Origin of the sequence: Hamadaea tsunoensis DSM 44101, from assembly GCF_000428945.1 — a bacterium.
GTDB lineage: Bacteria > Actinomycetota > Actinomycetes > Mycobacteriales > Micromonosporaceae > Hamadaea > Hamadaea tsunoensis.
On sequence record NZ_AUAX01000002.1, the window covers coordinates 459,758 to 565,073 of the forward strand.

Consider the following 105,316-nt stretch of genomic DNA (forward strand, 5'->3'; position numbering starts at 1 on the left):
TCAGGCCGTTCGACGCGCCGTCCTGGTTGACCGCGGAACCCCGGACGACGGCGAGCACCGGCAGGCCGCGCCGCTCGGCCTCGGACAGCCGGGTCAGCAGCAGGACGCCGACCCCCTCGGCCCAGGCCGTGCCGTCGGCCCCGGCCGCGAACGCCTTGCACAGGCCGTCGGGGGCGAGCCCGCGCTGCCGGGCGAACTCGATGAAGTTGTCGGGCGTGGCCATCACGGTCACACCGCCCGCGAGCGCCATCGTGCACTCGCCCCGGCGCAGCGCCTGGGCGGCCAGGTGTACCGCCACCAGCGACGACGAGCACGCCGTGTCGACCGTGACGGCCGGACCTTCCAGACCCAGCGCGTACGCGACGCGGCCGGAGGCGACGCTGCCGGAGATCCCGGTCAGCCGGTAGCCCTCCAGTTCCGCCGAGCCGCCGCCGGCCGACCGCAGCCGCAGCGCGTAGTCGTGGTTGATCACTCCCGAGTAGACGCCGACGTTCTGCCCGGCCAGCGTCTGCGGGTTGACCCCGGCCCGCTCGAAGACCTCCCACGACACCTCCAGCAGCAGCCGCTGCTGCGGATCCATGGCCAGCGCCTCGCGGGGCGAGATGCCGAAGAACCCGGCGTCGAAGGCGGCCGCGTCGAGGAACGCGCCCCGGCGGGCGTACGTGGTGCCGGGGGTGTCCGGGTCGGGGTCGAAGAGGGTGTCGAGGTTCCAGCCGCGGTCGGCCGGGAAGTCGGTCATCGCGTCGCGTCCCTCGGCGAGCAGCCGCCAGAGGTCCTCAGGGTCGTCGATGCCGTGCGGGAAGGCGACGCCGCCGGGGAACCGGCACGCCAGCGACACGATCGCGATCGGCTCCTCGGACTCGCCCGTCTGAGCCGCCGCATCCGCCGGGGAGTCCGGCGCGGACGCCGCGCCCCCGCCCATCGCGGTCAGCAGGTACTGCGCCAGGACGGCCGGCGTCGGGTAGTCGAACACCAGCGTGGCGGGCAGCTTGAGACCCGTCTTCGCCAACAGCCGGTTGCGCAGTTCCACCGCCGTCAGCGAGTCGAAGCCCGCCTCCTTGAACGCCCGGTCCGCGGTCACCGCGTCGGTACGCGAATGCCCGAGCACCGTGGCGGCCTCCGCGCGTACCAGATCGAGCAGAGCGGGCAGCGACGCCGCCGGCTGCGAGCCGAGCGGCTGTGCTCCGCCCGGCTGGGCCGACGCGGACCGGCGGGTGGTGCGCACGAGGCCGCGCAGCAGATGCGGCACCTCGGCGCGCCCGCGCAGGTCGAGGTCGGCGGCGGTGAGCGCGGCGTCGGGGCCGGTGAACGCGCGGTCGAACCGGGCCAGGCCATCCTCCGTGGACATCGCCTTGACCCCGTCGCGGCGCGTACGCTCGACGGCCGCCGCGTCCATCCCGGCGGTCATGCCGCTCTTCTGCGCCCACAGACCCCACGCGACGGAGGTCGCGGGCAGCCCCTGCGCGTGCCGGATCGTCGCGAGCCCGTCCAGGTACGCGTTGGCCGCCGCGTAGTTGCCCTGTCCCGGATTGCCCAGCACCCCGGCCGCCGAGGAGAACAGCAGGAAGGCGGCGAGGTCGTGGCCTTCGGTCAGCTCGTGCAGATGCCGCGCGGCGTCGGCCTTGGGCGCCAGCACCTTCGCGAGCCGCCGCGGGTTGAGCGCGGGAATGGTCGCGTCGTCGACGACGCCGGCGGTGTGCACGACGGCCGTCAGCGGATGCCGGGCGGGAACGGCCGCGATCACCGCCGCGAGCGCGTCCCGGTCCCCCGCGTCGACCGCCGCGAACGTCACGGTCCCCGGCTTCTGATGTGTGCCCTCCTGCAGGAGCCCGATCAGCTCGGAGCGCAGTTCGTCCGCGCCCGGCGCCTGCTCGCCCTGCCGGCTGAGCAGCAGCAGGTGGCGTACGCCGTGCCGCTCGATCAGCCGCCGGGCCACGAGCGCCCCGAGGGTACCCGTGCCACCGGTGACCAGGACCGTCCCGTCGGGGTCCAACGTCCGCGGAACGGTCAGCACGACCTTGCCGGTGTGCCGCGCCATGCTCAAGTGGCGCAACGCCTCCGGCGCGCGGCGTACGTCCCAGGTGGACACCTCGGGCGGCTCGATCCCGATCCGGCGCAGCTCCGCCAGCAGCTCGCCGAGCCGCTCCGGTCCCGCGTCGCGCACGTCGTACGCCCGGTACGCGATCCCGCGCGGCGCCGACTCCGCCGGCCGGATGTCGGTCTTGCCGAGTTCGAGGAACGTCCCGCCGTCGCGGAGCACGTCGAAGGAGGCGTCGGTCAGCTCGCCCGCGAGCGAGTTCACGACGACGTCCATGCCGCCGCCCGAGGAGCCGCTGTCGGAGGAGCCGCTACCGGAGGAGGGGCCGCCGAACTTGTCCCGGAATCCCGCGTCCCGCGAGCTGGCGATGTGGTCGTCGTCGAGCCCGAGCTCGCGCAGCTTCGGCCACTTGGCCGGGCTGGCGGTCGCGTACACCTCGGCGCCGAAGTGGCGGGCCAGGCGGATCAGGGCACTGCCGACACCGCCCGTGCCCGCGTGGACGAGGATCTTCTGCCCGGGTGCGATCCCGGCCAGGTCGACCAGCCCGTACAACGCCGTCAGGTACGCGATCGGCACGCCGGCGGCCTGCGCGTACGTCCAGCCGGCCGGGATCGGCGCGACGAGCCGGGCGTCGGTGACGGCCACCGGGCCGAAGGCCCCGAAGTCGCCGATCATCCCGTAGACGCGGTCGCCCTTCTTCAGCCCCTTCACGCCCTTGCCGGTCGCGAGCACGACCCCGGCCGCCTCGCCGCCCAGACCGGTCTGCCCCGGCACCATGCCCAGGCTCACCAGCACGTCGCGGAAGTTCACGCCGGCCGCGCGTACGGCGATGGCGACCTGGCCGGGAGCAGGCGGCGTGTCGGCCACCGGCACCAGCCGCAGATCGCTCAGGCTGGTCGCCCCCTCGGGCTGATCGAGCATCCACCGCGGCTGCGCCGGCGGCACGAGCTCGGCGGGTGTGCGGGCCAGGCGCGGCGCGTACGCCACCCCGTTGCGCAGGGCCAGCTGCGGCTCGTCGGTCGCGGCGACCCGCGCCGCCAGCGCCGCGGCCACCGGGCCGTCCGCGTCCAGCAGCGTCACCGCGCCGGGATTCTCCGACTGCGCCGACCGGACCAGGCCCCACGCCGCGGCCGCCGCCGGGTCGCGTACCTCGGCGCCGCTGTGCACGGCCACCGCGCCCCGCGTCACCACGACCAGCGGCTCGTCGCTCTCCCGCTGCAGTTCCGCCAGCACGCCGGGCAGATCTTCCAGCACGTGTACGCGTACCGGCTGCTCGCCGCCGCCAGTTCCCGGGTCCGCGAGGTCCGCCGGTGTCCACTCCAGACGGTAGAGCCCGTCGGTCCCGGCCGCCTGCGCCCTGTCACCGGCGGCCGCCCTGAGCTTCAGGGACGCCACCGAGAAGACGGGACCGCCCGCCGGGTCGGTCGCGTGCACGGAGATCTCACTGCCGAGGTCGCCGCCGGTGCCGCCGATCGACTCCGCCCGGACCCGCAGCGTGGTCGCGCCGGTCGCGTACAGGCTGATTCCGGTGAAGGCGAACGGCATCCGGGGCTGTTCGTCCTGGGGCGCGCCCGCCTTGGTCGCGTGCAGCGCCGCGTCGAGGAGCGCCGGATGCACCAGGTACGCCCCGGCCGAGTTCCCCTCGGGCAGCCCGATCTCGGCGAACAGCTCGGACCCCCGCCGCCACGCCGCCCGCAGCCCCTGGAAGGCGGGCCCGTACGCGTACCCGGCGGCGGCCTGGCTCTCGTAGAAGTCGGTGACGTCGACCGGCTCGGCGTCCGCCGGTGGCCACGAGGCGCCGGTCTCAACTGGGGCGGCCGCCGGCTCGGTCTGCTCCTTGGTCAGGTTGCCGCTCGCGTGCCGGACCCATGCGCCGCCATCGGCCTGCGCGTGGATCGCGAACGTGCCCTCCGCCGTCGCGGTCACCCTGATCCGGCGTGGCTCGCTCAGCACCAGCGGCGCCTCCACGATCAGCTCGCCCACGTTCGGTACGCCGACCGCCTCGCCCGCCCGCAACGCCAGCTCGACGAGGGCCGCGCCCGGCACGACGACGTCCCCGCCGATCCCGTGGTCCGCCAGCCAGCGATACGCGTAACGCGACAGCACCCCCGTGAGCACGACCCCGCCGTCCGGCAGCTCCACCGGTACGCCCACCAGCGGCTCGTCCGACGGCAGCAGCCAGAACCGGCGGCGCTGGAACGCGTACACGGGCAGGTCGACAGGGTTGCCGGCGGGCAGGGTGACGTCCACTCCGGACACCGCGAGCCGCGCGATCGCGGCCAGCGCGTCGGGCAGCATCGGAATCGCGTTCGCGTCCTCGGCCGTCTGCGGTACGAGGGCCGTCAGCACACCGCCCGGCCCGGCCTCGAGGAACGTCCGCACGCCCTTGTCCCGCATGTGCCGGACGGCGTCCGCGAACCGGACGGGCTGCCGCACGTGCTCGACCCAGTACGCCGGGTCGGTGATCTCGCCGGCCGCCGCGACCGGGATCAGCGGCGCGTGGAACGCGACGGAACGGACGGCGAGCTCGAACTCCGCGAGCATCGGCTCCATCAGCGGCGAGTGGAACGCATGGCTCACGGCGAGATCGCGTGTCTTCCATCCGCGGGCCTCGGCGAGCTTGCCGATCTCCGCCAGCGCTTCCAGTTCACCCGAGACGACCACCGAGTTCGGTGCGTTGACCGCCGCGATCCCCGCCCGGTCGGCGAATCCGGTGATGAGCGGCAGGACCTCGGCCTCGGACGCGCGTACGGCCAGCATGCCGCCGCCGGCCGGCAGCGCCTGCATCAGCCGCCCGCGCGCCGCCACGATCCGGGCGGCGTCGTCGAGCGACCAGACCCCGGCGACGTGGGCGGCGGTCAGCTCGCCGATCGAGTGCCCCGCCAGCAGGTCCGGCTTCACTCCGAACGACTCGGCGAGCCGGTACAGCGCGGTCTCGACGGCGAACAGCGCCGCCTGCGTATACACGGTCCGGTCGAGCCACTCCGCCGCCGCCGAACCCGGCTCGGCGAACACGACGTCGGCGACCCGGTGCGGGACGTGCCCCGCGAACACGAGATGCTCGTCCAGCGCTGCGGCCACGGCGTCGAACGCCGCCCGGTAGACCGGAAACTCGGCTCGCAGTTCGCGGCCCATGCCGAGCCGCTGCGAGCCCTGCCCGGTGAACACGACGCCCAGCCGCCCCGGTACGACCTTTCCGACGACGGCCTGCGGGTGCTCCCGCCCGGCGGCGAGCGCTGCCAGAGCCTCGTCCGCCCCGTAACGCGTATTACTGAAAATGAGCGCGGCACGATGCTCCAGCGAGGCGCGGGTCCCGGCCAGCGACGAGCCGATGTCCACGACGCCGGCGGGCGGCAGATCGCGCGCGAGCGCGGCGGCCTGGCCCTGGACGGCGGCGGCCGAACGGCCGGACAGCAGCCACAGCGTGGGCTGGTCCGCCGCCGCCGCGGCGGGCGGCGCGGACAGCGCGGCCGGCGCTTCTTCCAGGATGAGGTGGGCGTTCGTCCCGCTGACGCCGAAGGAGGAGATCCCCGCGCGGCGGGGCCGCTCGGGCGACGACGGCCAGTCGCGGGCCGACGTCAGCAGCGAGACCGCGCCGGACGTCCAGTCCACATGCGACGAGGGTTCCGTGACGTGCAGGGTCTTCGGCATCTCCCGGTGGCGCAGCGACAGGATCAGCTTGATGACCCCGGCGACCCCGGCGGCGGCCTGCGCGTGCCCGATGTTGGACTTCAGCGAGCCCAGCCACAGCGGCGAGTCCGGGGACCGCCCCTGCCCGTAGGTGGCCAGCAGCGCCGACGCCTCGATCGGGTCGCCCAGGGTGGTGCCGGTGCCGTGCCCCTCGACCAGGTCCACATCGGACGTCGTCAGGCCGGCCGACGCCAGGGCGCGGCGGATCACCCGCTGCTGCGCAGGCCCGCTCGGCGCCGTCAGGCCGTTGGACGCGCCGTCCTGGTTGATGGCCGAGCCCCGGACGACCGCGAGCACGGGGTGGCCGTTGCGGCGCGCGTCGGACAGCCGTTCCAGCAGGAGCAGGCCGGCCCCCTCGGACCAGCCGGTCCCGTCGGCCGCGTCCGAGTACGCCTTGCACCGGCCGTCCGGCGCGAGCCCGCGCTGCCGGGAGAACTCGATGAACGAGGTCGGCTGCGACATCACGGCGACCCCGCCGGCCAGCGCGAGCGAGCATTCGCCCTGCCGCAGCGACTGAGCCGCCAGGTGGATCGCGACCAGCGACGAGGAGCACGCGGTGTCGACGGTGACGGCCGGCCCTTCGAGCCCGAACGCGTACGCGACCCGGCCCGAGACCACGCTGCCGGACGAGCCGATGCCGATGTAGCCTTCGGTCCCCTCCGGTACGCGACCGACACCGGACCCGTAGTCGTGGTACATCACCCCGGCGAACACGCCCGTGTCGGAACCCTGCAGCGACGTCGGGTCGAGCCCGGCCCGCTCCAGCGTCTCCCAGCCCAGTTCGAGCAGCAGCCGCTGCTGGGGGTCCATGGCCAGCGCCTCGCGGGGCGAGATGCCGAACAGCTCGTTGTCGAACAGGCCGGCGTCGTGCAGGAAGCCGCCGTGGCGTACATAGGAGGTGCCGTGGGCGGCCGGATCGGGATCGTACAGCTCGTCGAGACGCCAGCCCCGGTCGTCGGGGAACTCGCTGACCGCGTCGCGCCCCTCGGCCAGCAGCCGCCACAGTTCGTCCGGTGTGGACACGTCGCCCGGCAGCCGGCAGGCCATCGCCACGATCGCGATCGGCTCGTCCACCGCCACCCGCGCGGCGTTGTCCGACGCGCGTACCGGGGCGGCCGCCGGTGCCCCGGTCAGCAGCGCGTGCAGGTGGTCGGCGAGCGCGTTCGGCGTCGGATGGTCGAACGCCACCGTCGCCGGCAGGACCAGCCCGGTCGCCGCCGCCAGCCGCGTACGCAGGGCGACGGCGTTCTGCGAGGTGAACCCGAGGTCCTTCAGCGCCCGCGCCGGGTCGAGGTCGGCCAGCCCGCTGACCGCGGCAGCGTGCTCCAGGACCAGGTCGAGCAGGTCGGCCCGGGACACGTCCGGCGCGACGGCCTCGACCCCGGCGGGCACGGTGTCGACCAGCCCCCGCAGCAGCGGCGGAACGCCGGCGCCGAACGCGGTGACATCGAGCCGGCCGGCGTACAGGACGGGTTCCCCGAGCGCGAGCGCGGCGTCGAACATCGCCATCCGGTCCCGGTCGCCCAGCGTACCGAGCCCGTCGGCGGCACCGAGCCAGAGCGCGGCCCGGCCACGCCCGCGACGGTCGAGGACGACGGCCTGCGAGCTTGGGTCCGCGGCGAGCACCACGAACGCCGCGACGTCCGGGAACAGCTCGTCGAGTTCGGCCGCCCGCCCGGCCGTGTCCACGACGGCATCCACGGCTTGCCCGTGCAGGTCGGCGAAGGACACCAGGCGGGCGCCCAACTCCTCCGCCAGGGCCGCTGCCGCCGGGTCCTCGGCGCCGCAGGCGCTGGCGAGGAGAACCTCACCGCTGCGCGCCAGATGCCGGGCGACCGTCGCACCGTCCACTGTGTCCGCCCCGGCGACCAGGGTCAGGCCCCAGGCCGGAACCGCCACATCGATCAGCGCCGCCACCCGCTCCAGCCGGGGCACGAGCGCGATCCCACCGCGTACCGCGATCTGCGGCTCGCCGGCCGGCAGATCGGCCGGGACCTCCGCCGGAGCGACGCCGTCCACCAGCACGACGCCGTCGACCGTACGGGCGGCAGCCCACGCCGCCGCGACACCGGCATCGACGACCTCGGACTCCTCGACAGCGATCCCGCCGACGGCGGTGACCACCGTCAGACCCCCGTCCTCGGTCACGCCGTCGAACTCGTCCAGCGCGACGACCCGGTCAACCGGCCCGAGCACCCCGAAACGCGTATCACCGGATGGTGAAACAGGGACCCACGACAAGCGGAAGAGGGCGTCGTAGAAGAACGAGCCGGAGGCCCGCAGGCGAGCGGGAAGATCGAGCAGCACGTGCCTGGTGATCTTCCCCGAGGCCGTGCGCGGAATCCGGTCGATCTCGTACAGCTCTTCGGGAACCTTGAAAGGAGCGAGCCGTTCGCGACAGGCGGCGAGCAGTGCCTCGGCGTCGAAGCCGCCTGAGCCGGTGTCCTCGGCGGCCGGCACCAGGAACGCGACCACCACCTCGCCGAGGATGTCGTGCGGCTTGCCGACGACCGCGACGTCCGCCACCCCGGGAACCGACCGCAGCACCTCCTCCACCTCGCCGGGGTGGATGTTCTCCCCGCCGCGGATGATCAGCTCCTTGATCCGCCCGGTGATGCGGAAGTAGCCCGCCTCGTCGCGCCGCGCGAGATCACCGGTGTGGTACCAGCCGCCGGCCAGCGCGACCACCGTCGCCTCGGGCTGGTTGTGATACCCGGCCATGACGCTCGGGCCGCGCACCCACACCTCGCCCTCGGCGCCGTCGGCGACGTCCTGCCCCGTCTCGGGATCCACGACGCGTACGCCGAGACCCGGCACGGGCAGCCCGCAGCTGCCCTCGACCCGGGCGCCGGTCGGCCAGTTGATCGTGATCGACCCGCACGTCTCCGTGCTCCCGTACGCGTCGAGCAGCGGCGCCCCGAACGCCTCCTCGAACGACCGCCGCAGGGCCGCCGTGGTGATCGCCCCGCCGACCAGGCACATCCGCAGCGCGGGCGCGGCGAACTCGGTCTCCCGCGCGGCCTGGACGAGATAGTGGTACATCGTCGGCACGCCGGCGAGGAACGTGGCATCCTCCTCGCGGACCGCGGCGAGAATGTCCTCGGCCGAGAAGCCGTCGACGATCCGCGCGGTCGCGCCCACGGCGGTGACACCCAGGACGCAGACGATGTGCGCCAGACTGTGGAACAGCGGCAGCGGCCAGACCACCCGGTCGTCGGCGGACAGCCCGGGAATGGGTACATAGCAGGCGGCCACCGACCACAGGCAGTTGCGCTGCGTGGACAGCACGCCTTTGGGCTTGCCGGTGGTCCCCGAGGTGTAGAGCATCCAGGCGACATCGTCGAGCCCGAGATCATCGCGCGCGGGCACGGGCGGCTCGGTCGTGGCCAGCCGCTCGAAGTCGAGAGTCCCGTCTCCTGTCTTCGCGCCCGCCTCCCGCGGCGCCCCACCGACGATCACCAGAGTCAGGTGCGGGCGCTCCGCCGCCAGCGCCCGGAACAACTCCAGATGCGCCTCGTCCGTCAGCACGAACCGCGCATCGCTGTCGTCCAGCATGTACGCGATCTCGCCCGCGGTCAGCCGCGGATTGATCGGCACCCCGACGCCGCCGGCCCGGACGATCGCGTGGTAGCTCTCGACCATCTCGACCCGGTTGCCCAGACAGATCGCGGCCCGGTCGCCCGGCTGCAACCGGTGCCCGGCGAGATGCCCCGCCAGCCGCCGCGTACGCGCCTCCAACTGCGCGTACGTCACAGCCCGGTACGCGTCCCGATAGGCGACCTTGTCGCCGCGTACCCGGGCGTGCTCGACGAGCAGCTCCGGCAGGGGACGGATCAAATCGGTACGCAGCACGGCCACACCCTTTCGTCGGTGTCGTGCTGCCCAGTCTTGCGAGGATCGGCGGTCGTCGAACCCCTGGTGATCCCCTGATGATCCCCAGAGGATCCCCCTACGACGTCTTCGAGACTCGACGAACGCTGCCGGACGACGCGTATCGGCGAGGTTCCGGTCGGGCATGGGGCGCTGGGCGGCGTACCGCACCTGAACTGCCCGATCGCCGAGAAGACGAGTGACAGAGAGATCTATTCAACCGATGATCGTCAATGCATCCCGTTCATGCGGCGTGTGCCGGCGGCGCCGTTCTACGGAGCCCGCGAGAAGGACGCCCTCAGCGGCGAGCCGAGGATCAGGATGCGAATTGGTGACAACTGAGCCACAGCCCCAGGTCGGAAAGCCGTCGCAGCGTCTCGGCGCTGAGCTGCAGTTCCGGGAATGCCAGTACAAGGTGGTTGGCCGCGTCTCGATCCGAGGTCAACTCGATGAAGACGTTGATGCCTGCCACCAGACCCAGCGACTCACAGGCGTGCCGCAACCTGTCGGCATACGGCTCGATGATGTCGAGGAGTTCGCCGAGAACGGCGTCGGTGCCGAACTCGGCGCGCGATGATATATCGACAGCCCACGCGCTTTGCGAACCTACACCGGAGCCCGCACGCTGCGTCCGGCTTGGAGTGATGCCGGTGATACGCGTTACCTCCGCGGGGTCGAACCTCGATGCCAGGTCATCATCGGGCCGCGCCGCGACGAGCAGATAGGCGCTCTGAACACACCGTGGCTGCACCACGGAACCGGTGCTGGTGCGTACCCGCCGATCCACCGCGCCTCCCCTACGGCTCCGCCAGAAGCTGTCGACGTCGTTGATCAATCACGCTCGTCCCGTTCGAGGATCGCACATCGTGTCATGGGGGCGAATTCCTCTCATATATGTCGACGGAAACCGTCGACCTCGGCTCAGTCGTAACGTGCCACGAATGGACGTGACGGCCGATCGGCGAGGATCTTCCGCATGGTCACGGGCCAGGTGGTCTACCCTCATCCAGGCCGTCGTGTCCACATGCGACAGATCGGCCCATCTGCCACCCACCCGGCCAGCGTCGCCGATTACGTGGCCCTCTCAGCTGCCGGGGGCCGCGGTGAAGTCGTACGCGCGCTCCACCCGGGCGATTTCGACGCGGTAGCGCGCCAGCCACCGATGCCGGCCGAGCTCCTGGGCCTCCAGGTGTTCGGGGTGCTGCTTCCAAGCACGGATCGCCTCATCATCGGCGTAGTAGATGACCACGAGGTCGCTGCCGTCCGGTAGGACGGCGGACTCCCGGCCGAGGTATCCGGGCTGAGCCTCCGCGAGCTCCACCATGCGCTGATTCATGGCGGCATAGCCGTCGGGGTCGATCCCGCTCGGAGTGATCGTGAAGATGGCGACGTGGTAGGGCGGTTCGGGCCGCACGCCGTAAGGAGTGGTCACACCGTATGGTACTTGCCGATGATCGGCTGGCGTCACAAGAGTCGGCCGACGGTGGTCACATACCGGTGTGTCGTCGGCGACGCAGGAGCCGAACACTTCAGCGGGCAGTCGTTGCGCGATGTTGCTTATGGCAGGCCACCGGTGAGGAAGGGGATCAGGAGGGCGATCACCGCTGCGGGGTTCTCTATCTGCGGGTAATGGCCGATGGCTGGTTCGCCGTCAAGCAGGGCCACGACGGCGCCTGGGATCCGTTCGGATGCGCGGCAGGACAGGGGCGCCGCCGACGGGGTCCGCCGGTCCCCAGACGAAGAGCATCGGCCCCGGGTAGGTTCGTGTCGTTTGCCTTGACACCAGCGTCAACGTCTACCGTCACCCCGTGAAGTACGCGATCAGCTACAGCCCGCCGCATCACGGCGTCGACCCCGACGTCCTCGTCGCGTACGCGCGAACGGCGGAGGAGTTCGGGTTCGAGGGGATCTACCTGCCCGAGCATGTCGTCCTGTACCCGGGCGCGACGATCGGCGGCTGGGAAATCCCGCCGGACCTGCCCTACCTCGACCCTCTCGACGCGCTGGCCTTCGTGGCCGCGGCCACCGACCGGCTGCTACTGGGCACAGGCGTGCTGCTCCTGCCCTACCACCATCCCGTCGTGCTGGCCAAGCGGCTGGCCACACTGGACGTGCTGGCTCGGGGCCGGATGCGGCTGCTGACCGTCGGCCTCGGCGCACTGCCCGGCGAGGCCGCCGCGACCGGGGTCGACTTCGCCAGCCGCGGCCGCCGGGCCGACGAGGCGATCGACGTCCTGCGGCTGCTGTGGGCGGGCGGCACGGACGGCGCCGAGTTCCACGGCGAGTTCTTCGACTTCACCGGGCTCGTCAGCTTCCCGAAGCCGTACCGGGCGGCGACTCTGCCGATCCACGTCGGTGGATCCAGCCGGGCCGCCGCAAGGCGAGCCGGAAGCCGTGGTGACGGCTACTTCCCCGGCGGCCTCCTCCCGCCCGACGAGCGGGCCGCCCAACTGCGGATCGCCCGCGAGGCCGCCGCCTCGGCCGGACGTGACCCGGCAGAGCTGGAGTACACGCGTACCGCGTCGATGGACCTGACCGCGGGGGGATCTGCGGCGCTCGCGGCCCAGGGCGTCACCAGGGTGGTCGTCGGCTGCACGGCGACGGATCCGGCCGAACAACGCGAAGAGATGTACGCATTCGCCGAACGGCATGGTCTGTTGCCCTGACCGGGCTGGCGCGATGTGAGCCGTTTACATCCACGAGGGCGTTACATCCACGAGGGCAGGATTGATCCGTTCTCAGGCCTGGTCGCCGAGGGCGAGCAGGACGTTGCGGAGGGCGTCGACCGCCGTCCGCCGCACCTCCACCGGTACACGTTCCAACGCCGCAGCCTGCGCCTCGGTCGCCGCCCGGACGGCCTGCTCGGCGAGGGCGACTCCGGTCGAGGTGAGGCGTACCCAGGCGCTGCGGGCGTCTTCCTGATGCGCCTCGCGATCGACTAGGCCGGCTTCGGTGAGGCGGCGCAGCACGTTACTCGTCCCGCCGGAGGAGAGCAGTAGCCGAGCGGTCAACTCCGACGGGCGCAGACGGTAGGGCGGGCCGCTCGAACGGAGCACGGCGAGGATGTCGTACTCGGCTTTGGTCAGGCCGAACGGGGCCAGCGCCGTAGCGGCGCAGTCGCCCAGGATCGCGGCGAGGCGGCCGGCGCGCTTGGCCAGCGCCAACTCTTCGCCCACGACGCCGGGCAGCTCACGGTCCCAGGCGGCGGCGATCACATCGGTCGAATCCCTGCTCACGCCCCCGATGGTAAATCAGGCAGGGACCGTGTCACATCTGGGTCGCATCCGGGTCACATCCGGGCAGCCTTCGTGATACCTTTTCAGAAAGCTTTTAAGAAAGGTATACACATGCTGCTCATCACGAACTCCCACGTCGTTCCGGGCGACGGCAGCCCCGAACGACCCGGCGTCGACCTCCTCATCGAACAGGGCGTCATCACGGCGATCGGACCGGATCTTCGACACGAAGCCGCCGAGGTCATCGACGCCACCGGACTCATCGCCCTGCCTGGCCTGGTGGACACGCACCGGCACGTCTGGCAGGCGCCGCTGCGTGGGATCGGCGCCGATATGACGCTCCCCGCCTATCTGTCCACGGTGCTGGGGCGGATCCTGCCCGCCTACACGGCGGCGGACGCGGGACTCGCGACACTGCTGGGTGCGGCCGAGGCGCTCGATGCGGGAATCACCAGCGTCCTCGACTACAGCAACGCCGCGTTGACCGCCGAACACCGCGCCGCGATCGCCGAGGCGTACGCGTCCGCGGGCCAACGAGCGATCGTCGCGACCGAGACCGAGGACGCAGATCAGGCCCGGGCGATCCTCGGACCCGACTACGGCCCCTACGAGGTGGCCGCGGAGCAGATACGGCAGGCCCAGGCGGACGGGGTGCTCGTGACGATGCACGTCCAGGGCGGCCGGGAGAAATCACCTCTGGTCCGGCTGCACGAGGCCGGACTGCTGGGGCCCCGCGTACACCTGGTGCATGGCAATGAAATGAGCGACGAGGAGGCGAAGGTGATCGCGGCGAGCGGGGCCGGGGTGACCGTGACACCGCTGGTGGAAGGGCTGATGGGGCACGGCGTATCGGCTTATGGGCGGCTGGTCGCGGCGGGCGCGCGGCCGGCACTGGGTACGGACGTGGTGGTGAACGCGGCGCCGGACCTGTTCGAGGTCATGCGGGACACGCTGCGGGCGGAGCGGCTGCGCACCCGGACGATGGTGCCCGCCGCCAGCATGATCACGGCCGCGACCCAGGACGGCTCGCGGGTACTGGGGCTTGGTGACCGCATCGGCAGCCTCGTGGTGGGAAAGCGGGCCGACGTCATCCTTGCCGGTGGGCTGGCCCACGTCGCGGGCGACCGCGCAGGAGCAGCGGTCACCACGCTGCGTGCGTCCGATGTGGACACCGTGATCGTGGACGGCCGGGTGGTCAAGCGATCCGGCCGGCTCGTCGGGCTCGACCTGGCCGAGTTGCGGGCACGCGGAACGGAGCTGGCTCGACGCGTCACCCGCTGACCCGGGGCCGGCCGCACTGACAAGATCTCGATCCAGCCCGGCAGTCAGTTGCCTGACCTCAGCGCAGGACTGCCTGCCGGGTCCCCCGCGGATCGCCGGATCGTGTCGAGTAGGCGGTGCAGTCGCAGGCCGGCCGCGAAGTCAGAGGCGTGCCGGGTCTGGTCGGGATCGTAGAGGGTCTCGAAGTCGGCTGGTGGCAGGTCCGCGGCGACGCTATGTGGCCGGCGGTGGTTGTACCGGTCGACGTCCTCGAGGATGGCCAGTTCGACCTGGTCGCGGGCCGCCATGGGCCTTGGCCGAAGGGGACGGGCGGCCGCTGTGGGCGGCGTAGAGGCTCGCGGGCGACGGCCCCACCGGCGTTCGCGAATGCACACGATAATTCCGCTTGTCGGGAACATTCACGAAGCGACGGAGATCGATCTGATGGCCAGTGTCGCACACCGCGCCGGCGAGACGAGGCATGTTACTGGCCGTGGGAGCGGGCCAGGCGGGCTGCTGCCGCGGTGGCCAGCACGAGGACGGCGGTGGCGAGCAAGCTGATCCGCAGCCCTGGCAGGAACCCAGCCTGGCCGACGATCGCGCCGAACACCGCCACCCCCAGCGCGCCGCCCAACTGCCGGGCGGTGTTGAGCACACCGCTGGCGGTCCCGGCCTGTGGCGCAGGCACGGAGTCGATGAGCAGCGCGATGATCGGCGGGACGGTGAACGAGCCACCGACTCCGACCGGGATCATCATTGCGGCAACCAGCGCCGTAGGCGTGTCCACGGGCGCCGCGGCGAGCGCGGTGAGCCCGGCGGCGAGGGTCACCAGACCGCCGACGATGGTCGGCAGACGACCGAACCGGACCGCCGTCCGCACAGCGACCGGGTTCAAGATCGCCACGAGGGCGGTCATCGGCAGGAACAGCAGCCCGGTCTGCCACGGCGACTGGCCTCGTTCGGTCTGGAAATACAAGCTTTGCAGGAACACCACCCCGTAGAAGCCGACCATGCCGACGAAACCGGCGGTCAACGCGAACCCGACCCGCCGCGACCGCAGCAGCGACAGCGGCACTATCGGGTGCCGACCGCGTACCTGCGCGGTGAGGAACACCGCCGCACCGGCGATCGCCAGACCGAAAGCGGCCAGAATGATCGGGCTGCCGTAGCCACTCGCGCCGCCCTCGATGACCGCGAACGTGAGCGCCGCCAGGGCGACGATGGCGCTGAACTGTCCGGTCCAGTCGAACGGCACGGCCCGGCGATCCGAACGCCGCACCCGAGCCAGTACAGCAAACGCGGCCGCGCCGGCCGGCACATTGAGGAAGAAGATCAGCCTCCAGCCGACCTGGGTCAATGCGCCACCGAGTAGGGGGCCGGCCGCCGCGGCGACCGCGCCACCCATCGCCCACAACGCGATCGCCTTCGCCCGATCGGTGCTGTCGAGGTAGGCAGAGCGGATGAGCGCCAGGGAGGTCGGAGTGACCAGCGCGGCACCCACACCTTGCAGCATCCGGGCCGCCACCAGCACGCCCAACGACGGCGCCAGCCCACACAAGCCGGATGCGACAACGAACACACCCATTCCGATGCCGTACGTCCGCCGGGCACCGATCCGGTCGGCCAGGGTGCCGGCGAACAGCAGCAGCGCAGTGAACATCAGCGTGTACCCGGTGACCACCCACTGCAGCCCGGAAAGATTCGCACTCAGATCAGTGCGGATGTCCGGCAGCGCGACGTTGACCACCTGCGCGTCCAACGCGACGACGAAGAACCCCAGCATCGCCGCCCACAGCGCGAATCGAGGGTTCATCGGCGTAGGCGCGGCCGCGCGTCGGTCGCGGATCGGCGCAGACAGTGAAGCGACGGACATGGTAAGGCTCCTTCACAGGTGCGGCGGTTACCGATCCACCACACCCGATCGCAACCGGGCTGGGGAGTTTCGCTTCTTAGGGGTAACCGCAGTACCTCCCAACCCGCCCACCGGAGGCCTACCGTCGAAGACGTGGACAACCGCGCCGAAGTCAAAGACTTCCTCACCAGCCGCCGCAACCGGCTGACCCCCGAACTGGCCGGGCTCTCCGTCTACGGCAGTAACCGGCGCGTCCAAGGTCTACGCCGCACCGAAGTCGCCGCCCTCGCCGGTGTCAGCGTCGAGTACTACACCCGCATGGAACGCGGCAACCTCGCCGGCGTCTCCGGCGCCGTCCTCGACGCCGTCGCGCGCGCCCTGCATCTTGACGAAGCCGAACGCGGGCACCTGTTCGATCTCGCCCGCACCGCCGCCGGCGGCACCACACGGCGTACGCCACGGCCCACTGTGCGGCCCAGCATCGGACGCATCCTCGACGGCATGACCGGCGTACCGGCCTACGTCCGCAACGCCCGTATGGACGTCCTCGCCGCCAACTCGCTCTGCATGGCCCTGTACGGCGGCATCCTCACACCGCAGACATTGCCGCTGAACCTCGCCCGCTTCATGTTCCTCGACCAGCACGCCCACGAGTTCTTCCTCGACTGGGACGCCGTCGCCGACGACTTCGTCGCGACCCTGCGTACCGAGTCCGGCCGCAGCCCACTGGACCGCAAGCTGTCCGACCTCGTCGGCGAACTGGCCACCCGCAGCGACGAGTTCCGCGTCCGCTGGGCACGCCACAACGTGCGCCTGCACCGCACGACCGTCAAACGACTCCGCAACCCGGTCATCGGCGACATCGAACTCACCTGCGACGCTCTCGACCTGACCGGCGACAACCTTGCCATGATCACCTACACTGCCGAAGCCGGCAGCCCCGCCCAGGAACAACTCGAATTCCTCGCCAGTTGGAGCACCGACCACACGGCGCTACCACCAGCCAGAAGCCTTGGTTCCGAGATCGACGGCGAACCGTTCGACGCCGTTGCGGCTGATCGCGTCCTGCCGTGAAGCACCGCATCACGGCAGGATGCGCACCCGCAGCGGACGGTCGCCTCTCGCCCCATCCTCGCAGTTCAGGTGTCAACCTAGGGCCTGGGCATTCCCCCGTCCGCGAGTTCCGCGACGCAACAGCGCCGACACGGCTGCTCACACTCCTTGCAAATCCGGCGAAAGCCAACTGAATGCACCAGACTTGGCAGCATGGTGGCAAACGTGGTGGTGACCGGTGCGTCGGGTTTCATCGGCAGCCACCTGACCCGGGAACTGGTCGCAGCGGGTCATCACGTGCGCGCGATGACCCGCCGTCCACAGGCGTACGCGGGTGCCGGCGACCCGGTGGCCGGTGACGTGCTCGACCGGGAAAGCCTCACGGCGGCGCTCGCGGGCGCGGACGCCGCCTACTACCTCGTGCACTCGCTGGACTCCGACGACTTCGAGGCCAAGGACACCGAAGGCGCCCGGAATTTCACAGCCGCCGCTGCCGAGCAGGGATTGCGGCGCATCGTGTACCTGGGCGGCCTCGGCGACGACGAGGAAGCGCTGTCCGCACATCTGCGGTCGCGGCGGCAGGTGGAGCGGATCCTCCACGAAGGCACCGTGCCGGTGACATCCCTACGCGCAGCCGTGGTGATCGGCCACGGTGGCATCTCCTGGGAGATCACACGCCAGCTGGTCGACCACCTTCCCGCCGTGGTGACGCCCCGCTGGGTACTGACCCGTACCCAGCCCATCGCGCTGCCGGACGTGATCCGGTATCTCGTCGGCGTCCTGGACGTCCCCGAAGCCGCGGGGCAGTCCTACGAGATCGGCGGACCGGAGGTGATGCGCTACATCGACATGCTGCAACGCGCCGCACGGGTACGCGGCCGGCCGCTGCCCAACGTCACCGTTCCGCTGCTGACACCGCAACTGTCGGCGATGTGGCTGGCGCTGGTCACCGACGTGGACATGACGACCGCTCGCAACCTGGTCGACTCGATGACCAACGAGGTGGTGGTGAACGATGACCGGATCAGGACGTTGCTGCCCGGCGACTTGATGGGCTACGAGGAGGCGGTCCGCATGGCCTATGCGGAGATGGACGACCGATGACCTACAAGCCGCGTACGCGCTTGGGCCGCCTGCTGGCCCCGTCGCTGATCGACGTCGTCCCCCGCGATCATTCCGAGACCGCCGCCCGCCTCCTGCGCCGCCGCTGCATAGTCGGGGTCACACTGATCGCCGGTGCGATCCTGCTCGGCCTGTCGCTGTCGAAGGATCCCGGCGATCGCAGCTTCTACACGTACAGCCTCGCCGTGGCGGCGACCTGGCTGATCGGCGGGCTCGCCTCCGGCCCCCTCCACTTCGGACACATCATCTTCCGCGACACGATGCGCCGACCGATTCTCACCCCGTTCCTGACCGGGCTGGCGGCCGCGGCCGTGTTCATCGGCGGCGCCTTCCTGGTACGCGAGATCCCGCCGCTGCGTGACTACGTCAACAGCGTCCTGTCGCACGCGTCACGGACGTCGTTGCTCTGGATCACCGTCGTCACCGCGGTCAACGGCGTGGCCGAAGAGGTGTTCTTCCGTGGAGCCGTGTACGCCGCCGTCGGCGGTCCTCATGCCGTCATCATCACCACCGCCGTCTACGCCCTCGTCACCGTCGCCACCGGCAATCCCATGCTGGTGTTCGCGGCCGTGACACTCGGGCTCGTGCTGGGGCTGCAACGGCGGTCGTCAGGCGGGGTCCTCGCGCCGATCATCACCCATGTCACCTGGTCGCTGCTCATGTTGTACCTGCTGCCGGTCGTGCTGCCGGACTGACCCGCCACCCCGCATACGGTCCCCCGCGCTCGCCAAGCCCGGCCGGCCATCCGTCAGCGGCTATGCGGACGCAGATCTTCAGGTGGTTGTGCGGGTCAGAAGGGCTACCGCCGACGCCAGCGAGTTCGGAGTGACTGCACCGTCGGGTATCTGGTCGCCATTCCAGCCGGGCCCCGCCGCCACGACGGTCTTGATGGCCGGTCGAGCGGCCAGAACCACCGACAGTTGGGCCGGATCAGCCGTTGCTGTTGTTTGCGACCACAGCACGACAGCGTCCGGACCGGTGCGGGCGATGGCGTCCAGCAACGCCTGCGAGGGGACGCGAGGCCCCAGTTGGCGCGTGGCCACGCCGCGCTCGGCAAGGGCGGCGCCCAGCGCTTCGAGGGCGAGGCTGTGCTGTTCTTCGTCGGCGCAGGCGAGCAGGACCCGGCTCGGCTCGCCCGGCAGCGGGATCGACGCCAGCATCCGGGAGACTTCCGCCGACAGAAGATGCTCGACCTCGATGAGCGCCTTTGTGGCCGCCTGCTTCAGCCCGACCTGGACCAGCGCCGGTGCGATCAGCGTGGTCCATGTGGCGACGACACCGTCGGACGCCAGCGCCGCGTGCAGGATGATGCGGATCTCAGCGCCGTCCAGTCGCAAGGCTGCGCGGGTCAAGCCCCGCACGGCTGGACCGTTGTCGCCGACGGCGACGGCATGGCCGCCGCCGTCGCGGCGCACGGGTTCGTCACGGTCGGCGTCGGGGCCGGCCATGACCCAGGTTGCGGCCTGTGCGGCCGGTACGCCGCGGGCGGTCAGGCGCTGCATTTCCAGCAGCCGGTCGAGGTCGTCGGTGCTGTAGCGGCGGTGTTGGCCGGCCTGATGGCCGCGCGGGCCCAGTCCGTAGCGGCGGTCCCACGTCCGTAGCGTGGTGACGGCTACGCCGACGAGGCGGGCGGCCTCGCTTGCGGACAGGTCCTGTGCGGTCACGGCGTGCAGCTTATCCGCCCATGGCGGGCGCGGCGGTACGCACAACGCCAGGCAGCCATGGTGCCAGAGGCCCGGGGATGCTGTTGCCGGTCAGGTGCGCCGGATCGGCCCAGCGCACCTGCGCGACCTCGCGCGTGTCGGGAGCCAGGGTCATTGCGCCGCCGACCCGGCCGATCAGGACGTGGTCGTATTCGTGCTCGACCCGCCCGGTCGTCGCGTCCGCCGCCCGATAGACGTAGACGCCGGCTTGGCGTAGCGCGATGCCGGTCATGCCGAGTTCCTCGGCCAGGCGCCGGCCGGCTGCCGCGAGCACGTCCTCGCCGGGAGCCGGGTGGCCGCAGCAACTGTTCGCCCAGTGCAGCGCGAACCGGGTCTTCGTACTCGACCGGCGCTGCAGGAGGATGCGCCCGTCGTCGCGGATCAGCAGGACGGAGAACGCCCGGTGCAATCGGCCGGGTGCGGCGTGGGCGACGGCGACGGTGGCCGACCCGGTCGCCCGGCCGTCGGCGTCGACGAGTTCGACGAGGTGCTCTTCGCGGCTCATCGCTGGATCCCGGTGATGCGGGCGGCGGCGAGCTTGCCGGAGATCAGTACCATCGGCACGCCGACGCCCGGCGTGGTTCCGGAGCCGGTGAAGACCACGTTGTCCAGGCCCGGGTGCAGGTTGGGTGATCGGAACGGACCGGTCTGGACCAGCGTGTGCGCCGCGGCGAACGGGGTCCCGGCGGCCAGTCCGTCGGCCGCCCAGCTCGCCGGGGTGACGACGTGGCGCTCCTGCACCGCGTCGCCGAAGCCGAGGTAGCCGCGTTGTTCGAGCACCTCGATCAGCTGGTCGGCGTACCGTTCGGCGAAGCCGGACTGCCAGTCGATGCCGCCGCGGGCCAGGTTGGGCACGGGGGCCAGGACGTAGTAGGTGTGCCGGCCGGGCGGGGCGACGCTGATGTCGGTCGACGTGGGGTTGGTGACCAGCAGCGACGGGTCGCTCATCAGTTCGCCGCGGGTGATGACCTCGTCGAAGGTGCGCCGCCACGCCTGTCCGAAGTGGATGTTGTGGTGGGCGATGTGCGGGTAGGCCTGCCGCGAGCCGATGTGCAGCACGACGCAGGACGGCGAGTACTGCTGGGTTCGCGTCGACGTGGTGCCGGGCAGCAGCTGCCAGGCGGCTTCGGTGTCGGGGTTGAGGACGACCACGTCGGCGGGCAGCCGCTGTCCGTCGTCGGTGTGGACCGCGACCGCCCGGCCAGCGCTGACCTCGACCCGCGTCGCGGTCGTCGCATAGTGGATGTCCACGCCGTGTTTCTGGGCCGCGCCGGCCAGGGCCGAGGGCAGCGCGTGCATGCCGCCCACCGGGTGGTAGACGCCGGCCACGCAGTCCAGGTATGCGATCACGGCGTAGATGGCCATGGCCTTGTGCGGGGCTAGGCCTGCGTACATGGCTTGGAAGGAGAAGATGCGGCGGGTGCGATCGTCGTGCAGGAAGTTGCCGACGCGGCGATGCAGCCGGCCGAACGCGCCGGCGGCAAGCAGCCGCAGCAGGTTGGCGGTGACGAGGTCGCGAGGCCCGTCGAAGTTGCGTTCGATGAAGTCGGTCCGTTCCAGTTCCCACAGCCGGCGCGCGTACGCCACGAAGCGCCGGTAGCCGTCGGCTTCGCGCGGGCCGCACACGGCCGCGATCTCGGCGGCCATACGTTCGGGATCGGCGATGACGTCGAGTTTGGAGCCGTCGGCGTACCAGGCCCGGTAGGCCGGGTCGAGCGGCCGCAGGGTCAGCCAGTCCTGCGTTTGTTCGCCGACGGCGGCGAGCGCTTCGCTGATGAGTTCCGGCATGGTCAGCACGGTGGGGCCGGTGTCGAACTGGTAGCCGCCGCTGTCCAGCCGCCCGGCACGGCCGCCGGGCGTCTGTTCCCGTTCGACGATGGTCACATGCCGGCCGGTCCCGGCGAGGTGCAGCGCGCAGGCAAGCCCGCCGAGGCCGGCGCCGACGATGACGACGCGGTCGGTGGGACCGGTCACCGTACGCGGGCTTCTCATGCCGACCGCCGGGTGACGGACTGGGCGAGGTCGAGCAGCGCCGCACGGGTGGCGTCGTCCAGCGGAGCGAGGGCGAGGGCCTGCTGGGCCGTCTCGATCCGATCGGCGATCATCGACTCGATCTGGTCCGCGGCGCCCGTGTCGCGCACGATGTCGGCGAGCCGGGCCGCTGCGGTCGCGCTGTCCACCGTTTCGTGCGTCGCGCAGCGGCGCCGCAGGTGGTCGATCTCGGCCAGCTGCCGTGCGGTCGCACGGGAGCGGGCCAGGTGCAGCAGTGCCGTCGGCTTGCCCTGGATGAGGTCGTCGCCGACGGGCTTGCCGGTGACCTCGGGGATGCCGAAGGCCCCCAGGAGGTCGTCGCACAGCTGGAACGCTTCACCGATGGCGGTGCCGTACTGGGTGAAAGCGCTGAGCAGCGTTCCGGGAACCGGGCCGGCGAGCGCGGCGCCGAAATGCAATGGCCGCACGACGGTGTAGCCGGCGGTCTTGAGCCGCGCGGTCCGCAAGGCTCGGTCGACGTTCCAGGTGCGCGAGTGTTCCCCCAGGATGTCCAGGTACTGCCCGGCGACGGCTTCGGACCGCATTTCGTCGTAGACCCGGCGGGCCGCGATGAGGGTGGCCGGTGCGATGGCGGCCCGGGCCATGAGCTGGTCGGCCCAGATCAGGCAGAGGTCGCCGGCGAGGATGGCGGCCGATTGACCGAAGTGCTCGGCGTCACCGCGCAGACGTTCCCGGCGATGGGTGGCAGCCAGTGCCCGGTGCGCCGTCGGCTGCCCGCGGCGGGTGTCGGAACGGTCCATGACGTCGTCGTGCACGAGCGCGAACGCGTGCAGCAGTTCCAGGGCCGCCAACGCGGGCAGGACGGTGTTCAGTGCCTGCTGATTGTGCCGAGCCCGCCAGCCCCAGTAGGCGAAGGCCGGGCGCAGGCGCTTCCCGCCGGCCAGGACGGCGTTGGCGACCGCGTCCGCCAGCGGCTGCAGAGCGGGATCCAGCGCGGTGAAGGCGGTGCGGGCGCCGGCGAGGAACAAGGTGAGCTCCGCCTCGACTTCGGCGGTGACAAGCAGGGTTTCGGCGGGCGCGGCGGTCGGCCGCGTCATGGTCGCGAGGAGGGGTTCGTCAGCCACATCCGCAACGCTAACACAGTTGCGTCGTTTGCTGCGTCGTTTTACGATGGGGCCGCTCGCGACGAAGTCGTCCGACGGGGGCGACGCAACGGGGAGGGACGACCGGTGGACCCGCGATTGGCTGCCTCGTACGAACAGTGCCGGCTCCTGCACCGCCACTACGGCCGCACGTATTACCTGGCGACCCGCCTGCTCAGCGCAGAACAGCGGCCGCACGTGCACGCGCTGTACGGCTTCACCCGGTACGCCGACGAGATCGTCGACCGTATGGACGGCACCGATCCCGGCGAGCGCGCCCGGCAGTTGCGCGGCTGGGCCGACGCATTCGTGGCCGGCCTCAACGGCGCACCGGTCGACGACCCGATCCTGCCGGCGGTCCTGCACACCATCAACGTGTGCGGCCTCGACCGCGACGACTTCGCCGCGTTCCTGCACAGCATGGCGATGGACCTCGAGGTGCGCTCCTACGACACCTATGACGACCTGTTGTCCTACATGGAAGGTTCGGCAGCCGTCATCGGCACGATGATGCTGCCCATCCTGCGGCCCGTCGACCCCACGGCCGCCCGCGAGCCCGCCCGCCAGCTCGGTCTCGCCTTCCAGCTGACCAACTTCATCCGCGACGTCGCCGAGGACCTCGGGCGCGGGCGCGTCTACCTGCCGCGCGAGGACCTCGACCGGTTCGGCGTCACCGTGGCCGACCTGCGCACAGCCCTCGACCGGGGGTACAGCCCCCCACAGGTACGCGCGCTCGTCCGGTTCGAAATCGAGCGCGCCCGTGACCATTACGCTCTGGCCGCTCCCGGCATCCCGATGCTCGCCCCCGCGTCGCAGGCGTGCATCCGCACCGCCTACCACCTCTACTCGGCGATCCTCGACGAGGTCGAACGGCAGAACCTCGACGTGTTCACCCGCCGTGCGGTTGTTCCGCGCCGCGTCCGGCTCCGGGTCGCGGCCCGCAGCTTGATCACCCCGGCGGGTCGGCCCGTCTCCGCCGCTGCGTCCGTGGCCGTGTGATGGATCGCTGGAACTACCTCGCGGTCCTCGCCGCCTGCGTCGTGATCACCCTGCCGCTGGAGGTCGTCCTCGGTGCGCGCGTCTACCGCCGCCCGCGCCGGCTGGCCTGGGCGCTGCTGCCGGTCCTCGCGGTTTTCACCGGGTGGGACCTCGTCGCGGCCTGGCGCGGGCACTGGTGGTGGTCCGCTCAACAGACCACAGGTGTACGCCTCGCGGGTCTGCCGGTCGAGGAGTGGCTGTTCTTCCTTATCGTGCCCATCTGTGCCCTGCTGACCTATGAAGTGCTCGACCGTGGCCGCTGAATACACCGCCGCCGCCGTCGCGGCCCCGATCCTGGTCGCCACGCTGGAGCTGGCGGTCCTGCGTACCGGTCTGCTGAGCGAGGGCCGGTACTGGGTCACGCTCGCGATCGCGCTGGCGTTCCAGCTGCCCGTCGACGGATGGCTCACCCGCGCCGGACACCCCATCGTCCTGTACAGCCCGCAGGCGACCTGCGGCGTGCGTTTCCCCTGGAACATCCCCGTCGAGGATTACGGTTTCGGCATGGCCCTGATCACGCTGAGCCTGCTGCTGTGGCGGCGCCAAGCGGACCGGCGTACCGATGGCTGACCCGGTGGGCGCGGTCATGCGGGCCGGCGTCGACCGCCTCGTCCGCGGCGGCCTGCGCGGCATCTGGCTACGAGAAACACTGCCCGCCGGCCCGTTCGTCTGGGCGGCCAACCATCACAGCTGGTGGGACCCGTTCGTCGCCTTCGCGGTGCTCGCCCGGCTGCGCCGACCCGCCTGCCTGCTGATGCGCGCCGACAATCTCACCCGGTACGCGTTCGCCCGCCGGCTCGGCGTGTTCGCCGCTTCCGAACCGCGTACCGGTCTGCGTCATCTGGACGAGGGCCGGGTGCTGATCCTGTTCCCGGAGGCCGAACTGCGTACGCCCGGCGCCACCGGACCACTGGCTGCCGGTGCGGCCTGGTACGCCCTGCGTACCGGGGTGCCGCTGCAAGCCGTCGCCGTCCGGGTCGCGATGCGTGGCCATCAAGCGCCGGAAGCCTACGCATCCACCGCGACGGTCGACCTCGGCGACACCGGCCACCTCACCGAAGCGACCCGGCGGCTGCGAAGCACCCTCGACGCCCGGCTCGCCGAACTCGACGCCGAGCTGAACGAGACCGACGCCCGGTGTGCCCCGGCCGGTTTCCGGCTCGTTGTGCGCGGCAAGCGCAGCTGGGACGAGCGGCTGACGGGGGAGAAACGATGACGATGACGCGGGCGCTCGGTGCGGCGGTCGCCGGGTATCACACGCTGAAGACCGCCGGACTGCTGATCAACACAGTCACGTTCCCGACCCTACGTCCGGGCCGGACCGTGCCCGGGCGTCCGCGTACGGCGTTCCTGGTGCCGGCCCGCGACGAGGAACACCGGCTGCCGAACCTGCTGGCCGGACTTCTGTCGCAGCCGGCCGACGAGATCCTCGTCCTGGACGACGGCTCCACCGACGCCACCGCCGACGTCGTCGCCCGGCACGACGATCCCCGCCTGCGGCTGCTGACGGGCCGACCGCGGCCCGAGACATGGATCGGCAAGAACTGGGCGTGCCATCAGCTCGCCCAGGCGACCACAGCCGACCTGCTCGTCTTCGTCGATGCCGACGTGGTCATCCGGCCCGGTGCGCTGGACGCCTTGTGGCAGCAGATGGTCCATCAGCGCGCCGACGTCTTCTCGGTATTCCCCCGCCAGATCACCGGCACCCTCGGCGAACGGCTGCTCGTGCCGCTCATCGACGAAACCTTGCTCGGCTTCCTGCCCCATCCCCTGTTGTCGGCGCCCGTCCCGGCGGCCGCCACCGCCAACGGACAACTGCTGGCCTTCCGACGCGACGCGTACGCGAAAGTCGGCGGCCACGCCGCCGTGCACGACCGCATCGTGGAGGACATCGCCCTGGGCCGGCGTACGCGGCAGCGCGGACTGCGCCTGGGCCTGGCCCTCGGCGGCGACCTCGTGCAGACCAGGATGTACACCAGCTATCCGGAGACCGTCGCCGGGCTCGGCAAGAGCGTGCGGGCAGCCCATGGCGACAGCGACGCACTGCTCGCCGCGAGCGCGGCGTTCCACCTGGTCGCGTACACGATGCCGTGGCTGATGTGGAACCGCGGAGCCGCATGGCGCGCCGCGGCCGTGCTGGGGCTGGCAGAACGCGTTCTGACCAGTGCCAAGACCGGACGGCGTGGATACGTCGAAGCCGCCGCCGTGCCGATCGTGCCGCTCGCGGCCCTGCCCGTGTACGCCGTCGCAGCCCGCCGTGCGGCACGCTGGAAAGGGCGTACCTACCGGTGATCCGCGATCTGTGGCGCTGGACCAGCGACCCGATCACGCTGCTGACCGAACGCGCCGCCACCGCGCCCGTCTTCGAGCTGCGGCTGTGGCGAAAAGCCGTGGTCGGCTACCGTCCGGAGTGGAACCGGGCCGTGCTCGGCGACCTCGCCATGTTCCGCGCCGGCGGCAGCCTGAGCGGCCTGACGCCGTACCTCAACGCCGGTGTGGTCCGGGCCGACGGCGCCGACCACGCCGACCGGCGGGCCCGCCTCAACCCGGCGTTCCACAACCGCGGCCTGCGGCCATTGCTGGACCGCCTCGACGAAGCGGCCGCGCAGCACCGCCCCGACGGCCGGTTCGAGGCGCTGGACTGGGCGGCGACCCTCATACGGCGGCAACTCAACGCGGCCCTCTTCGGCGGCGCGATACCGGACACGCTGCTACGCCGCTTCCTGCGGCCGTTGCACGCGCCGCTTCCCCAGCCGCTGCGCCCACGGCCTCGGTTGTTCGCCGCGATCGACCGAGCCATCGCCGCGGTGCTCGCCGAACCCCCGGCCGGCACGCTGGCTGCCGCGCTCGCCGGACAGCCCGCCGCCGGCGAGGAACTGCGCGTCGCACTGGCCGCCGGCTACGACACGACCGCACACACGCTGGCCTGGCTCGCATGGCACTTGGCCGGCGCCCCGGAATGGCGTTCCCCGGAATCACTGCCGGCTGTTCTCGACGAGGTGTTGCGCCTCTACCCGGCGGGCTGGATCGGCAGCCGGGTCGCGGCCGCCGACGTCGAGGTCTGCGGTCGTCCCGTCCCAGCCGGCACCCTGGTGCTGTATTCGCCGTTGCTCACCCACCGCGATCCCGAGCTGTGGACCGATCCGGGCGCGTTTCGCCCCGACCGGTTCGCCGAGGGCAGGCCCGCCTGGGGCTTCCTGCCGTTCAGCGCGGGCCGGCGTACCTGCCTGGGTGTCCACCTTGCCCGCGCGATGCTGACCGCCGCGGCCCGGCCGCTGCTGGACGGCAAGCTGGAACAGCGCAACGGTGATCCCACGCCGCGAGCCGGGCTGACCCTCCGTCCTACCGGACCGCTGCTGCTCCATTACCAAGCCAGGTAACTACGCCACCACTGACGTCAGAACACATCCGCGCCGGTCGACCGAAACACCAGGTCCGCCGGGACTGGCGGTGAGCCGGCCAGGCGGTGGCCGCTGCAGCGCGCGGCGGCCGTCCACCCAGCCAGGCCAACTGTCACACCTCGACCACGCTACGGGCGGTACCGAACCGGAGGCCGGCGGTGAAGAGCGTCGTACCCAGCGTGGCGTTCAGAGCGCCCGCGGCGGCCGCGGTGAGGTTCAGCCCCACCCCGGTGATCTTCACCGTGCTGCCGTCGACGGTGATCGAGGCCTTGCTCAGGTCGAGGTCGAAGACGGCGACCCGGGCCGTCCCCCGGTTGACGCGACCGGTCAGCTGCCCGGTGCTCAGGTCGATGATGAAGTCGCCCACCTCCAGCGCCTTGAAGGTGCGCAGATTGATGAACTTGATGCCACCGCGATGCAGTACCTGCCCGCCGAGCGGGTCGAGGCTGACGGCTCCGCCGGTGACGGGGAAACCGGCGGTGACCGCCAGTCCATTTCGGATGGACAGGCCCTCACGGCCGGGGCTGGTGACGATCGGCAGGATGCCGTTGCGCAGCAGGGTTGCGGCGATGCCGGGCGCCGTGGTGACGGTCGTGCGGCCGCCGCGAACCGTTGCCGGTGCAGCGCTGGCCGGACCGCCGGCGATACCGATGGCCAGCACACCGGCCATGCCGACCACGGCCAGTCGCCGCAATGTCTTACTCAACACGGTGTCTCCCTCTCGAACTGGAGTAGTCACCGTCAGTTCGTCGGCAAGCTCACCGATGGATGCACGATCAGCGGCCGAATCTCCCTTGCAGCATGCTTTGACCGTGTTCTTGCTGGCCCAGACGCTGCGCGGAGATGTCGACGATCGGGAATTCGCCGATGTCGGCAGCGGCGGGGATGGTGACCACGACCGTTTGCCGACCGGATCCGGCATCGCCCAGGCCGATCATGCGCTGGTGGCCGTCGTAGAGCCAGACCTCGTAATAGCCCGTCGCGGCGGGCAGTCCTTGGAGGGTGATGCGCAGCTGTCGACTCTCAAGGAGTTCCGCTCGGCCTGTTCCCCCGGCGGCGGCCGGATTGTTGACGGCGAGGACGGCGGTGGCGACGACTCGAGGCGGCTGCGGCCCTCGGGTGAACACCAGGGTGAGGGTCATCGCGCAGACCGCGGCGATCGCGGCGGCCACGGCGATCCGCCACCTCCCCCACGCCGTCGCGGCCGGGCGGCGGCGGCTCGCGGCGGTGGCCCGGCGGCCCGGTGAGGGCTCCGGCGGTGCGAATGCCTCGTCGGCGATCCGGTTCCACACGCGGTCAGGCGCGGGGGGAAGCTCACGCAGGCCGACCGTCGAGCGGGCGATACCCGCGACTCGTCGTAACGCGTCGACCTCGCGGCTGCATTCCTGGCAGGCGGTCAGGTGGGCGGTGGGATCGTCGGCGGGGTCGCCTTCCAGCGCCATCAAGACCAGTTGGTCAGGGTCCAAATGGGGCACCGTCCACCTCCCATCGCGTGCGTAGCCTGGCCATCCCCCGGCGGAGATGGCTTTTCACTGTACCGAGCGGCAAACCGGTGGCCGCCACGATCTGTTCATGGGTGAGGTCGTCGAAGAACGCGAGTTGCAGGACCCGCTGCTGCTCCAGTGGCAGGTTCGCCAGTTCGTCGGCGATCACGATGCGGGCAACCACGTGATCTGCGGCTTCGTCGGCGACCTCGCTGGTGGCCTTACGCGCCTCGTCGGTTGCCCGGTCGGCACGCGTTCTGCTGCGGACGTGGTCGACGGCGCGGCGCCGGGCGATCGTCATCAACCAGCCGAGCAGAGATCCCCGATCGGGATCGAAGCTCGGCCGCGACTGCCAGGCGGCGACGAAGGTGGCTTGGACGATGTCCTCGGCCTCGGCCGGGCCGACGGTGGCGGCGGCGAGGTGTAGAACGGCACCACTGTAGCGGTCGTACAGCTCGCGTAAGGCGGTCTCGTCGCCTTTGGCGAACCGTACGGGCAGGTCGTCGTCGTCACCGTGATCGGCTTCGGACAGCGGCGCTGGCCGCACGCGGGCTACCTCTTCTCAGCGGGGGATCGCAGTGATCACTATATTGTCGCGGTAGTGCCGCGTGGCGGCGTCGAACGGTCCCCCGCAGGTGATCAGGGTGAGCCGGGTTGCGCCGTCGCGGGCGAAGTACTTGGCGAGGGGAATCCTCGTTTTGGCGTACTCCTCGCGGGCGATGACGGCGAATTCGTGTTGTTGTCCGTCTTGCCCGGTGACCATGACGATGTCACCCGCGGTGAGCTCACGCAAGCGGAAGAACGCACCGGTTCCCTGCTGTGCGCTGTCGACGTGGCCGGCGATGACGATCGACCCGGTCGTCGCTTCCAAGCCCGGACCGTATCGGTACCAGCCGACCCGGCTGACGCTGGGCGGAACGTCGAAGTCGCCGCTGCGAGCGTCGAGTCCGACCGGGTCGACCGCCACATCGACAGCGATGGCCGCAATCGACAGGCGCACCGGCGGTAGCTGCGGGGCTGCGGAGGGCAGGGATCCGGCGTGGACAGGCACGGCGGGTCCGCTCGCTGGAGGGCTCGCTTCCAGGGAGGCGACTGTCGACGCACCGACGGTGGCCGGCGGCTGGGATCGACACGCCACGACGGTCGCCCCCACGAACAACGCGCAGCCGGCTGCCAGTACAGCCAGCCAGGCGCGTGCCCCGGACGCGAACATCCGGGGCACGCTGGTACCCGAGCCGGTCACGCGGTGGCCCTTCGGCCACGCAGCCGTACGACAGCCCCGATGATCAGCAGGAGGCCGACGCCGCCGAGGATGTAGGTGGCCGCGCTGACGCCGGTGGCCGCCGCGCCGCCATCGCCGCTGGGTACCCGTCCGGGGACCTGGTGCATTCCGGTGAGGACCTGCGCGACCAGGGCGAGGTTCTTGGCCTCCGCCGAACCGGTCGCGTAGACGATGGTGACTGTGCCCTCCTTGAGCATGAGATCCTTCGGACCGAGGACCACTGTGGTCGTTCCAGCGAGGACGACGTCGGCCGATACAGTGCCGGCCGCGACGTCCGCTTTTGCCTCGTTGGGGTTGGTCAGCCCGGTGAACACCGGCTTGCCGCCGGCCCGCACATCGACCGCCGGAGCGGCAGCGGTGTGCCGCACGATCAGGCGGGCCTTACCCGCGGCGACCATCGACGTGTCGTTGACGAACGGCGTGATCTTCGGGGTGCCCGAGGCGTCCAGGTGCGCCACGATGCTGATGCTCTTTCCGCCCGGGATGGCCGCACCGTCGGCCTTCAGGATCGCGCCGGCGATGGGCTCCCCGGGCTTGGTCAGCGCCAGGTCATAGGAGCCCGCCGGGAGGGTCAGCGGCCCGGCGACGTCGCCGGGCTTGAAGTTCGACAGCGTCTTCTTGCCGTTGACGTAGACGTCGACGGGGGTGGCCGGGATGCCGTGCACCACGTAGACCTGCGAGGTGACGGCCGCGGCATGGGCGCTGCTCGCGGCGGTCGGGCCGAACCCGGCCACCGCGATCGCGGTGACAGCGACCGCCAGCATTCGGCGGCCGAACGCGTTGCTCATGAAGTTCCTCCTTGGAAGTGCTCCCCCAGGGGAGCCGTCACCTGTAGATCGGCGCCGGGGGCGTCCTTGGATGCACTCCCGGGAAGAAATTTGCGTCGAATTTTGCGTCGTTTTGACCCCGTGGGCTCGCTCACCACGGCATGATCAGAAGCAAGCTCGGAGGAGGAGTGTCATGGCAACGCACCTGCCGATGAACCACCGGCTCAGGCCCTTCTACCGCGTCCTGAGCGGCGCTACCGGCGTGTATCTGCTCGGGTTCGGACTGACCGGTGTGGCTCGCAGCTGGGGTGATCCGTTCTTCGATCAGGGCGACACGAAGGCCTGGGGCCTACGCACCAACATGGCGTTTTCCCTGCTGTCAGTCCTGGTCGGGTTGATCATCCTGGCCGGGATGCTGATCGGCCGCAACGTCGACCGCAACATCAACCTCGTGGGGGCCGCGGTCTTCATGCTGGCCGGGTTGTTCATGTTGCCGCTGTCCCGGTCGAGTCTGGACTTCCTGAACTACGACGTCTCGGCATCGGTGGTGTCCTTCATCATTGGATCGATCCTGCTGACGGCCGGCTTGTACGGACGCGTCGGACCGCCCGCGGCGCAAGCGGCCGAGGACGGGTTCCGGTTGGGCAAGGACGGAGATCCCGTGTTGCACCAGTGGACGAAGCTGCCGCCGAAGAAAGGCAAGACGTCGAAATTCGCCTGACCCGAACGACATCACGGCGCAGCAACCACCGCCGGAGATCGGAGGCAACCTGATGAGCGTGGACGTCGCGATCGTGGGGGCGGGCCTCGCCGGTCTGGTCGCCGCGCGACAGCTGCACCAGCACGGCGTGGACGTGGCAGTCTTCGAAGGATCCGACGACGTGGGCGGCCGGGTACGCACCGATGACATCGACGGTTTCCGGCTGGATCGGGGCTTCCAGGTCGTACTACCCGCCTATCCGGCCCTGCGGGCGTACGCCGACCTGGCGGCACTACGGCTGCGGCCGTTCACCCGCGGGGTGGGCATCCTGCGCGATGGGCACTTGCACCGCGTGGCCCTCGGACCGGACGCGTTGACGTTCCTCAGCTTGCGCGACTCGTACCACCTCGGGAAGCTGACCGCCGCGGATGTCGTGCGCGGCGCCCGTCACATTCGCCGCAGTCCCGACCGCAGTGCAGCCAATGAGCTGAGAGCCGCCGGCGTCGGCGCCAACGCGGTCGAACAGCTCCTGCGCCCGTTCTTCGCCGGAGTGCTCGGCGAGGACGAGCTGAAGACCTCCGGCCGGGTCGTTCGCCTGCTGTGGCGCTGTTTCGTCCGCGGCGGCGCGGCCGTGCCGGCCGACGGTATGGCCGCCCTCCCCCACCAGATCGCCGCACCGCTGCCGCCCGACACCATTCGCCTGGCGCAGGCCGTTACCCGGCTACGGCCGGGTCGGGTCGAGCTCGCAGACGGTACGACGGTCGCCGCCCGCGCGATCGTCGTGGCCACGAACGCCGTCGACGCCCGCCGCCTACTGCCCAACATCCGTACACCACAATGGAATTCTCTGACCACCTTCTACTACGCCGCAGAGGAAGCACCGAGCACGGAGCCCCTGCTTCGCCTGGACGCCGACCAGCCCGGCCTCGTGCGCAACACGGTCGTCGTCTCCGCGGCCGCTCCCCAGTACGCGCCAGCCGGCCAGTCGCTGGTTGCCGCTTCGATCCTGGGCGCGCGCGACGACGCCGCCACCGCCGACGCGGTCCGCGACCGTCTCGCGGTCATCTATGCGACGAGTACGCGCCGCTGGCAGTTGATCGCCGCCTACCCGATCGCCGAGGCCCTACCGGCTATGCAAGCACCCCATCGGCTACGGCGAAGCGTGCGTCTGACCGACGGGATGTACATCTGCGGAGATCATCGGGATACCAGCTCGCTGCAGGGAGCGATGGTATCTGGCCGGCGCGCGGCGCAGGCCGTCATCGCCGACCTCGGCGCCTGACCCGCGACGGCTTCAGACGGGACGCCAGGGCGAGCGTGTGTCCGGGCGCCCGAGGTCACCACTCGAGTGGTTGACCGTCGCGGAAGAAGCCGCCCGACGGGCCGCCCGACGGCAGGGTCGCCGCCCAGACCACGCCCTGAGCGCTCACTCGCGCGGGCCGCGCTCCCATCTTCTCCGCGCCCGGCCAGGTCGCAGTCAGGCCGGGACAAACGGCGTTGATGAGAATGCCACTGCCCGCCAACTCGGCGGCGAGGCTTGTGGTCAGCGCGTTGACCGCGGCCTTGCTGATGCCATAGGCGGGGGCAAGACCCGACCGTGCGGCCATGCCGAAACGGGGATCCTGGTGTGAGCCTGCGCCACTGCTGACGTTGACGATCCGGCCGGCCGCGCTACGCCGGAGCAACGGCATCAACAACTGGGTCAGGTGCCAAACACCCACGACGTTGACTTCCATGACGGTCCGAGCTTGGGCGATATCTGCGGTGGTCACCTTCTGATCCCAGTCGGCATAAGCCGCAGCGTTGTTGACGAGCACATCCAGTACTTGCAAGTTTGCGGCAAACGATCGGACACTGCCAGGTTCCGCGAGATCGAGGGGCTGCGACGAGCAGGTGACGCCACGGGGTAACGGCGGCACCCGACCGGGAGCTCGGGACGTAACGATCACCCGATAGCCGCGCTCTGCGAGAAGAGCTGCGACTTCCCGGCCCAAGCCCTGGCCACCGCCGGTGACCAGTGCGTGAAGCGCCATGACACACACCTTAATTCGATGCAGAAAACGATGCAACTTTCGAAGGGTAGCCGGGCTCGATGTTCCTGTCACGCCAGGCGGTTGCCGATGCCCAGGACACCGCCACGACGTCCTCACACCACGCCCCGCGACAAGAGCCCCCGCTTAAAGCCCCCCACCGTCCACGCCGCGGCCGACGAGGGTATGTCTGATCCCTGGCTCTTCCAAGACGGTAGGGCCACACCGCGGCTGCGGCCGGCCCGCTTGACTTCCCCGCGCCACCGCCGCATTGTGGGAGCGCTTCCATCGAAGTGCGTCTCATCCTGATCCATCCATCGGAGGCACGCCCATGTCTCGACTCATCACAGCCCTCTCCACCGCGTTATTGGCGATCACCTTCGCGGTCACCGCCGCCGCACCAGCCCACGCCGCCACCCCGATCCGCATCATGCCGCTCGGCGACTCGATCACCGGCGGTCCCGGATGCTGGCGGGCCCTGTTGTGGGATCGCCTGCAACGCAACGGCTTCACGAACATCGACTTCGTCGGCACGCAACCCGGCGGCGGCTGCGGCCTGGCCACCTGGGACGGCGACAACGAAGGCCACGGCGGCTTCTCCGCCACCGGCATCGCCAACCAGAATCAGCTCCCGGGCTGGCTGGCCGCCACGCATCCAGACATCGTCCTCATGCACCTGGGCACCAACGACATCTGGGGCAACACGCCCACCGCGAGCATCCTGGCCGCGTACAGCACGCTCGTCGACCAGATGCGCGCCAGCAATCCGGCGATGAAGGTCCTTGTCGCACAGATCATTCCGATGACACCGAGCGGCTGCACCTGGTGCCCGTCGGGCGTCACCGCGCTCGACTCCGCGATTCCGGCCTGGGCCGCGGGCAAGTCCACCGCGCAGTCGCCGATCACTGTCGTCGACCAGTACACGGGGTTCGACTCCGTTGCCGACACCAGCGATGGCGTACACCCGGTCGATTCGGGGTTCCAGAAGATGGCCGACCGCTGGTATCCGGCACTCACTCCGCTGCTCGCGGGCAACCCGCCCGCCGATACCACCGCGCCGACCGTACCCAGTGGACTGGGCGTACAGGTGAGTTGCAGCCTCGTGTCGACGCTGACTTGGACCGCGTCCACGGACAATGTGGGCGTCACCGGCTATGACGTGTTCCGGGCCCCCGGCTCGGGCGGCACCGGCACCTTCGTCCCCATCGGCACCACGGCCACGACGACGTTCACCGACACTCTGAACAACGTCTACCAGTACGAGGTCCGAGCACGCGACGCCGCCGGAAACACCTCGGCGTTCACCGCGCCCGTCACCGCGTACCCGCCGCCCTGCCCGCCGCCGGACACGCAGCCGCCCACGACACCCGGCACGCCGACCGCGACCATCACCTGCGGGTCGGCCGCGCTCACCTGGACACCCTCGACGGACAACATCGCCGTTGCGGGCTACGAAATCTGGCGGGCGCCCGGGGCCAGTGGCGGCACCTTCACCCAGGTCGGCACCACCACCACGACGTCGTTCGCATTGCCCGGCGCGGGTATGTTCCGCATCGAGATCCGTGCGCGCGACGCGGCGGGCAACACCTCGCCGTTCACTCCGCCGATCACCATCACGACCCCTGCCTGCCCGACCGACGTCCAACCCCCCAGCACACCCGGCACGCCGACGGCATCGGCGACCGCGACCTCGGCCACGCTCGCCTGGCCCGCGTCGACCGACAACGTGGGCGTCACCGGATACGACATCTACCGGGCGCTCGGCAGCGGTACCTTCACGTCGATCGGCACCTCGGTCACGACCACGTTCACCGACACCGGGCTGAGCCCGGCCACGACGTACCGCTACCAGGTCCGGGCGCGCGACGCGGCCGGGAACACGTCAGGGTTCTCCGCGGCCGTCACGGTCCAGACATCCGGCGCTGGCGGCTGTTCGGCCACCCTGACCGCGCAAAGTGTCTGGGCCACCGGCTACGTGATGCAGCCCAACACCGTCACGAACTCCGGCACGACCACGATCAACGGCTGGACCGTGACGTTCACCCTGCCCGCCGGACACACCATCACCGGCTCGTGGAACGCCATCGTCACCGTCAGCGGCCAGACAGTGACGGCGCGGGGCATCCCCGGCCAGAACACCACGCTCGCCCCAGGAGCCACAACGACGTGGGGTTTCCAGGCCACGCGGGCCGCCAGCGACACCGTCACGCCGTCCGGCGCGGCTTGCACCAGCCCATAGAAGCGCTTTGTCATGTTCGGCTGACGGGTCGCCATCGTTGCGGCGGCGGCCCGTCACCGACGCATCCCAGCACGCCGCTCCAATGCGTCTTTCCCAACGCCAGAAAGCGCGCCATCGCAGTCGAGATTCACCGTGCGCAGACTCACCGTGCCTATCCGATCGGCATGGCAGGCGCGTACGACAAAAACACCGGCCTCCCCGCCCACGAAGGGAGGGGAGGCCGCGGATGACGTGTTATCGACGGTCGGGGTCGACCGCGTCGAGCGCCTCGCGACCGGCGTCCTTGACGTGCTCACCGGTCTGCTTGGCGTGTGCCTTGGCCTGGTCGGCCTTGCCCTCGGTCCGCATCGAGTCGTTGTCCGTGGCCTTGCCGGCCGCTTCCTTGACCTTGCCCTTGGCCTCTTCAGCCATGTTGCGGAGCTTGTCGGTGTTCGACATGCAGCGCCTCCTCTGCTCCGGCCCGCGGAAACCCGCTTGCCTGGTCAAGGTGTACCCACCCGCTGACCGTCTAACCCGCGAAGTGGCAGTCAGCACCCTCCGAGGCAGGAGCGGGCGCATGGAACCGGACGAACGGCACCTCCACAGCTCATCTTTCCGCGTGGCGGCGACCGCGTACGCCGAGCGTCGCCCGGATTACGCGCAGACGGCGATCCGATAGGCGCTCGCCCTTACCTCTTGATCGTCCCTGCTTGGGGACTTACCCGGACATCTCCATCGATCTCCTGGACGAGATCGCGCCACCGGTCGAGCGACACCAGCGAACCGCCATCATCGGCTGGTTGCGGGACCGGCAGGCTGACACGGGCCTCCTTTGTCGATACGCACGATCGCGCTCGATCGCTCACCGGCGCACCACCGCCAGCATCCCGACGCTGCCAGCCGACATCATCGGGCTACTCGCCGGGGGTGACGACTTCGCAGTGAGGTTGCCGCTCCCCGAACAGCACCCCGACGACGTTCCGCCGGCACTGCTCATCGAGATGATCCGGACCTGGGATGGCTACTCCGGTTCCGTCATGGCCCGCAACCCGCGGCTGCCCGCCGAAACGATTCGACGAGCTCAGCCGGTCCGACGACGTCCGGCACCGGTGGCGGGCGTTGCGCTCCGGCCGGCTCACGCCCGAGCAACGTCGGCGGCTGGCCAACGACCCCGACGAGCAGCTCGCACGCTACGTCAATCGGCCGATACCCGACCCGCATCGGCTGGCTGAGTTGATTACCTACCCGCCACGGCGACGATCATGAGGATCATCTCCGTGGCGGTGCCCTCCCCCATTGCGTACAAACGCACTCGACCCGCGTCCCGCCCGACACATCCGCAATCGGGCATCCGGTGTCCCCTCGCGGCGGCGGCCTGAGAGAACCCGGCTACGCGACGTCGGGCCGGGTCATCAGCGGCGACCGTAGGTGCCGCTCCAGGATCGGCCCGGTCAGCGGCATCGTCGCCCAGGTCGCCGTGGCCTTTCCGACGCCCGGGTCGATCTCCAGCCGGACCCGGTGCGGAGTGGTGATGTTGTAGAGGTCGGCGACGAACAGGCCGTCCCGCCACGCTCCCATCGCGACAACCGGACGACCGAGCGGTGAGCTCTCCCGCCACGTGCCGTGGCCGGCGGCCACCTTGATGGAGTCGCCGAGCCGCAGCAGCCAGCCGTCCTCCACCGGTTCGACGGCTACCGTGCTTCCTTCCGCCAAGGCAGATTCCGGAGTGGAGGCGTCGATCGTGGCCACAGCGGACCGGGATGGATCGGCCGTGCCGTGGATCTTCGGCAGGGACAGGTTCCGCAGCCGTTCGGCGAGGAGTTCGTCGTCCTCGCTGGTCGCTGGGTCGTCCATGCCCGGCAGCAGGCAGTCCCACAGCGCGCCGGGCGTCTCGGTCTCGGGCGATTCCGCGCCGGTGAGGACGACGACCAGATCGTGTTCCGGGATGACGAGGCACTGCTGGCCGAACGCGCCGGCGCCACGGTAGCCGTGGCGGGTCATCCAGAACTGGTATCCGTATCCGCAGAGGATGTCCGGGTTCGCCGACCAGCCGTCCACCTGCGCGGTGTCGACGTGCCGGCGGGTCGCGACCTCCACCCACTCGCGCGGGATGAGCTGCCGGTCGCCGTGGACGCCGCCGCGTAGCAGCAGTTCGCCGAAGGCCGCGACGGCCTCGGTCGTCAGGTGCAGTCCGTGGAATCCGAAGGCGGCGCCGGTCGCCACCCGGTCCCACTCGGCATGATCGACGCCCAGTGGCCGGAAGAGCCGTTCGTCGAGATATCCGGGCAGGTCGCGACCGGTGACCCGCTCGACCATCCGGGCCAGCACGTAGGTGGTCGCGTTGTCGTAGGTGTGCCGGGTCCCCTCCGGCTCGGTGAAGGGTACGCGCAGGAAGCCCTTGACCAGGTCGTGCGGTTCGAGCTGCCAGGCCTCGGTGAGGCTGTCGTCGGCGTGGCCGACCGTCATGGACAGCAGATGGTGCACGGTGATGCGGCGCGCCTGCTCCGGAACCTGCGGCGGGACGTGGTCGGGGAGGATGTCGACCACCCGGTCGGTCAGCGACAGGCGCCCGTCGGCGATCGCGAGTCCTACGGCGATCGAGGTGAACGACTTGGTCAGCGAGTACAGCAGGTGCGGGCGCTCCGCGGTGTAGGGTGCCCACCAACCTTCGGCGACGACGTGACCGTGGCGTACCACCATGATCGAATGAAGCTCGACGGACCGCTCCTCCAGCCGGTCCAGGAGGGCGCCGATGGCACGGGACGAGACCCCTGCGGCAGCCGGTGTCGAGCGCGGCAGCAGGGCAGGCTGTGCAGACATCCTGGCACCCTAAACGCCGGGCGGCCCGCCGCGCGACGCGTTTCGCCCGTGGCCGGGTGCGCTTTGCGGCGGGCGGTGGTGGGCGGCCCCTTCGCGACGTCGCTGCCGGCATGGCGTTTCGGCTGGCTGCCGGTGGTGATGCCGCGAAGAGGCCTACCCGGTGCGTCAGTCGCCGGTGATCTCGAAGGACCAGACCTGGTTGGCCAGGCCGACGCAGTCCCAGACCTGCACCTTGGTCCCGTTCTGGCCGATCGTGCCGGTGTCCGCGTCCAGGCACCGGCCGCTGCCTGCGTTGTAGTAAGTGCTGCCGGTCGCCGATCCGGACCACTTCTGGTGGGCCGACGTGGTGCAGGTGGCGAGGAAGACGACGCTGCCGTTGAGGCCTGCGCCGTCGTCCAGGCACTGGTGGGTGGCGGGGAGGCGGATGTTGCCGGCGAGGCCGTTCCAGCTCTGCGTGGCCGCAGCCGAGCAGGTACGCAACGTGATCGCGGCCGGGTTGGCGGCGTCGAGGCAGCGCGGACTGCCGGCGTTGTAGACGTGCCCGTGCGGCACCGGTTGCGGAAGTGCGGCCGCCGGGGTCGCGGTACCGGCGACGACCAGCCCGATCACCATGATCAGCCGGGCGGCCAGGGACATCGCGTGTCTGCCCATCGTGAACGTCCTCCTTCGCGTGCGATAAAGATCGAAAGGCGTACATGCATGCTCGGTCGTGGTCCGCCGGTCGGATAGGGGTTTCGGGCATTTCCGAAAGCCTCGCCGCGACAGGTCTCGGCGGCGGGCATCATGCAGGGATGTGGCGGCTGCACTTCACGTCCGACGATCTGGCCCGCACCCGCGTCGCGCCCACCCTCGGACCGCTCGCGGAGACCTTGTTCGGCCTGATGACGGCCCGCTCCCGGTGGCCGGTGCCCGCGTACCTGCTCGGTTGGCGAGACCGGGCGCGGGCCCGCTTCAACCCGGCGTTCAAGCCGCTGACCGACCTGGCCGCCCCCGGCTCGATCGGGCTGGACCTGTGGAGCCTGACCGGCGAGGCCGCCACGATCGAACAGGGCCTGGAGGCCTTGCGCGCGCTGCGCCCCGGCACCGTACGCGCGGAACTGGCCCGCACGCCCGCGTTCGCTCCGGCCACCCGGCGTGCCTGGCGTCTCGGTGACGCCGACGCAGCCGCCCGCGAGGAAGTCGCCGTCGCGGCGAGGGCAGCGTACGAGGCTCTGCTGGAACCGGTGTGGGAGCAGGTGTCCGGCCGGCTGGACGCGGAACGGACGGCTCGGGCGCACGATCATCGCCACGGTGGTACGCAGCGGATGCTGGCCGGTCTGCCCGGCGTCGCCCGGTGGTCCGCGCCGGTGCTGTACGTCGACGCCGTCATGGACGCCGACGTCCATCTCGGCGGCCGGGGCGTCACCCTGGTTCCGTCGATGTTCGTCGGCGACATGCCGCTACTGCTGTCCGATGTGGATCCCGACGGGCCGTTCCGGCTGATCTATCCGGCCCATCGCGACAGCCTGCCGCTGGCCACCGCGGTGCTGCCGGAGGCCGCTCCGCACGGCGTGACGCAGCTCATCGGCCACACCCGCGCCCGCGTTCTGCTGGCCATCGCCACCGCGCCGTGCACCACGACCGAGCTGGCCGGGCGTACGCGAACATCGCTGGCGACGGCGAGCCAGCACGCGTCGGTCCTGCGCCAGGCGGGACTCATCACGACGCGGCGCGACGGGCTGGCCGTGAGGCATGTCGTCACACCGCTCGGCCAGGCGTTGCTGAACCACTCGGCCTGAGGAGGAACCGTCGGATCGCCGGGGAACAACGATGTGCCGAACCCATGGGCGACGATTCGGCCCCGGTACAGGAGTCAGGGTCGGCCGGTGAACGGCGCCAGCGCGGCGGTCAGGACCGCCCGAGCCGACGCCAGACTGGGTCCGTACCAGGTCAGGTGACGGCCGGACACGAGAGCGCAGGGAACGCCGGGGAAGGCCTCCGGTCCGTCGTCGTCGGTGAACGCGTAGGGCTCGTCCGGCAGCACCATCAGCTCCGGAGAAGCGGCGTTGATGTCCACAAGGGACGGTCGCGGGTATCGGTCGGTGCCGTCGAAGACGTTGTCCACGCCCAGCCGCCGCAGCAGATCGCCGGCGAACGTACCACCGCCGAGCACCACCCACGGCTTGCGCCACACCGGGATCGCCGCGCGTACCCGAGGGCCGACGTGGGGCGGTCGCCAGGCGTCGCGCGCCGCCGCCAGCCAGGTGGGCGTACCCAGGCCCAGCGCCGTGGTCAGGCGCTGCAACGACGCCAGCGCCTGGTCGAGGTCCTGCGGATAGGTGACCCACACGGGTACGCCGAGAGCCCGCAGCGCCTCGACGTCCTCCTCCCGGTTCTCCTCGACGTTGGCGAGTACCAGATCGGGGTCGAGGGCTATGATCCGGTCTACCGACGGATACTTGGTCCCGCCGACCCGGCGTACGCCCAATCCGGCCGGATGCGTGCAGTAGTCGGTGGCACCGGCCAGCATCCCGGGGGCGCTGACGGCGACCGCCTCGGTGAGCGAGGGCACGAGCGACACCACCCGGCGGGGCGGCCGAGGGACCGGGACGGGACGGCCGAGATCGTCGGTCGGATCCATACGGCCAGCCTAAGGCGCCCGGCCGAGCCGGACATGAGGAGGCTCGCGTTGCGAACACTTGCCATCACGCAGAACATGACCGTCGACGGTTCGATCGAGATGCTGGGCGACTGGTTCGAACCCCAGAGCCAGGCGGGCGTGGACAACTCCGACCTCATGGAGCACCTGCACCGCCAGGACAGTCAAGCCGACGCCCTGCTGGTGGGCCGGCAGACGTTCGAGGACCTCCGCGGCTACTGGCCCCTGCAGACGGACGACGCGACCGGTATCGCCGCGTATCTCAACAGCGTGCGCAAGTACGTGGTCTCCGCGACGATGACGGCGCCCGAATGGCAGAACTCCACCGTCCTGTCCGGCGACGCCGTCGAACAGGTGCGGTCGCTCAAGGAGCAGCCGGGCAAGGACATCGTGGTCACCGGCAGCATCACGCTGTGCCACACCCTCATCGAGGCCGGCCTGGTCGACGAGTACCGCTTGTTCGTCTACCCGATCGTCCAGGGCCGCGGCCGGCGTCTGTTCCCGGACGGCTTCGAGCTCCCGGCCCTGAGCCTGCTCGAGGCGAAGACCTTCCGCAGCGGAGTCACCCACTGGCGCTACGCACCCGCGTCGCGCCTTCCCCGGACCGCGACGGCCTGACTTGACCTGACTCGACCCCAGGCTGGAGGATGACCGGTGGGGAAGGCCGCCTCGTTTGTCCACGCCTTGCGCGTGTGACCCAGATGTCCTTGAGGACTCGCCGAGCGGCCTTCCTCCTCTGTCTCCCGCGGCATCGGACGTATCTCCCGCGGCATCGACGGCCCTGTCCCGGTGGCGATCACCGCACTTAGGGGGTTGTCGGGGTATGCGCGGCCCTCACCGGCGCATACCTTCACAGACGACCGCTCGCATGATCGCAGAGGGGGCACCCCCATGGACACCGCCGTCGTTCCGGTCCCGCTCGGCGACCGCTCCTACGCCGTCGAGATCGGCCCCGGCGTACGCGCGCGCCTGCCGGAGGTCGTCGCGGAGATCGGCGTACGCAAGGTGGCCGTCGTGACGTCACGACCGGTCGAGGAGGTGCCCGACCCGGGGGTGCCGTACACGGTCGTGACGGTCCCGGACGGCGAGGAACACAAGACGGTCGCCACCGTCGAGCGGATCTGCCTCGCGTTCGCCGAGTTCGGCCTGACTCGGCTCGACGGCGTGGTGTCGGTCGGCGGCGGCACGATCACCGACATGGTCGGGCTCGCGGCCGCGCTGTTCCACCGCGGCCTGCCCGTCGTCCACCTGCCGACCACTCTGCTCGCCCAGGTCGACGCCTCCGTGGGCGGCAAGACCGCCGTCAACCTCAGCTGCGGCAAGAACCTCGTCGGCGTCTACTGGCAGCCGCAATCGGTGCTGTGCGACACCGACTATCTGCGTACGCTGCCGGACCGCGAATGGACCAACGGCTACGGCGAGATCGCGCGCTGCCACTTCATCGGCGCCGGCGACCTGCGCGGCCTGCCACTGGAGGAGCAGATCGCGGCGAGCGTCCGCCTCAAGGCGTCGATCGTCACCGCCGACGAGCGCGACGACGGCCTGCGCCACCTGCTCAACTACGGGCACACCCTCGGCCACGCGCTGGAGCACGCCTCCGATTTCCGCGTACGCCACGGCGAAGCGGTCGCGATCGGCACGGTGTTCGCGGGTCGCCTGGCCCGGGCGTTGGGCCGGATCGACGACGCGCGGGCCGACGAGCACCGTGAAGTGGTCGCGCACTACGGGCTGCCGCTCGAACTGCCCTCCGATGTGGACACCGAGCGGCTGATCGCCTTGATGCGCTTGGACAAGAAGGCGATGTCCGGTCTGACCTTCGTGCTCGACGGCCCGTCCGGAGCGGAGCTGGTGACCGGGGTGCGCGAGGACGTCGTCGCGACAGTGCTCGACGCGATGCCCCGCTCGGGACGGTAGACGATCGGTCAGTGCGGCGTTCCGACGCTGTCCGCCTCGATCGTAAGCAGTACGCGTACCTGGTCGCGGCCGCCGAACCACGGGTACGGCCGGCCGAGATAGCGCTCGGAGAGCCGGTCGATGTGTTCGGCCGCGCCGTCGGTCGTCATGCCGACGACCCGGCCGCGGATCCGGAAGTACCGCGCCGGCTGGGACGGGTCGGACACGGTGACGGCGACGCGCGGGTCGCGCCGGATGTTGCGTACCTTCTGGTGGGTCTGCACGGTATTGATCAGCAGGTGCTTGCCGTCGGTGTCCGCCCAGGTCTGGGTCAGCTGAGGGGAGCCGTCCGGCATCACCGTGGCCAGGTAGCAGGTGCTGGTCGCGTACAGGAGGGCCAGCAGTTCCTCGGGAAGCTCGATCACCGCATCAGCTTGCCGATCATGGTGACAGTACGCAAGCGATGGCTGGGTGTTCCGGATGCGGGCGGGCTCGGACCGGCGGAGCCTGCCCGCATCCGGCGGTCAGTACGCGTACAGCGCGGCACCTTCGGCGGTGAGGGCGAGGAGACGGTGGTCGCCCGCGGCGAGCGACCCGGGTACGGCCATGATCTCGCCGAGGTCGGTGGTCGCCTGGGTCGCGACCTGCAGTGCGAACAGATGCACGGCGTGGGTCTCGTACGCGAGGCTGACCTCCGGCTCGCGGGCGAGCAGGGCCGTTCCGCCGGTGTCGACGCCGACCGTGCCGAAGCCGGCCAGGGCGGCGGGTGTGGCCACGCGCAGCTGGTCGTCGAGGATGCCACCGCGTTCGAGGCAGACCAGGGCGCCGCGGGGGACGATCCAGTCGTCCGTGCCGAGGTCGCGGGTGACCGGCGCCGCACCGGTACGCAACAGGACCACCTGGTACGGGTTGCGGCCGGCCTCGTCGTTCGGGTTGCCGCCGTCGGTGAGGCAGATGGCGTCGCCGGCACACGGGACGAGGCCGTTCAGGCGGCTGGTGACGCGCGTCCCGGGCACGGTCGGGTGGGCGGTGTAGCCGACCGTCGGGCCGTCCCCGCCCAGGTCGACAGTGGACAGCCGGGTGTCGGTGACGAGGTAGAGCTTGCCGTGCCACAGGAGGTTGCGCGCGTCGCCCACACCCGGTGGCAGGCCGGTCCACTGCTGGCCGGTCGGGCGCCCCGAAGCGAGGTCGTACGCGCGCAGCGTCGTGCCGTCGGCCCGGTAGAACACGTCCGCCGTGCTGATCCGGTCGATCCCGCCGTGCGGGATGTCCACGTTGCCGCCGGCGCGCAGAGCCGGCTCGATCAGTGTCCGGGCACCCGCGGGCAGGCTCCACCGTTGCCGGCCGGTACGCCAGTCGAAGGCCCGCATCGCGCCGGCCTCACCGGCCGTCAGGATGGCGACCTTCTCGGTGAGGGTGGGCAGCTCCCCCGGTTCCGTACTGGTGCCGCCGGCCAGTTCGCGTTGCCACAGCGTACGGCCGTCCGTCAGGTCCAGGACGGTGATCTGATTGCGGATCGCCGCCGACGTCGTCGTGTCGGCGGCCAGGTCCACGATGACCAGTTCGCCGCCGATGACGTTCATCAGGCTCAGCTCGTAGTGCGGGCCGGCCACCGTCTGCGTCCACATGAGGTGGCCATCGGTCGCGTTCAGCGCGGTGACCCGCAGCGCGCCGTCCTGGTAGCCGGCGACGAACGCGCGGTCGTCGACGATCCGCGTGTACGCCTCGCGCGCCGTCGGGAGAGGCTCGCCGATGCGGCGCAGCGCCGTCCCGCTCGGCGCGGGCGTCACCGGATGATCCGGATGCCGCGCCCGCAGCACGGCCACCGCCATCCCCAGAAGGAGCAGCACCGCCAGACTCGCGGCGGTCACCGCCGTCACCACACGCGTACGCCGGCGGCGCTCCCCCGCCGCGGCCACGTCCGACACGTCCGGGACCCTCGACATGTCGGCCTCGCTGCGCAGACGGTCGGCCAGCCCGGCCCGGCCCCGGGAGAGCCACGACCGCACCGTGCTCTCGGCCGCCCCGGTCTCGGCGGCGATCTCCCCGACCGGCAGGTCCAGCAGATAGAACAGGGCGAGCGCGCGGGCCTGCGTCTTCGGCAGCTGCTTGAGCGCGGCAGCCAGCAGTACGGCGTCCTCGGTCGGCCCGGGCAGCGGCGCCGGGGCCTCCAGCCGGGCGCGGGACCGGACCCGCAGGTGCCGCCACCAGTCCTGCACGAGCCGGTTGACGACCAGGCGCAGCCACGCCTCGACGTTGTCGTAGCCGCTCACCTGCCGCCATCGCTGCCACGCCCGCGTGTACGCCTCCTGCGTCACGTCCTGCGCCTGTTGCAGGTCGCCGGTGAGCCCGTACGCGTACCGGAGCGTGCGATGCGAGGTCGCCTGGTAGAAATCCGCGAAATCCATGTGTCCGTTCCCGCCCGTAGTCGTTTCCCATCCTCACGACACGGTTCGGCGGGCGAAACTGCCGCACCCTATTTCGCGGCGGGCGCGATCACCGCCGCGTGGGTAGGAGGTCCGTGGAGCCGGGGCGAGGCCGGGTGTCCGGCGAGCGGAGGTGGGCGGTGATCGCGAGCGTGGCTCGGGAGGGCGAGCTCGATCAGCCGATCGGTGGGGCGAGGTATTCCAGCGTGTAGCCGTCCCCGGCGGGGGTGACGCGGGCGATGCCGGGTGAGTCGAGGTGGGCGCCGGCCACGAAGTGGTCCGGTTGGGCCAGTTGCCGGAGCAGGTCCGCTCGCGCAGCGCGAGCCTGGGGCTGGTCGCCGTCGAACTCCCAGGTCACGTTCGGCCGATCGAACTGAAGTGTAGGCACGTGCACGGTGTCGCCCCAGATGAGAAGGTGGCCGGCGGCGCCGTGGACGTCGTAGACGGTGTGGCCGGGGGTGTGGCCCGGGGTCGGTACCGCGGTGATCCAGTTGTTGATCGCGACCCGCTCCGACACGGGAACGACCCGGTCGCGGACGGGCTCGAGCCGTCCCGTGAACACCGAGGTGTCGCCCGCGCCGATCCACACGCGCTCGAGTTGGGGGAACGCCTGCGAACCGTCCGGCGCGATCAGGCCGCTCACGTGGTCTTCGTGGTTGTGGGTGACGGCCACATCGGTGATGTGCGTCCGGTCGATCCCCGCTTCGTCGAGCGCGTCGTAGATCAATCCCATGGTGGGGTCGTGCCAGTTGTCGGACGCGCCGGTATCGACGAGGACCGACCGCGTTCCGTCGGTGACGAAGAAGGCGTTGACCGACAGCCGCAGGTTGCCCCCGACTATCGGGACCGCGGCAGGCAGCTCGCCGAGCGGGCGCCCTTCCTCGTCGCGCAGCCGCGTCGGCGGCATGTCGATGTATCCGTCTCGCAGCGAGATCACCTGCAGATCGCCGAGTTCGAACGTGGCATGGTGCCGGCCACTCGAGATCAAGCGCATGGAACCTCCATCGTGTCGGACGCGCGTCGCGCGTCTCCGATAGAAGACGAAATCTTCTTTAGAAGACACCCTACACTAGGCAGCGATGTACCCGACGTTCGAGGAGCACGGTGGTCGAGCAGGACGAGAACGGGGTCGGACCGCAGCACGGTGACGACCTGGCCGGCGCGTTCGGCGGTAACGTGCGGCGACGCCGCGAGGAAGCGGGTCTGACGCTGGAGCAGCTGTCCGCACAGTCGTCGGTCAGCCGGGCGATGCTGTCCAAGGTCGAGCGCGGCGAGAAAAGCCCCACGATCGGCATCGCGTCCAGGATCGCCCACGCGCTCGACGCCTCACTGTCGGACCTGATCGGTGCGCCCGGCGCGGCCGCGTCCGGCGTGGCCATGGTCCTGCGCAAGAAGGACCGCCCCGTCTTCCGGGACCCGGAAACCGCCTTCGAACGGCACATCGTCTCGGCGGCGCCCGGGGCCGGCGGAGCGGAGATGATCTTCCATCATCTTCCCGCGCAGGTGTCGACCGGTTTGCTGCCGGCATATCCGCCGGGAACGGAGAAGCAACTCGTCGTCCTCGAAGGCACCCTCACCGTCGCCATCGGCGGGATCAGCGAGACCCTGGACGCCGGCGACTCCATGTTCTTCCAGGCCGACGCGGACCACGGCTTCGCCAACCGAACGAACACGCCCTGCGAATACCTCATGGTCATCCTGCGCAGAACCTGATCGCATCAGCCCCGTCGCAGTGTCAGGTGAGCGGTCTCTCCTCTCCCTCCGGCGCGTACCGTCAGGTGTCCAGCGAGCGGAGGTGGGCGGTGATCTTGCGGGTGATCCTGGCCAGATCGGCGAGGTCGGTGGCGGTGAGCTGGTCGATGACATGGCGGCGTACTGAGTCGACGTGCCCGGGCGCGGCGAGCTCGATGGCCCGGCGGCCGGCGGCGGAGATCGCGACGTCGGTGCCGCGCGCGTCGGTCTCGCAGGGCAGCCGGTCGAGGAGGCCGCGCGTCGCCATGCGGGCAATGTGGTGCGACAGCCGGCTGGGCGACCAGTGGAGCCGGACGGCCATGTCCTTCAGGCACCAGCGCGTCGCGTCCGTGTCGTTGAGGAGGCTCAGCACGTCGTAGTCCGGCTCGGACAGGCCGAAGCCGGCCGTCAGCTCGGCGGCCAGCCGGGCGTCCAGCAGCCGCTTCATCTGCCGGTACCCGGTCCATGCCGCCTGCTCGGCGTCGTCGAGCCAACGCACCTGCTCCACCATGGGCACCACCGTACCCGAGAACAGATTGACACGTCACACACTTCGGTTGCATGATGTGTCAAACAGTTTGCATGACACGTCAAACAAAGGAACCGGCATGACGGTGGGGATAGTGATCGGCAGTACCCGACCAGGCCGGGTGGGCGGCCAGATCGGAGCCTGGATGGCGGGCCGGGCCGGTGCCGGCGGCGACCTCATCGACCTCGCCGAGCAGGGCCTGCCGTTGCTCGACGAGCCCGAACACGCCTCCACCGGCAACTACGCCCGAGCGCACACCCGCCGGTGGAGCGAGCGGATAGCCGGCTGCGCCGCGCTGGTGTTCGTGACCCCGGAGTACAACAGCTCGTTCCCGGCGTCGCTCAAGAACGCGCTCGACTACCTGTACCAGGAATGGCGCGGCAAGCCGGTCGCCGTCGTCGCCTACGGCGGGATCTCCTCCGGCGGGCGGGCCGCGCAGTCACTGCTGCCCGTCCTGGTACACCTCGGGATGATGCCGGTCGGCACCCTGCTGGTCCGCTTCCGCAACCACCTCGCCGACGGCCGGTTCGTCCCCAACGACGCCCTCGACGCCGACGCCGACGACCTGCTCGCCACATTGCGCCGCGTCACCGCTCAGGCGTTGCCGGCCTGACGCGGATTCAGCCCCGGCGCAACGTCAGGTAGGCGGTCTCCTCGCCCTCCGGCACGTACCGGTCGATCTCGACCACGAAACCGTTGGCGTACGCGAATTCCAACCCCTCCGTGCTCGGCTCCCACACGACCGTCTCGATCTCCTCCCCCGGCGCCACGCTCAGCAACGCATGCGCGTACAGGGCCCGGCCGTAGCCGCGATGCCGGTACTCGGCGAGCACCCGCACGATCACGGTCGCCGGGCCACCGTCCGCCGGCGGCCGGACCGTCGTGCAGCCGACGAGCGCCTCCCCCGCGTACGCGACTTCGAGGTGATAGCGCGTGAGCCGCTCGGCGACCTCGTCGGCGGAGAGTGCGTCGGCGGGGATGATCTGGTTGTGTACGAACCGCCAGTCCTCGGCGGTGTCCGGCGTGACGGTCAGGATACGAAGATCACTCACCGCGCCAGTCTACGAACGCGCGAGACACACGCCGAGATTCAGGTCAGGATGCGGTTGATCACGCCGGACTCGACCACGATGACCGCGCCGATGAGCATGAACACGCCGGGCACGATCCAGTGCCCGAACCGCTGCACCGCCGCGATGACCTTCTTGTGCGAGCCGAGCCAGGAAGCGGCCAAACACCACACCGCGACTCCGATGGCGAACACCGCGACCGCGATCACGCTGCCGGACGGACCGATGGTGCGGAAGAACGGCGTGTAGACCGAGATGTTGTCAGCGCCGTTGGCCACGGTGATGCCCATCACGGATACCAGTCCGGTTGCCACACTGGCCGGAGGCGGCGTCTCCTGGCCCTGTGCACGGATAGCCGCCACCAAGCCGCGCGCCCCGAGCGCAAACGGCACCAGTCCGAGCAGGCCGACCCACTGATCGGGCACGATCGTGAGTCCGAGAGCGGCTACGGCGGAGATCGCCACCAGGAGGGCGATGCCCGCGTACTGCCCGGCCCAGATCTGCCACAGCTTCGGCCTGCCCACAGCTCGGGCGGACAGGAACAGCACGGTCAGCACGAGGATGTCGTCGACGTTGGTGCCCGCGAACACTCCGAGCGCCGTTGCCAGCCGCCCGAGAAGATCTCCCACGGCGCGGCAGCCTATGCCATCAGGGCGAACGTCGGTACCCGGTACAGGCGGCGGTCAGCGATCGCGCCGGTCAGCTCTCCTTGGGCCAGGCGACCGTGTAGTACGTGGTCGAGACGGAGATCTTGAGCACGTTGGCGTGGCCCTTCGGTTCGGTGACCGCCGGCCCGGTCTGCCGATACACCTGGGGCCACGTCATCGCGGTTCCCGTCGGCAGCTCGGTGGGCGGAGGGAAGGCCGGGTCGTTCCAGTCCACGAAGACGTGCCCGGAGCCTGCGGCGTAGTACACCAGGTAGGGCTTGGGCAGTTGCAGGCCGTCGGCATTCTTGCCGTGATGGGCGAAGTAGAACCGTGTGTTCTGGAGCTCGCTCGTGGGCTCGCCTCTGTCGGGCCGGAACGTCAGGTCCACCTTCTCCAGTAGGGCCAGAAGATCGCCGTCGACCGGTACGTACCAGATCTGACTGCGGTTGCATTGGAACTGATACTTGTCCTGATTCCACTGGTCTTCCTCACCGGCGAAGCAACTGTCGTACCAGGTTGTCGCAGCCGACGGAGCGGGCAACCTCGCTTCGAAGGCCCGCGCGTCTCGGGCGGCTTGTTCTCGCGCCGCTTCGACGTTCTCGGCCACCGCGGCCTTTGTCCACTTATCGACGTTCTCCTGAGTATGCTGTGTCTCCCACAGCCCGCAGCCGGCCGTAGCGACGAGGACGGCGGCGGCCGCCGCCAGTTTTCTGAGCATGCCACCGATGCTGGCACCGCCTTCGCGGCCGGACATCGTCGTTTGTACTCAGCCGAGCGGCGTAGATGACTCAGCCACACGCGCCACGGCAGGCGAGCGGTTGCGATCACGACGCCCAGTTCAGCGACCAGGTGAGGACTCTCGACCCAGGAGGTTATGAGCCTTCACATCGACAGACGAAAACTCACCGGCGTCAAGGAGGGGTCCTGGTGGGGTCGGCGGCGTCGTTGCGTCCGGTGTGGATGTAGCAATTGCTCGAAGGATCGCCGACGCCGCACGATCGCATGCCTACTCATCTGCCACCGCCACTACGAAGCCAACCGAGACGCGGCCTGAATGATTGTCGATGATGCTGGCGACAACTCCGCCGACAAGTATCACCAAGCCGAAGAAGACCGCTGCGACGCCTTGGACGGTGGCGAACCATGGGCGACGAACGCTAACGCCCACTGGGGAATGGCCCATTATGCCGCGACCGTATGGATGCTCTGCGCGCTGCTGTGGAGTCATTTTGCGTAGCTTCCGACCAAGCCGAAGAAGCCACACACCGCCAGCTGTGACGAAACCGCCGACCAGAACTGAAACGATGATTCCTCCAGCCATTCCATGAATCACGGCATCGTTGCCCGTGGTCAGAACGGCTTGCATTTCTCTCCTCGAATCTCAAGACGACCGGATGTATGCGGCCTATTTGAACAACGACCAGAGCGTCTTGTCTGTGTGGAAGAGTGAGCCCTGGGCGCCGAGGAAGACGCCGACGCCGATCTGCACCTCGCCGCCATGCCAGGAACTGCCGTCTTGTCGGTGCTCACCCCAGTAACACAGTCCGGCGAACGGGACGACACAACCACCATAGCTTCCGTTGGTCTGCTCGGCGGGTGTGGCACTGGTGACTCCGACGCCCCACGCTCCTCCGACGAGGCCCATGCCCCCGACGCGGCTGAATGCCGAATCCCCTGGGCGTAACGCCAGGCTGCGCGAGTTTCCCAGCGCGATCGGCAGGCAGGACGAACCGATCCGTGGAACGAAGGTCAGGTCGTTTGCTGCAGATATCGTCCACGCCCACGATCATGGCGTTGTCGATATTGTCGACAGGTGCTCGCACTCACCTAGACCCCTTTCACAAGAGAGCATCCCGACCGCAACCGACGCCTCGCCCCGCCACGCCCGGGTCCACACCAGACACAGACGGTCCGGCCCCGGATCTTCAGGACCCCCGCCGCCGTGACGATCAGCCGGCCGACGCCGTGCCGTCCGGAGTATGAGCGGCCGTCCGCAAGCGCCACGGCCACCCCTGTGACCCTGTTTCAGCAGCTCAGACCGCCCATGCCACCAGTCACCGACCAGCCCTGCTTCCTCTCCAAGGAGCCCCAGGGGGACAACATCCGAAGAAGCGACAGCCGCCCACCGGCCGGTCCGACCTTCGGCAGTGCGAGATCAGAAGGGCTGCAGCATGCGGCGGTGCGGGTTCTTCCTGAGGAGGACACGCCCCCGATGAGACGTCGGCGGCGTCGACCTTGGCCCCCAAAGCGGCCGAGTTGAAGAACCCCCGAGGACGGCCTCGACGGCGCCATGAGCTGCCGCGTGACTGGCGCGATCCTTGGAACAGCGGCGCCCTGTGCGGCCCTCCGGCCGGCTGGATGATCACATGCCGGGCCCGGTCGTCGGCAGGTCGCTCGCACAGGCCGCACCGATCAGGCCGGCCAGCAGGGCGACCCGCGGCACCACGGAGTCCAGGTCCAGCCACTCGTCCGGGCCGTGGTCGCCGCCACCGACCGGGCCCAGCCCGTCGAGGACGGGCCGGCCGCTCTCGGCGAGCAGGTTCGCGTCGGCACACCCGCCGGTCGCCGCCGCGGTCACCGCCAGGCCGAGCCCGTCTCCCACGGCACCGGCCAGCTCCAGCAGCCATGCTGTTCCGGCGCCGCCGCTCCACGGCGGAGTGGGTGCGATGAGCCGCAGGTCCGCGGTCACCTCCGGCACGAACTCGGTCGCTGCCAGAGCCTCGATCGCTTCGAGTACGCGACGGTACTCGCCGGGATCGCAGGCCCGCACGTCCGCCACGATCCGGCCCCGCTCGGCGACCACGTTCGGGCGCGTACCGGCCTGCAGGAGGCCGACGTTGACCCCCGGCAGGCGTTGCAGGGCCACGGTCAGCCGGGCAAGCGCCAGCGCGGCGTTGGCTCCCCGCTCCGGCTCGATGCCGGCGTGGGCCGCCTTGCCGTAGAGGTTGATCTCCACGTCGGCGACGCCCGCGCGGGCGCGTACCAGGTCTCCGTTGTCGCGGGCGCACTCCAGGCACAGGATGACGTCGGCCTGCGCCGCGAGTTCGGCCAGCAGCGGCCGGCTGCCCGGTGAACCGATCTCCTCGTCCGGGGTGGCCACGACGACGAGCTCACCGTAGGGCTCGTCGCCGCCGAGCCGCAGAGTCTCCGCGGCGGCCAGCCCAGCGAGCAGTCCGCCGGCGTCGTCGCAGACCCCCGGCCCGTACGCGCGCCCCGCCCCCTCGTCGATCCACAGTGGTCGGCGGGCCGCCGTTCCGGCCGGGAAGACGGTGTCCAGGTGACCGGCCAGCAGGACGGTACGCGTACCCCGGCCCGCCCTGCGGGCGACGACAGCCGATGCGAGCGGCCGGCCGGCATCCTCCACTGGCACGAGTGCCGTGGTGAACCCGTCGGCGGCGGCGTACGCCCGCACCAGCCGGGCGGCCTCGTCGAGTCCGGGCAGGTCGCCGGAGCCCCGGTCGAGGGCCACCAGTGCGGCCAGCCGCTCCAGGAAGGCCGGATAGCGCCGGGCCGCGTACGCGACCAGTTCGGTGCCGTTCACAGGACCTTGGCCAGGAATCCGCGGGTACGCTCCTCGCGCGGGGCGACGAGCACCTGACCGGGCTGCCCGGCCTCCACGACGACCCCGCCGTCCATGAAGACGACGGTGTCGGCGACCTCGCGGGCGAAGCCCATCTCGTGCGTGACGACGACCATCGTCATGCCTTCCGCGGCGAGCGACCGCATGACGTCGAGCACGTCGCCGACGAGTTCGGGGTCCAGGGCCGAGGTCGGCTCGTCGAACAGCATCAGCTTCGGGCGCATCGCCAGGGCCCGGGCGATCGCCACCCGCTGCTGCTGGCCGCCGGAGAGGGTCGCCGGGTACGCCTCCGCCCGGTCGGCCAGCCCCACGCGGTCGAGGAGCGCCAGGGCCTGCTGCCGGGCGTCGGTCTTGCTGACTCCGCGTACGCGCATCGGGGCTTCCATGATGTTGGCCGCCGCACTGAGGTGGGGGAAGAGGTTGAAGCGCTGGAAGACCATGCCGATGTCGCGGCGGCGGGCGGCGATCTCGCGGGGCCGCAGCTCGTGCAGCCGGCCGTGGCTCTCGCGGTAGCCGACCAGCTGCCCGTCGACCCGCAGCCGGCCGGAGCTCACCGTCTCCAGGTGGTTGACGCAGCGCAGGAACGTGGACTTGCCCGACCCCGACGGGCCGAGCAGGCAGCAGACCTCGCCCGCCTCGACCGTCAGGTCGATGCCGCGCAGCACCTCGTGGTGGCCGAACGACTTGGTGACCTGTTCGGCGTGGATCATCGCGGTCATCGCGGCGCTCCTCCTGTGTGGACGTGGTGGCCGCGCCCGAAGCGGCGTTCGAGCAGGATCTGCACGATCGACAGCACGCTGACCAAGGCCAGGTACCAGATCGCGGCAACGGCCAGCAGCGGGATCACCTTGTAGTTCTGGGCGTAGACCCCCTGCACGGCGGTCATCAGGTCTCGTCCGGCGATGACGGACACGAGGGCCGTCGACTTGAGCATGGTGATGACCTCGTTGCCCATCGGCGGCACGATCACGCGCATCGCCTGCGGCAGCACGATCCGCCGCAGGGTCTGGGCGGAGGTCATGCCGAGCGCGTGCGCCGCCTCGGTCTGCCCCTTGTCGACGGCCAGGATGCCGCCGCGCACGATCTCCGCCGCGTACGCCATCTCGTTGAGCGACAGGGCCAGGACGGCCGCGACGGTGCCGGTGATGACGAGGCTGGTGGGCTTGTCGAACAGGATCGTGCCGGTCAGTGGCACCCGCACGGTGATGCGGGGCAGCAGAGCGCCGAGGAAGCCGAAGAAGACGATCTGCACCAGCAGCGGGGTGCCGCGGAACAGCCAGACGAACGCGGCGGCCAGGGCCTTGAGGACGGGGTTGTCCGACAGCCGCATGACCGCGAGCACGATCCCGCCGGTGGCGCCGAGGACCATCGCGACCGCGGTGAGGATCAGGGTGGTACGCACGCCGGCCAGGATGAAGTCCTGGGTGAGGTAGTGGCCGACGGTCGCCGGTTCGAGGGCGGGGCTGGCGGCGAGGGTGACGACGAGCCAGACGGTCGCGGCCACGGCGAGGGCGGCGGTGATCCACCGTCCGTAGTGGCGCACCGGGACCGCGGTGAGGGAGGCGGGTGGCTGGGTCATGCTGTTCCTTCACGCAGGGGCGCGGCGGAGGGGCAGCTCCGCCGCGCCGGCCGGCAGGGCGACGGTCAGTCGACGGCCTGGTCGATGGTGGCCTTGGTCAGACCGATCGGCTGCTGCTTCCACTGGGCGAGGATGCGGCCGTAGGTACCGTCGTCGATGAGCGACTGCACCGCCGCCTGGTACGCGCCGGCCAGGTCGGCCCTGCTCTTGAGGAAGCCGAACGCGTTCGGGCTGGCCTGCCAGCCGTTGGGGTTGGCCGCGTCGGCGACGAGCTCCACCTTGTCCGCGAGCTGCGCCTGGGTGTCGACGAGGTTGACCTTGGTCGCCGCGACCACCTGCACGGTGCCGGCCAGCATGGCCTGGACCGCCTGGGGGTTCTCCGGGTACTCCTTGATCGTGATCGGCTTGCCGGCGCAGCTGGCCTTGCTGTAGTCGGCCAGGTGCTGGGCCTGGTTGCTGGCCTTCTGCACGCCGACGTTCTTGCCGCACAGGCCCGACACGTCGGCGACGGCGTCGGGGTTGCCCTTGGGGACGAGGAACCCGGTGCCGGACGCGGAGTAGTCGACGAACGTCGCGACGGCCTGGCGGGCCTTCTTGTCGGTGATCCCGCCGACGATGACGTCGTACTTGCCGGCCTGCAGGCCGGGTACGAGGCCGTCGAACGGCTGCTGGCTCCACTGCGCGGTCAGCCCGAGCCGCGCGGACGCGGCCTGGACGAGGTCGTAGTCGAGGCCCTTGAACTTGCTCTGGTCGCCCTCGTTGAGGAAGGCGATGAACGGCTCGTAGGGCGCGTTGGTGGCGACGGTGATGCTGCCCTTGCCCCGGATGTCGGCGGGGACCTTCGCCGCGAGGGCCGCGTCCGTACGCACTTCGCCGACGCCGGCGACGGTGGTCGTGACAGTGGCCGCGGACGCGGACGAGCTGGGGGCGTCGGTGCCGGATGTGCAGGCGGTCAGTGCGAAGGCGAGGCCGATGCCGGCCGTGGCCAGCATGAATTTACGCAGGTACATGGTGTCCTCCGGTGGGGATGCGACACAGTACCGGGGACTGTAATGGAAATTACAGAGGTTGGGAAGATGTCAGAAGTTGTAATGATCACAACAGGTCGTGCCGCTGGGCCGCCTGCTCGATGGCCGCGAGCCGCCGGCCGACGGCCGGGCCGAGCTGGGCGATGACGCCGTCGATGACCGCCTCGATCACCGCGAGGCTGGGCACGAAGCTGTCGTACGGCGAGGCCGAATCGACCCGGGCCGGCAGGACGACGTCGGCGACGCTGGCGATCGGCGACAGCCACCTGTCGGTGAACAGGACGATCTTCACGTCGGCCGCCTTCGCCGCCTGCGCCAGCGCCAGGGTCGGCGGCTCGTAGCGGCGGAAGTCGAAGAGCACCAGCAGGTCCTTGCGGCCCAGGTCGGCGAGGGTCGCCGCCCGCTCCACCGGACCGGCGGGCAGCATCCGGCTGCCGCCACGGATCTGCACCAGGTGCAGCACGAGGTACTGGGCCAGCAGCGACGAGAACCGGCCCCCGTACGCCGTGATGCGCAGCTGCGCGTCGGCCAGCAGGCGGATGCAGGCGTCCACCTCCGCGACCGGCAGCTCGGCGAGGGTGGCCTCGACGGCCTTCGGCAGCAGCTGCTGGGCGCGGTCGAGCGGACCGTCGACCGCCGGCGCACCGGCCGCGTACGCGATCAGCGGCGAGGTGTTGCGCTCGTCGAGCTCGTCGCGTACCGCCTTCTGGAACTCCGGGTAGCCGCGGAAGCCCAGCCGGTTGACGAAGCGCAGGACGGTGGGGCCGCTCACGGCGGCCCGCTCGGCCAGCGCGGCGATGGTCTCCAGCGCGGCCGACGGGTAGGCGGCGAGCAGCACGCGGGCGACGCGCCGCTCGGCCGGGCTGCAGTCGGCCAGCTTCGCGTGGACCAGTCCGGCCACGCCCTGTTCGGCTATGGTCACCGCTGCCTCCCATCTGGTCGCTTGGGGCCACCATAGCCGGGAGGTGACACGACTCGGGCGGATGGCTGCCCGTTCGAAGGCAGCCATCCGCGTCGGTCTCAATGCGCCAGCGTGCACCCGTAGGCGGCGGTGCCTGAACCGGAGTACGCGTCGAGCTCGACATAGTAGGTCGCGCTGCCTGAAGCGGTGCGCGTGTACGACAACGACTCGTCGGCCCCCGCACCGTCGTTGACCGACCGCACCAGGGTGCTGCCCGAGGAGTTGAGCAGGTAGAGATCCGCGTCGTAGGCCGAGGGGATCGCGCAGCTGACGGTGAGCGTCTGCCCGCCGGACAGGGTGGTGGCGAAGTAGTCGCGATCGCTGCCGCTGGCCATGTTCCCGGTGACCGTGACGGGGAACGTCGCCCCGGTCAGCGGGTCCGCCGTGCCGCGGGAGTCGTTCGGCTCGGATTCGGCGACCGTCGACCCGCCCCCGCCGGTGCCGCCGCAGTCGGTGACCGGCGTACCGGAGTAGAGGCTGGGATCGGCGACCCCGTTGGTCACGCTCCGCAGGTAGTACCCGCACGTGGGCCGGTGGGCGAAGTCGAACTGCTGCCCGTCGGTCAGATGCCAGATCTTGTAGTTGCTGAAGGTCAGCGGCTGCCCGGCCACGGCCTTCTCCGGCTGGTGGTCGCCGAGCACGATGTACGCGTCCGGCCCCGACAGAGTCGCCAGGCCGTTGCGGTCGAGGTAGAGCGACGCTCCTTCCTCGACGCCGACGCCCCAGGCCTTGCCCCCGGAGACCAGCCCGTCCTTGATGGCCCGGGCGACGAAGGCCATCGTGCGCCCCATGCGGTCCCTGGTCACGAAGTGCGAGTCGTTGATCGTGGCGCCGTAGAACGGCCAGCTGAACATGCCCGTCGTGAACGTGACGTAGGAGTTGTACGGGTCGGCCAGCGCTTCGGAGGACAGCACGCTGCCGCCGCACGCGTCGTAGACGACGTCGCTGTTGATGTGGTGGCCCGCGCTGCCGCCGCCCGCGCCGCCGCCCTTGGCGACGACCGACTGCACGGAGCCGCGCAGGCTCGTGGTCTTCCACGCGGCGTACCGGCACTGGTCGCCGCCGGCGAAGTAGACGAACTCGGCGTTCTGGATATCGGTGTTCACCTGCACGTTGTTGCCGTCGGCGGCGGCGGTCAACGTCAGGGTGGTGCACGAGTTCACACCGGCCAGCGTCATGATCGTGTCGCACTCCGGCGTCTTGCTGCCGGACGTGGGCGCCGACCCGGCCAGCACGACGATGTCCAGGGTTCCGGTTGCGCCCCGAATGGCGTCGATCGCCTTGGTCATGGTCGCCGGGATGATCGCGCCGGAGCCGTTCATGGTGAAGGCTGGGCCCGACCACGCGGAACGGCTGACGTCAGCCGTACTGCCGAGCCGTACACGGGTGACCGCGGCGTACGCCGCGGTCGCGGGAAGCAGGGCCGCGACCAGCGCCAGAACCGCGATCGCAGCACCTCGGGGGTTGGGGGACATCGCTCTCCTCGCAGACGATCCACCACGCGAATGTGACAGACATTACATCCACATGCGGAATTCGTACATACGTAATCTTCATTAGATCGACCCGGCCGGCGTACGTAATGTCTGTTACATCTAGACGCACACCACGCCAACCTGTAACTTCTGATCCGCCGCGTGCCGCGCGGCGCCGCCCGCCGGTTCCGGACACAATCCACCACGCTGCCGGCGGGCGGCTCCACCCGCCTCACCGGAGGTACGCATGACCCGTCGACGCGCCGTCCTCGCCGGAACTCTCGGCGCGACCACCCTGGGAGTCCTCGGCCGGGCCGTCCCCGCGACCGCCGCCGCGCCTCGGCCCGGCCCCCTCGTCCTGGTCGGAGGCGGGCTCTCCGACGACAACGCCGCGATCTACCAGACCATTGTCGACCTGGCCGGCGGCGACCGGGCGCGGATCGGCGTCCTCACAGCCGCATCCGTTCCCCCGAGCCAGGACCCGGACGCCGGTACGCCCGACGCCAGCAACAGCGCCGCCAACGGCGCCTACTACAGCGACCTACTCCGCTCCTACGGCGCCGGCCAGGTCACCTGGATCCCGGTCGACCTCGACACGATCGCCAACGCCGACGACCCCGCCCTCGCCACCCAGATCGACACGATGACGGGCTTCTTCTTCGGCGGCGGCGACCAGTACCGCTACGTCACCTGCCTGCTGCACGGGGACGCCCACACCGATTCGCTCGTCATGGCCGCCATCCGCCGCCGCCACCAGGCCGGGGCCGTGGTCGCCGGCAGCAGTGCGGGCGCGGAGATCCAGCAGGGCACCGACATGGTGACCGGCGGCGAGAGCTACAACGCCCTGCGCGACGGCTGCCAGCCGGGCTACTTCGACGATCCCGACGTGAGCGGGTACCTGCCGGCCGGCGGCTTCGGCCTGCTGAGCAGCGGTCTGATCGACACCCACTTCTCGGCGTACGGGCGGCTGGGGCGGGCCCTCCAACTGGCCCGCACCACCCTGCACCGCCGCGTCTACGGCCTCGACCCCGACACCGCCCTCCTCGTCCACTCCCCCGGAACGGCGTACGAGACCGGCCGGGTCGTGGGCGTCAACGGCGTCAGCATCCTGGACCTGCGGAACACCACCGCCCGCTGGAGCTACCTCACCGACGGCGCCGCGTACCATCCGCACGCGTGGCGCGCCGTCCTGCCGCGGCAGCTGAAGATTCTGCGCCCCGTCCGCGGTCTGCCCGTTCCCTCCAGCGACGACGTCTTCGCCGACTGGGCGGCCACCGACCTCGCCCGGCAGCTGGCGTCCTGCACCGCACCGACCGCTGTGGGCTACACCCGCCAGACCGACCCGCAGTTCGAGGTAGCCCTCTCCAAGCTGCCGGGATTCTGCGCCTACACCGACGACTCGATCAACGCGGCCTCGTTCGTCGACCTCGCCGTCACGATCCGCCGCCGCTAGTTGTGCTCGCTGCGCCCGGCCGTCGCCGTCCGTCCAGGGTCGGCGGCGGCCGGGCGCTACCTCATTCCAAGGCGTCCGTACGCGTGACCGGTCAGGCGAGCGGCAGGACGACGCGACTCTGGTTGCCGACCCCGACGGTCATGGGGCCGTTGCCGATGGCGCTCCAGAGCTCCACCCTGACGGTGCCGTTGGCGACGCCGAACCTCGACGGGCTCCCCCGCCGCAAAGCCGCGAAGGTGCGGCGCCCCTTCGCGGGGCACCGCACCTTCCTTCCTATGTGACCGGCAGCCGTAGCGACGCCCGGGCCGGTCACCCACGTCGTCAGACGCAGCCGCGCGGGACGAACACCCAGTTCAGGTCGGGCGCCGGCGCCCCGGGCGCCGAGAATTGGAAGCCGGGCACCTTCCCCATGATCCACTGCCGGTTCTTCGTCACGTACCGGACGTCGAACGGCCAGTTCACAGGGATGGTGCCGAGCGGGTTGTACCCGGGCGAGCTGGCCGTCGCCCGGCTGGGGCCGAACAGCGCCGCACCGACGTTGCCGAACGCCGGGCAGTTCTGGTTGATCGTTACGCGCAAGGTGTCCTGATACGCGCCGTAGGCCGGACATAGCCAGTCGCCGGAGCTGCAGAACAGGTCGGCTTTGGCCATACCCGCGTACGACGGCGTGCAGTTGCCGTTGTGCGGGCTGCCGCTCTCCAGGTAGAAGTTCAGGAACGTGTACGCGTACGCGCATCCGCCGAACTGCCCGTACGCCCAGCCGCGCGGGTAGGTGTAGCCGGGGTTGAAGATGTCCATGTGGTCGGCGGCGTTGCCCGCGCTGTTGTCATAGAAGAACAGGTTGCCGACGATCGGATCGTTGACGCCGGGGCCGCTCAGGCCGACCCAGCCGTATCCGTAGCCGACTCCCTGGGAGGACGCGCCGGGCGAGGTCACCCGATTGAATCCGTACCCACCGGTCGCGTGCGCCGGCGACACCGCGGTCACGGCCACCGCGAGCATCGTCGCCGCGACGACCGCCCACCTCTTCGCTCCAGCCTGCATGTGCCGTCCTCCAGGGCTCAGCTCGTCGTCACACCTATTCCATAGATGGTGATTTATTTTCCAGGTACGCGCAAGTGCAGTGAAGGCGTACCGGGCCGCGGTGCGCCAGGTGGACGCTCTCCGGTTCGCGGATCTGGCCGCGCAGGGCCGGCCGGCGCTCGTACGCGACGACCCGCGTACGGCCCGGGATCTCCCGCGCGAGGCGCTGGGCCTCTGGCGGGGACGACCGTATGACACGGTGTCCGGCGCGACGCGCGGTGTCGGATGCGCCGAGGTCGTCGGAGCCGATGTAGTCGAGATCCTCGCCGACGGCGAACCACCAGCGTAGCGGGATGTCAGCCATGACTCGCATCGTGTTGGTGCCCGTCTGGACGGCCCTTCGTGGCGCGTCGCCGCATCCTGACCTACCGCGTCGCATTCGCGTCCGACACTGCGCCCGCGCGCTCGCTACCAGCGGCTCCTGGCCGCGGCACGAAGCGGCGGTCACCGGCGAAGGATACGCACGGTCGGCGCTGCTGAGGCTGCTGTCGTTGCAGCGCGAGACGCGCCGGGCGGTCCAGACTCGTCAGCGAGACTCGTCGGTGCTACTCGCGCGGCCAGATCGTCTTCGCTCTGCACGGCGTCGACGCGCTGGCGAACCTCGGCCTCTCGGTACTCGTCACCCGCCGCGTCAGGCCGCGAAGTAGGGGTGGCGATATACCGATGATTTGTATATGCTGACCATATGAGCGTCCACGGTGCACCCATGCGCGAACCGACGTACTTCATCCTCACGGCTCTGCTCGACGGGCCGCTGCACGGATACGCAATCATCAGTCAAGTGGCGCAGCTTTCCAGTGGCCGGGTCAGGCTCGCCGCCGGAACCCTCTACGCCGCGCTCGACCGGCTCACCGCCGAGGGCATGCTCCGCGTGGTCAAGGAGGAGATCGTCTCCGGCCGGGCCCGCCGCTACTACGGCGTCACCGAACCGGGCACCGTCGCCGTGCGCGCCGAGGCCGACCGCATGGCCGCCGCGGCAGCCCTGGTCACCCACCGCCGCCGCCCGATCGTGGCAACGGCGGTGATGGCCGTATGACCACCATGGACAGTGCGACGCGGTTGGAGCGGCGGTATCGTCGGCTGCTTTGGGCGTATCCGCGCGAATATCGAAAGAGCCGCGCGGACGAGATCCTCGGCACGCTGATGGAAATCGACGAGGGCCGCCGCTGGCCCGCACCGCGCGAAGCCGCCGCCCTGCTGACGGGTGGCCTACGGACCCGGATCCGCGCGAACCGCGAGCGGCCCCCGCGGCAGGTATGGCGCGACGGCCTGCGCTTCGCGGTGCTGGCCGCCCTTGCAGCGGCACTGCTGCAACCCTTCATCGATGTGGAGGTCTCGTTCACTGACGCCGCACCGGTGCAGGACCGGGTCTTCGCCGCCATCGCGATGCTGCTCACCACCGCGGCCTTGGCGGTGGCCGCGCGCGGGCGGTACTGGCTCGCGATCGGCGCCTGCGCGGCCGGGTGGGCAGCCATCGTGACGTCCTTCCAGCTCAGCGAGCATAACTGGGGGGCTGCCGCGTTCATCGCGGTTGAACCGGTGGTCGCGATCGTCGGCCTGATCGTCCTCGCGATCCGGCGGGTGCCGGGCGGCCGGGCCTGGCCGTGGCTGGCGCTGCTCGCACTGCTGTGCGCCGAGGCCATCCCATCGTTCCACCTGGAGACCCGCTACCTGGCGGTAGCCCTCAGAACGGGGCTGGCGGCGATCCTCCTGCTGACGGCCGTGGTGGATGCCCGGTTGCCGATGATCGGCACCGGCCTCGCGACCGGCATGTTGTTCGCCCAGACCATCGTGATGCTGTCGACGCCGATGCCGGCATCGGACGTCGTGTCGATGCTCGGCACCACGGCGGCCTATCTCGCACTGACGCTCGTCGTGGGGCCGGGGCTGCACGCCTGGCGGCGGCGATCGTCCACACCGGACGACACTGTCGCAGCCTGACCCGAAGCGGCACGGCAGAGGTCTCAAGACCCGCGCCGTGCCGCTCATTGCGCCAGCAGCACCGCGGCAGGCAGCAGGACGAACTCAGCGTAGAACAGCAGCCGCGACCACCGAATTGGCGACGGATCGACCACCACAACGACACCACGACCACCAACAGCCCTGTTCAAACGACAACAGTCGGCTCACGCCGGTGGATCGTCCCGGAAGAGGTCCTCCTTCACCCTCTTGGCACGCCAGCGGGTGGCGACGAGTTCGGGCCGTTCCCGGACCAGGTTCGGCAGCCAGCCCCGCTTCCGCGTATCGGGCGGAGCCTGATCCCAGTCGGCGATCAGCTCGAACGGGTCCGCCACGCGCCCGGCCTCGTCGCCCCAGTCTTCCCAGACGACCGCGGCGGGCGAGAACCTGGTCTCCTGAGCCCTGTCGCAGTCGTCGACACGCGAGGCGATCAATGCGCCGCAACCGTCGCAAGCCACGCAGTCGCTCCAGCCGGCAAGCGACCAGCAGCCGGTCTCGACCAACTCGTAGACGATCCTGGTGCCGCGGACGTCGCCCGGCGAGAGGACGGACGTTCCCGTGATGAGCGTCGGGCCGTGCGGCGCATCGTCGATCGCGTACGTTCCGGGCGAAAGCGAGGGTAAGCCCGCCCGGCACCGCGCGCTCCCCGTGTTGCAGCGCAGATACCGGTACGCATCACGCCGGCACCTCGCGCCGTAGAGCCGCTACATTGACCCGCACAGAAGGACACCCTCTGGGGCGGTCATGATCGAGTTTCACGTGCTAGGCACTCTGTCCATCTTGCGCGACAGCTACCTGATCACCGTGAGCGGCCGGAGTCTCAGTCGTCTGCTGGCTGTCCTCATCTGCCGGGCCAACCGGGCCGTCACCACGGCAGAGCTCGCTGACTCCGTCTGGGAAGGCGCTCCCTCGGCCAACCCCCGCAAGGCACTTCACGTCTACGTGCACCGGTTACGCGTCCTGCTGGGTGACGATGCTCTTATCACCGCGGAACAGGGCAGTTACACGCTGCGGGTCGGCGTACACCAGGTGGACGCTCTCCGGTTCGGGGATCTGGCCGCGCAGGGCCGGGCAGCGCTCGTACGCGACGACCCGCGTACGGCACGGGATCTCCTGCGCGAGGCGCTGGGCCTCTGGCGGGGACGGCCTTATGACACGGTGTCCGGCGCGACGCTGATCGCCGAGGAGATACGGCGGCTTGAGGAGCAGTATCTGCTGGTGCAGGAGGCACGGTTCGCGGCTGAGCTGGAACTCGGCGGCAGCGGGGAGCTCGCGGGCGAGCTGACCGAACTCGCCGCCGCCCACCCCTACCGGGAGCGTTTGTCGGCGCTGCTCATGCGCGCGCTCTACCGCTCGGGCCGGCAAGCCGACGCCCTGGAGGTGTTCCGGCGGGCTCGGGCGGTGCTCGTCGACGAGCTCGGGGTGGAGCCCGGCGAGGATCTCCAGCAGGTGCACCGGACGATTCTGCGTGGCGAAGGCGCCCCTTCGCCCGCGGCCGCCGGCGTCGCGGCGCGGGCGGCGGTCCCACGGCAGCTTCCCGGCGCGATCGCTGGTTTCGTCGGCCGGGATCAGCAGATCAGCGCGTTGGATCGGTTGCTGCTCGTGGGATCCCGCGACGGCGGCGGTCTCACCGTCGCCGTGATCGCCGGGACGGCCGGCGTGGGCAAGACCACGCTGGCGGTGCACTGGGCGCATCAGGTCGCCGACCGGTTTCCCGACGGGCAGCTCTATGTCGACCTCAGGGGCTTCGATCCCAGCGGTTCGCCGGTGTCCGCGGCGGAGGCCGTACGCGGGTTCCTGAGCGCGTTCGAGTATCCACCGCAGCGGATACCCTTCGACGACGCGGCCCAGATCAGCCTCTACCGCAGCCTGCTGGCCGGCAAGCGGGTTCTGGTCATTCTCGACAACGCCCGCGACGGCGACCAGATCCGTCCGCTGCTGCCCGGCTCGCCGCAGTGCCTGGTGCTGGTGACCAGCCGCGAGCGGTTGCCGGGCCTCGTGGCGGCCACTGCCGCGCACCCGCTGATGCTCGATGTGCTCCCCGATGCGGAGGCCCGCGCTCTCATGGCTCTTCGTGTCGGGGCCGACCGCGTCACGGTGGAGCCGGAGGCCGTCGACGAGATCATCCACCGGTGCGCACGGCTGCCCCTGGCGCTGGCGATCGCCGCGGGCCGGGCGGCGATCGCCGCGGATCTGCCACTCGCGAGCCTCGCCGGTCAGCTGCGGGGGGACGGTCGCCTGGACGCGCTGGACGCCGGCGATGCGGCGGCTGATGTGCGGACCGTCTTCTCCTGGTCCTACCGGGCGCTCAGCCGTGCCGCCGCTGGGATGTTCCGGCTGCTCGCCCTGCACCCAGGTCCGGACATCGCGCTGCCCGCCCTGGCGAGTCTCGCCGGTCTCCCCCGGCAGCGAGCCCAGGCCGTGCTGGCCGAGCTGATCCGCGCGCATCTGGTCGCCGAACATGTGCCCGGCCGCTACCGATGCCACGACCTCCTGCGGTCGTACGCCCGCGAACTGGCCGACGTCCACGACACCCGGCCGGCCCGCCGGGCCGCCACGCATCGGGTGCTCGATCACTACGTGCACAGCGCCCGGGCCGCGGTCCTGCGCCTGGACGCCGTCCGTGACCCGCTGCCGGAGACCACGCCGCAACCCCATGTCGTCCCGGAGACGTTCGCGGACCTGCCACAAGCGATGGACTGGTTCGCCGGCGCACATGCGGAGTTGCTCGCGGCGGTTCAGCGTGCCGTCGCGGACGGGTTCGACGCGCACGCCCACCGCCTGGCGTGGACTCTCATGCCGTTCCTGGACCGTCGCGGTCACTGGCACGACTGGCTGGACGTTCAGCATGCCGCCCTGGGAGCGACCCGGCGGATGGGCGACCGGTCCGAACAGGCCCGTGCCCACCGCGGCCTGGGCGGCGCGTACAAGCAGCTCGACCAGTACGCCGACGCCACCGCTCACTACGAGCAGGCGCTGGAGCTCTACCGGGACCTCGACGACAAGCTGGGCGAGGCGCAGACCCGCAACCATCTGAGCCTGGTGCTGGAGAGGCAGGGCCGCCAGCACGAGGCGATAGAACAGAACCGGCACGCCCTCGACCTCTTTCGCGCCCTCGGAGACAAGGCGGGGCAGGGCCGCTGTCTGCACTCGATCGGCTGGTACCACGCCCAGCTCGGGCACTACGAGATCGCGCTCGCCCATTGCCAGGAGGCACTCCCGCTGCTGCACGAGGTCGGCGACCGGGCCGAGCCGCACACCTGGGGGGCCCTCGGCTACGTCCACCACCACCTCGGCGACCACGACCGCGCCGTCGCCCATTACCAGCGGGGAATCGCACTGTTCCAGCAGTTGGGTGACCGCTACGCCGAGGCGATGACCCTGGAGTACGTCGGGGATGCGCATTCGGTCGCCGGCGATCTCGACTCGGCCGCCGAAGCCTGGCGGCAGGCGTTGAGCATTCTCGAAGAGCTTCGTTACCCCGGCGCGGACGCGGTACGCGTCAAGCTCGACCGTCTCCGCCAGTGAGGATGTGGGAGCGGTTCGCCAGTCCGGACGATGATTCCCAACCGCCGCCGGCCTCCATCCGATCGAGCCGGACGGAGGCCGGTGTGGCGTGGCCCTGGTCGCCATCGCGCTGAGCCACGGCGGCTACGACGTACCGCTCACCGCCTCGACGCAATCGTCGAGCCCGGCCATGGACGTATGCGAGCCGACGGTCGTCGTGTTGTAGGTGATCGCCGCGCCCGGCGGGAATGTCTTGCGTACCAGTGACTGTGGGGCGACGGGGTCGTCGGGTGAATCGACGACACACAGCCTGAGACCGGCCGGCAGGGTGGGCCGGTAGGTCGCGGGTGATGTGCAGGTCGCGTACCGGTTGGTGAGCAGCGTCCGCAGCGGTGAGGCATCGGCAGGCGGCTTCGCCGGTCCGGTCGTCGCGCATACCTCGTCCCAGAAGGCGAGCGTACGTGTCGACATCGACTCCGTGCCGTAGCGGGACCAGAGGGTGTCGGACATGAGGCCGATGCTTTCGGTGTCGGACCCGTCGATCACACGCTTGCCCAGCCGGGCCGCCATGGTGTCGTCGAGGTAGCCCAGTTCGACGATGGCGGAGAGGCGGTCGAATTCGGTGGTGGGGATCGAACGTTCGTCGCCGGCCGGTGGCAGGGGTCCCGGCTCGGTCCGCTCCAGTTTCCGCTGGAGCCGCGTGAGCACCGTCGACTGTTCGCGGATGAGTTCGGTGAGGCCGGCCGTGTAAGGGAAGGGGCGTCCGAGGACCGCCCAAGCGAAGCCGAGATCCTTGCCGTAGCTCAGGCGTACGCTTCCGAACGAGTGCCCGACGAATCCCTTGAGCGAGAGTTGGTGCCGGCCTGCGATGGCGCGGATCACGTCAGAGTAGGTCGACGGGGAGAAGCCCCAGGGGCTCGAAGCGGCGCCCAGCCCGCAGCTCGACCTCACCGGGCCGGCCGCGGAACGGTCTCCGTTTCGTATGTCGTGGTAGAAGGCGGACAGCGACTGATCGCAGCCGTCGGTCACGGGCGTCGTGACCCACGGCTCCTCGACGATGATCACGTTGAAGCGACGCATCAGGTCCGGGAGGACATCCGGCAGGCCCGCCAGGTTGAACGAGCCGGAGAGCGCCGACGTGCCGGGTCCGCCCAGGTCGAGGACGACCGCGTCGGACGTCGGTGCGGCGGGCTGCTGCAGGGTGTAGCGCCACGTCCGGCCGTCGACGGCGATCTCGCGGCACGACTCCCGCGTCTCGAATTGTTCGCAGAGGCTGGTGGCGGGCTTGGCGGTCGGCGGGGCCTGCGTCGGCTCGGGGTGGCTCCTGGCCGCTGTGGCGGCGACCAGGAGCACGATCCCGATCATGACGAGGGTCGACCAGCGCATGGTCTTCGCCGGTCGTCCGAACCGGACGGATCGCCGGCGCCCGCGCACTGTTCGGGAAGCTGGCATCGACTACCAGCCCGAGTCCTGGAACTTGTAGCTGTTCCAGAATGTGTAGGAGCAGAAGTCCGGCATCGCCCAGTCACACCAGTCGACCGCCGCGTACGTCTGGTCCGCCCAGTAGAGCGGTACCCAGCTGTTGATCGCCTCGAAGCTCGCCGCCGCGTCGAGCCGGAGCTTCTCAGCGGTGTGGCCGTCCCAGTCGAGACCGAACTGCATGGCGGTGTAGTCCTCATGGGTCCACGTCGTGTTGCAGCGGTGCACCGGGATCCCGAGGGTGAAACCACCGGCCGACACGCTGAAGTTCGCGATGTCGTCACAGGTCGTGGCGGTGGCCGCCGGGGTCACCTGCCACATCTTCTTGAAGTTGGCGCGATAACCCGACCACGGGCGCGAGAGGATGGAGAAGTCGTTCGTGCCCACATGGACGCAGTACGTGTAGAGGCTGCAGTTGGCGGGTTCGGCGGGCTTCCATGTTCCGAACCGGTTGTAGAAGAAGTAGGGCGAGCCGTCGCGCTCCCAGTCCTCGAACGAGCTGTTCATCTGACTGCTGTCCGCGACGCCGTCGTTGTTCGTGTCAGCGGTGGCGTAGCCCGGGCTGAAGTAGAACGTGCCGTAGCCGGAGTCGTTGAGCCGCAGTCCGGCCGCGGAGTTGGCCACGTCGAAGGCCGAGCCCGCTCCCAGCAGCGCCAGCCGCCGCTCACGTTGCGGCGAGACCGTCTGCGCGGCCGGCTGGAAGTCGACGCGTACGCGCTTGTGCTCGCCGACCGTACCCATGCGGGCGGCCTGAGCCCGGACCGCGGCCGGCTCGCTGTTGCCGTCCCAGACGAGGTCGACGAATCGACTGGGTGACACGGGATCCGGCACGTGCGCCGTCTTGACCGCTCTGGTGTCGAGAAGCCGGCCGTGGGATGCCGACTCGCGCAGGTAGCCTTGGATCCGGCCCTGCTGCTCGTGATTGGACTTGTCGGCTCGGTCGCCGGTGACGGTGGCGCCGCGGAGCGTATCGACTCCGACCGTGGCCACCGTTTCGGTGATCTTCGGCGGCTCGGCGGCCTGGGCAGCGGTGCTCGGGAGCAGGGCCATGACCAGGCCCACGCCGACCATCGCCGTGCCGAACCCGAATCGTGCACGTTGCATGTGGCTCCTTTCGAGGGGATGAAGGGAGTGCCCGGCCTGCCGTCCCGCTGTCGAGGAGCGCGGCTGGCTGGCCGTCACGCATCGATGGCCAGTGTTGCGAGAGCCGCTTACACCGCGGTTACAGTCGCCGGGTGCTCGATCCCTTCCTGTCGAGGCGCCTGGTCGGCGGCGGGCGAATGCCCGATGGGCACACCAGCCGAAGGGGCCTGGCGATCCTCGCCGATCTTCGAAACGATCCCCCCATGCATAGACTGACTCGCATAGTTGGATTGATATCGGTTCTGATCGCGGGACTGCTCGTCGGTCCCACTCCGGCCGCGTACGCCAGCCTCGCCCCTGTCGACCTGGCCCGCTGGGGCGCCTTCACCGACACCTTCGCCGCGGTGACGGCCACCGCGCCGCTCTACGGGCTCAACGTCGGCCTCGACACCCGCCAGACCGGCACCGCCAAGAACATCTCCTACACCCGGGTCTCCGGCCTGTGGAACACCGCCAACCCGCCCACCTCCGACTACGCCCAGGTGAACGCGCCCGGCCACGCCAACCGGCTGAGCCTGACGCACGGGACCAACGCCGTCATGCTCGGCGCGCCGGCCGTCGCCGACGACACCGGGCAGTACACGATCACCACCACGATCGATCCGGTCCGCGGCGACACGGCGAGCGCCGACTGGGCTTCGCTCATTCTCAGCCGGTCGCGCAACGCCTGGGGCTACCCGACCAACGCCGACGCCGACTTCGGCCTTACCGTCGCGTCCAACGGCGCCCTCGCCGTCTACCACGGCTCCGGCACTCCTGTGTGGACCGGAAGCGTCGCCGCCACTACCGAGTACGCGGTGTCGGTCACCGTGTCGCCGACGACGGCGACGGTCGTCGTGAACGGGCAGAGTTTCCCCGTCGGCGGCAGCTGGCCGGGCGAGGCGTACGTGTATCTGGGCACCTATCTTTCCAGCGGCAGTGAGCTGACCACGTTCGGCTCGGGGCTGACCGGCCAGGGGCTGTCAGTGTCGCGAGTGGACCTGTCGGTGCACGACAACCCGGAGATCTTCGCCGACGACTTCGACGGGGTCGCCGACACCGACGCCAACTCCTACGGGCTCAACGTCGATCTGCGTACGCGCCAGCCCGCCGTCGTGGCCAGCCGCTATCAGCGCGTCTCGGGCAACTGGTACAGCCCCACTCCGCCGCAGCCGTGGTACTCCCAGGTCAATCACCCCGTGCATCCGGGCGCACTCAGCTTCCACCTCGGCCCGTCTGGCGTACGCGTGGCCAAGCCCGTCGCCGCCGACCTGGACGGCAAGTACGCGATCTCGGTGAAGACCGATCCGCAGGACAGCGGCACGACGAGCACCGACTGGACTTCGATCATGCTCAGCTCGTCGGCCACGAGCAACGGCTACGTCACCGGCTCGGAGATCGACTTCGGGCTGCTCGTACGCTCCAACGGCGGGATCCAGCTCTACCGCCACGGTACGGCGCAGTGGGGCACGGAACCGGTCGTGGCGCCCGCCGCCGACGGCTCCTTCCGGGTGGGCCTGACCGCGCAGGGCCGCGATCTCGTGATCACTGTCAACGGCACGAGCTTCGCCGTCACGCTGACCGCCGACATCCCGGTCAACCCGTACCTGTACCTCGGGGCGTACATCAGCTCGTCCAGTACCGTCAGTACGTTCGACAGTCTGCGCGTCTCGCGGCTGGGCGGCGTGAACTACTACGGCTACTTCGACGTCCTGGACCCGACCGACCATGTCGACCACTCGCCGGCCGTCTCGGCGTACTCCAATCAGCATGTGTACCTCGACGGGCCGGGCACCGGCTTCCTCGACTACTGCCGCCCGCAGTCGTGCTCGGTGATGACCCAGTGGCAGGTGTTCGCACCGGACAACGCCGGGGTGTGGCATCTGCGTACGCCGTCCGACGTCACGAACCAGCTCGGCCTCCTCTCCGGCGACGTCGGCTCGAACCTCGACAAGGTCGGGACCGTCTACGTGATCGACGAGCCGTACAACAAGGGGCTGGCGCGTACCGATCTTCAGCAGGGTGTGACGGCGGTACGTGCCGCGTTCCCCGGCAAGCCCTTGAGCCTCACGCTCTTCGGCCGCGACGCGTCGACCGGCCTGCCGTCGCAGCTGCCGGTGTCCGGAGTGGAGCGGGTCGGCTTCGACTTCTACTGCGCGACGCAGACCGATCTCACGGCGACGCTCAACTGGCTGAAGACGAACCTGCCCTCGGCGTCGCAGCAGGTCATCCTCTTCCCCGAGGCGTCGCCGCTGTGGTGTCCCGGTGCGACGGACGCGAGTACCGCCGCCCGCCAGCAGGTCTACCTGAACGTGGCCGCCACCGACGTGCGGGTCTCGACCCTGTGGAACTTCGGCTGGTGGCTGGGCGGCGCGGGCGAGACCGACCCGTTCGTCCACCTGCCGCAGTCGGCGGCCGCGCAGACCGCGACCGGCAAGTCCGTCATCGGCGCGTAGCAGGTCCGTGATCGACGCCGGCCGTCCCGTATGGACGGTCGGCGTCGGCTCGGCCACCGGGTCACGACGCGGGCGTGATGTTCACGTTGTGGTGGAAGACGTTGTCCGGATCCCACTCGGCCTTGACCGCCTGCAGCCGCGCGTACTTCGGCCCGTAGACGGCTCGCGACCGTTCCTCGGTCGGCTCGGAGATGAAGTTGACGTATGTTCCGCCGGTGGCGTAGGGCGTGAGCGCGTCGTAGAGGTCGCGTGCCCATTCCCGGTCCGCGGCCAGCAGTTCCTCGTTCGGTGCGACGGCGGCGATGTCGTACGCCCAGCGGATGGCTGCGCGATCCCCGCCGAACGCGGTACGCCCGTCGTCCGCCTCCGCGAACGCGCCGCCCAACGGGAAGATCGGGGTCAGCGACATCGGCGAACGGCGGCGGCCGATCGCGTCCAGGCCGGCATCGATCACCTCGTCGGGCAGATCGCCGAGATAGTGCGCCTTGTCGTAGCCGTGGATTCCCCAGGGCGCGGCGTCGTCCAGCATCGTCTGCAATGCGACGTGCGGCACCGGCGCGGTGAACATGAACAGAGGATTCAAGTCCTGCAACGGTTTCACCGCGTTGGCGTGCTCCTCCGCCGAGTCCCAGTTCGCCACCAGGACGGCGTACCCGGCTTTGCCCACATGCTCCGGCGGGACGAAAGGCGCCGGCGGCGCGGCGAGTCCGGCGATCATCGCGCCGAAGCTCGACGGCAGCGCATGCAGGTACTCGCGGGCGAACCGCAGTGGTTCGCGCGCGTGGTCGGGCTCCCAGAAGAAGAGCCCGAGGTTGGCCATAGGCGACAGATCGTGCGCCTGGTACTCGAAGGTCGTCACCACGCCGAAATTGCCCCCGCCGCCGCGCAGCGCCCACATCAGCTCCGGGTTCTCGTCATCGGAGGCGTGGACGATCCGCCCGTCGGCCGTCACGACCTCCGCGCCGACGAGATGGTCGCAGGTGAGACCCCCCAGCCGCGTCAGCCAGCCGAACCCGCCGCCCAACGTCAGCCCGGCGATGCCGGTGTGGCTGATGGTGCCGCCCGGAACGGCCAGGCCGTGTGCGGCGGTCGCCGCGTCCAGCGCGGCCAGCGGAGCACCACCGCCGACCCTGACCACTTTGGTTGCCGGATCAACCACCACGTCAGTCATGCCGCCCAGGTCGACCATGAGCGCGCCCTCCTGCGCGGCCAGCCCGGCGAAGCTGTGCCCGCCGCCGCGGACGGTCACCTCCATCCCCTGCGTACGGGCGAATCTCAGTGCCGTCGCGACCTGCTGGGCGCTCGTCGCGCGCGCGATGACGGCGGCGCGGTGCCGGCTGTCGCCGTTCCAGATCGCCTTGTCCAGTGCGTCCTGGTATCCGTCGTCGCCCGGACGGAAGACGGCTCCGCCGAAGTCGTCGGCGAACCGGGCTTGGTCGGCGTCGCGCATGGCGGCCTCCTGGTGCAGGGAACCGCAGGCCACCCGCGGCCCCGCTACCAAGATTCTACGAGCGGCACACGGCCCCGGTGACCAGATCAACTAAGTGGGTGTGAACGGCCGCCCGGTCCAGGACACCCGCGACGGTCAGCGCGTACGCCGCGGATCAGACCCGGAGGACCGGAAGTGTCTAGAAGATCCACCTGATGTCGTTGGCGGGTGGATTGCTGCCGCCGGTACGCGGCCCGCCGACGAAGGCGACGATCGAGTCCGGCCGGATCTCGTAGAACTGCTCCGGGTCCTCGAGCGCGCTCTGATGAAAGAAGTAGTCCTGACCGTCGGCGTGCAGGAAGCCGTAGTTCTTCTGGACCATCGTCGTCTTCACCCGCCCGAGGGTCCTCGTCAGGTGGTCGGGGTCGGCGTCGCGCCGACGGTGGCGCAGCCGGATCGCGCTGTCGTCGAGGGTACGCCGATCGTCGCCCCGAGCCAGCGCGGCGAGGTCGGTCGCCTTGTGCTCCAGCAGCAGGCAGAGGTCGAGCAGATAGCCGTTCAGCAGCTCGACACCGCACGCCTCGACCGCTACCGCCGCACTGGCGATCAAGGTGCCGGCGCGAGCGTGGTCGCCCTTGTCCTCCGACTTCTTCACCAGGTGGGCGGTCGCCTGGAGGACGATGCACAGCGCGTCCCAGGCGACGACGGGCGCCACCTCGGGCAGCCGCAGAACGCGGGCGGCCTCCTCGATCGCCTCGTCGTACGCTTCGAGGCAGAAGTTCGCGTCGGCGATGCCGAGCCCGACGACGTGCGTACCCGGATCGAGGTCCTGGGCCTCCAGCATCAGCTGCAGTCCCTGGTGGAGGTTCATCCGGTTGTCGACCAGGAATTTGCCGTAGAAGTACCGGATGTAGGGGCTGTCCGGGGCGAGTTCCAGGCCGCACTGGTAGGCGTCCACCGCCTCCGAGAGGTTGCTCGCGAGGTCGTAGACGTAGCCCATGACGCGGTACGGCTCCGCGTATCCGGGCGCGAGCGCGTGCGCCTGCCGGCACAGCTCGATCGCCTCCATGTACCGGTAGGCCAGGGCCTCGTCGAGCGCGAACCGGAGCTTGCTGGCGGCGCTGTAGTCGCCGGGGTCGCGTACCTCGATGGTGTCGGGCGCGTACGGGTCGCGGCTGTGCGCGTACTGGAGGTCGCCGCCGATCTTCATCAGATGCTGCTGTCGCGCCGTCACCAGGCGATACTCGTGCGGGCTGGGCGCATGATGACGCTGGACGTACTTGCGGGCGAAGTCGCTCAGCGTCAACGCGCTGCGGCCCGGGCCGGCCGACAGCTGGGTCACGAAGTTCGTGCGCAGCAGCTCGAACGCCGCCGCGTCGGTGCGCATGGAGTCGAAGTCGTTGAGGAAGGCCAACTCGGCCCGCGTGTGGCTGCCGGTGGCGATCAGCAAGGATCGCAGCAGGCTTCGCGCGTCCTCGCTGAGCTGCTCGAAGACATGCCCCATGCAGTAGTCGAGCACGAGCCCCTCGTTGCGCAGCAGCTTCTCGGGCGACTCCCGGGACACCTCGACGCCGGTCACGAACCACTTGATGTACCCCGGATGCCTGTTCATCCGCTGTACGTAGCCGCTCGCGACGTCGCTGCTCAGCCCGGTCAGGGCGGTCACGTGCCGGACCCGGGCGAGCTGCCGGAGCAGATGTGTCGCCTCGCCCTCGCTCAGCGGGTCGAGATTGATGCCACGCTGGTCGCGTACGCCGATCCGGCTCGTGATGAGCACCTTCGATCCCGACGGAACGTGGGTGATGAAGTCGAGTATCCGGTCGTCCATGACGGTTTCGAGATTGTCGAGAACGAGCAGCATGCGAAACGATGACAGGTAGTCGCGTACCTCGGCGATGGGATCTCCGGCGGAGGCGCCGGCGAGGTCGGCGGCCGCCCGCTCGAACACCCCCATGGAGTCCTGGATCGCTCCGGGGATGCGCCGGATCTCCGAGGTCGTCAGCATCTCGGTCTTCGCCGTCGTCCACACGACGATCTGGAAGGGGCACGACGGATGATCGATCAGGTCGTAGACGACCTGCAGCGCGAGCGCCGTCTTCCCCAGGCCGCCCTCGCCGAGGATCGACACCACCGGCCAGGGCCCCTTCAGCAGCTCGGCGAGCAGTTCGCTGCGCAGCTGCCGGCGGCCGAGCAACCCGGTCTCGTCGAAATCGGCGGGCGGCAGGTTGTGGAACACCGTGCTCTGCGTGTCCGCGCGCAGGTCGGACCTCAGGCCCAGCACGTACGAGGGCTCGTCCTTGAGCCGCCGATGGGTCGCGGTGAGCTCCGGCCAGTCGAAACCTGGGACGAGCATCAGGCGGTCGGCTAGCTCGATCAGGCTGGACAGGTCGTCGATGTCCAACGGGCGGGCGTGGGCGACGCGGTTGCGGATCGGTACGGCGCGGTCCAGCGCACTGTGCAGCTTGTCGAGAGCAGCGCGCAGGTCTTCCGGGAAGCTCGCCGCCCAGCGACTGCGCAGCGCGTTGGCGTCACCGAAGTCGAGGTAGCCCACCAGGACCGCGGTCGTGGCGCCGTCGGCGTCGCGCCGCTCGTTCGCCTGACGCTTCAGCGCCTTCGCCCTGAGTTCCGCACCGAGCACCTGCTCCGCAGGGTGGTCGCCGCAGTACCTGACGATGAGCGCCCGGAGGTCGGACTCGATCGCGCGAAGCAGCGCATAACATGTCAAGCTGTAGAGATTGGTAGCCATTGACCCGCCTTCTGACATCAGCGGCATTCAGGCTATTGAGCGGGCTCAGTCGCCAGCAATCGACCGCCGGCTCAGTCCTCTTCAGACGGTCGTGCCCGCGATCCGACGGCCGACGTCCTCTTCCGTGGCTTTCGACCACGGAAGAGTCGCCGTGCGTGGCGCGATACGGGAAGTTCGGCGTAATCCCATCGGGTGCACACCGGTAGCGACCGCGATGTGAGCGCGCCGGAGCCTCTCCGTACGCCGAAGGGCGAGCGCACTCAGGCGTACAGGCTGCGCGCGCGTCCGAGCAGGTCGGCCAGGCCGGCCTGGGTCGCGACGACGATGATCCGCAGCCCGGCCTCGATACGCCGGTCTGGCGGCTGGAGCAGAGCGGTGTCGGTGTCCGCCGACTGGACGCCGAGCACTTTGACCAGGCCGGCGGCATTCACTGAGCTGAGCAGGACGCCGCTGAGCGGTGAGTCCGCCTCCACCAGGACCGTGGCGAAGAGCAGAACCCGGCGACCCAGGGCCATCACGCGGATGACCGGCTCGTGGCAGACGAGCGCGTGGGCGAAGGCGGCTGCCGCGATGCGCTCGGCGTTGCGGGAGACGCGCAGGCCGAAAGCGCGGTAGAGGCGATCGGCGAAGTCGCCGTCGCGCAGGCGCATGACCAGGCGGGGGCCGGATCCGTGATCCTGGGCGGTGAGCGCGATTTCAAGGTTCGTGAAGTCGTCCGGGATCGTCAGGACGACTATCCTGGCCGCTGCCGTCTGGGCGCGAACCAGTACCTGCGGCTGGGCGGCGTCGCCGATCACGACGGGCACGTTGAGTTCACGGGCGGCCCCAGCACCGCGGGACTGCTCGTCGCGCTCCACCCCGACGACGGTAAAGCCCAGCGAGACCATCCGGCGCATGACGCGAGTGCCCAGGTTGCCTAGACCGACCAGCACGATGTGGTACTGCATCGATCGGCGCATCCCGCTCGCACTGGCGAGCCGGGCAGAGACGACCACGTCGACGACCGCGGCCGCGATCGCCGGCACGAACGCGACGCTGATCACAGCCAGGATGATCCGGACGACGAGGGCCGCACTCGACTCATTAATATCGATGCTTTCCTGCCCGACGAGAGCGAGCAGCGAGCTGAGGAAGGCGTCGCCGAGCGACTGTCCCTCCAGCGAGGCGAGCAGCACGGACGCGACCACGAAGAAGAGAACGAGGCCGCCCAGCATATAGAGGTAGGGCCTGCGGATGCGGATGAACCGTGGGGGTCGGCCGCCTGTCACCGCCCTGCGCCGGGCGAGCCGGGCGGCTTCGAGCGGCCCCGCGTACCGAGTCAGGACGATGTCGGCGTCCTTGTCTCTGCCGAGCAGTCCGCCGTCGGCCTTGCCCAGGCCGGTCACGATGGCCTCGGGCGGGACGTCGGTGCGCCACTCGACCCACAGTTCCGTGGCGCCGATGCGCACCGGCTCCAAATCCAGCGCGCCGAGGGCCGCCTCGACCCACGCCGAGGCGGCGATGTCGCTGTCGGACAGGGCGACCGCGTCGTTCAGCAGGACGCTGACCCGGGAGGCCAACGCGAGGTTGAACGTCCGGATCACCGTCCGTACCGCGGGATGCAAGTCCTGCGCCACCAGGGCCGCCTGCAGGTTCACCGCGTCGTCGCGTTCCAGGAGCGCGATCGCGCCCGCCTCCGCGACGCCGGCGCGGCTCAGCACCTCGTCGTCGACCCGGTCCGCGCGCAGCACCCGCACGCCCGGGACCAGCGTGATCTCCTCCGAGCTTCGTCCACCGGTGACCACCGCCGTGACCGGCACGTGGTAATGCTCGACCAGCGAGATGATCGTGCGCAGCGCGAGGTCGTCGCTGCCGACCACGATCACCGGCGCCGGACGGCTCACAGGTGCTCCCCCAGCGGCGTCGTGGCGACCCCCGCGCCCGCGCGATGGACCAGGTGTGTCTCCCGACCGACGCCCAGGGCCGCGCCGAGCCCGTCCCACTCGTCGTCGGAAAGACCCGCCCGCCACAGGCGTACGGTCGAGCGCCACCAGTCCGGCACGTCCGCGCCCACCGCCGCCACGTCGGCCAGCGGCACCAGCGCGTTCGCGCTCATCGCCGTTCTCAGCAAGAGCAGATTCGCCGTGTACGCGGCCATCGCCCGGACGAGGTCGTCCGGCTGCGGGCGGTACGGCACACCGTGTTCGAAGACCGCTCGCGTACGCGCCTGCCGGGAAAGCTGGTCCAGCAGCTCGATGCACGCCCGCTGGTCCTCGTCCGGCAGTGCCCTGAACAGCTCGACGGCGAACGAGATCACGGACGTGGGCCGGACCAGGCAGCGGTAGGACAGCAGCGCCCGCAGGATCCGGGTGTCGACGGCCGCCCGCAGCGCGGAACGGCGGGTGCGGGCCAGTTCGCCGATCAGCTCCACGGTGTGCAGAGCGACGAGGAACTCCTCGAACGTGGCGTGCAGGAACTCGAAGGTACGCGCCGGGCGCAGCCCCGACACCGTGTTGAACTCGGAGGCCTGGATGAAGAAGAACTGCCCGACGGTACGCGCCGCCAGCTCGGCGACGGCGGCGGCGTCGCTCGCGCCCTGTTCCTCGGTCAGCAGGGCGGTGAAGTCCGCGGCCAGTTCCGCCTCGGACACGCGCAGGCCGTCGCGGCGGTTGTACATGGCGAACGCGGCGATGCCCAGGTGCCATTGGACGGTCTGCGCCGGCTGCCGCATGCTCGCCTCGGAGGCGTTGACGCCCAGCGACCGGCCGACCTCGCGGCGGATGAAGTTGTCGAGCAGTCCCCGGTACAGGTCGGCTCTGGCCATGACCAGGGCGTCGAGGTCGGCGCCGGCGGGGTCGCACGCGTACAGGGCCAGCATGAGCAGCAGCAGCGGCTGACGGGCCAGGTCGGCGTGGCGTACGACGGCGGCGGGATCCACCTCGCGGACGGTGCCGCCGAAGATGCCCGAGCCGTTGGTCTCGTTCCACACCCGCAGCCAGCGCCGGATCCGGTCGTCGTCGAACTCGGCGAGTTGGACGAGCGTGCTGCCCGCCGGGACGCGTACGCGGTCCGCGACAACGGTCCGCGAGGTCACGATGACGGCCACCGGGCGCTGGAGGTCGTACTCGCGCTGCTGGAAGTCCACGATCTCGGTGAGGTAGCCCACCTTCCCGTGCTGACCGGAGGCGAGCAGCAGTTCGTCGAGGCCGTCGAGGAGCACCACGCGGACGCGGACGCCGCTCTCGTCGCTGACGTCACCCCAGCGCAGCCGGCCGTTGGTCAACTCGTCGAGAGCCTGCTGGATCTGTTCGCGCGGCGGCGCGTCGGCGTCGACCGAGCGCAGCGCGACGCGTACCGTCGTGAATCCCTCGGGTGGCAGGCGGGCGGCGAGAACCCGGGTGAGCAGCGACTTGCCGGAACCCGGGTGGCCCAGCAGCAGCATTGGCGCGAGCATGCTGGCCGGGGTGGCGAAGTAGGCGGCCAGGAAGCGGTCGAAATCCTCCTCCAGCGGCAGCTTCTGCCACCAGGCCTCTTCCGCCGGCCGGGCATCGGGGGATGTGACCGCGTACCGGAAGGCGGGGGTGACGTAGCCCTGCTCCACCGTGGGAAAGACGACGTGCGGGGCGTGCCGGAGAGATTCGTCGGGCACCAGCGGCGTACGCATGACCGCGCGGTTCGCGAGGCTCAGCATGCCCGTCTGCGAGCCGGCGGCGGGAATCTCGGCCGGTGACATCCGGCGCAGGGCCTGTTCCAGGCGGACGAGCTGGCCGGCCTGCTGGTCGAGGAGCTCGGCCAGGTCGTGGGCGTGCTGCTCGACCGCGGCGCGGGTGGCGGCGGCCTCGGCGAGCCCGGCCCAGATGTAGAACTCGGGGACCTTGGCCGCGAGCGTGACGTACAGGCCCTGGTACCGGCGCAGCGCCTCGGCGACGATCTCGGCGCGGAGCTGGTCCTCGTCGCGGCGCTGGCGGACCTTCGACCAGGCGCGCAGGCCACGGAAGAAGCTCAGCGTGTTCTCGGCGGTCTCGGTGAAGTACGCCGTGAGCGGCCCGGCGACCGTCTCCTCGAATCCCATCGTGGCCGACGGCATCGGGACCTGCGCGTCGTACAGGCGGTCGAGCACCGTACGCGCGTCGGGAAGCCGTGTCGCCAGGAGCCGCTTCTCGTCCTCGGTCACCGAAAGCGACCGGTACGCCGGGCCGATCGCGGACTCGACGGCGTCGAAGAAGGCGGTGGCCACGAGCGTCGTATGCGCCGCCTTGAGCAGCTCGTGCCGCTGGTAGCCGGCCTGCCCGCGCAGCTTGCCGACACCGTTGTCGAACAACTGGTGCAGCAGGGAGGTCGCCTCGTTCTTCTGGTCCACCCAGCCCCACAGGGCGCCCAGCGGCGCGGCCGCGAGACCCAGGCCCGGCGCGACCAGGATCAGGCCGCCGAGCAGTACGTTGAGGGTGGAGATGACGGGGCTCTCGTCTTTGCCGAGTATCCGCAGGGCGCCGCGCAGGGACATCGACGGATCACGGGACAAGCGGGGGCTCCCTCTACAGTCGACGATCCGGTCCTGCGACCCAACGGTACGAACGGCCGTCGCCGACTGTCAACGGATGTCACCGGACTGGGCTCAGCGCATTCCGTACGTGCGGTATTCCGCTGTTCAGGCGGATGGCGATCGTCCGGGCTTCGGGCATTGCTGCCGGCAGGGTTTGGATAAGGTCTGGCGGTGACCTTGACTGCGGACCCTGCCGAGCGTCAGCAGCGTGAGTATGAGTGCTCATGCTGCAACGCCGCGATCGAGCGGGTATGGAATTACGTCCACCGGGATGGGACCGCGTGGGCGGTGTACTTCGCCAACTGCTACCACCACACAGACCAGCCTCATGACGCCTGGATCGACGTCATCATGGGCACGTGGGGCGATGACGGCACCGACGACCACGTGACATTCGGGTGCCGCGTAGGTCCGGTGGAGAACAGTGCCTTTCCTGCGGCAACGCTGGTGGATGCTTTGACTGGCTTTACTCCCAGCGCGGTCCACGGCAGCGTTTTGACGAGGGAACAGGGACTGGAACACCCGTGGCTGCCACAGTTCTGGGAGATCGTGGACTTCGTCCTGGAGAACGACCCCACAATCCATGGTCATCTGTATTCGGTCTGATCCGCGTGGTGGACCAGGACACCCTATATCGACCGAGCGTCTATCTGTTCGATGGACGTGATCCCGGCGCCGGAGACGCAACCTCACGTCGATCCGTGAGACCGTCGGACGCCGGCAGGAGCCGCCGCGCGCCCGGCCCTTCCGCGCCGAGCTTGTCGCCCGGGTTCGTGTAGGGGCAGGCGCTGAGCGACAGGCAGCCGCAGCCGATGCAGTTGGCGAGGTTGTCCCGCAGCGCAACCAGCCGCTCGATCCGCTCGTCGAGGTCGCTACGCCACACTCGGGCCAGACGTGCCCAGTCGCGCTTGGTAGGCGGCCGCTGGTGGGGCAGATCGTCGAGGGCTTCCTTGATGCGCGCCAGCGGGATGCCGAGCGTCTGCGACGCCCGAATGAACGCGATCAGCCGCAGGGTGTCCCGCCGGTACTCGCGTCGGTCGCCGGCGGTCCGCCGACTACGGATGAGCCCGAGCTGCTCGTAGTAATGAAGGGTCGACACCGCCACCCCGGCCCGCCGTGCGACCTGCCCCGGTTTGAGCCACACCGCATCGCTCGCGATGCCGTCGCCCTTAATGCCGTCGCCCTTAATGCCATCGCCGGCAATGCCATCGCCCGCAGTGTCCGACACAACCGCCCCTTGACATCAAGTGAACTTGATGAAGTGAACTCTACTCATGACACCATCGATTGCCCCGCCCGGGATGTCCACGAAGGACGCTCAGGAGCTCGTTGCCCAGGTCGCCGAACTGGAGCGCACCCAGCTCGCCGAGGACGTCGAGGGGTTCGCAGCGCTCTTCGACGAACACGCCGTCTGGATCACCGGCGGTGGCCGGCGCCTGGTCGGTCGTGCGGCCATCGCGGCCTTCACCCGTGAGGTGCTGCCGGGCGCGTTCGTCACCGGCAGCGTCCGGTACGACGTCGCCCACATCCGCTTCATCACGGAGGATGTCGCGCTCACGAGTGTGGACCAGGAATACCTCACCACGGACGGCCAGCCGGTCTCCCCTCGGCAGGAGGGCCGCCCGACCTACGTCTGGCATCGGCGCGACGGTCGGTGGCTCATCGCAAGCGGGCAGAACACCGCAGTGCCGTCCGGCGAGGAGTGACGCGCCGACCAAGACCACCGAAGGTCAGTCCCCGGATTCCTCCTCCGTGTCCTCCCGCTCGGCGGACCTGCGCCGCGCATCGTCCTCGGTCGCGTCACTCCCGGAATCGGACTCCCCGGACGCCTGGGTCGGTACGCCGTGCAGGTCCCGATCGGGCTGCCGGGCGAACTCCTCGGGCGTCTCCTCGTGGAACTCAGGTTCGGTCATGACCTCCCGGTACCCCGTCTGACCCGTCCCATGCACACGATTTCTACCGATCGGCCAGGGACGGCGCTTTGCTCGGCCGTTTCGACGGCGCCGTCTGGGTGGCATGCGGGGACACCGTCGCCTTGTGTGACGCCGCCGGTCCGCGCGACGCGGGCGAGCCGGACGACACGGGTGACGGCGTCGGCGACAGCGCGGGCGGGGATGAGGCTGCCGGTGACGGCGATGCCGATGATGCGGCTGGGGTCGGCTGGCTCGCCGAACCCGGCCAGGCCAGGACGGCCGCGACGACCAGCACTGCCGCCCCGGTCACCAGTCCGACCGCCCAGCCCACCCCCGACCGAAAGATGCCGCCGAGCTGGTCGCCGAGCCAGGCGGGGGTGAAGGTCGCCGGCGCCGGCGCGCCGGATAACTCGGCCAGGACTCGCCACGGCCGCCGGCGGTCGTGGTCAGCCCGCTGCAGCAGCGGCGTACGCAGGACGAGGATGAGGTCGTCGCGCCGGCCGGCGAGCGCCGACAGGTCCAGTGACCGCAGTTCCCGGGCGATCCGCTCACGGGTGTCGGGCCGGTCCGCGTCCACGCGCGGCTTGTCGGGCCGCTCTGGTCCGTCGGCGGGAAGGTCGGCGAACCAGCGTATGCAGCGCGCGACGGTGGTGCTCCAGGTTGCCGGATCCAGCCGGAAACCGGGCTCCTCAGCCAGTTCGTAATTCAGTCCGTCGAGTGTGGACAATTCACCGGCGAGCGCGGCGGCCGCGACCGCGACCACGTCCGAAGCTGAGGCCGGCGTACCGACGCCGATGACGGCGGCCCGGATCGGCCGGTGCAGGGAGTCGGTCACGGGTTCGACCGGTCCCAGGCGCGTGATGTAGACGACCAGCCCGACCTCGCGGGCGTACGCGAGCACGAGCGACGGGCTCTCGTCGTCGGCGAGGTCATCGAGGGTCGCGCCGTACCAGCGGTGCCGCCGGACCTCGGTCAGCCGTGCGGATTCAGCCTTGCCGGTGGAGCCGGCCGCTCCAGAGATCGGCAGCCACTGGTAGTCGTCGGCACGGCGGCGTCCGCGGCTGTGCACGTACCAGGTGGCCGTGCTCATCGGCTGCCGTGCCGCGAGGAGTAGAGCAGGGGGTGGTCCTGGAGCACCTCGAAGCCGTCGGTCGTCTTGCAGCCGAGGGCGAACTCGTCCACGGCGGCCGCCAGCCGGCTGTTCACGCCCGTGATCAAGTCTCGGATGGCCGCGAAACGCGAGCGCTCTTCGTAGCGATATTTGTTGATGGCAAAGCGCAGCAGGTACCGCAGCGGCTGGTCGGTGTCGATCGGCTTGTAGCCGCCCTGGTACCCCAGCGACCGGTACTCGAAGTCCGCCTCGCCCTTCTCGTCAGGATGGACCCTGAGCAGCCGGATCGACCCGATGGTCTGCACCGAGGTCAGCACGCAGCCGACCCGGCCCCGTACGTCCGTTCCGCGGATGTGGTCGAGCAGCGGACGGTATTTCTCGATCGCCTTCTTCACGAGCCGGTCGGTACCGTCCGGTGTGGCCAGGTAGGTCTCGCACTTGAGCAGGGTCAGGATGATGAGCCGCGGCTCCGGGCTGGCGGCGAGCATGCGTTTGATCTCGTCCAGCACCACGAGCGGCGTGTTCGTCACGTTGTGGAACGCGCCGTCCTGCTCCATCATGGCCGCCGCGTCGATCGCGACGAGCACCACGTCGCTGTCCACGAGGATCTGCTCCACGACATCATGGTCGGCGTACGCGGCCGGCAGCATGAACCGGCCCGGGTAGTCGGTCAGCTGCAGGGTGAAGGCTGCCGGCCAGCCCTTGCCACCGATGTCGAACCGGTAGCGGCGGACCGAACCCGTGCCTTCCATGCCTACGTGGACCCGGATCGAGTTCATGGTCGCGATCCGCTGCAGGACCGCCACGCTGGCGCCCAGGGTCCGGCTGGTCTCCGACTCGGGCCGGATGTCGAGGTCCACGTTCCCTACCACGTGGCCGAACCGCTCGTACATCGCGGCGAGCAGCGAGGTCTTGCCGACGCCGACCGAGCCGAGCATCGTGGCGTTGATGACGATGCGGCCGTTCGGCTGCGCGGCGCCGGTCATGGTGTCTCCTCCTGCGGTCGCGCCGGCGCGGCCGGCTCCACGGTGATCTGTACCCATGCCTCGGCCTGCGTCTGGGTCCGCAGCAGCGCCAGTTCACGGTTCCACTCGACGAACCGGCCCGAGCGCTCGGCGAGCTCGGCCAGCGGTCCTGGCCACAGCTCGGCGCGTACCTGCTCGTAGAAGACGCGCCATTCGCGCTGGACGCCGATCGAGCGCAGGACGCGGTCGGTGAACTCCTCCACGATCGCGAACAGCGCCCCGTTGGGCTCGGCGAAGATGTCCCGCAGGGTGTCCTCGCAGCGCTTGAGCGCATCCTGGTAGCTGACCTCCAGCATCTCCAGCATCTTCGCGTTGCTGACCGTGTCGACGTCCAGCGGCAGCTGGAAGGTCGGATGGTCGCTGTGCAGGCCGTCCAGGCAGGGCCGGATGCGGTGCTGGATGAAGCCGCGGTAGGCCAGCTCGAAGTCGGCGAGCATGTGCAGGCCGTAGCCGATCTCGGCGCCGACGAACTCCGAGGCGTTCTCGGGCACCCGGCCGGCGATGTCGAGCAGGACGTCCCGGCCGGTCGCCGAGCCGCCGTCCGAGTCACTGACCGAGTCACCCGCAACGCCCATGGCCACGACCCGCGCCGAGCCGGCGAGCGGCGCCAGCTCGCCGGCGCCGCAGAGCACCTGCGCGATCTGCTCCTGCATCCAGGCCACCCGGGCCTTCAGCACGCCGTCGAGCTCCAGGAAGTGGCGCGACAGATGGGCCCGCGCCTCGTTCAGGAACTGGCCGTACGCGATGGCCCGGCCGCCGACCGCCGCGGCCCGGATCACGATGCCCTCCTCGTCGGGCAGGCCGTCGTCCTCGCCGGCCCGGCGGATCACCTCGGCCACGGCGCGGGCGAACTCACCGTCGGGTGCGTTGCGGCTGCCCTCCAACGATTTGACCAGCTTGACCAGTGCCGTCGACATCTGCTCGTACGCGCTCTCGAACAGTTTCTGGAACAGCGGGAACCAGGAACTGCTGGGCTGGGACAGGGCCGCGACCCGGCCGGCCTCCGCCACGAGTGTGTTCAGCTCGTGCCGCAGTTCGGCGAGGTGGCGCAGGCGGTCGCCGAGCAGCAGGCCGTCGAGTTCGTCCACGTGCGCCAGCAGGTAGTCGACGATGGGGTCGAAGGCCGCGCTCACCTCGTCGGGCCGGGAGCAGTCCACCACCGTCGACCCGGCGACCTGGATCGGCGACCCGGCCACCTTTTCCTGGTAGCGGCGGGCGTTCGCGGAGTTGTCCCGGTCGGAGCTGCGCCGGTGGTTGATGATCAGGAACGAGCGCCGCTGCATCGGGATCTCCGACAGCGCGTCGCGGGCCTGGGTGTAGAGGTCGATGTCGAAGTCCTGGATGTCGTCGCCGCCGGCTTTCGGCTCGCGGACGAACAGCACCACGTCAACGTCGTCCTTCAGCGCCGACAGCAGGATCTTCGAGTCGCCCAGGTTGGTGTCGCCGAGGCCGGGCAGGTCGATGACGCCCAGCCCCTCGACGTCGGTGGCCGGGAAGTTCGTCGTGATCACCACGCGGCGTACCGCCCGGAAGGCGTGGTACTGCCGGCTGCCGGACGGGTCGTCCTGCGCCACGTACTCGCGGATCCGCTCGGCGCCGACGGTGAACGGCGACTCGCCGCCGATGAGGCCGCCGTACGCCCCGAAGTTCGCGTGGTACGCCCCGAGGTGCCGGTATTCGCTCGTGGCCCGCGGGTCGTCGCCGGTCAGCGCCGGCAGCGGATGGTCGGCGAAGTCGCGTACGGCGGTGGGGGCGGGGCCGAGGCCGAGGCGGCTGTAGTACGGCTCGATGACCTCCCGCAGGAAGGTCGTCTCGTCGTGCAGGAACACCTGGGCGCTGGGGTCCGCGCCCGGCCGGTGCTGGACGAGGCTGGCCACGCCGGTGCAGAAGCCGCCGTCCCCGTCGGGGATCTCGCGGGCGGTCAGGCCGGTGAGGCTCTGCAGGAAGCGGCTCTTGCCCATTCGCGCCCGGCCGACCATGCCGACGTTGAGGGTCGTGCGCCCGAGGCGTACGCCGAGCCGGGCGAGTTCCGCCCGCTCGCCGCGCAGCCTGTCCTCCAGGCCCCGCATCGTGTTGCCGATGTCGAACAGGCGGTCGCGCGCCTCGATCTCGATGCGGCCCAGCAGATCCAGGCGGGCTTCGTCGAGCCGGGTCAGGGCGCTGCCGACCGCGGCGAGGTGGGAGTCGAGCGCTTCGAGCGAGGTGGCGTGCTCGCTGCGCCGGGCGAGAATCTGAGCGATCTTCTGTGACCGGGACACCAGCGCTCCGTCGGGAGATCCATCGTGGAATGGTTCCTGCTGGCGTGATGCTGTCACGCGGGCCACCGGTGGTCACATCCTGTGATCGCACGGATACTCCGGCCGATCCGCGTAGCCCGATGGCGGACGGCCGTTTCGCGACACCGCCCCGAGCGAAAAGGCGTGCCCGGCCACCAGTTCGACCACTGTGGACGACCCGAACAGATCGGGGGGAGCGCGCCGGTCGGCGCACTCCCCCCTCATGGCCCTCTACGCGGACAGAACCCTTACGCGACGAGGAAGTTGCGGAACGCCCACGGGTGCTGGTCGTCCGCCTTGCCCGGCCGGTACTGCTCGAACGGCTCGTAGGCCGCCGACTCCGGCTTCCAGTCCGTCTGCACCGACGGGACCTTGCCCAGGTACGGGTTGGCGACCGCGAGGACCTCGTTGTGGTCGAGGTCGTCGGGGACGCAGAAGCCCTGGTTGGGGTTCTTGACGATCCAGAAGACCGCGCCCAGCACCGAGGCGGCCACCTGCAGGGTGGTGGCGTTCTGGTGCGGCACCAGCGTGCGCGACTCGTGGATGTCCAGCTGCGAGCCGACCCACCAGCCGTTCAGGTCGTGGCCCAGCAGGAGTACGCCGAGCTCGTCCATCCCGTCGGTGATCTCGTCGTTCATGATGCGCTGCTCGGTCTGCAGCTGGTACCCGGTCATCCGGCACTCGTAGAGCGAGTTCATCGCGGCGTCGGTCGGCAGGTACGCGTAGTGCACCGTGGGGCGGTAGGTCGCGAGGCCGTCCTCCCACACGGTGAGGTGGTCGGAGATGGTGAACGCCTCGCCGTGCCGCACGACCATGCCGATGATCGGGCCGCCGACCGGCACCCAGGAGCGCACGTAGGTGGTGATGCCGGTCTGGGCCAGGCAGATCTGGTTCTGCGGACCCGACTCGTGCGTGTACGCGTGCTGCGGCAGCTCCGGCTCGTGCGTACCCCAGCCGAGCTCGGCGGGGGCGATGCCCTCCTCGTAGAAGCCCTCGACCGACCAGGTGTTCACGAACTCGCCGACGAGCTTCGGCTTGTCCGAGATCTGGGTGTCGCGCTCGGAGATGTGGATCACCTTCGTGCCGGTGAGCTGGCCGAGCTTCGCGTAGTCCCGGGACGCCAGGGCGGCCTCGAACTCCTCGCGGCGACCGGCGTCGATGTCACCGGCGTCGCCGCGCAGGATGGCGGCGGTGATGTCCTCCAGGGCGACCTTGGTCCAGTGCGACACCAGGCCCGGGTTGGCGCCGTGCTCGACGACCGCGGTCGGGCCGTCGGGGCGCCACGACTTCGCCCGCTCGCGCAGCTTCATGTGCCGGGCGTAGAGCGTACGCGCCTGCGGCGTGGTCGCCTGCTGGTCGGCGTACGGGTCCCAGAGCTCGACCGACGTGTCGACGTAGAGCACGTCGTTGTCCTGGCACCACTGGATGATCTCGACCGTGTCGATGTTCCACGCGAGGTTGATCAGCAGGTCGCCGGCACCGAGGTGGGCGGCCAGGGTCTCGTGGATGTTCTCCGGCGTGATCTTCGTACGCGAGTACCGCGCACCCGCTGCCAGCGTGCCCGGAATGGTGCCCGACAGGTCCTCGAAGTCCATCACCGTCAGCTTGGCGAAGTCCATGTCGAGGTGCCGCAGCAGCAACGGCTGGAGGCACTGCGAAACCGACCCGCAGCCCAGGAGCAGGATGCGGCCGTCGAAGCGGAGTTGGGGACTGGTCACGTGCGGTCTCCGATGCAGATGGTGGCTAGTGGTGCGAACCCGTTGAAGCCGTTGGACGAATATGTGGTGGTGTACGCGCCGGTGTTGAGGATCTCGACGTGGTCACCGGTGTGCAGGGCGAGCGGCAGCTCGTACGGGGTGGTGCGGTACAGGACGTCGACGCTGTCGCAGGTCGGCCCGGCGATCGCGGTCGGCCCGGTGGCCGTGCCGTCGTGCCGGGTGACGATCCGGTAGCGGATCGCCTCGCCCTCGGTCTCCGCGAGCCCGCCGAACCGGCCGACGTCGAGGTAGACCCAGCGCGAATCGTCCGTGTACGACTTGCGGGCGACCAGCACGACGCTGGCCCGCAAGGTGCCCGCCTCGGCCGCGATGTACCGGCCGGGTTCGGCCCCGATCCGCAGCGGAATGCCGGGGAAGTGCCGCCCGACGGCCGCGTGGATGACCGAGCCGAAATCCTCGATGGGCGGCACCGGGTCCGCGTACGCGACCGGGAAGCCACCGCCCAGGTTGAGGAAGTCGAGCTCGACGCCGTGTTCACGGACCTGCGCGAAGACGCCGGCCGCCTGGGCGATGCTCGGTTCCCAGCTGTGCGGGTCGAGCTGCTGCGAACCGACGTGGAACGACACGCCGATCGGCGTGAGCCCGAGCCCGGACGCCGCGACGAGCAGGTCGACGGCCATCGCCGGGGAGCAGCCGAACTTGCGGCTGAGCGGCCACTGGGCGCCGTCGCTGGAGGCGAGCAGTCGGCAGAACACCTCCGCCCCGGGCGCGTACGCGGCGATCTGATGCAGTTGATCTTCGGAGTCGAAGACGAACATGCGGACGCCGCGCTCGTACGCGTACCGGATGTCGGCGGGTTTCTTGATGGTGTTGCCGTACGACAGGCGTCGGGGATCGACGCCCTCGGCGAGGCAGATGTCGATCTCGGCCGGACTGGCCACGTCGAAGGAGGAACCGCTGCCGGCCAGAAGCCGGATGATGTTCGGCTCGGGATTCGCCTTCACGGCGTAGAAGATCTGCGTCTGGGGAAACGCGCCGGCGAGCCTGCGGTATTGGTGCTTGGCTACGTTGGGATCGAGAAGCAGGAACGGAGTCTCGGGCAGGCCGGGAGGGTCGGTGCCGGTGAGTCCGTCGACGTTGGTCTCACTGATCATTCCTCGCTAGTACCTCCGATGAGTCGCCTACAGGGACCGCATGAGAACGGCCGGATGAGAGTACACGGCGCGGATGAACAACCACGGGGCGCGGTGACTTTCGGCGGCACAGGCCCCGAACGAGGTTTCGGCGCCGTTCGTCCGGCGCGTCCCACTCGCGCGGACCGGCCGGCAAGATCGTTATCGTGCCCTCATGACCGTACGCGAACTCACCGACCGCGCCGAGGCCCTCGCGCTGCTGCGCCGGCATCCCGAGCGGCACCTGCTCGGCCTCGGCGACCTGGACGACGCGTTCTGGCCCGATACGCGGGTGCTCGCCGGGTACGGCCAGGCGATCGTGATCTACACCGGCCTCAGCGAGCCGGTGGTCCTGGCGGTGGCGGACCCGGCCGTGGAAGATCCGGCCGTGGAGGATCCAGCCGCCGGGGACACGGGAGACGACGGCATCGCGCGGCTGGCCGCCGAGGCCGACCTGCCGCCCCGGTTCTACAGCCACCTCTCCCCCGCCGCGGCCGCCGCCCTGCGCGACCGTGACGGGCGGGCCCGGTACCACGTCGCCGTCGAGGACGAGTACGCGCTGATGTCCGCGCCCGGTGCCACCTTCACCGGACTGGGCGAGGACCTGCGGGTGAGTGCCCTCACCGCCAGTGATCTACCTGACATCCAGGAACTGCAGGACGAGGTGCACCCCGGCGGCGGCTTCTTCGAGGCGATCATGCTCCGCTCCGGTCCCTACCGCGGCCTGCGTCTCGACGGCCGCCTCGTCGCCATGGCCGGCTGCCACGTCTTCTCCCGTCAGCAGCGGGTGGCGGTCCTCGGCAACATCGCCACGCGGCCCGCGTACCGGCGAAGGGGTCTGGCGGAGGCGGTGACCGCGCGGCTGTGCGCGGACCTCGCGCCCGACGTGGATCTGGTGGGGCTGACGGTGTCGACGGCGAACGCGGCGGCGGTGGGCTGTTACCGCAAGCTCGGCTTCACGACGGCGGCCCAGGTGCTCGGCGCGCGCTGCACCCTCGACCAGGGCCCACCCTCCGCATGAACCCAGCCGCCCGCCGAGGGAACCCGGACGGCGGAGGCTCGGGTCGCCGACCTGGGTGTCGGTGGTTTATGCCGCCGTGACCTGGGTAGCATCGCCGGTGGCCGGCTACCCGGGACCGGCCGGACCGCAACCCCAGAGCTGCACCGCACCCGTGATTTCGGAGTTGACCCGTGGTACGGCAACGTTCCGTCGACATCAGCCTGCCCCGCGCCGACTCGGCCGGCGGGGTGGCCCGGCGCATGGCGCGCAACACGCTGGCCCGCTGGGGTGTGCTCGACGAGTCCGTGCTGGAGACCGTCGACATCCTGATCAGCGAGCTGGCGACCAACGCCGTCCGGCACACCACGGGCGCGATCGCGCTGTCGCTCGTCCTCGACGCCGGGCTGCTCACGATCAACGTCGCCGACCAGTCGGGCCACCCGCCAGTCCTGCGCGAACCGAGCATCGACGGCGGTTTCGGCCTGCGTCTCGTCGAGGCCCTCGCGGAACGGTGGGGCGTACGCGACCACCTGGGCCGGGCCAAGACTGTCTGGGCCACGATCCTCGTCCCCGAGGACGACACCGAATGACGACGACACCAGGCTGCGGCCGGTTCGTTACCGGGCGTCCTCGCCGATCGACAGGGCCCGCACGCTGAACGGCGGTACCGTCGTGCCGATCCGCCGCGCGCCGAAGCGCGAGTTGACCATCAGCAGCCGGCCGCCCAGGTAGGCGCAGGTGGTCGGGGTGTCCTCGGCGGACTGCGGCCACCGCCGCTCCAGCCGCACGGCGTGCGCGTCGGCGGAGAGCACCAGCTCGGAGACGTAGTAGTCCGCCCCGCCGTCGGCACGGTCGACGTTGTCGCAGGTGTAGAGGCGGTCGCCGACCACGACCATGCCGTCGGCGGCGATCCGCAGGTCCAGCCGGACCGCCTGCCCGGTCGCGGTGTCGACCCGCCACAGGACCTCGCTGCCCTGGGCCGCGACGATCAGCGTCGCACCGTCGTGCACCGCGACGATGCCGTTCAGGTAGGGGGTCGGCGCACCGTCGTCCAGATGCGCCCATGCGACCGGATCGCCGAGCCGTCCGTCGCTGATGGACAGCCGCCACACCACCGGCCGCGCCGAGTCGGTCACGTACGCGTACCCGTGGGCGACGCAGACGTCGTTCAGCAGTGTTTCGTCGCTCGGTACGCGTACCCGGCCGACGATCCGGGCCGTGCGGAGGTCGAACGCGAAGATCCAGCCGGTGTCCGACCCGGCGGCGATCAGCGTGTCGCCGTCGACGGTCAGCCCCAGGACGCTGCTCGGGCCGGGAAGACCAGCCGGGCTCTGGGGGTCGGCCGGGCTCAGGGGATCGGCCGGGCCCTGCGGGTCAGCCGGGCTGTGGAGATCGGCCGGGGCGGTGGCCCACACCTCCAGCTCGGGCTGATCGGTCCTGCCCCGGTAGATGGTGCCGTTCGCCGAGCTGCCGACGTAGAAGGTGACGCCGTCCGGGTCCTCGGTGATGCCCTCCGGGAAGACGTCGTCGCCCGGCAGCAGGTAGGTCTCGATCACCCGCTCGACAGTAGCCCGGCGGCGGCCCTCCGGCGAACGGGCGCTCCCGTCCGCCTCAGTGGACGGACGGCGCGGCGAGCCAGGCGAAGATCTCCGCGTACACGTCGGGACCGGGCAGGTGGCCGCCGGTGAAGACGTGATCGGCCGCCCCGGGGATGTGCGCGAGCAGGTACTCCGCGTGGTCCGCGGGGACGAACGGGTCGTCGGTGCCGCGCCAGATCCCGACCGGTACGCCGATCGCCTCCAGCGCGAACCCCCACGGCTGGACGAAGGCGAGACGGTCGTCGATCCAGCCGTCGATGTCGTCCACAAAGGTCGCCCGGAGCCGGGCCATCGCGTCGGGGTTGTCGCGGGCGAAGGGTTCCGGCTCGTCGGGCGCCTCCGGGCCGCCGTCGGCGACGTTCGCCAGGATGGCGGCCGCGGTCTCGGCGAGTTGGACCCGCTCGTCGGCCTCGTCGCGGGGCGGCGTACCGGGTTCGGCGGGTCTGATGCCGGACACCACGGCGCACCGCGTGACCCGGTCGGCGAGCAGGGCGGCGCAGGCCAGGGCGTGCGGGCCGCCACCCGAGCCGCCCAGCACCCCGAACTGCGCCCACCCGTACGCGTCCGCGAGCGACCGGGTGTCGTCCGCGACGTCGGCGACGGTGCGCCCGAACCTCCGGGTCGAACCCCCGTAACCGGGCCGGTCGTACGCGAGCACCCGCAGCGGGCCGCGTTCCATCGCGTCGACCAGCCGGGGCCGCCGCCACCGGCTGCTCGGCGTTCCCCCGTGCGAGATGACGGGGTGGCCGTCGGCCGGGCCGTAGAGGCAGTAGCGCAGCACGGAGCCGTCGGCCCGCACCAGTTGATGGGTCGCCGGCAGCGTCACGACGTCTTCCCCAGGCTCTGCGCGGTCATGGTCACCACGCCATCCAAGCGGTCCGGCAGGCTCACGGCAACCCGCTATCCTGGCCGGATGAAGATCGCGGTCACCGGCAGCACCGGACACGTCGGCGGCACCGTGGTACGCCGGCTGATCTCCGCCGGAGGGGATCACGACATCGTCGGGCTCACCCGTCAGGTGGCGCCGTACGAGGACGTGGACGCGTTGCGGTCGGCGCTGGACGGGGTCGACACGCTCGTCTTCGTGTCCAGCGACGGTGAGGCCGCCAAGGTCGTCTTGCACCACCAGAACGTGCTGCGGGCGGCCGTCGAGGCGAAGGTCGGCCACGTCGTCCTGCTCAGCGGGCTCGACGTCGACCTCGGTTCGCCGTTCTGCTACGCGTACACCAACGGCTGGTCCGAGCAGGTGCTGCGGGCGAGCGGGCTCGACTTCACCATCGCCCGGGCCGGGCTGTTCGCGGAGTTCTTCGGCGGCCTCGTGCGCCAGTCCGAACAGGACGGTGTCGTACGCCTCCCGGCCGGCCGCGTCTCCCTCGTCCACCGCGACGACGTGGCCGAGTGCCTGGCGGTCCTGGCGCTCGGCGAGCCGACGAACACCCACCACGACCTGACCGGCCCCGAGGCACTGGACATCGCGACGGTCGTGGAGCGGGCCGGATTCGCGTACGCGGAGGCGACCGAGGCGCAGTTCGCGGCGGCCCTGACGCTGTCGGGCGAGGAACCGTGGTGGGTGTACGCCTACTCGTCGATGTTCGCCGCCATCCGCCAGAACCGCTGGCAGGCGGTGTCCGGGGAGGTCGCCCGGCTGCTCAACCGGCCGGCAGTACCGTTCGGCGGAACTCGCTGACCAGCGGATTCGAGTCGTCCGGGCGCCACGCCACGGCCACCCGCGTACGCAGGTCACCGGGTTCGACCGGGCGGTAGGCCACGCCCGGCAGGCGGATGCGGCCGATCCCGGCCGGCGCGATCGACACGCCGAGACCGGCCCCCACCAGGGCGCACACGGTCTGCCACTCGGTCGCGTACTGGATGATGCCCGGAGCGAAACCAGCGGCGGCGCAGGCACCGATGATCTGGTCGTGCAGGCCCGGCCCGGCGTCGCGGGGGAAGAGGATGAACGGCTCGCCCGCGAGCAGGTCGAGCCGCAGGCGGCGGTGCGCGGCGAGCGGGTGCCCGGCGGGCAGGACCACGACGAAGGGTTCGACCGCGACGGTGGCGAAGGCCAGGTCCGCCGCCTCGGCCTCCCGGACGAGCCCCACATCCAACTCCCCCGCACGCAGCGCGGCCAGCTGCGGAACGGTCGTCATCTCGCGGATCTCCAGCCGTACGCCGGGACGGCGCTCCCGGTGGCGGCGCAGCAGGTCGGGCAGGATGGTGGCCGCCAGCGACGCGGCGAACCCGATGCGCAGCCTGCCGGCCCGCCCGTCGCCCACGGCCCGGGCGGCGGCCAGCCCGTCCGAGAGATCGGCCAGTACGCGCCGCGCGACCGGCAGCAGCTCCGCACCGGCCGCGGTGAGCGCGACGCCGGCCGCCCCGCGGGCGAACAGCGGATACCCGACGGTGGTTTCCAGCCGCCGGATCTGCTGGCTGAGCGGCGGCTGCGCGATGCCGAGCCGGGCCGCGGCCCGGCCGAAGTGCAGTTCCTCGGCGAGTACGGCGAAGGCGTACAGCTGAGGCAGGGAAAGCTCCGGCCGGTCCATACGCTCAGAGATATCACATCCGCGTCGAGTAGCTATTGGACGTATGACAGCAGCTCGTCATACGGTTCCGGCATGAGTGAGCGACGCGCGATCCTCAGCGGTTCCACCTTCGAGGAGCAGATCGGGTACGCCCGCGCCGTGGTCGACGGGGACTGGGTGCACGTGTCCGGCACGACCGGCTACGACTACACGGCGATGACGATCTCCGACGACGTCGTCGAACAGGCCGAGCAGTGCCTGCGCAACATCGGGGCGGCCCTGGCCGAGGCGGGCGGGTCGTTCGCCGACGTCGTCCGCGTCCGCTACCTGCTGCCCGACCGGGCGGACTTCGAGCCCTGCTGGCCGGTCCTGCGCGCGGCCTTCGGCGACGTACGCCCGGCGGCCACGATGATGGTGTGCGGCCTGGCCGACGAGCGAATGAAGATCGAGATCGAGGTGTACGCGCGCCTGGCCACCCGGGACTGACCGGCGAGGCGCGTTCCACAGGCTCCGCCGGTACGCCGTGCTCAGCAGCCGGTGTCGATACCGCGGGCCTTCAGCCACGGAGCCGGGTCGATCTGGTTCCACATGCCGTTCCACACCTCGAAGTGCAGGTGCGGTCCCGTGGAGTCGCCGGTCGACCCCTCGTACCCGATGACGTCGCCGGCCTGGACCTTCTGCCCAGCGGTCACCGCCGCCTTGTTCATATGGGCGTAGTGCGTGTACAGACCGTTACCATGATCAATGAGGACGGAGATGCCGTAGCCGGAGTAGTTCCAGCCGGCGGCGACCACCGTCCCCGCCATGACCGCGTGCTCCGGCGTGTTCTCGGCGGCGGCGAAGTCGATGCCCTCGTGCACGGTCCCCCACCTGGAGCCGTAGCAGGAGGTGATCTCGGCACCGGGCAGCGGATTGGCCACGGTGGCGGTCTTCGCCGAACCCGCCTTGGCATCAGCCGACTCGGTGCCAGCCGACTTCGTAGTGTCAGCCGACTTCGTAGTGTCAGCCGACTTCGTGGCATCAGCCGGCTTCGTGGCATCAGCCGACTTCGTGGCATCGGTCGAGGGTGACGCGGACGTCGAGGGTGACGCGGAGATCGCGGGCAGGTCGGCGCTGTCCACGACGGTTCCGTCGGCGGCCGCCTTGGTGGCGACCCAGTCGGTGGCGGCGTGCGCGACGCCGCTCACGCCGACGGACAGCATGACGCCGAGGGCCGCGCCGGAGGCGACGCGGGCCAGGGAAGGGGGTGTCACTTTCGTTCCTCCTGAGGGCCTCTGTGCGGATCTTGACCGGTCCGGACGGCGGCAACCGTCGCCGTGGCGGCTCAAGATCGGCTCAAGAGAGCCTCAAGGTTTGCGCGTTTTCCCAGTTCAGTGCGCAGGCGCGGCGTACTCGAACGCCGGGCGGGCCTGCCTCGCGATCGAGCGCCCGGAATGCGCGTGGGCGAGCGGCTGTCCGTTGATAGCGTTCGCGGACATGGAGTCGCGGATCATTCCCCTGGGAGCTACGGCGTTGCACGTCGGCGTGACCGGCCGCGGCCGCGATGTCGTCGTCCTGACCGGCGGTCCCGGCTGTGTGCAGTATCTGGAGCGAGACGAGATCGCGCCGCGCGACCACCGCGCCTGGTACCCCGAGCCGCGGGGCGTCGGCCGCTCGGGCGGCGGCCCCCACACCATGGAAGAAGCGATCGCCGATCTTGAAGGCATCCGTGCGGCGGTCGGCATCGCCACCTGGATCGTGGTAGGCCATTCATGGGGTTGTGATCTCGCCGTGCGCTACGCGGTCGAACACCCGCAGGCGGTCACCGCGGTGGTCGGAATCGCCGGTAGAGGTCCGCAACGTGACCGCACGTGGTCCGAGGCGTACGAAGCCGGAAAGGCCACCGAGCCGGTCGTCGACATCGACTGGGTGCCCGAAGTACATGCGGCTCTCAGCGATTCGTTCACCGATTGGATCCATCGAGCCGATCTGTGGAGCGGGCTGGCCGCCTGCCGCGTACCGATGCACTTCATCGCCGCCGGCGACGACATCCGTCCGCCGTGGCCCCTGGCGCAGCTCGCCGCGCTCGTTCCACGTGGGAGGTTCTCCACCGTGCCGGGCGTACCGCATGACTTCTGGTCCACCCACCCTGAGGTGTGGACCGAGACCGTCACGAACGCCTGCACCGCTTCGTGACCTCAGCGCGTAGGAACCTCGACTGCGCCTGGGGCCGTACGCCGAGCCGTACGCCGACGGAGGTGGTCATGCGGCGGTGCCGGACAGCGCCCGTTCCTCGTGCGCGTCGGTCGTGACCAGTTCCCGGGCCGCCATGCTGAGCGCGGTACGGAACTCGTCGTCGGTCGGGCCGTCGCCGGGCGTGTCACCGAGTTCGCCGTGCAGCCACTCCCCCCACGCCGCGGCGATCCGGTCGAACTCGGCCTGCCCGGCCGGGGTGAGCGTCAGGTCGTCGTCCTGCCGGACCAGGTAGCCCACGGCGACGCACCCGCGGATGCTCGGTTCCAGGATCGCGTCGGGCAGGTCGTGGCTGCGGGCGATCGTGGACACCCTGGCCCCGCCGTGGTGCTGTTCGAAGAGGGCCACGTGCGCCACGCACCACGCCTGGGCGGTGTCGAGCGAGCTGCCCGAGTCGGCGACGATCCGCGGCGCGGCGGCCGGTCCCTTCGCCCGCCACACCCGCGAAATCGCCTTCTCCAGGATCGGTACGCGGTCCGGACTGCGCGGTGCCGCGAACCCGTCGTCGAGATCCCCGGCGGCCGCCCGGGCGGTGTCGCGCAACGGCACCTCACGTAGGAACAGCGCCAGCACGACGGCCAGGATCGCGACCGGCACCGCCCAACGGAAGACTGTCTGCAGCGCGGTCGCGTACCCGTCGACGACGAGGGCCTTGAACGGGGCCGGCAGCGCGTGCACCCCGGCCGGCGTGGACAGCAGGCGGGGATCGGTGCCCGCCGGCAGCTTGCCCGCGGCGGCGTCGAGCTGGCTCGTCAGGCTGTGGCTGTAGATCGTGCCGAAGACCGCGACACCGAAGCAGCTGCCCAGCGTACGCAGGAAGCTGACCCCGGAGGTCGCCACGCCCAGGTCGGCGTAGGGGACGGCGCTCTGCACGACGATCGTGAGCACCTGCATGCTCAGGCCGATCCCGAGGCCGAGCAGGAACAGGTAGAGCGAGCTGAGCGCGAGCGAGGTCGACGCGTCCATGAACGACAGCAGGAAGAGCGCGAGCGCGGTGACGAGGTTGCCCAGGATCGGGAAGATCTTGTAACGGCCGGTCCGGCCGACGATGCTGCCGCTGAGCACCGAGGTGATCAGTAGGCCGATCACCATCGGGACCATCCGCAGACCCGACGCGGTCGCCGAGGTCCCCTGCACGAACTGCATGAAGGTCGGCAGGTACGTCAGAGCGCCGAACATCGCGAAGCCGACGAGGAAGCTGAGCGCGCCGCACACCGTGAACACCCGGTTGGCGAACAGCCTCAGCGGCAGCATGGGCTCCCGCGCCCTGCGCTCCACCAGCACGAACGCGGCGAAGCCGAGCACCGTGGCGATCGCGAGGCCGATGATCACCGGCGAGCTCCAGGCGTACTCGACGCCGCCCCAGCTGGTCATCAGGATGGCCGCGGTCGAGGCGGCGGCGATGACCGTGATGCCCAGGTAGTCGATGATCGGCCGGGCGGACCGCGCGATGGCCGGCATCGTGGTGAACGAGATGATCAGCACGAGCGCCCCGAGCGGCACGTTCACGTAGAACGCCCACCGCCAGGACAGATGATCGGTGAACAGCCCGCCGAGCAGCGGGCCGAACACCGACGACAGTCCGAACACCGCGCCCATCGCGCCCTGGTACTTGCCGCGCTGCCGCAGCGGGATGTAGTCGGCGATCAGCGCCATCGCCGTCACCATCAGACCGCCCGCGCCGATTCCCTGTACGCCCCGCCAGGCGACCAGCCACAGCATCGTGTTCGCCAGCCCGCACAGAGCCGAGGCGACCACGAAGATCACCACGCTGATCTGGAAGACGAGCCGCCGCCCGAACAGGTCGCCGAGCTTGCCCGCGATCGCCGTGGCCACCGTCTCCGCCAGCATGTACGCCGTAACCACCCACGACAGGTGGCTCGCCCCGCCCAGGTCGCCGACGATGGTCGGCAGCGCGGTGCTGACGATCGTCTGGTCCAGGGCGGCCAGCAGCATGCCCAGCGCGATCGTCGCGAAGATCGCGTTGCGACGCCCGGAGCTGAGCGGGGCGTCCGCGGTCTCCGCGATCGCGGCTGTGGAAGCGGTCATACGCGATCATCACCGCAGACACCCCCGCTATGCGGGCAAAACGCCCAAACTACTCCGTAGGCCGTTCAACCGGCTCAAGCACCGGCGCAGCCTGCCCACCCGCCTCGACCAGCCGCCCCGCGGTGGTTCAGGACAGCGTCTCGGCCAGGACCGCGTCGAGGTCTGTCGGGGTGACGCCGAGTACGCGCTCGGTCCGCGCGGTGGACAGGACGAAGGGACGCCGGAAGAGGTAACTCATCTCGGGCACCTCGGCGAGGATCGAGTCGTGGGCGGCCAGTTCCGCCAGTTCGTCGACGCTCATCGAGTGGAGAAGGGCCTCGTCTCTGGCCGCGACCTTCGACAGGCGTTCGGTGAGTTCGCGCGCTGACGCGTCCGATGTCGACGGCACGTGCCAGGCGTGACCCCACGCCTCGTCGCTGCGGCTGGCGGCGATGAGGGTGCGGGCGGCGTCGGCGGCGTACGTCCAGCTGTGCGGTGCGTCCAGGTCGGCCGGGTACGCGATCGGTGACACCCCGGCCAGGAGCTGCGGCACCACCGTCAAGGTGTACAGCGACGCCGCCCCGGCCCCGAGGAAGTCGCTGGCGCGGACCTCGGTGACGCGGACGCGGCCGGCGTCGTGGGCGGCGAGGGCGTCGGTCCACATGCGCACCCGTACGCGACCCTTGATCGTCGTCGTCGCGAGAGGCAGGTCTTCGGTGACGGGTCCGTCGACCGGCCCATAACCGTAGGCGTTGCCCAGCATCACATAGTCCGCCCCGGTACGCTCGGCCGCCGCCAGCAGCGCAGCGGCCAGCGGCGGCCAGTCGGCAGGCCACCGGTCGTAGGCCGGCATGGCGCAGTTGAACAGGACCGCGGCGCCGCGCGTCAGGGTGGTGAGCCGGTCGGCGTCGGTCGCGTCGGCGGCGTACGTCTCGATGCCGGGGTGGTCGGGGCCGCTGCCGCGGCGGGTGATCAGACGGACCTGCTCGCCCGCTTCGGCGAGTTGAAGGGCGGTCGCGGTGCCGGTAGCGCCCGCGCCGACGACGACATGCAAAGCCACAGTGGTTCTCCTGAGAATGACGTACCCCGTCGGAATGCCGGGGCCGAGATCCACTGTGCGCCGGCTCCGCGGCGTAAGGTAGTGGCTGGAATGCCACATGTCCAAAGGATCTGGCCATGCACAAGATCGCGGTCATCGCCGTGCCGCCCGTCACCGCGTTCGACCTGTCCATCCCCGAACTCGTCTTCGGTGCGCCCCTGGTCGACGGCGTACCCGGCTATGACGTCCAGGTCTGCACACCGGACCCCGGCACCGTCCCGACGACCGGCAGCCTGGAGATCCTGATCAGCCTCGGCCTGGAAGCGGCCCAGGACGCCGACACGGTGATGGTCACCGGGACGGGCGCGCAGAACTCCGATCCCCGCGTACACGCGCTGCTGCGGAAGGCCGTCGCCGACGGGCGACGGGTCGCCTCGATCTGCACCGGCGCGTTCGTGCTGGCCGAAGCCGGCCTGCTCGACGGGCGCCGCGCCACGACCTACTGGGCGCGCTCGGATGACCTCCGCGACCGCTACCCGGCCGTCGACGTGCAGCCCGACGTGCTCTACGTCGACGACGGCAACGTCCTGACCTCCGCGGGGCTCGCCGCCGGCATAGACCTGTGCCTGCACATGATCCGCATGGACTACGGCGCCGCGGTGGCCAACAGCGTCGCCCGCCACGTCGTCGTCGCCCCGGTACGCCCCGGCGGACAAGCCCAGTTCATCGAGTCGCCGCTGCCTCCCGAACGAGGAGCGTCACTGGCCGAAACACGGGCCTGGGCAGCCGAGCGCCTCCACGAACCGATCAGCCTGGCCGACCTCGCCGCGCACGCCCACACCAGCGTACGCAGCCTCACCCGGCGCTTTCACGCCGAGACCAGCCTGAGCCCGCTGCAATGGCTGCTACACCAGCGCATCGACCGGGCCCGGGAACTACTGGAGGCGACGAATCTGCCGATGGATCAGGTCGCCCGCCACAGCGGCCTCGGCACGGCGGAGTCGCTGCGCCAGCACCTCGTCCGACGGGTCGGCCTGTCTCCCAGCGCGTACCGCGCCGCCTTCACCCAGTCGCCGCCATGACCAAACCGGCAGGACACAGCACCATCGCGATCGAAACCCCTCGCGGGCTCGTCGTCACCCTGCACAACGACGGCCGACCGTCTATCCGATCTTCAGCGGACCGAGTGAACCGTGGGCCTGTCCGATCCTTTGTGGTTGGATCTTCGGTGTGATCGATGAGGTTAGTTGTCGTTGATCCGGTCGTTGTACTGGTCGGCGAGGGCGTTGAGGACTTGTCCTCAGGCGGGGATCCGGGCGGCGATGTTCTGGCCGGCGCGTCGTTTCTCGACCACGACGAGGTAGAGGATCTTCATGGCGGCCTGTTCGGTGGTGAAGTGGCCCCGCCGTCGGGTGGCTTGCCGGAACCGGCTGTTCAACGACTCGATCATGTTTGTCGTGTTGATCAGCTTGCGGATCTGGACGTCGAAGGCGAGGAACGGGGTGAATTTCTCCCAGCTGGTCCGCCACAGCTGGATCATCGCCGGATACTTCGCCTGCCATGTCTCGGCGAACTCGTCGAACCGTTGGGCTGCGGCGTCGGCGGTCGGCGCGGTGTAGATCGTGCGCAGGCCGGTGGTGACCGCCTGCCAGTCGCGGCGGTTGCTGTAACGCAGGCTGTTGCGCACGAGGTGGACTACACAGGTCTGGTGGGTGGCCAAGGGCCATGCTGATTCGATCGCCTCGCCCAGTCCTTTGAGCCCGTCGGAGCAGACGATCAGGACGTCGGCGACGCCGCGGTTACGCAGCTCGGTCAGGTAGACCTGCCACTGTTTGGCGCCTTCCCCGCCGGTCCCGACCCACATGCCCAGGACGTCTCGGTGCCCGTCCAGGCCGATCCCGACCACCACGTAGACCGGTCGGTTGCCGACCTGACCGTCTCTGATCTTGATGATGATCGCGTCGATGAACACGACCGCGTAGACCCGGTCGAGGGGACGGTTGCGCCACTGGTTGAGGTCCTCGACGACCGCGTCGGTGACCTTGCTGACCAGCTCCCGGGACACGTCGGCCCCGTACACCTCGGCCAGGTGCGCCTGAATTTCGCCGGTCGTCAAACCTTTGGCGTACAAGGAAAGGATCATTTCGTTGAACCCTGACACCCGCCGGGAGTGCTTCGGGATGATCTGCGGCTCGAAGCCGCCCTGCCGATCACGGGGAATCTTCAACGGGATCGGACCCAGATCCGTGTGCACGGTCTTGGCCGAATGACCGTTGCGTCCATTGCCGGCACCGCGCCCGGCCGGATCGCCCTTCTCATAGCCCAGATGCTCGGTCATCTCGGCTTCCAGAGCGGACTCCAGGATCCGCCTGGTCACTCCCGCGAGGAGCCCGCCGGGGCCGACGAGTTTCACCCCGTCGAGGCGAGCCTGCTCCAACAACTGCTCAGCGATCCGCTGCTCGGCAGCCGAACCCGACTCGCGTTCCGGCTGCTCCGGAACAGAATCCATAGACATGACGTGGTCCCTTCAGGCCGGGATATTTCACCCGGTCCAACGGACCACACCGAGATCAACCACAAAGTTCCTTACAGGGCCTGAACCGTAGGTGACCTGCGAACGCATTAAGTCATTGCAGCTAAAATATGCAGATCCGAACGATTACAGATCCGTTTGCGCGGGTCGACCGCGGACCGCTGTCCACGTCCAACTCCTCTGGTCCGGCAGCCGATTCACACCGCTAGCGAGACGGTCCCAGGTCCCAGGTCCCTAGATTCCTGCCGGTCGTGGTGAGGGCTCGCGATAGCGGGCGGCGTGATGATCGCACAGGTAGAGGGTATGGCCTTCAGGAGTGTGAACTCTGGATAGCCCGGCCCAGCGTTGTTGTGGGTCGACCTGGCTGAGGAAGTTGTAGATGATACGGAAGTCAGCTTCGTCCTCGCCGCGGCGGGCCGGTATAGCGCCGGTGTCGTAAAGGCTCAGGCTGTGGGCGGAGATGGCGGGGATCTGTTCAAGAAGGTCTTTGAGTCCGAGGTCGTCCTGGATACCAATGTGATGGCCAGCGGCTGCGATTCCCGCGGCGGGGTGAATTATGCCTGCGGCGGTGATGGTGAGAATTTTGATGATGCGGTTGAGGTGCGGTGCGATGGCGCGTAGCCAGGGGTCGAGGTCTCGAATTCGGTAGCAGCCGTCATCGGCGGGCAGTTGGTGCCAAGCGCCGGGTTCTTCACAGTACAGCCGCAGGGTATATGTGCGAGTGCCGGGGAGGAAATCACGCTGGTTGGGGGTGATGGTGAAGACGGTTGGGCATTGGACCGCTTGGGCTCGGTACATTTCGGTAAAGAGCCGTTGTAGGAGTTCGGCTTGCTGGCTGAACTGCTGCTGCATCATGTCGGCGCTGCGGTCACTGGCGCTCTCCAGCCGTTGAAGGGCCTGAAGGATGGCGTCGTTCCCACGAGTGGGGATGCCGCGCAAGAGAAGTTCCACGTCGACGATTGCGTCAGATCGCGGGCATTCGACGGGACGTTCTTGGCGCTGCCTGCGGCGTAGGTACTCATAGTCGTAGAGGTGGGGGCATTCAGGATGACAACGGCAAGGGACCTGCCTGGTGATCTTCAGGCCGTCGTAGCGGTCAAAGGTCTGTTGCAGGCCTTCGTCGAGCAGATGCAGAAAGGTGTCGGGGTCTTCGCCTCGGACGGTGAGGGCCAGGCTGATTTCAGAATCCAGTTCAATCACCGCGTAGCTGGCAGCCCCGCGGTGGTGTAGCAAAGCGCCGGTGCGCCAGGGCCGGTACAGGCCGGTAGTGAACCGGTGCTCGCGGGCGATGAACCACGTGGGGATGCCGGGCGGAGCGACGGTGTCGAAGGTGTAGCGCAGCCGGATCTCCCGTGAATGAGGTGGCGCGAACTGGTCCCACAGCGGTCCGAAGTCGGGAGGTTCGTAGGGGAGCCTGTCAACGACGATGGCGAGAGCGCCGGGATCGTCAACATCACGGATTCGATACGATACGTCGTATTTGTCCATCATATGTAGCAGGTCGCGGCGCAGTTCCGGGTCGATGTCTGCCCACTGGTAGTCGATATCTTCAGAGCGCAGGAGGCCGTTGCGGGCGGCTACGGGTTTGCTGTCGAGGACTTGACTGATGCGTTCGCTAAGCCATTGGGGCTTAAGGACGACGGTGGAGGCTAGTACGGCAGCCGAAGATTCTGATCATCGACTGATGTCGACGAGGGTTCGGCGTTTGTGGTGGTAGTGGCGGGCTCTGGCTTGGTGGACGAGGCGCCAGGCGAGCCAGGACAGCGCATGCCGCATCGTCATATCGGGCTTGGCGAATACGAAGGTGAGGAGGCGGCGGATCTCGGCCGCGCTCAGTGGTCCGATCTCGTCGGCGGGCGGGACGGCGGAGGGCTGGGGTCGGGGCTGTTGGGCGGCGAGCACGGCCAGGAACGCCGCGGCGAGTAGGACCAGGGTGGTGTAGCGATGCCAGGAGAGCCAGGTGCGGACCTGATGTTGGTCCAGGCCGGTCTGGCCTTTGGTGTCCTGGAAGCAGGACTCGATCGGCCAGCGCAGCCCGGCGGTCCAGGTCAGGGTGGGCAGGCTGACGGGGGTCGGTGACCAGCACCGGTAGTAGGCGGTTTCGCCGGTGGTTTCGTTGCGGCGCAGCAGTAGCCAGTGGTGGCCGTGGTGGGTTGCGTCGCTTTCGGTCTCGATGATGTTCACCCACGTCCACTGGTAGTAGCGGGGTCCTTTCGAGCCCCAGCCGGCCAGGTAGCGGCCCCACACTTCGGCGGGTAGTGAGGCGGCCAGCTGGGCGGCGGTGATGGTCAGGCTCGGATGGTCCCAGCGGGTCAGGGCGGTGTCGCAGCGGATCGCCAGGACGTAGCCGACCTGCCGGGCCCGTAGGTGGGCGCGCAGCTTCGTGTCGTTGCCGTAGACCTCGTCGCCGGTCACCCATCCGGCTTCGACACCGGCGTCGAGGGCGTCTTCGATCATCTGCCAAGCCAGCTGTGGCTTGGTCGAAAAGCCGATGTCGTCGGGCACGTTCGCGGCGGTGCACCGTTGCGGATCGTCGGTCCAGCCGGCGGGCAGGTAGAGCCGGAAGTCGACCAAGGCCCGGCCGCCGGCGCGGGTGGCGTAGGCCAGATGCACACTGACCTGCGCGTTGTCGACCTTCCCGAGGGTGCCGGTGTATTGCTGCTGCACGCCGACGGTCTTGATCCCCTTCTTGGCGTCGCCGGTCTCGTCCACGATCAGCACCCCGCCGGGGCCGAGCCCGGCCACCACGTAGTCACGGATCTGCGCCCGCACGAACGCGTCATCCCACGACGCCGACGCCAGGAGCCGTTGCATCCCACCGGGATCACTCTCACCGGCGTACTCCGCGATCTGCCAGCAGGTACGCACCTCGATCGGGCCGAGCAGGGCCTGGACGAACAGCCGGGCTCGACGGCGGGGCTCGACCCGGGCGAACGCCGGCGCCACGCGCGCGAACAGCGAGTCGAACTCCTCCCGCCACCCGGCAGGGTCTATCCTGGCGGCAACGGTCGCCGCGACCTCATGTATGTCCACAACAGACATGATCTAGCGGCGACCGTGCCTACTTCCCCTGCCACACACCGACTTTGCCAACCCGTGACCATCGACCGGGCGAACAAAAAACGATCTTCGGCTGCCGTA

General features: G+C 70.1%; 92 protein-coding genes and 2 pseudogenes (1 of these 94 only partly in view). 32 read left to right on the plus strand and 62 right to left on the minus strand.

Going from position 1 to position 105,316, the window contains the following annotated elements:
* The 3 genes from G401_RS57030 to G401_RS0104565 all read right to left on the minus strand — a co-directional run.
* Positions 1 to 9,580, minus strand: the 5' portion of a protein-coding gene (locus G401_RS57030; protein ID WP_211240667.1) for a type I polyketide synthase. Its footprint begins 4,478 nt before the window's first position; the window shows 9,580 of its 14,058 coding nt (coding positions 1-9,580); the start codon lies at positions 9,578 to 9,580; the stop codon falls past the left edge of the window.
* Between the two features lie 334 nt (positions 9,581 to 9,914).
* Positions 9,915 to 10,433: a DUF4279 domain-containing protein gene (locus tag G401_RS0104560; protein ID WP_084556810.1), complete on the minus strand. Its 519-nt coding sequence runs from the start codon at positions 10,431 to 10,433 to the stop codon at positions 9,915 to 9,917.
* Positions 10,434 to 10,682: 249 nt separating this feature from the next.
* Entirely contained in the window at positions 10,683 to 11,030 is a 348-nt protein-coding gene (locus G401_RS0104565) for an antibiotic biosynthesis monooxygenase family protein (RefSeq protein WP_027341573.1), read from the minus strand.
* Between the two features lie 376 nt (positions 11,031 to 11,406).
* On the opposite strand from G401_RS0104565, the gene G401_RS0104570 reads away from it, so the two are divergent.
* The gene (locus G401_RS0104570) at positions 11,407 to 12,264 is read left to right on the plus strand and encodes a TIGR03619 family F420-dependent LLM class oxidoreductase (RefSeq protein ID WP_027341574.1); all 858 of its coding nucleotides are present in this window, start codon (positions 11,407 to 11,409) and stop codon (positions 12,262 to 12,264) included.
* 72 nt (positions 12,265 to 12,336) lie between these two features.
* Here G401_RS0104570 and G401_RS0104575 read toward each other — a convergent pair whose 3' ends face one another.
* Positions 12,337 to 12,834 carry a MarR family winged helix-turn-helix transcriptional regulator gene (locus G401_RS0104575; protein ID WP_027341575.1) on the minus strand — a complete coding sequence of 166 codons (498 nt, stop codon included), beginning with the start codon at positions 12,832 to 12,834 and terminating at the stop codon, positions 12,337 to 12,339.
* 111 nt (positions 12,835 to 12,945) lie between these two features.
* Between G401_RS0104575 and G401_RS0104580 the strand changes: the two genes are divergently transcribed.
* A complete protein-coding gene (locus G401_RS0104580; RefSeq protein WP_027341576.1) occupies positions 12,946 to 14,115 on the plus strand; it encodes an amidohydrolase family protein in 1,170 nt (389 codons plus the stop codon).
* A 44-nt stretch (positions 14,116 to 14,159) separates the two neighbouring features.
* Here the strand turns inward: G401_RS0104580 and G401_RS0104585 are convergent, their stop codons facing one another.
* Both G401_RS0104585 and G401_RS0104590 read right to left on the minus strand, forming a co-directional pair.
* Complete coding sequence (locus G401_RS0104585; protein WP_027341577.1) at positions 14,160 to 14,402, minus strand: hypothetical protein; 243 nt, start codon at positions 14,400 to 14,402, stop codon at positions 14,160 to 14,162.
* A gap of 176 nt (positions 14,403 to 14,578) precedes the next feature.
* Positions 14,579 to 15,967: an MFS transporter gene (locus G401_RS0104590; protein WP_027341578.1), complete on the minus strand. Its 1,389-nt coding sequence runs from the start codon at positions 15,965 to 15,967 to the stop codon at positions 14,579 to 14,581.
* A gap of 132 nt (positions 15,968 to 16,099) precedes the next feature.
* Between G401_RS0104590 and G401_RS43455 the strand changes: the two genes are divergently transcribed.
* From G401_RS43455 to G401_RS0104605, 3 genes are all read left to right on the plus strand, one after another.
* Positions 16,100 to 17,020: a helix-turn-helix transcriptional regulator gene (locus G401_RS43455; RefSeq protein ID WP_064741683.1), complete on the plus strand. Its 921-nt coding sequence runs from the start codon at positions 16,100 to 16,102 to the stop codon at positions 17,018 to 17,020.
* A 192-nt stretch (positions 17,021 to 17,212) separates the two neighbouring features.
* Positions 17,213 to 18,103, plus strand: coding sequence for an NAD(P)H-binding protein (locus tag G401_RS0104600; RefSeq protein WP_027341579.1), 891 nt, complete (start codon positions 17,213 to 17,215; stop codon positions 18,101 to 18,103).
* Complete coding sequence (locus tag G401_RS0104605) at positions 18,100 to 18,816, plus strand: CPBP family intramembrane glutamic endopeptidase (protein ID WP_027341580.1); 717 nt, start codon at positions 18,100 to 18,102, stop codon at positions 18,814 to 18,816. Before G401_RS0104600 ends, G401_RS0104605 begins: the two co-directional genes overlap by 4 nt.
* 78 nt (positions 18,817 to 18,894) lie before the next feature.
* On the opposite strand, the gene G401_RS0104610 is transcribed toward G401_RS0104605, so the two are convergent.
* Genes G401_RS0104610 through G401_RS43460 form a run of 4 tightly spaced genes read right to left on the minus strand, consistent with a single transcriptional unit; the run spans position 18,895 to position 22,940 of the window.
* The gene (locus G401_RS0104610; protein ID WP_034590678.1) at positions 18,895 to 19,785 is read right to left on the minus strand and encodes a MerR family transcriptional regulator; all 891 of its coding nucleotides are present in this window, start codon (positions 19,783 to 19,785) and stop codon (positions 18,895 to 18,897) included.
* Between the two features lie 10 nt (positions 19,786 to 19,795).
* Complete coding sequence (gene idi, locus G401_RS0104615) at positions 19,796 to 20,329, minus strand: isopentenyl-diphosphate Delta-isomerase (protein ID WP_027341582.1); 534 nt, start codon at positions 20,327 to 20,329, stop codon at positions 19,796 to 19,798.
* On the minus strand, positions 20,326 to 21,816 hold the full coding sequence (crtI, locus tag G401_RS0104620; RefSeq protein WP_027341583.1) for a phytoene desaturase family protein: 1,491 nt from the start codon (positions 21,814 to 21,816) through the stop codon (positions 20,326 to 20,328). The genes idi and crtI overlap by 4 nt, the downstream gene beginning before the upstream one ends.
* Positions 21,813 to 22,940 carry a polyprenyl synthetase family protein gene (locus G401_RS43460; protein ID WP_245601600.1) on the minus strand — a complete coding sequence of 376 codons (1,128 nt, stop codon included), beginning with the start codon at positions 22,938 to 22,940 and terminating at the stop codon, positions 21,813 to 21,815. Before G401_RS43460 ends, crtI begins: the two co-directional genes overlap by 4 nt.
* A 105-nt stretch (positions 22,941 to 23,045) precedes the next feature.
* Between G401_RS43460 and G401_RS0104630 the strand changes: the two genes are divergently transcribed.
* The 6 genes from G401_RS0104630 to G401_RS0104655 are packed head-to-tail and all read left to right on the plus strand — an operon-like array spanning position 23,046 to position 27,376.
* A complete protein-coding gene (locus tag G401_RS0104630; RefSeq protein ID WP_027341584.1) occupies positions 23,046 to 23,957 on the plus strand; it encodes a phytoene/squalene synthase family protein in 912 nt (303 codons plus the stop codon).
* Positions 23,957 to 24,259 carry a lycopene cyclase domain-containing protein gene (locus tag G401_RS43465; RefSeq protein WP_051366124.1) on the plus strand — a complete coding sequence of 101 codons (303 nt, stop codon included), beginning with the start codon at positions 23,957 to 23,959 and terminating at the stop codon, positions 24,257 to 24,259. Before G401_RS0104630 ends, G401_RS43465 begins: the two co-directional genes overlap by 1 nt.
* Positions 24,249 to 24,566 carry a lycopene cyclase domain-containing protein gene (locus G401_RS0104640; RefSeq protein WP_245601601.1) on the plus strand — a complete coding sequence of 106 codons (318 nt, stop codon included), beginning with the start codon at positions 24,249 to 24,251 and terminating at the stop codon, positions 24,564 to 24,566. Before G401_RS43465 ends, G401_RS0104640 begins: the two co-directional genes overlap by 11 nt.
* Positions 24,559 to 25,212 (plus strand): lysophospholipid acyltransferase family protein, encoded by a 654-nt coding sequence (locus G401_RS43470; RefSeq protein WP_034590680.1) that lies wholly within the window; start codon positions 24,559 to 24,561, stop codon positions 25,210 to 25,212. Before G401_RS0104640 ends, G401_RS43470 begins: the two co-directional genes overlap by 8 nt.
* The gene (locus G401_RS0104650; RefSeq protein WP_064741684.1) at positions 25,209 to 26,288 is read left to right on the plus strand and encodes a glycosyltransferase; all 1,080 of its coding nucleotides are present in this window, start codon (positions 25,209 to 25,211) and stop codon (positions 26,286 to 26,288) included. The genes G401_RS43470 and G401_RS0104650 overlap by 4 nt, the downstream gene beginning before the upstream one ends.
* Positions 26,285 to 27,376 (plus strand): cytochrome P450, encoded by a 1,092-nt coding sequence (locus tag G401_RS0104655; RefSeq protein WP_051366126.1) that lies wholly within the window; start codon positions 26,285 to 26,287, stop codon positions 27,374 to 27,376. The genes G401_RS0104650 and G401_RS0104655 overlap by 4 nt, the downstream gene beginning before the upstream one ends.
* 133 nt (positions 27,377 to 27,509) lie before the next feature.
* Here G401_RS0104655 and G401_RS52350 read toward each other — a convergent pair whose 3' ends face one another.
* The 5 genes from G401_RS52350 to G401_RS0104680 form a co-directional block, all read right to left on the minus strand.
* Complete coding sequence (locus G401_RS52350; protein ID WP_157545324.1) at positions 27,510 to 28,106, minus strand: hypothetical protein; 597 nt, start codon at positions 28,104 to 28,106, stop codon at positions 27,510 to 27,512.
* A 67-nt stretch (positions 28,107 to 28,173) separates the two neighbouring features.
* Positions 28,174 to 28,839 (minus strand): anti-sigma factor, encoded by a 666-nt coding sequence (locus G401_RS0104665; RefSeq protein WP_157545326.1) that lies wholly within the window; start codon positions 28,837 to 28,839, stop codon positions 28,174 to 28,176.
* Between the two features lie 13 nt (positions 28,840 to 28,852).
* The gene (locus tag G401_RS0104670) at positions 28,853 to 29,428 is read right to left on the minus strand and encodes an RNA polymerase sigma factor (RefSeq protein WP_245601602.1); all 576 of its coding nucleotides are present in this window, start codon (positions 29,426 to 29,428) and stop codon (positions 28,853 to 28,855) included.
* Between the two features lie 15 nt (positions 29,429 to 29,443).
* Positions 29,444 to 30,094 (minus strand): class F sortase, encoded by a 651-nt coding sequence (locus G401_RS0104675; RefSeq protein WP_051366169.1) that lies wholly within the window; start codon positions 30,092 to 30,094, stop codon positions 29,444 to 29,446.
* A 26-nt stretch (positions 30,095 to 30,120) separates the two neighbouring features.
* Entirely contained in the window at positions 30,121 to 30,951 is an 831-nt protein-coding gene (locus G401_RS0104680; protein ID WP_027341591.1) for a DUF4397 domain-containing protein, read from the minus strand.
* Between the two features lie 172 nt (positions 30,952 to 31,123).
* Between G401_RS0104680 and G401_RS43480 the strand changes: the two genes are divergently transcribed.
* On the plus strand, positions 31,124 to 31,651 hold the full coding sequence (locus G401_RS43480; protein WP_051366130.1) for a DUF4383 domain-containing protein: 528 nt from the start codon (positions 31,124 to 31,126) through the stop codon (positions 31,649 to 31,651).
* A 52-nt stretch (positions 31,652 to 31,703) separates the two neighbouring features.
* The gene (locus tag G401_RS0104690) at positions 31,704 to 32,912 is read left to right on the plus strand and encodes an NAD(P)/FAD-dependent oxidoreductase (protein WP_027341592.1); all 1,209 of its coding nucleotides are present in this window, start codon (positions 31,704 to 31,706) and stop codon (positions 32,910 to 32,912) included.
* 55 nt (positions 32,913 to 32,967) lie between these two features.
* Here the strand turns inward: G401_RS0104690 and G401_RS0104695 are convergent, their stop codons facing one another.
* On the minus strand, positions 32,968 to 33,663 hold the full coding sequence (locus G401_RS0104695) for an SDR family NAD(P)-dependent oxidoreductase (protein WP_027341593.1): 696 nt from the start codon (positions 33,661 to 33,663) through the stop codon (positions 32,968 to 32,970).
* A 328-nt stretch (positions 33,664 to 33,991) separates the two neighbouring features.
* Here G401_RS0104695 and G401_RS57515 point away from each other — a divergent pair, with 328 nt between their 5' ends.
* Positions 33,992 to 35,899, plus strand: a complete 1,908-nt coding sequence (locus G401_RS57515) for a cellulose binding domain-containing protein (protein WP_245601603.1) — start codon at positions 33,992 to 33,994, stop codon at positions 35,897 to 35,899.
* 234 nt (positions 35,900 to 36,133) lie between these two features.
* Here the strand turns inward: G401_RS57515 and G401_RS0104705 are convergent, their stop codons facing one another.
* From G401_RS0104705 to G401_RS0104720, 3 genes are all read right to left on the minus strand, one after another.
* The gene (locus tag G401_RS0104705; protein ID WP_027341594.1) at positions 36,134 to 36,337 is read right to left on the minus strand and encodes a CsbD family protein; all 204 of its coding nucleotides are present in this window, start codon (positions 36,335 to 36,337) and stop codon (positions 36,134 to 36,136) included.
* A gap of 930 nt (positions 36,338 to 37,267) precedes the next feature.
* Complete coding sequence (locus tag G401_RS0104715; RefSeq protein ID WP_027341595.1) at positions 37,268 to 38,698, minus strand: serine hydrolase domain-containing protein; 1,431 nt, start codon at positions 38,696 to 38,698, stop codon at positions 37,268 to 37,270.
* A 165-nt stretch (positions 38,699 to 38,863) separates the two neighbouring features.
* Positions 38,864 to 39,349, minus strand: coding sequence for an RICIN domain-containing protein (locus G401_RS0104720; RefSeq protein WP_084556812.1), 486 nt, complete (start codon positions 39,347 to 39,349; stop codon positions 38,864 to 38,866).
* A 140-nt stretch (positions 39,350 to 39,489) separates the two neighbouring features.
* Between G401_RS0104720 and G401_RS52360 the strand changes: the two genes are divergently transcribed.
* The gene (locus tag G401_RS52360; protein WP_051366135.1) at positions 39,490 to 40,476 is read left to right on the plus strand and encodes an ArsR/SmtB family transcription factor; all 987 of its coding nucleotides are present in this window, start codon (positions 39,490 to 39,492) and stop codon (positions 40,474 to 40,476) included.
* A 74-nt stretch (positions 40,477 to 40,550) separates the two neighbouring features.
* On the opposite strand, the gene G401_RS0104730 is transcribed toward G401_RS52360, so the two are convergent.
* On the minus strand, positions 40,551 to 41,318 hold the full coding sequence (locus G401_RS0104730) for a helical backbone metal receptor (RefSeq protein WP_034590681.1): 768 nt from the start codon (positions 41,316 to 41,318) through the stop codon (positions 40,551 to 40,553).
* Between the two features lie 48 nt (positions 41,319 to 41,366).
* Between G401_RS0104730 and G401_RS0104735 the strand changes: the two genes are divergently transcribed.
* On the plus strand, positions 41,367 to 41,954 hold the full coding sequence (locus G401_RS0104735; protein WP_027341598.1) for a dihydrofolate reductase family protein: 588 nt from the start codon (positions 41,367 to 41,369) through the stop codon (positions 41,952 to 41,954).
* Positions 41,955 to 42,227: 273 nt separating this feature from the next.
* Positions 42,228 to 43,250, plus strand: coding sequence for a 3-dehydroquinate synthase family protein (locus G401_RS0104740; RefSeq protein WP_027341599.1), 1,023 nt, complete (start codon positions 42,228 to 42,230; stop codon positions 43,248 to 43,250).
* An 8-nt stretch (positions 43,251 to 43,258) separates the two neighbouring features.
* On the opposite strand, the gene G401_RS0104745 is transcribed toward G401_RS0104740, so the two are convergent.
* From G401_RS0104745 to G401_RS0104755, 4 genes and pseudogenes are all read right to left on the minus strand, one after another.
* Positions 43,259 to 43,654, minus strand: a complete 396-nt coding sequence (locus G401_RS0104745; protein ID WP_245601604.1) for a PPOX class F420-dependent oxidoreductase — start codon at positions 43,652 to 43,654, stop codon at positions 43,259 to 43,261.
* A 99-nt stretch (positions 43,655 to 43,753) separates the two neighbouring features.
* A complete protein-coding gene (locus G401_RS57520; RefSeq protein ID WP_322787711.1) occupies positions 43,754 to 45,175 on the minus strand; it encodes an outer membrane protein assembly factor BamB family protein in 1,422 nt (473 codons plus the stop codon).
* Between the two features lie 15 nt (positions 45,176 to 45,190).
* Positions 45,191 to 45,637: pseudogene (locus tag G401_RS57525) on the minus strand (RNA polymerase sigma factor); the annotation flags it as partial.
* A gap of 193 nt (positions 45,638 to 45,830) precedes the next feature.
* Positions 45,831 to 46,649: an MBL fold metallo-hydrolase gene (locus G401_RS0104755; RefSeq protein WP_027341601.1), complete on the minus strand. Its 819-nt coding sequence runs from the start codon at positions 46,647 to 46,649 to the stop codon at positions 45,831 to 45,833.
* A gap of 110 nt (positions 46,650 to 46,759) precedes the next feature.
* On the opposite strand from G401_RS0104755, the gene G401_RS0104760 reads away from it, so the two are divergent.
* A complete protein-coding gene (locus G401_RS0104760) occupies positions 46,760 to 47,368 on the plus strand; it encodes a helix-turn-helix domain-containing protein (RefSeq protein ID WP_027341602.1) in 609 nt (202 codons plus the stop codon).
* Between the two features lie 61 nt (positions 47,369 to 47,429).
* Here the strand turns inward: G401_RS0104760 and G401_RS0104765 are convergent, their stop codons facing one another.
* Positions 47,430 to 47,897, minus strand: coding sequence for a MarR family winged helix-turn-helix transcriptional regulator (locus G401_RS0104765; protein WP_245601605.1), 468 nt, complete (start codon positions 47,895 to 47,897; stop codon positions 47,430 to 47,432).
* A gap of 97 nt (positions 47,898 to 47,994) precedes the next feature.
* Here G401_RS0104765 and G401_RS0104770 point away from each other — a divergent pair, with 97 nt between their 5' ends.
* Positions 47,995 to 48,528 (plus strand): NADPH-dependent FMN reductase, encoded by a 534-nt coding sequence (locus G401_RS0104770; RefSeq protein ID WP_027341604.1) that lies wholly within the window; start codon positions 47,995 to 47,997, stop codon positions 48,526 to 48,528.
* 7 nt (positions 48,529 to 48,535) lie between these two features.
* Here G401_RS0104770 and G401_RS0104775 read toward each other — a convergent pair whose 3' ends face one another.
* From G401_RS0104775 to G401_RS0104820, 10 genes are all read right to left on the minus strand, one after another.
* A complete protein-coding gene (locus G401_RS0104775) occupies positions 48,536 to 48,967 on the minus strand; it encodes a GNAT family N-acetyltransferase (protein WP_027341605.1) in 432 nt (143 codons plus the stop codon).
* A 38-nt stretch (positions 48,968 to 49,005) separates the two neighbouring features.
* Positions 49,006 to 49,575, minus strand: coding sequence for a cadmium resistance transporter (locus tag G401_RS0104780; protein ID WP_245601606.1), 570 nt, complete (start codon positions 49,573 to 49,575; stop codon positions 49,006 to 49,008).
* Between the two features lie 109 nt (positions 49,576 to 49,684).
* On the minus strand, positions 49,685 to 50,350 hold the full coding sequence (locus G401_RS0104785) for a hypothetical protein (protein WP_157545328.1): 666 nt from the start codon (positions 50,348 to 50,350) through the stop codon (positions 49,685 to 49,687).
* A gap of 288 nt (positions 50,351 to 50,638) precedes the next feature.
* Positions 50,639 to 50,998: a hypothetical protein gene (locus G401_RS55610; RefSeq protein WP_157545330.1), complete on the minus strand. Its 360-nt coding sequence runs from the start codon at positions 50,996 to 50,998 to the stop codon at positions 50,639 to 50,641.
* Between the two features lie 996 nt (positions 50,999 to 51,994).
* Positions 51,995 to 53,173, minus strand: a complete 1,179-nt coding sequence (locus tag G401_RS43500) for a M20/M25/M40 family metallo-hydrolase (protein ID WP_051366137.1) — start codon at positions 53,171 to 53,173, stop codon at positions 51,995 to 51,997.
* The gene (locus G401_RS0104800; protein ID WP_027341608.1) at positions 53,170 to 53,931 is read right to left on the minus strand and encodes an amino acid ABC transporter ATP-binding protein; all 762 of its coding nucleotides are present in this window, start codon (positions 53,929 to 53,931) and stop codon (positions 53,170 to 53,172) included. Before G401_RS0104800 ends, G401_RS43500 begins: the two co-directional genes overlap by 4 nt.
* A complete protein-coding gene (locus tag G401_RS43505; RefSeq protein WP_034590683.1) occupies positions 53,928 to 54,791 on the minus strand; it encodes an amino acid ABC transporter permease in 864 nt (287 codons plus the stop codon). The genes G401_RS0104800 and G401_RS43505 overlap by 4 nt, the downstream gene beginning before the upstream one ends.
* A 65-nt stretch (positions 54,792 to 54,856) precedes the next feature.
* Positions 54,857 to 55,801 carry a transporter substrate-binding domain-containing protein gene (locus tag G401_RS0104810; protein WP_027341609.1) on the minus strand — a complete coding sequence of 315 codons (945 nt, stop codon included), beginning with the start codon at positions 55,799 to 55,801 and terminating at the stop codon, positions 54,857 to 54,859.
* Between the two features lie 85 nt (positions 55,802 to 55,886).
* A complete protein-coding gene (locus tag G401_RS0104815; RefSeq protein WP_245601607.1) occupies positions 55,887 to 56,741 on the minus strand; it encodes a MurR/RpiR family transcriptional regulator in 855 nt (284 codons plus the stop codon).
* A gap of 98 nt (positions 56,742 to 56,839) precedes the next feature.
* Complete coding sequence (locus G401_RS0104820) at positions 56,840 to 58,255, minus strand: pre-peptidase C-terminal domain-containing protein (protein WP_027341611.1); 1,416 nt, start codon at positions 58,253 to 58,255, stop codon at positions 56,840 to 56,842.
* A gap of 247 nt (positions 58,256 to 58,502) precedes the next feature.
* Here G401_RS0104820 and G401_RS0104825 point away from each other — a divergent pair, with 247 nt between their 5' ends.
* Positions 58,503 to 59,708, plus strand: a complete 1,206-nt coding sequence (locus G401_RS0104825; RefSeq protein WP_027341612.1) for a cyanophycinase — start codon at positions 58,503 to 58,505, stop codon at positions 59,706 to 59,708.
* 91 nt (positions 59,709 to 59,799) lie between these two features.
* On the opposite strand, the gene G401_RS58245 is transcribed toward G401_RS0104825, so the two are convergent.
* The 3 genes from G401_RS58245 to G401_RS58785 form a co-directional block, all read right to left on the minus strand.
* Positions 59,800 to 59,934: a hypothetical protein gene (locus tag G401_RS58245; RefSeq protein ID WP_281174134.1), complete on the minus strand. Its 135-nt coding sequence runs from the start codon at positions 59,932 to 59,934 to the stop codon at positions 59,800 to 59,802.
* 95 nt (positions 59,935 to 60,029) lie between these two features.
* Complete coding sequence (locus G401_RS0104835) at positions 60,030 to 60,752, minus strand: hypothetical protein (RefSeq protein WP_027341613.1); 723 nt, start codon at positions 60,750 to 60,752, stop codon at positions 60,030 to 60,032.
* Between the two features lie 34 nt (positions 60,753 to 60,786).
* Entirely contained in the window at positions 60,787 to 61,095 is a 309-nt protein-coding gene (locus tag G401_RS58785; RefSeq protein WP_245601608.1) for a hypothetical protein, read from the minus strand.
* 402 nt (positions 61,096 to 61,497) lie between these two features.
* Here G401_RS58785 and G401_RS0104845 point away from each other — a divergent pair, with 402 nt between their 5' ends.
* Positions 61,498 to 61,827 (plus strand): PadR family transcriptional regulator, encoded by a 330-nt coding sequence (locus G401_RS0104845; RefSeq protein WP_157545332.1) that lies wholly within the window; start codon positions 61,498 to 61,500, stop codon positions 61,825 to 61,827.
* Positions 61,824 to 62,732: a hypothetical protein gene (locus tag G401_RS52365; RefSeq protein WP_027341616.1), complete on the plus strand. Its 909-nt coding sequence runs from the start codon at positions 61,824 to 61,826 to the stop codon at positions 62,730 to 62,732. Before G401_RS0104845 ends, G401_RS52365 begins: the two co-directional genes overlap by 4 nt.
* 185 nt (positions 62,733 to 62,917) lie before the next feature.
* Here the strand turns inward: G401_RS52365 and G401_RS52370 are convergent, their stop codons facing one another.
* Positions 62,918 to 63,253 carry a hypothetical protein gene (locus G401_RS52370; RefSeq protein WP_157545334.1) on the minus strand — a complete coding sequence of 112 codons (336 nt, stop codon included), beginning with the start codon at positions 63,251 to 63,253 and terminating at the stop codon, positions 62,918 to 62,920.
* A gap of 277 nt (positions 63,254 to 63,530) precedes the next feature.
* Between G401_RS52370 and G401_RS0104865 the strand changes: the two genes are divergently transcribed.
* Positions 63,531 to 66,278: an AfsR/SARP family transcriptional regulator gene (locus tag G401_RS0104865; RefSeq protein WP_051366141.1), complete on the plus strand. Its 2,748-nt coding sequence runs from the start codon at positions 63,531 to 63,533 to the stop codon at positions 66,276 to 66,278.
* Between the two features lie 123 nt (positions 66,279 to 66,401).
* Here the strand turns inward: G401_RS0104865 and G401_RS0104870 are convergent, their stop codons facing one another.
* Together G401_RS0104870 and G401_RS0104875 are read right to left on the minus strand one after the other, a co-directional pair.
* Positions 66,402 to 67,643, minus strand: a complete 1,242-nt coding sequence (locus G401_RS0104870; RefSeq protein ID WP_027341618.1) for a hypothetical protein — start codon at positions 67,641 to 67,643, stop codon at positions 66,402 to 66,404.
* 69 nt (positions 67,644 to 67,712) lie between these two features.
* On the minus strand, positions 67,713 to 68,840 hold the full coding sequence (locus G401_RS0104875) for a hypothetical protein (protein WP_027341619.1): 1,128 nt from the start codon (positions 68,838 to 68,840) through the stop codon (positions 67,713 to 67,715).
* A gap of 269 nt (positions 68,841 to 69,109) precedes the next feature.
* Here G401_RS0104875 and G401_RS0104880 point away from each other — a divergent pair, with 269 nt between their 5' ends.
* Positions 69,110 to 71,314, plus strand: a complete 2,205-nt coding sequence (locus tag G401_RS0104880) for a hypothetical protein (protein WP_027341620.1) — start codon at positions 69,110 to 69,112, stop codon at positions 71,312 to 71,314.
* Between the two features lie 61 nt (positions 71,315 to 71,375).
* On the opposite strand, the gene G401_RS43520 is transcribed toward G401_RS0104880, so the two are convergent.
* The 4 genes from G401_RS43520 to G401_RS56625 all read right to left on the minus strand — a co-directional run bounded on the left by G401_RS43520 (position 71,376) and on the right by G401_RS56625 (position 79,990).
* Positions 71,376 to 72,764: an FAD-binding oxidoreductase gene (locus tag G401_RS43520; RefSeq protein ID WP_051366143.1), complete on the minus strand. Its 1,389-nt coding sequence runs from the start codon at positions 72,762 to 72,764 to the stop codon at positions 71,376 to 71,378.
* A 178-nt stretch (positions 72,765 to 72,942) separates the two neighbouring features.
* Positions 72,943 to 75,489, minus strand: a complete 2,547-nt coding sequence (locus tag G401_RS0104890) for a tetratricopeptide repeat protein (protein ID WP_027341621.1) — start codon at positions 75,487 to 75,489, stop codon at positions 72,943 to 72,945.
* Positions 75,490 to 75,749: 260 nt separating this feature from the next.
* On the minus strand, positions 75,750 to 77,372 hold the full coding sequence (locus G401_RS0104895) for an NAD-binding protein (protein WP_027341622.1): 1,623 nt from the start codon (positions 77,370 to 77,372) through the stop codon (positions 75,750 to 75,752).
* Positions 77,369 to 79,990 (minus strand): NACHT N-terminal helical domain 7-containing protein, encoded by a 2,622-nt coding sequence (locus G401_RS56625; protein ID WP_169734148.1) that lies wholly within the window; start codon positions 79,988 to 79,990, stop codon positions 77,369 to 77,371. Before G401_RS56625 ends, G401_RS0104895 begins: the two co-directional genes overlap by 4 nt.
* Before the next feature lie 192 nt (positions 79,991 to 80,182).
* Here G401_RS56625 and G401_RS52375 point away from each other — a divergent pair, with 192 nt between their 5' ends.
* Positions 80,183 to 80,617 carry a hypothetical protein gene (locus G401_RS52375; protein ID WP_027341624.1) on the plus strand — a complete coding sequence of 145 codons (435 nt, stop codon included), beginning with the start codon at positions 80,183 to 80,185 and terminating at the stop codon, positions 80,615 to 80,617.
* 40 nt (positions 80,618 to 80,657) lie between these two features.
* Here G401_RS52375 and soxR read toward each other — a convergent pair whose 3' ends face one another.
* Positions 80,658 to 81,155: a redox-sensitive transcriptional activator SoxR gene (gene soxR, locus G401_RS43530; protein ID WP_281174137.1), complete on the minus strand. Its 498-nt coding sequence runs from the start codon at positions 81,153 to 81,155 to the stop codon at positions 80,658 to 80,660.
* Positions 81,156 to 81,285: 130 nt separating this feature from the next.
* On the opposite strand from soxR, the gene G401_RS0104915 reads away from it, so the two are divergent.
* Positions 81,286 to 81,717 (plus strand): SgcJ/EcaC family oxidoreductase, encoded by a 432-nt coding sequence (locus G401_RS0104915; protein ID WP_027341625.1) that lies wholly within the window; start codon positions 81,286 to 81,288, stop codon positions 81,715 to 81,717.
* Between the two features lie 24 nt (positions 81,718 to 81,741).
* Here the strand turns inward: G401_RS0104915 and G401_RS0104920 are convergent, their stop codons facing one another.
* The 6 genes from G401_RS0104920 to G401_RS0104945 all read right to left on the minus strand — a co-directional run bounded on the left by G401_RS0104920 (position 81,742) and on the right by G401_RS0104945 (position 89,208).
* Positions 81,742 to 81,924 (minus strand): hypothetical protein, encoded by a 183-nt coding sequence (locus G401_RS0104920; RefSeq protein WP_157545340.1) that lies wholly within the window; start codon positions 81,922 to 81,924, stop codon positions 81,742 to 81,744.
* Positions 81,925 to 81,967: 43 nt separating this feature from the next.
* A complete protein-coding gene (locus G401_RS0104925; RefSeq protein WP_034590688.1) occupies positions 81,968 to 83,014 on the minus strand; it encodes a hypothetical protein in 1,047 nt (348 codons plus the stop codon).
* The gene (locus G401_RS52380) at positions 83,011 to 84,021 is read right to left on the minus strand and encodes a TRAFAC clade GTPase domain-containing protein (RefSeq protein WP_027341628.1); all 1,011 of its coding nucleotides are present in this window, start codon (positions 84,019 to 84,021) and stop codon (positions 83,011 to 83,013) included. Before G401_RS52380 ends, G401_RS0104925 begins: the two co-directional genes overlap by 4 nt.
* Positions 84,018 to 86,318: a P-loop NTPase family protein gene (locus tag G401_RS0104935; protein WP_027341629.1), complete on the minus strand. Its 2,301-nt coding sequence runs from the start codon at positions 86,316 to 86,318 to the stop codon at positions 84,018 to 84,020. The genes G401_RS52380 and G401_RS0104935 overlap by 4 nt, the downstream gene beginning before the upstream one ends.
* A 266-nt stretch (positions 86,319 to 86,584) precedes the next feature.
* On the minus strand, positions 86,585 to 88,054 hold the full coding sequence (locus G401_RS0104940) for a saccharopine dehydrogenase NADP-binding domain-containing protein (RefSeq protein WP_027341630.1): 1,470 nt from the start codon (positions 88,052 to 88,054) through the stop codon (positions 86,585 to 86,587).
* Positions 88,051 to 89,208, minus strand: coding sequence for a type III PLP-dependent enzyme (locus G401_RS0104945; RefSeq protein ID WP_027341631.1), 1,158 nt, complete (start codon positions 89,206 to 89,208; stop codon positions 88,051 to 88,053). The genes G401_RS0104940 and G401_RS0104945 overlap by 4 nt, the downstream gene beginning before the upstream one ends.
* 193 nt (positions 89,209 to 89,401) lie before the next feature.
* On the opposite strand from G401_RS0104945, the gene G401_RS43540 reads away from it, so the two are divergent.
* Together G401_RS43540 and G401_RS43545 are read left to right on the plus strand one after the other, a co-directional pair.
* Entirely contained in the window at positions 89,402 to 90,247 is an 846-nt protein-coding gene (locus tag G401_RS43540) for a GNAT family N-acetyltransferase (protein ID WP_051366146.1), read from the plus strand.
* Between the two features lie 170 nt (positions 90,248 to 90,417).
* Positions 90,418 to 90,816 (plus strand): ATP-binding protein, encoded by a 399-nt coding sequence (locus tag G401_RS43545; RefSeq protein WP_051366147.1) that lies wholly within the window; start codon positions 90,418 to 90,420, stop codon positions 90,814 to 90,816.
* Positions 90,817 to 90,843: 27 nt separating this feature from the next.
* Here the strand turns inward: G401_RS43545 and G401_RS0104960 are convergent, their stop codons facing one another.
* Positions 90,844 to 91,782, minus strand: a complete 939-nt coding sequence (locus G401_RS0104960) for an SMP-30/gluconolactonase/LRE family protein (protein ID WP_027341632.1) — start codon at positions 91,780 to 91,782, stop codon at positions 90,844 to 90,846.
* Positions 91,783 to 91,837: 55 nt separating this feature from the next.
* A complete protein-coding gene (locus tag G401_RS0104965; protein ID WP_027341633.1) occupies positions 91,838 to 92,650 on the minus strand; it encodes an alpha/beta fold hydrolase in 813 nt (270 codons plus the stop codon).
* Between the two features lie 87 nt (positions 92,651 to 92,737).
* Between G401_RS0104965 and G401_RS52385 the strand changes: the two genes are divergently transcribed.
* Entirely contained in the window at positions 92,738 to 93,511 is a 774-nt protein-coding gene (locus G401_RS52385; RefSeq protein WP_051366149.1) for an NAD(P)H-binding protein, read from the plus strand.
* On the opposite strand, the gene G401_RS0104975 is transcribed toward G401_RS52385, so the two are convergent.
* Positions 93,474 to 94,364, minus strand: coding sequence for a LysR family transcriptional regulator (locus tag G401_RS0104975; RefSeq protein ID WP_027341634.1), 891 nt, complete (start codon positions 94,362 to 94,364; stop codon positions 93,474 to 93,476). The genes G401_RS52385 and G401_RS0104975 overlap by 38 nt on opposite strands.
* A gap of 72 nt (positions 94,365 to 94,436) precedes the next feature.
* Between G401_RS0104975 and G401_RS0104980 the strand changes: the two genes are divergently transcribed.
* Positions 94,437 to 94,829, plus strand: coding sequence for a RidA family protein (locus G401_RS0104980; protein WP_027341635.1), 393 nt, complete (start codon positions 94,437 to 94,439; stop codon positions 94,827 to 94,829).
* 41 nt (positions 94,830 to 94,870) lie between these two features.
* Here the strand turns inward: G401_RS0104980 and G401_RS43555 are convergent, their stop codons facing one another.
* Positions 94,871 to 95,596 (minus strand): M23 family metallopeptidase, encoded by a 726-nt coding sequence (locus tag G401_RS43555; protein ID WP_051366151.1) that lies wholly within the window; start codon positions 95,594 to 95,596, stop codon positions 94,871 to 94,873.
* Positions 95,597 to 95,819: 223 nt separating this feature from the next.
* Here G401_RS43555 and G401_RS0104995 point away from each other — a divergent pair, with 223 nt between their 5' ends.
* Complete coding sequence (locus tag G401_RS0104995) at positions 95,820 to 96,518, plus strand: alpha/beta fold hydrolase (RefSeq protein WP_027341636.1); 699 nt, start codon at positions 95,820 to 95,822, stop codon at positions 96,516 to 96,518.
* Between the two features lie 66 nt (positions 96,519 to 96,584).
* Here the strand turns inward: G401_RS0104995 and G401_RS0105000 are convergent, their stop codons facing one another.
* Positions 96,585 to 98,624 (minus strand): MDR family MFS transporter, encoded by a 2,040-nt coding sequence (locus tag G401_RS0105000; RefSeq protein ID WP_027341637.1) that lies wholly within the window; start codon positions 98,622 to 98,624, stop codon positions 96,585 to 96,587.
* Positions 98,625 to 98,751: 127 nt separating this feature from the next.
* Positions 98,752 to 99,663, minus strand: coding sequence for an NAD-dependent epimerase/dehydratase family protein (locus G401_RS0105005; protein ID WP_027341638.1), 912 nt, complete (start codon positions 99,661 to 99,663; stop codon positions 98,752 to 98,754).
* Between the two features lie 116 nt (positions 99,664 to 99,779).
* Here G401_RS0105005 and G401_RS0105010 point away from each other — a divergent pair, with 116 nt between their 5' ends.
* Positions 99,780 to 100,724: a GlxA family transcriptional regulator gene (locus G401_RS0105010; protein WP_027341639.1), complete on the plus strand. Its 945-nt coding sequence runs from the start codon at positions 99,780 to 99,782 to the stop codon at positions 100,722 to 100,724.
* A 218-nt stretch (positions 100,725 to 100,942) separates the two neighbouring features.
* Here G401_RS0105010 and G401_RS43560 read toward each other — a convergent pair whose 3' ends face one another.
* The 4 genes and pseudogenes from G401_RS43560 to G401_RS0105025 form a co-directional block, all read right to left on the minus strand.
* The gene (locus G401_RS43560; protein WP_245601609.1) at positions 100,943 to 102,157 is read right to left on the minus strand and encodes an IS256 family transposase; all 1,215 of its coding nucleotides are present in this window, start codon (positions 102,155 to 102,157) and stop codon (positions 100,943 to 100,945) included.
* A gap of 252 nt (positions 102,158 to 102,409) precedes the next feature.
* On the minus strand, positions 102,410 to 103,666 hold the full coding sequence (locus G401_RS0105020) for a hypothetical protein (protein ID WP_027341640.1): 1,257 nt from the start codon (positions 103,664 to 103,666) through the stop codon (positions 102,410 to 102,412).
* A pseudogene (locus G401_RS58790) lies at positions 103,640 to 103,819 on the minus strand (COR domain-containing protein); the annotation flags it as partial. The pseudogene G401_RS58790 and the gene G401_RS0105020, both read right to left, overlap by 27 nt.
* A gap of 30 nt (positions 103,820 to 103,849) precedes the next feature.
* Positions 103,850 to 105,208, minus strand: coding sequence for an IS701 family transposase (locus G401_RS0105025; protein WP_245601610.1), 1,359 nt, complete (start codon positions 105,206 to 105,208; stop codon positions 103,850 to 103,852).
* Positions 105,209 to 105,316: the final 108 nt, after the last annotated feature.

Bases quoted from the DNA above. Each gene is read 5' to 3' on its own strand.
- G401_RS0104580 (WP_027341576.1), top strand. From the start codon at position 12,946: ATGCTGCTCATCACGAACTCCCACGTCGTTCCGGGCGACGGCAGCCCC.
- G401_RS0104585 (WP_027341577.1), bottom strand. From the start codon at position 14,402: ATGGCGGCCCGCGACCAGGTCGAACTGGCCATCCTCGAGGACGTCGAC.
- G401_RS0104590 (WP_027341578.1), bottom strand. From the start codon at position 15,967: ATGTCCGTCGCTTCACTGTCTGCGCCGATCCGCGACCGACGCGCGGCC.
- G401_RS0104600 (WP_027341579.1), top strand. From the start codon at position 17,213: ATGGTGGCAAACGTGGTGGTGACCGGTGCGTCGGGTTTCATCGGCAGC.
- G401_RS0104605 (WP_027341580.1), top strand. From the start codon at position 18,100: ATGACCTACAAGCCGCGTACGCGCTTGGGCCGCCTGCTGGCCCCGTCG.
- idi (WP_027341582.1), bottom strand. From the start codon at position 20,329: ATGAGCCGCGAAGAGCACCTCGTCGAACTCGTCGACGCCGACGGCCGG.
- crtI (WP_027341583.1), bottom strand. From the start codon at position 21,816: ATGAGAAGCCCGCGTACGGTGACCGGTCCCACCGACCGCGTCGTCATC.
- G401_RS43465 (WP_051366124.1), top strand. From the start codon at position 23,957: ATGGATCGCTGGAACTACCTCGCGGTCCTCGCCGCCTGCGTCGTGATC.
- G401_RS43470 (WP_034590680.1), top strand. From the start codon at position 24,559: ATGGCTGACCCGGTGGGCGCGGTCATGCGGGCCGGCGTCGACCGCCTC.
- G401_RS0104650 (WP_064741684.1), top strand. From the start codon at position 25,209: ATGACGATGACGCGGGCGCTCGGTGCGGCGGTCGCCGGGTATCACACG.
- G401_RS0104665 (WP_157545326.1), bottom strand. From the start codon at position 28,839: ATGGCGCTGGAAGGCGACCCCGCCGACGATCCCACCGCCCACCTGACC.
- G401_RS0104675 (WP_051366169.1), bottom strand. From the start codon at position 30,094: ATGTTCGCGTCCGGGGCACGCGCCTGGCTGGCTGTACTGGCAGCCGGC.
- G401_RS0104680 (WP_027341591.1), bottom strand. From the start codon at position 30,951: ATGAGCAACGCGTTCGGCCGCCGAATGCTGGCGGTCGCTGTCACCGCG.
- G401_RS43480 (WP_051366130.1), top strand. From the start codon at position 31,124: ATGGCAACGCACCTGCCGATGAACCACCGGCTCAGGCCCTTCTACCGC.
- G401_RS0104690 (WP_027341592.1), top strand. From the start codon at position 31,704: ATGAGCGTGGACGTCGCGATCGTGGGGGCGGGCCTCGCCGGTCTGGTC.
- G401_RS0104695 (WP_027341593.1), bottom strand. From the start codon at position 33,663: ATGGCGCTTCACGCACTGGTCACCGGCGGTGGCCAGGGCTTGGGCCGG.
- G401_RS57515 (WP_245601603.1), top strand. From the start codon at position 33,992: ATGTCTCGACTCATCACAGCCCTCTCCACCGCGTTATTGGCGATCACC.
- G401_RS0104705 (WP_027341594.1), bottom strand. From the start codon at position 36,337: ATGTCGAACACCGACAAGCTCCGCAACATGGCTGAAGAGGCCAAGGGC.
- G401_RS0104715 (WP_027341595.1), bottom strand. From the start codon at position 38,698: ATGTCTGCACAGCCTGCCCTGCTGCCGCGCTCGACACCGGCTGCCGCA.
- G401_RS0104720 (WP_084556812.1), bottom strand. From the start codon at position 39,349: ATGGGCAGACACGCGATGTCCCTGGCCGCCCGGCTGATCATGGTGATC.
- G401_RS52360 (WP_051366135.1), top strand. From the start codon at position 39,490: ATGTGGCGGCTGCACTTCACGTCCGACGATCTGGCCCGCACCCGCGTC.
- G401_RS0104730 (WP_034590681.1), bottom strand. From the start codon at position 41,318: ATGGATCCGACCGACGATCTCGGCCGTCCCGTCCCGGTCCCTCGGCCG.
- G401_RS0104740 (WP_027341599.1), top strand. From the start codon at position 42,228: ATGGACACCGCCGTCGTTCCGGTCCCGCTCGGCGACCGCTCCTACGCC.
- G401_RS57520 (WP_322787711.1), bottom strand. From the start codon at position 45,175: ATGTCGAGGGTCCCGGACGTGTCGGACGTGGCCGCGGCGGGGGAGCGC.
- G401_RS0104755 (WP_027341601.1), bottom strand. From the start codon at position 46,649: ATGCGCTTGATCTCGAGTGGCCGGCACCATGCCACGTTCGAACTCGGC.
- G401_RS0104765 (WP_245601605.1), bottom strand. From the start codon at position 47,897: ATGGTGGAGCAGGTGCGTTGGCTCGACGACGCCGAGCAGGCGGCATGG.
- G401_RS0104770 (WP_027341604.1), top strand. From the start codon at position 47,995: ATGACGGTGGGGATAGTGATCGGCAGTACCCGACCAGGCCGGGTGGGC.
- G401_RS0104785 (WP_157545328.1), bottom strand. From the start codon at position 50,350: ATGCTCAGAAAACTGGCGGCGGCCGCCGCCGTCCTCGTCGCTACGGCC.
- G401_RS55610 (WP_157545330.1), bottom strand. From the start codon at position 50,998: ATGCAAGCCGTTCTGACCACGGGCAACGATGCCGTGATTCATGGAATG.
- G401_RS0104800 (WP_027341608.1), bottom strand. From the start codon at position 53,931: ATGACCGCGATGATCCACGCCGAACAGGTCACCAAGTCGTTCGGCCAC.
- G401_RS43505 (WP_034590683.1), bottom strand. From the start codon at position 54,791: ATGACCCAGCCACCCGCCTCCCTCACCGCGGTCCCGGTGCGCCACTAC.
- G401_RS0104810 (WP_027341609.1), bottom strand. From the start codon at position 55,801: ATGTACCTGCGTAAATTCATGCTGGCCACGGCCGGCATCGGCCTCGCC.
- G401_RS0104820 (WP_027341611.1), bottom strand. From the start codon at position 58,255: ATGTCCCCCAACCCCCGAGGTGCTGCGATCGCGGTTCTGGCGCTGGTC.
- G401_RS0104825 (WP_027341612.1), top strand. From the start codon at position 58,503: ATGACCCGTCGACGCGCCGTCCTCGCCGGAACTCTCGGCGCGACCACC.
- G401_RS0104835 (WP_027341613.1), bottom strand. From the start codon at position 60,752: ATGCAGGCTGGAGCGAAGAGGTGGGCGGTCGTCGCGGCGACGATGCTC.
- G401_RS58785 (WP_245601608.1), bottom strand. From the start codon at position 61,095: ATGGCTGACATCCCGCTACGCTGGTGGTTCGCCGTCGGCGAGGATCTC.
- G401_RS0104845 (WP_157545332.1), top strand. From the start codon at position 61,498: ATGCGCGAACCGACGTACTTCATCCTCACGGCTCTGCTCGACGGGCCG.
- G401_RS52365 (WP_027341616.1), top strand. From the start codon at position 61,824: ATGACCACCATGGACAGTGCGACGCGGTTGGAGCGGCGGTATCGTCGG.
- G401_RS0104870 (WP_027341618.1), bottom strand. From the start codon at position 67,643: ATGCGCTGGTCGACCCTCGTCATGATCGGGATCGTGCTCCTGGTCGCC.
- G401_RS0104875 (WP_027341619.1), bottom strand. From the start codon at position 68,840: ATGCAACGTGCACGATTCGGGTTCGGCACGGCGATGGTCGGCGTGGGC.
- G401_RS43520 (WP_051366143.1), bottom strand. From the start codon at position 72,764: ATGCGCGACGCCGACCAAGCCCGGTTCGCCGACGACTTCGGCGGAGCC.
- G401_RS0104890 (WP_027341621.1), bottom strand. From the start codon at position 75,489: ATGGCTACCAATCTCTACAGCTTGACATGTTATGCGCTGCTTCGCGCG.
- G401_RS0104915 (WP_027341625.1), top strand. From the start codon at position 81,286: ATGACACCATCGATTGCCCCGCCCGGGATGTCCACGAAGGACGCTCAG.
- G401_RS0104920 (WP_157545340.1), bottom strand. From the start codon at position 81,924: ATGACCGAACCTGAGTTCCACGAGGAGACGCCCGAGGAGTTCGCCCGG.
- G401_RS0104925 (WP_034590688.1), bottom strand. From the start codon at position 83,014: ATGAGCACGGCCACCTGGTACGTGCACAGCCGCGGACGCCGCCGTGCC.
- G401_RS52380 (WP_027341628.1), bottom strand. From the start codon at position 84,021: ATGACCGGCGCCGCGCAGCCGAACGGCCGCATCGTCATCAACGCCACG.
- G401_RS0104945 (WP_027341631.1), bottom strand. From the start codon at position 89,208: ATGATCAGTGAGACCAACGTCGACGGACTCACCGGCACCGACCCTCCC.
- G401_RS43540 (WP_051366146.1), top strand. From the start codon at position 89,402: ATGACCGTACGCGAACTCACCGACCGCGCCGAGGCCCTCGCGCTGCTG.
- G401_RS52385 (WP_051366149.1), top strand. From the start codon at position 92,738: ATGAAGATCGCGGTCACCGGCAGCACCGGACACGTCGGCGGCACCGTG.
- G401_RS0104975 (WP_027341634.1), bottom strand. From the start codon at position 94,364: ATGGACCGGCCGGAGCTTTCCCTGCCTCAGCTGTACGCCTTCGCCGTA.
- G401_RS0104980 (WP_027341635.1), top strand. From the start codon at position 94,437: ATGAGTGAGCGACGCGCGATCCTCAGCGGTTCCACCTTCGAGGAGCAG.
- G401_RS0104995 (WP_027341636.1), top strand. From the start codon at position 95,820: ATGGAGTCGCGGATCATTCCCCTGGGAGCTACGGCGTTGCACGTCGGC.
- G401_RS0105000 (WP_027341637.1), bottom strand. From the start codon at position 98,624: ATGACCGCTTCCACAGCCGCGATCGCGGAGACCGCGGACGCCCCGCTC.
- G401_RS0105010 (WP_027341639.1), top strand. From the start codon at position 99,780: ATGCACAAGATCGCGGTCATCGCCGTGCCGCCCGTCACCGCGTTCGAC.
- G401_RS43560 (WP_245601609.1), bottom strand. From the start codon at position 102,157: ATGTCTATGGATTCTGTTCCGGAGCAGCCGGAACGCGAGTCGGGTTCG.
- G401_RS0105020 (WP_027341640.1), bottom strand. From the start codon at position 103,666: ATGATGGACAAATACGACGTATCGTATCGAATCCGTGATGTTGACGAT.